At 62.5% G+C, this 115343-nt stretch carries 99 protein-coding genes and 1 riboswitch (2 of these 100 cut by a window edge); of the genes, 53 read left to right on the top strand and 46 right to left on the bottom strand.

The window, feature by feature from the left end:
* Window positions 1-2003, bottom strand: the 5' portion of a protein-coding gene (locus T5B8_RS05275; RefSeq protein WP_353176874.1) for a putative bifunctional diguanylate cyclase/phosphodiesterase. Its footprint begins 70 nt before the window's first position; 2003 of the gene's 2073 nt are visible here — the first part of the coding sequence; the start codon lies at window positions 2001-2003; the stop codon falls past the left edge of the window.
* 71 nt (window positions 2004-2074) lie between these two features.
* On the opposite strand from T5B8_RS05275, the gene T5B8_RS05270 reads away from it, so the two are divergent.
* Window positions 2075-2281: a hypothetical protein gene (locus tag T5B8_RS05270; RefSeq protein WP_353176872.1), complete on the top strand. Its 207-nt coding sequence runs from the start codon at window positions 2075-2077 to the stop codon at window positions 2279-2281.
* 353 nt (window positions 2282-2634) lie between these two features.
* On the opposite strand, the gene T5B8_RS05265 is transcribed toward T5B8_RS05270, so the two are convergent.
* Window positions 2635-3648, bottom strand: coding sequence for an isocitrate dehydrogenase (locus tag T5B8_RS05265; RefSeq protein WP_353176870.1), 1014 nt, complete (start codon window positions 3646-3648; stop codon window positions 2635-2637).
* Between the two features lie 230 nt (window positions 3649-3878).
* Between T5B8_RS05265 and T5B8_RS05260 the strand changes: the two genes are divergently transcribed.
* The 8 genes from T5B8_RS05260 (at window position 3879) to T5B8_RS05225 (ending at window position 9845) form a co-directional block, all read left to right on the top strand.
* Window positions 3879-4406 (top strand): L,D-transpeptidase family protein, encoded by a 528-nt coding sequence (locus T5B8_RS05260; RefSeq protein WP_353176868.1) that lies wholly within the window; start codon window positions 3879-3881, stop codon window positions 4404-4406.
* 42 nt (window positions 4407-4448) lie between these two features.
* The gene (locus T5B8_RS05255) at window positions 4449-5432 is read left to right on the top strand and encodes a cation efflux transmembrane domain-containing protein (protein ID WP_353176866.1); all 984 of its coding nucleotides are present in this window, start codon (window positions 4449-4451) and stop codon (window positions 5430-5432) included.
* A 93-nt stretch (window positions 5433-5525) separates the two neighbouring features.
* Entirely contained in the window at window positions 5526-5921 is a 396-nt protein-coding gene (locus tag T5B8_RS05250) for a M67 family metallopeptidase (RefSeq protein WP_353176981.1), read from the top strand.
* Window positions 5922-6016: 95 nt separating this feature from the next.
* Window positions 6017-7717, top strand: coding sequence for a proline--tRNA ligase (locus T5B8_RS05245; protein ID WP_353176864.1), 1701 nt, complete (start codon window positions 6017-6019; stop codon window positions 7715-7717).
* A 101-nt stretch (window positions 7718-7818) separates the two neighbouring features.
* Window positions 7819-8439: a transglycosylase SLT domain-containing protein gene (locus T5B8_RS05240; protein ID WP_353176863.1), complete on the top strand. Its 621-nt coding sequence runs from the start codon at window positions 7819-7821 to the stop codon at window positions 8437-8439.
* Between the two features lie 40 nt (window positions 8440-8479).
* The gene (locus tag T5B8_RS05235; RefSeq protein ID WP_353176861.1) at window positions 8480-8875 is read left to right on the top strand and encodes an arsenate reductase family protein; all 396 of its coding nucleotides are present in this window, start codon (window positions 8480-8482) and stop codon (window positions 8873-8875) included.
* Window positions 8872-9489, top strand: coding sequence for an NAD(P)H:quinone oxidoreductase (gene wrbA / locus T5B8_RS05230; protein ID WP_353176860.1), 618 nt, complete (start codon window positions 8872-8874; stop codon window positions 9487-9489). The genes T5B8_RS05235 and wrbA overlap by 4 nt, the downstream gene beginning before the upstream one ends.
* Complete coding sequence (locus tag T5B8_RS05225) at window positions 9489-9845, top strand: DUF2069 domain-containing protein (protein WP_353176858.1); 357 nt, start codon at window positions 9489-9491, stop codon at window positions 9843-9845. The genes wrbA and T5B8_RS05225 overlap by 1 nt, the downstream gene beginning before the upstream one ends.
* Before the next feature lie 636 nt (window positions 9846-10481).
* Here T5B8_RS05225 and hda read toward each other — a convergent pair.
* On the bottom strand, window positions 10482-11168 hold the full coding sequence (gene hda, locus T5B8_RS05220; RefSeq protein WP_353176856.1) for a DnaA regulatory inactivator Hda: 687 nt from the start codon (window positions 11166-11168) through the stop codon (window positions 10482-10484).
* Between the two features lie 28 nt (window positions 11169-11196).
* Window positions 11197-12249, bottom strand: coding sequence for an AI-2E family transporter (locus T5B8_RS05215; RefSeq protein ID WP_353176854.1), 1053 nt, complete (start codon window positions 12247-12249; stop codon window positions 11197-11199).
* A 26-nt stretch (window positions 12250-12275) separates the two neighbouring features.
* Between T5B8_RS05215 and T5B8_RS05210 the strand changes: the two genes are divergently transcribed.
* From T5B8_RS05210 to T5B8_RS05195, 4 genes are read left to right on the top strand one after another with little or no spacing between them, the layout of a single operon-like run.
* Window positions 12276-12572 carry a hypothetical protein gene (locus tag T5B8_RS05210; protein ID WP_353176852.1) on the top strand — a complete coding sequence of 99 codons (297 nt, stop codon included), beginning with the start codon at window positions 12276-12278 and terminating at the stop codon, window positions 12570-12572.
* On the top strand, window positions 12569-13612 hold the full coding sequence (purM, locus tag T5B8_RS05205; protein ID WP_353176851.1) for a phosphoribosylformylglycinamidine cyclo-ligase: 1044 nt from the start codon (window positions 12569-12571) through the stop codon (window positions 13610-13612). The genes T5B8_RS05210 and purM overlap by 4 nt, the downstream gene beginning before the upstream one ends.
* A complete protein-coding gene (gene purN, locus T5B8_RS05200) occupies window positions 13609-14301 on the top strand; it encodes a phosphoribosylglycinamide formyltransferase (RefSeq protein ID WP_353176849.1) in 693 nt (230 codons plus the stop codon). The genes purM and purN overlap by 4 nt, the downstream gene beginning before the upstream one ends.
* Window positions 14270-15031 (top strand): DUF3108 domain-containing protein, encoded by a 762-nt coding sequence (locus tag T5B8_RS05195; RefSeq protein WP_353176848.1) that lies wholly within the window; start codon window positions 14270-14272, stop codon window positions 15029-15031. Before purN ends, T5B8_RS05195 begins: the two co-directional genes overlap by 32 nt.
* 15 nt (window positions 15032-15046) lie before the next feature.
* Here T5B8_RS05195 and dcd read toward each other — a convergent pair whose 3' ends face one another.
* Window positions 15047-15613 (bottom strand): dCTP deaminase, encoded by a 567-nt coding sequence (gene dcd / locus T5B8_RS05190; RefSeq protein WP_353176847.1) that lies wholly within the window; start codon window positions 15611-15613, stop codon window positions 15047-15049.
* Window positions 15614-15750: 137 nt separating this feature from the next.
* Between dcd and T5B8_RS05185 the strand changes: the two genes are divergently transcribed.
* Window positions 15751-16758: a zinc-dependent alcohol dehydrogenase family protein gene (locus T5B8_RS05185; protein WP_353176845.1), complete on the top strand. Its 1008-nt coding sequence runs from the start codon at window positions 15751-15753 to the stop codon at window positions 16756-16758.
* 152 nt (window positions 16759-16910) lie between these two features.
* On the opposite strand, the gene T5B8_RS05180 is transcribed toward T5B8_RS05185, so the two are convergent.
* Window positions 16911-17210 carry a YjiS-like domain-containing protein gene (locus T5B8_RS05180; RefSeq protein ID WP_353176843.1) on the bottom strand — a complete coding sequence of 100 codons (300 nt, stop codon included), beginning with the start codon at window positions 17208-17210 and terminating at the stop codon, window positions 16911-16913.
* 117 nt (window positions 17211-17327) lie between these two features.
* Here T5B8_RS05180 and T5B8_RS05175 point away from each other — a divergent pair, with 117 nt between their 5' ends.
* Window positions 17328-18230, top strand: a complete 903-nt coding sequence (locus T5B8_RS05175) for a LysR substrate-binding domain-containing protein (protein ID WP_353176841.1) — start codon at window positions 17328-17330, stop codon at window positions 18228-18230.
* 305 nt (window positions 18231-18535) lie between these two features.
* On the opposite strand, the gene apbC is transcribed toward T5B8_RS05175, so the two are convergent.
* On the bottom strand, window positions 18536-19627 hold the full coding sequence (apbC, locus tag T5B8_RS05170; RefSeq protein WP_353176840.1) for an iron-sulfur cluster carrier protein ApbC: 1092 nt from the start codon (window positions 19625-19627) through the stop codon (window positions 18536-18538).
* Between the two features lie 121 nt (window positions 19628-19748).
* Between apbC and metG the strand changes: the two genes are divergently transcribed.
* The 11 genes from metG (at window position 19749) to T5B8_RS05115 (ending at window position 32109) form a co-directional block, all read left to right on the top strand.
* Window positions 19749-21803, top strand: a complete 2055-nt coding sequence (gene metG, locus T5B8_RS05165) for a methionine--tRNA ligase (RefSeq protein WP_353176838.1) — start codon at window positions 19749-19751, stop codon at window positions 21801-21803.
* A gap of 119 nt (window positions 21804-21922) precedes the next feature.
* Window positions 21923-22555: an NYN domain-containing protein gene (locus tag T5B8_RS05160; RefSeq protein ID WP_353176836.1), complete on the top strand. Its 633-nt coding sequence runs from the start codon at window positions 21923-21925 to the stop codon at window positions 22553-22555.
* The gene (locus T5B8_RS05155; protein WP_353176834.1) at window positions 22555-23211 is read left to right on the top strand and encodes an RnfABCDGE type electron transport complex subunit B; all 657 of its coding nucleotides are present in this window, start codon (window positions 22555-22557) and stop codon (window positions 23209-23211) included. The genes T5B8_RS05160 and T5B8_RS05155 overlap by 1 nt, the downstream gene beginning before the upstream one ends.
* 706 nt (window positions 23212-23917) lie before the next feature.
* Complete coding sequence (gene nth, locus T5B8_RS05150) at window positions 23918-24565, top strand: endonuclease III (RefSeq protein WP_353176832.1); 648 nt, start codon at window positions 23918-23920, stop codon at window positions 24563-24565.
* Window positions 24562-25227, top strand: a complete 666-nt coding sequence (locus T5B8_RS05145; RefSeq protein ID WP_353176831.1) for a fumarylacetoacetate hydrolase family protein — start codon at window positions 24562-24564, stop codon at window positions 25225-25227. Before nth ends, T5B8_RS05145 begins: the two co-directional genes overlap by 4 nt.
* A complete protein-coding gene (locus tag T5B8_RS05140) occupies window positions 25224-25934 on the top strand; it encodes a phosphoglycolate phosphatase (protein WP_353176829.1) in 711 nt (236 codons plus the stop codon). The genes T5B8_RS05145 and T5B8_RS05140 overlap by 4 nt, the downstream gene beginning before the upstream one ends.
* 96 nt (window positions 25935-26030) lie before the next feature.
* Window positions 26031-27137, top strand: a complete 1107-nt coding sequence (locus T5B8_RS05135; protein WP_353176827.1) for a hypothetical protein — start codon at window positions 26031-26033, stop codon at window positions 27135-27137.
* A complete protein-coding gene (locus T5B8_RS05130) occupies window positions 27127-28461 on the top strand; it encodes a hypothetical protein (RefSeq protein WP_353176825.1) in 1335 nt (444 codons plus the stop codon). Before T5B8_RS05135 ends, T5B8_RS05130 begins: the two co-directional genes overlap by 11 nt.
* Window positions 28462-28587: 126 nt before the next feature.
* On the top strand, window positions 28588-30243 hold the full coding sequence (locus T5B8_RS05125) for a phosphoenolpyruvate carboxykinase (ATP) (protein WP_353176824.1): 1656 nt from the start codon (window positions 28588-28590) through the stop codon (window positions 30241-30243).
* Between the two features lie 216 nt (window positions 30244-30459).
* The gene (locus tag T5B8_RS05120; protein ID WP_353176822.1) at window positions 30460-31488 is read left to right on the top strand and encodes a putative solute-binding protein; all 1029 of its coding nucleotides are present in this window, start codon (window positions 30460-30462) and stop codon (window positions 31486-31488) included.
* Window positions 31489-31500: 12 nt separating this feature from the next.
* A complete protein-coding gene (locus tag T5B8_RS05115; protein ID WP_353176821.1) occupies window positions 31501-32109 on the top strand; it encodes a helix-turn-helix transcriptional regulator in 609 nt (202 codons plus the stop codon).
* Window positions 32110-32281: 172 nt separating this feature from the next.
* On the opposite strand, the gene bamJ is transcribed toward T5B8_RS05115, so the two are convergent.
* From bamJ to T5B8_RS05100, 3 genes are all read right to left on the bottom strand, one after another.
* A complete protein-coding gene (gene bamJ, locus T5B8_RS05110; protein WP_353176819.1) occupies window positions 32282-33133 on the bottom strand; it encodes a BamJ family beta-barrel-assembly machinery protein in 852 nt (283 codons plus the stop codon).
* 79 nt (window positions 33134-33212) lie between these two features.
* Entirely contained in the window at window positions 33213-34544 is a 1332-nt protein-coding gene (locus T5B8_RS05105) for an MFS transporter (RefSeq protein WP_353176818.1), read from the bottom strand.
* Between the two features lie 341 nt (window positions 34545-34885).
* Window positions 34886-36094: an argininosuccinate synthase gene (locus T5B8_RS05100; protein ID WP_353176816.1), complete on the bottom strand. Its 1209-nt coding sequence runs from the start codon at window positions 36092-36094 to the stop codon at window positions 34886-34888.
* A 151-nt stretch (window positions 36095-36245) separates the two neighbouring features.
* Between T5B8_RS05100 and rnt the strand changes: the two genes are divergently transcribed.
* Together rnt and T5B8_RS05090 are read left to right on the top strand one after the other, a co-directional pair.
* Window positions 36246-36902: a ribonuclease T gene (gene rnt, locus T5B8_RS05095; protein WP_353176815.1), complete on the top strand. Its 657-nt coding sequence runs from the start codon at window positions 36246-36248 to the stop codon at window positions 36900-36902.
* 209 nt (window positions 36903-37111) lie between these two features.
* On the top strand, window positions 37112-37879 hold the full coding sequence (locus T5B8_RS05090; RefSeq protein WP_353176813.1) for a lysophospholipid acyltransferase family protein: 768 nt from the start codon (window positions 37112-37114) through the stop codon (window positions 37877-37879).
* Here the strand turns inward: T5B8_RS05090 and phaZ are convergent.
* From phaZ to T5B8_RS05075, 3 genes are all read right to left on the bottom strand, one after another.
* The gene (gene phaZ, locus T5B8_RS05085) at window positions 37833-38735 is read right to left on the bottom strand and encodes a poly(3-hydroxyalkanoate) depolymerase (RefSeq protein ID WP_353176979.1); all 903 of its coding nucleotides are present in this window, start codon (window positions 38733-38735) and stop codon (window positions 37833-37835) included. The two genes, T5B8_RS05090 and phaZ, sit on opposite strands and share 47 nt — an antisense overlap.
* 177 nt (window positions 38736-38912) lie before the next feature.
* Entirely contained in the window at window positions 38913-39761 is an 849-nt protein-coding gene (locus tag T5B8_RS05080; RefSeq protein ID WP_353176812.1) for an alpha/beta fold hydrolase, read from the bottom strand.
* Window positions 39745-41451, bottom strand: a complete 1707-nt coding sequence (locus T5B8_RS05075; protein WP_353176810.1) for a PHA/PHB synthase family protein — start codon at window positions 41449-41451, stop codon at window positions 39745-39747. Before T5B8_RS05075 ends, T5B8_RS05080 begins: the two co-directional genes overlap by 17 nt.
* Before the next feature lie 144 nt (window positions 41452-41595).
* Here T5B8_RS05075 and T5B8_RS05070 point away from each other — a divergent pair, with 144 nt between their 5' ends.
* The 3 genes from T5B8_RS05070 to T5B8_RS05060 all read left to right on the top strand — a co-directional run bounded on the left by T5B8_RS05070 (window position 41596) and on the right by T5B8_RS05060 (window position 46462).
* Window positions 41596-42936 (top strand): YihY/virulence factor BrkB family protein, encoded by a 1341-nt coding sequence (locus tag T5B8_RS05070; protein WP_353176808.1) that lies wholly within the window; start codon window positions 41596-41598, stop codon window positions 42934-42936.
* A gap of 78 nt (window positions 42937-43014) precedes the next feature.
* Window positions 43015-44670: an AMP-binding protein gene (locus tag T5B8_RS05065; RefSeq protein WP_353176807.1), complete on the top strand. Its 1656-nt coding sequence runs from the start codon at window positions 43015-43017 to the stop codon at window positions 44668-44670.
* 133 nt (window positions 44671-44803) lie between these two features.
* The gene (locus T5B8_RS05060) at window positions 44804-46462 is read left to right on the top strand and encodes an AMP-binding protein (RefSeq protein WP_353176806.1); all 1659 of its coding nucleotides are present in this window, start codon (window positions 44804-44806) and stop codon (window positions 46460-46462) included.
* Between the two features lie 295 nt (window positions 46463-46757).
* On the opposite strand, the gene T5B8_RS05055 is transcribed toward T5B8_RS05060, so the two are convergent.
* The 5 genes from T5B8_RS05055 to minC form a co-directional block, all read right to left on the bottom strand.
* Window positions 46758-47975: a putative manganese transporter gene (locus T5B8_RS05055; protein WP_353176805.1), complete on the bottom strand. Its 1218-nt coding sequence runs from the start codon at window positions 47973-47975 to the stop codon at window positions 46758-46760.
* A gap of 391 nt (window positions 47976-48366) precedes the next feature.
* Entirely contained in the window at window positions 48367-49998 is a 1632-nt protein-coding gene (locus tag T5B8_RS05050; protein WP_353176804.1) for a GMC family oxidoreductase, read from the bottom strand.
* A gap of 41 nt (window positions 49999-50039) precedes the next feature.
* A complete protein-coding gene (gene minE / locus T5B8_RS05045; RefSeq protein WP_353176802.1) occupies window positions 50040-50303 on the bottom strand; it encodes a cell division topological specificity factor MinE in 264 nt (87 codons plus the stop codon).
* A 6-nt stretch (window positions 50304-50309) separates the two neighbouring features.
* Window positions 50310-51116, bottom strand: a complete 807-nt coding sequence (gene minD / locus T5B8_RS05040; protein ID WP_353176800.1) for a septum site-determining protein MinD — start codon at window positions 51114-51116, stop codon at window positions 50310-50312.
* A gap of 3 nt (window positions 51117-51119) precedes the next feature.
* Window positions 51120-51878 carry a septum site-determining protein MinC gene (minC, locus tag T5B8_RS05035; RefSeq protein WP_353176799.1) on the bottom strand — a complete coding sequence of 253 codons (759 nt, stop codon included), beginning with the start codon at window positions 51876-51878 and terminating at the stop codon, window positions 51120-51122.
* Between the two features lie 396 nt (window positions 51879-52274).
* On the opposite strand from minC, the gene T5B8_RS05030 reads away from it, so the two are divergent.
* The 7 genes from T5B8_RS05030 to T5B8_RS05000 all read left to right on the top strand — a co-directional run bounded on the left by T5B8_RS05030 (window position 52275) and on the right by T5B8_RS05000 (window position 62550).
* A complete protein-coding gene (locus T5B8_RS05030; RefSeq protein ID WP_353176797.1) occupies window positions 52275-53732 on the top strand; it encodes a circularly permuted type 2 ATP-grasp protein in 1458 nt (485 codons plus the stop codon).
* Between the two features lie 2 nt (window positions 53733-53734).
* A complete protein-coding gene (locus tag T5B8_RS05025; protein ID WP_353176796.1) occupies window positions 53735-54661 on the top strand; it encodes an alpha-E domain-containing protein in 927 nt (308 codons plus the stop codon).
* A gap of 42 nt (window positions 54662-54703) precedes the next feature.
* The gene (locus T5B8_RS05020) at window positions 54704-55774 is read left to right on the top strand and encodes a zinc-binding metallopeptidase family protein (protein ID WP_353176794.1); all 1071 of its coding nucleotides are present in this window, start codon (window positions 54704-54706) and stop codon (window positions 55772-55774) included.
* A gap of 37 nt (window positions 55775-55811) precedes the next feature.
* A complete protein-coding gene (locus T5B8_RS05015) occupies window positions 55812-56693 on the top strand; it encodes a DMT family transporter (protein WP_353176793.1) in 882 nt (293 codons plus the stop codon).
* Window positions 56690-57571, top strand: coding sequence for an alpha/beta fold hydrolase (locus T5B8_RS05010; RefSeq protein ID WP_353176791.1), 882 nt, complete (start codon window positions 56690-56692; stop codon window positions 57569-57571). The genes T5B8_RS05015 and T5B8_RS05010 overlap by 4 nt, the downstream gene beginning before the upstream one ends.
* A 500-nt stretch (window positions 57572-58071) precedes the next feature.
* Entirely contained in the window at window positions 58072-61542 is a 3471-nt protein-coding gene (locus T5B8_RS05005) for an Ig-like domain-containing domain (RefSeq protein WP_353176789.1), read from the top strand.
* Between the two features lie 78 nt (window positions 61543-61620).
* The gene (locus T5B8_RS05000; RefSeq protein ID WP_293626010.1) at window positions 61621-62550 is read left to right on the top strand and encodes an OmpW/AlkL family protein; all 930 of its coding nucleotides are present in this window, start codon (window positions 61621-61623) and stop codon (window positions 62548-62550) included.
* 425 nt (window positions 62551-62975) lie between these two features.
* Here T5B8_RS05000 and T5B8_RS04995 read toward each other — a convergent pair whose 3' ends face one another.
* The 7 genes from T5B8_RS04995 to T5B8_RS04965 are packed head-to-tail and all read right to left on the bottom strand — an operon-like array spanning window position 62976 to window position 72649.
* On the bottom strand, window positions 62976-63530 hold the full coding sequence (locus T5B8_RS04995; RefSeq protein WP_353176787.1) for a PqiC family protein: 555 nt from the start codon (window positions 63528-63530) through the stop codon (window positions 62976-62978).
* Window positions 63527-64510, bottom strand: a complete 984-nt coding sequence (locus T5B8_RS04990; protein WP_353176785.1) for an MlaD family protein — start codon at window positions 64508-64510, stop codon at window positions 63527-63529. The genes T5B8_RS04995 and T5B8_RS04990 overlap by 4 nt, the downstream gene beginning before the upstream one ends.
* A 25-nt stretch (window positions 64511-64535) precedes the next feature.
* On the bottom strand, window positions 64536-65333 hold the full coding sequence (locus T5B8_RS04985) for an ABC transporter ATP-binding protein (protein ID WP_353176783.1): 798 nt from the start codon (window positions 65331-65333) through the stop codon (window positions 64536-64538).
* 3 nt (window positions 65334-65336) lie between these two features.
* Window positions 65337-66479 carry an MlaE family ABC transporter permease gene (locus T5B8_RS04980; protein WP_353176782.1) on the bottom strand — a complete coding sequence of 381 codons (1143 nt, stop codon included), beginning with the start codon at window positions 66477-66479 and terminating at the stop codon, window positions 65337-65339.
* Between the two features lie 29 nt (window positions 66480-66508).
* Complete coding sequence (locus tag T5B8_RS04975; protein WP_353176780.1) at window positions 66509-68065, bottom strand: efflux transporter outer membrane subunit; 1557 nt, start codon at window positions 68063-68065, stop codon at window positions 66509-66511.
* A complete protein-coding gene (locus tag T5B8_RS04970; RefSeq protein WP_353176778.1) occupies window positions 68058-71213 on the bottom strand; it encodes an efflux RND transporter permease subunit in 3156 nt (1051 codons plus the stop codon). The genes T5B8_RS04975 and T5B8_RS04970 overlap by 8 nt, the downstream gene beginning before the upstream one ends.
* A gap of 2 nt (window positions 71214-71215) precedes the next feature.
* Window positions 71216-72649 carry an efflux RND transporter periplasmic adaptor subunit gene (locus T5B8_RS04965; RefSeq protein ID WP_353176776.1) on the bottom strand — a complete coding sequence of 478 codons (1434 nt, stop codon included), beginning with the start codon at window positions 72647-72649 and terminating at the stop codon, window positions 71216-71218.
* 126 nt (window positions 72650-72775) lie between these two features.
* On the opposite strand from T5B8_RS04965, the gene T5B8_RS04960 reads away from it, so the two are divergent.
* Window positions 72776-73459: a TetR family transcriptional regulator gene (locus T5B8_RS04960; protein WP_353159060.1), complete on the top strand. Its 684-nt coding sequence runs from the start codon at window positions 72776-72778 to the stop codon at window positions 73457-73459.
* 162 nt (window positions 73460-73621) lie between these two features.
* On the opposite strand, the gene T5B8_RS04955 is transcribed toward T5B8_RS04960, so the two are convergent.
* The 6 genes from T5B8_RS04955 to tkt form a co-directional block, all read right to left on the bottom strand.
* On the bottom strand, window positions 73622-74467 hold the full coding sequence (locus tag T5B8_RS04955) for a SanA/YdcF family protein (protein WP_353176774.1): 846 nt from the start codon (window positions 74465-74467) through the stop codon (window positions 73622-73624).
* An 88-nt stretch (window positions 74468-74555) separates the two neighbouring features.
* Window positions 74556-75734, bottom strand: a complete 1179-nt coding sequence (locus T5B8_RS04950) for a vWA domain-containing protein (protein WP_353159064.1) — start codon at window positions 75732-75734, stop codon at window positions 74556-74558.
* Between the two features lie 31 nt (window positions 75735-75765).
* Window positions 75766-76611, bottom strand: coding sequence for an AAA family ATPase (locus T5B8_RS04945; protein WP_353176772.1), 846 nt, complete (start codon window positions 76609-76611; stop codon window positions 75766-75768).
* 143 nt (window positions 76612-76754) lie between these two features.
* Window positions 76755-77936 carry a phosphoglycerate kinase gene (locus T5B8_RS04940; protein ID WP_353176770.1) on the bottom strand — a complete coding sequence of 394 codons (1182 nt, stop codon included), beginning with the start codon at window positions 77934-77936 and terminating at the stop codon, window positions 76755-76757.
* Window positions 77937-77963: 27 nt separating this feature from the next.
* Entirely contained in the window at window positions 77964-78971 is a 1008-nt protein-coding gene (gap, locus tag T5B8_RS04935; protein ID WP_353176768.1) for a type I glyceraldehyde-3-phosphate dehydrogenase, read from the bottom strand.
* A gap of 74 nt (window positions 78972-79045) precedes the next feature.
* Window positions 79046-81046 carry a transketolase gene (tkt, locus tag T5B8_RS04930; protein WP_353176766.1) on the bottom strand — a complete coding sequence of 667 codons (2001 nt, stop codon included), beginning with the start codon at window positions 81044-81046 and terminating at the stop codon, window positions 79046-79048.
* Between the two features lie 598 nt (window positions 81047-81644).
* On the opposite strand from tkt, the gene T5B8_RS04925 reads away from it, so the two are divergent.
* A complete protein-coding gene (locus T5B8_RS04925; RefSeq protein WP_502950778.1) occupies window positions 81645-82610 on the top strand; it encodes a ferritin-like domain-containing protein in 966 nt (321 codons plus the stop codon).
* Window positions 82611-82833: 223 nt separating this feature from the next.
* A complete protein-coding gene (locus T5B8_RS04920; protein ID WP_353176764.1) occupies window positions 82834-83889 on the top strand; it encodes a potassium channel family protein in 1056 nt (351 codons plus the stop codon).
* Here T5B8_RS04920 and T5B8_RS04915 read toward each other — a convergent pair.
* Entirely contained in the window at window positions 83886-85040 is a 1155-nt protein-coding gene (locus tag T5B8_RS04915) for a methionine aminotransferase (RefSeq protein ID WP_353176978.1), read from the bottom strand. The genes T5B8_RS04920 and T5B8_RS04915 overlap by 4 nt on opposite strands.
* 110 nt (window positions 85041-85150) lie before the next feature.
* Window positions 85151-85296: riboswitch (FMN riboswitch) on the top strand.
* Window positions 85297-85369: 73 nt separating this feature from the next.
* Here T5B8_RS04915 and ribB point away from each other — a divergent pair.
* The 5 genes from ribB (at window position 85370) to T5B8_RS04890 (ending at window position 89927) form a co-directional block, all read left to right on the top strand.
* Window positions 85370-86011 (top strand): 3,4-dihydroxy-2-butanone-4-phosphate synthase, encoded by a 642-nt coding sequence (gene ribB / locus T5B8_RS04910; protein ID WP_353176762.1) that lies wholly within the window; start codon window positions 85370-85372, stop codon window positions 86009-86011.
* Window positions 86012-86071: 60 nt separating this feature from the next.
* Window positions 86072-86863 (top strand): MerR family transcriptional regulator, encoded by a 792-nt coding sequence (locus T5B8_RS04905; RefSeq protein ID WP_353159079.1) that lies wholly within the window; start codon window positions 86072-86074, stop codon window positions 86861-86863.
* A 223-nt stretch (window positions 86864-87086) separates the two neighbouring features.
* Window positions 87087-88040 carry an alpha/beta fold hydrolase gene (locus tag T5B8_RS04900; protein WP_353176761.1) on the top strand — a complete coding sequence of 318 codons (954 nt, stop codon included), beginning with the start codon at window positions 87087-87089 and terminating at the stop codon, window positions 88038-88040.
* 10 nt (window positions 88041-88050) lie between these two features.
* Window positions 88051-88947, top strand: coding sequence for a metal-dependent hydrolase (locus T5B8_RS04895; protein ID WP_353176759.1), 897 nt, complete (start codon window positions 88051-88053; stop codon window positions 88945-88947).
* A gap of 59 nt (window positions 88948-89006) precedes the next feature.
* Window positions 89007-89927, top strand: coding sequence for a metal-dependent hydrolase (locus T5B8_RS04890; RefSeq protein WP_353176758.1), 921 nt, complete (start codon window positions 89007-89009; stop codon window positions 89925-89927).
* Window positions 89928-89990: 63 nt separating this feature from the next.
* Here the strand turns inward: T5B8_RS04890 and T5B8_RS04885 are convergent, their stop codons facing one another.
* Window positions 89991-90662 carry a TetR/AcrR family transcriptional regulator gene (locus T5B8_RS04885; protein ID WP_353176756.1) on the bottom strand — a complete coding sequence of 224 codons (672 nt, stop codon included), beginning with the start codon at window positions 90660-90662 and terminating at the stop codon, window positions 89991-89993.
* Window positions 90663-90827: 165 nt separating this feature from the next.
* Between T5B8_RS04885 and T5B8_RS04880 the strand changes: the two genes are divergently transcribed.
* A complete protein-coding gene (locus tag T5B8_RS04880) occupies window positions 90828-91640 on the top strand; it encodes an SDR family NAD(P)-dependent oxidoreductase (RefSeq protein ID WP_006914992.1) in 813 nt (270 codons plus the stop codon).
* A 73-nt stretch (window positions 91641-91713) separates the two neighbouring features.
* Here the strand turns inward: T5B8_RS04880 and T5B8_RS04875 are convergent, their stop codons facing one another.
* The 6 genes from T5B8_RS04875 to fadI form a co-directional block, all read right to left on the bottom strand.
* The gene (locus tag T5B8_RS04875) at window positions 91714-93165 is read right to left on the bottom strand and encodes an NAD-dependent succinate-semialdehyde dehydrogenase (protein WP_353176755.1); all 1452 of its coding nucleotides are present in this window, start codon (window positions 93163-93165) and stop codon (window positions 91714-91716) included.
* 211 nt (window positions 93166-93376) lie between these two features.
* Entirely contained in the window at window positions 93377-93940 is a 564-nt protein-coding gene (locus tag T5B8_RS04870) for a thioredoxin family protein (protein ID WP_353159092.1), read from the bottom strand.
* 82 nt (window positions 93941-94022) lie between these two features.
* Complete coding sequence (locus T5B8_RS04865) at window positions 94023-95204, bottom strand: CaiB/BaiF CoA transferase family protein (protein ID WP_353176753.1); 1182 nt, start codon at window positions 95202-95204, stop codon at window positions 94023-94025.
* A gap of 261 nt (window positions 95205-95465) precedes the next feature.
* Window positions 95466-97712, bottom strand: a complete 2247-nt coding sequence (locus T5B8_RS04860; RefSeq protein ID WP_353176751.1) for an acyl-CoA dehydrogenase — start codon at window positions 97710-97712, stop codon at window positions 95466-95468.
* 419 nt (window positions 97713-98131) lie between these two features.
* Window positions 98132-100372, bottom strand: a complete 2241-nt coding sequence (gene fadJ, locus T5B8_RS04855) for a fatty acid oxidation complex subunit alpha FadJ (protein ID WP_353176749.1) — start codon at window positions 100370-100372, stop codon at window positions 98132-98134.
* 47 nt (window positions 100373-100419) lie between these two features.
* Window positions 100420-101781 carry an acetyl-CoA C-acyltransferase FadI gene (gene fadI / locus T5B8_RS04850; RefSeq protein ID WP_353176747.1) on the bottom strand — a complete coding sequence of 454 codons (1362 nt, stop codon included), beginning with the start codon at window positions 101779-101781 and terminating at the stop codon, window positions 100420-100422.
* Window positions 101782-101960: 179 nt separating this feature from the next.
* Here fadI and T5B8_RS04845 point away from each other — a divergent pair, with 179 nt between their 5' ends.
* Window positions 101961-102575, top strand: coding sequence for a TetR/AcrR family transcriptional regulator (locus T5B8_RS04845; protein ID WP_353176745.1), 615 nt, complete (start codon window positions 101961-101963; stop codon window positions 102573-102575).
* 43 nt (window positions 102576-102618) lie between these two features.
* Here the strand turns inward: T5B8_RS04845 and T5B8_RS04840 are convergent, their stop codons facing one another.
* The 4 genes from T5B8_RS04840 to T5B8_RS04825 form a co-directional block, all read right to left on the bottom strand.
* On the bottom strand, window positions 102619-103887 hold the full coding sequence (locus T5B8_RS04840; protein ID WP_353176743.1) for a GGDEF domain-containing protein: 1269 nt from the start codon (window positions 103885-103887) through the stop codon (window positions 102619-102621).
* 247 nt (window positions 103888-104134) lie between these two features.
* Window positions 104135-105694 (bottom strand): flavin-containing monooxygenase, encoded by a 1560-nt coding sequence (locus tag T5B8_RS04835; protein WP_353176741.1) that lies wholly within the window; start codon window positions 105692-105694, stop codon window positions 104135-104137.
* Entirely contained in the window at window positions 105691-106614 is a 924-nt protein-coding gene (locus tag T5B8_RS04830; protein WP_353176739.1) for a ferritin-like domain-containing protein, read from the bottom strand. The genes T5B8_RS04835 and T5B8_RS04830 overlap by 4 nt, the downstream gene beginning before the upstream one ends.
* Window positions 106614-107501, bottom strand: a complete 888-nt coding sequence (locus T5B8_RS04825; RefSeq protein ID WP_353176737.1) for an SDR family NAD(P)-dependent oxidoreductase — start codon at window positions 107499-107501, stop codon at window positions 106614-106616. The genes T5B8_RS04830 and T5B8_RS04825 overlap by 1 nt, the downstream gene beginning before the upstream one ends.
* A 310-nt stretch (window positions 107502-107811) precedes the next feature.
* Between T5B8_RS04825 and metK the strand changes: the two genes are divergently transcribed.
* The 3 genes from metK (at window position 107812) to metF (ending at window position 111495) form a co-directional block, all read left to right on the top strand.
* Window positions 107812-108987 carry a methionine adenosyltransferase gene (gene metK, locus T5B8_RS04820; protein ID WP_353176735.1) on the top strand — a complete coding sequence of 392 codons (1176 nt, stop codon included), beginning with the start codon at window positions 107812-107814 and terminating at the stop codon, window positions 108985-108987.
* Window positions 108988-109067: 80 nt separating this feature from the next.
* A complete protein-coding gene (ahcY, locus tag T5B8_RS04815; RefSeq protein WP_353176733.1) occupies window positions 109068-110489 on the top strand; it encodes an adenosylhomocysteinase in 1422 nt (473 codons plus the stop codon).
* 130 nt (window positions 110490-110619) lie between these two features.
* A complete protein-coding gene (gene metF, locus T5B8_RS04810; RefSeq protein ID WP_353176731.1) occupies window positions 110620-111495 on the top strand; it encodes a methylenetetrahydrofolate reductase [NAD(P)H] in 876 nt (291 codons plus the stop codon).
* A 48-nt stretch (window positions 111496-111543) separates the two neighbouring features.
* Here metF and T5B8_RS04805 read toward each other — a convergent pair whose 3' ends face one another.
* Entirely contained in the window at window positions 111544-112032 is a 489-nt protein-coding gene (locus T5B8_RS04805) for a MarR family winged helix-turn-helix transcriptional regulator (protein ID WP_353176730.1), read from the bottom strand.
* Window positions 112033-112234: 202 nt separating this feature from the next.
* Here T5B8_RS04805 and T5B8_RS04800 point away from each other — a divergent pair, with 202 nt between their 5' ends.
* A complete protein-coding gene (locus tag T5B8_RS04800; RefSeq protein ID WP_353176729.1) occupies window positions 112235-113188 on the top strand; it encodes a 2-hydroxyacid dehydrogenase in 954 nt (317 codons plus the stop codon).
* A gap of 121 nt (window positions 113189-113309) precedes the next feature.
* Here the strand turns inward: T5B8_RS04800 and T5B8_RS04795 are convergent, their stop codons facing one another.
* Window positions 113310-113912, bottom strand: a complete 603-nt coding sequence (locus T5B8_RS04795; protein ID WP_353176727.1) for a DUF938 domain-containing protein — start codon at window positions 113910-113912, stop codon at window positions 113310-113312.
* Window positions 113909-114565: an O-methyltransferase gene (locus T5B8_RS04790; protein WP_353176725.1), complete on the bottom strand. Its 657-nt coding sequence runs from the start codon at window positions 114563-114565 to the stop codon at window positions 113909-113911. The genes T5B8_RS04795 and T5B8_RS04790 overlap by 4 nt, the downstream gene beginning before the upstream one ends.
* Window positions 114566-114631: 66 nt before the next feature.
* Here T5B8_RS04790 and T5B8_RS04785 point away from each other — a divergent pair, with 66 nt between their 5' ends.
* Window positions 114632-115343 carry the 5' portion of a metallophosphoesterase gene (locus tag T5B8_RS04785; protein WP_353176723.1) on the top strand. The gene runs 59 nt beyond the window's last position, so only the first 712 of its 771 coding nucleotides appear in the window; it begins with the start codon at window positions 114632-114634; its stop codon lies off the right edge, out of view.

Raw genomic sequence — 115343 nt, 5'->3', positions numbered from 1 at the left:
TGATTGCTCAGCAGCCATTCCAGATCGTCTGCGGCCAGCGGCAGGCTGTAGAGATAACCCTGGGCCTCTTCGCAATGCCAATGGCGCAGCCATTTTCGCTGTTCGAGGGTTTCCACGCCTTCGGCGGTTACGCGGATGCCCAGGCTGCGAGCCATGGCCACGATCGTGCGGGTGATGGTGAGATCGCCCTTTTCGCCAGGGATGCCGTCGACGAAGGATTTGTCGACCTTGAGATAGGTGATCGGGAACCGGCGCAGATAGCTCAACGACGAATAGCCGGTACCGAAATCGTCGAGCGCGACCGCAACACCCAGCGCCTGCAGGGCATGCAGCGTATCCAGGGTCGCGCCGGCCTGTTCCATGAGCACCGTTTCGGTGATCTCGAGTTCCAGATGACGTCCGTCCAGGCCGGTTTGTTCGAGCACGGCCGCGATCTGGGCGACAAGATCGGTCTGGCGGAACTGGCGCGCGGACAGATTCACCGCCACGCGCAAATGGTCGTAGCCCTGGGCGTGCAGACGCTGAAGCTGCTGGCAGGCCTGGCGTAATACCCATTCACCGACTTCCAGAATCAGCCCGGTTTCCTCGGCGATCGGCACGAAATCGCTCGGCGATACCATGCCCAGCTCGTCGCTTTGCCAGCGCAGCAGTGCCTCGATGCCGGTGACCCGCCCGCTGGTGACATCCACGAACGGCTGGTAATACACATGTAGCTCGTCGCGTTCGAGCGCGCGATGCAGGTTGTTGCGCAGCTGCAGCATCCAGTGCGCGTTGGCATCCATCTCGGGCCGATAGAACACATAGCGGCCGTGCCCCTGACGCTTGGCGCGATACATCGCCATGTCAGCATTACGCAGCAACGTGGTCAGGTCCTGACTGTCGTCGGGGTAACAGCTGATGCCGATACTGGCGGTCGTGAACACCGTCTGGTCGCCCAGCGTCAACGGCACCCGCAGCTTTTCCTGGATGCGGGTGGCCACATAGGCGGCATCTTCCGGCTTGGAAATCGAGTCGAGCAGAATCACGAATTCATCGCCGCCCTGACGCGCGACGATATCGGTCTTGCTGACGGCATTGCGCAAGCGGTCGGCGACATGGCAGAGCAGCTCGTCGCCCAACGCATGGCCAAGCGAATCGTTGACCGCCTTGAAACCGTCCAGATCGAGAAACAACAGGGCCAGGTGCCGGCCATCGCGGGCCACCGCGATACGCGCGAGTTCGGCACGTTTTTCGATCAGCGTGCGATTGGCCAGACCGGTGAGCGTATCGTAATGGGCGAGATACTCGATGCGTGCTTCATACGCCTTGTCGGCGCTCAGATCCCGAAACACGGCCACGAACAGCCGATCGCCATCCTTATCGGCACGATCGAGCGCGGTGATCTTGACGTAGGCCGGGTAATACTCGCCGGCGCGGCGGCGGCTATTCATCTCTCCCGCCCACCCCTGACCGGCTTCCAGTCCGGCAAGCAGATCAAGCAGAAAGCTCTCCTCGTGATGCGAATCGCGCAACTGCAATGGCTGGCCGAGGGCTTCGGCTTCGGTATAACCGGTGATACGCGTATAAGCCGGATTCAGCGCGCGAATACGCGCCTCGGCATCGAGCAGTACCGCGGCCTCGTCCATATGCTCGATCGCGGTGCGAGCAGCACGCGCACGATCGTCGGTCCGCCGCGCCTGGGTGGCGATCCGGCTCAAGGCGAGACTGGCCACACGCCCGTGATCGGCATGCTCGGACCAGCGCACATGCAGTTGTGCTGCCAATTGCGCGCCATCGCCTGTATACAGCGTCACGGCAACGGCCTTGTTGGGCGCGGCGGCGATCACGGAGAGAACCTGGCTGGCGTGCTGCAACCAGTCATCGACCGCCAGCGCTTGCAACTGTTCGCGTTGCCGGCCGAGCATCCGACAGGCCGCCGGATTGGCTGCGATGATCGTGCCCGTGGCCTGCACCAGTAAAAGCGCTGCCGGGCTGTGCTCGGCCAGATAATGGTAATCGTTCATGCGCTAGCCGATTCCCCGCAGCCGACGTCGTATTGAAATCCGAACGCTTGCAGCACGTTCGATAGAAGTTAATGCACGAAACCGTGCCAACGCCCTGCCGACCCGGTTACTTTCTGCGCACGTTACAGATGTTGCGCGTGCTTGCCACGGTAATCTTCATCTCCCCGTCGGCGTTGGCAGTGGGCCGCAATCGCGATGCGCGCCTGTACTCATTATTACCCATACCGACATTGCGCGATATTGCCGGCATACGCCAGCAACAATGCAACAACGCCTAGCATCGCGCCGACGAACATGGGGCATTCGCGCCAGGCATCGAGCGTGGCCAATCAGCCATGCCATGCGCACCCTGGCCCATGACGGCTCTACGGCCTTGTTAACCCGGCATAAACACAGAAGATTTTCGAGTTGGATGCGCACATGCGAGCGCTTGCGCGGCGCGGCCGAAGACCGCGAAGCCACTGAACAACGAACAACCGGCCAGGTGCGGTCGTTCGTTTTCCAATGGCGTTGAAAACAGCGGTCCAAGTCAGCTGTTTTGGTGTCGAATCGATTAAGAACAGGCGTATCCGCGCCTGGCGGTCATGGCGCAGGGGGCGGCGCCGGGTAGAACGCCGCCCCTGCCCGGGCGCTAGCCTAGCCGTTCGATGACTGCGTCGGTGAAGCGCTCGGTGGTGGCGTTGCCACCCAGATCCGGGGTCACCCGATCATGCTCGGCGACCACCGACCGCACCGCGCGACGCAGGCGATTGGCGTTTTCGGCCTGGTCGACATGCTCGAGCATGAGCGCCGCGGCCAGAATCACCGACGTGGGGTTGGCGATGCCCTTGCCAGCGATATCCGGCGCGCTGCCGTGCACGGCTTCGAACATGGCACAGCTTTCGCCGATATTCGCGCCGGGCGCCAGGCCCAGGCCGCCGATCAGCCCGGCACACAGATCCGAGAGAATATCGCCGAACAGATTGGTGGTAACGATGACGTCGAAGCGCTCGGGATGCATGACCAGCTTCATCGCGCAGGCGTCGACGATCACCTCGTCGTGCTCGATATCGTCGTACTCTTCCGAGATCTGGCGCCCGACCTCCAGAAACAAACCGGAGGTAGATTTCATGATGTTGGCCTTATGCGCCAGCGTGACCTTGCGCCGACCGCGCGCACGCGCCATATCGAAGGCGAAACGGATGATGCGCTCGCATTCGGAGCGGGTGATCACCGACAGCGCCTCGGCACGGTTGCCATCCTCGGAGACCTTCTGGCCCTGGCCGGAATACATGCCACCGGTGTTTTCGCGCACGGTGATGATGTCGAGATTGTTGTAGCGCGACTGCGTGCCGGGCATCGACAGCGTCGGCCGGACATTGGCATAGAGATCGAAATGCTTGCGCATGGCCACATTGACCGAGCGATACCCCTTGCCGGATGGCGTGGTGACCGGGCCCTTGAGTACCAGCCCCGTACGCTCGATGGACTTGAGTGCAGACTCCGGCATGACGTCGACCTCGCCCGCGTCGAGCGCGGCCTGGCCGACGATGACCTCTTCGTAGTCGAAACCGGTATCCAGACGGTCGAGCACGCGCAGTGCCGCGTTGACGATGTCCGGGCCGATGCCGTCGCCCTTGATGACTGTGACCGGCGTCTTGCTCATGTCGATTCCTCTAGATTGCTAAATAGGCTGGCGCGACGCACCGCCACCCGGCGGCGCGCCTTCGGGAGACGTATGCTGCTGAGCTCATCCTAGGGCGTGTCGCGGTTTCATGCGAGCGCGGCGCCTGAACCCTGCGCATTGTTACGGTTGGCGCAAGCGCGCACTGCGCGGCAGAATTGCCGTCTGCCGCGCGCACCCTGCGCGTTGTTTCGTTTTCAACCGAGCTCGCCATGCGCTTTAAAGCAACCCCTACGATCCGTTTGCTGCTCTTTGCGCTGGCAACACTGGGGCTGATGCTGGCCACGGCCGCGCCCGCCCAGGACTATGCCGACGATGGCAACCGACCACCGGTGGACCTGGTGGTGGTGATGAAGGCCAATCGCGTGCTGTATCTGTATGCCGACGGCGAACTGGTCGATCAGTTTCCGATCGCGCTCGGCAAGAATCCTGTCGGCACAAAGCGTCAGCGCGGTGACAACCGCACGCCTGAAGGCTTTTACCGGTTGGACTGGCGCAATCCGGACAGCATCTTCCACCGCTCGATCCATATTTCGTATCCGAACGAGCGCGACCGTCGCGATGCCGCCGCCCGCGGCACCGATCCGGGCGATCTGATCATGATCCACGGCCAGCCGGACTACGACGATCGCGAGCGCGAGGGCGACTGGACCAACGGCTGTATCGCGGTTTCCAACGAAGCGATCGATACGATCTGGGAGCGCGTGAGCGATGGTACGCGGATTCATATTTATCCCTGATCGCAACGCGTACCCGGCATCGGGCGGCGTTGCGGCCCGGTCATGACCGAACACGCACCGCGCGACCCGAACCGCCTGCCCGCGGCCAAACAACGCGCGCTCGCGCGGGCACGGCGTGTCGAATGGCTGACTCTGGTATTGCGTATCACGGCGGTGGGCGCGCTGTATCTCGCGCTGGGCACGACCCAGTCACTCACCGCCATCTGGTTGAAAAGCCTGTGGGCGTTGTTGCCGCCCGTGGCGTTTCTGGTGGCCTGTCGGGTCGAGCGCCTGCCGCCCCGGCCGCGTTTTCCCTACGGGTTTTATCGTGCCGGCACCATCGCCTTTCTCAGCGGCGCGCTGGCGCTATCGGCCATGGGCCTGTTTCTGCTGTATGTCGGCTTGCGCGGCCTGATCGAGCTCAAGCATCCGGCCCTTCAGAGCTGGTGGCAAACACCGATCTGGCACTGGGGCGGCTGGCCGGTGCTCGCCGCGCTGGCCTACAGCATGCTCGTACCGGTGATTGCCGGGCGCTCGCGCCAGCGTCTGGCGATCGATTTGCACGACAAGGGCCTGTATGCGGATGCGACCATGGGCCGGGCGAGCTGGCTGGCTGGCGGCGCGGCCATTGTGGGCGTGCTCGGTATCGGCCTGGGGCTGTGGTGGGCGGATTTCGTGGCCACGCTGATCATCGGCGCCGATATCCTGCGTCACGGCCTGCGCCATCTGCATACCGCCGTGTGCGATCTCATCGACGAGGTGCCGCGCAAGCTCGGCACCAGCGAAGTCGATCCCTTGAGCCAGCAACTGCGCGATCATCTCGAAGCGCTGGACTGGGTCGCCGAAGCCCGGGTACGCCTGCGCGAGGAAGGCCGGCGCCTGACCGGTATTGCCTTTGTCTGCCCACACCCGCAAACGCACGACGTGCTTGAGCGCTTCGAACGCGCACGCCGCGATATCGAGTCACTGGATTGGCGCCTGCTGGATTTCGAACTGGTCCCGGTCAGCGCCGAGCGTTGCGCGAACGCGATTCGTACCGCGCACTAGCCCTGTGCGCGTGCCGCGCTCGTTTGAATTGGTATCGGGCGCTATGATGCGCGTCTTTTGCAGATAAAGGATCCAGGCGTGAAACCCGTGAAGATGAGCCGGATGCTGGCCACCCGGCTGCTGTTCGAAGCCCAGAAACAGCCGGACGCCGAAGTCTGCGGTTTTGTCAGCGAGCGCGCCGGCATGCCGCATGAGATCTATCCGGTCGCCAATGTGGCCGCACAGCCCGCCTGTCGTTTCGAAATGGACCCGGCCGGTCAGATCGACGCGCTCAAGACCATGCGCGAGCGCGGCGAACGCATGCTCGCGATCTATCACTCGCACCCGAGCGCACCGCCCGAGCCCTCGGTCCACGATCTGGAAGGCCTGGGCTATCCGGATGCGCTGTATCTGATCATTTCGCTCAACATCAAGGGCGTACTGGAAATGCGCGCCTGGCAGCGCGAAGACGCCGCCATGCGCGAACGCGTGCTCACGATTCTGGATTGACCCGCCCCGCGCGCGCCTGGCGCTTTGCGCGGCGCGCCCTGCTTTTTTGTAGAATCGCGGGCTGATTCGCTCATCGACCCAACCGGCCTTCGCCCATGCGTCTATCCGCCTTCGCCCTGTCCACTACCAAGGAAACCCCGGCCGATGCCGAAATCGTGTCGCATCAGCTGATGCTGCGTGCCGGCATGATCCGCAAGCTCGGTGCCGGCCTGTATACCTGGACGCCGCTGGGCATGCGGGTATTGCGCAAGGTGGAAAACATCGTGCGCGAGGAAATGGACGCGGCCGGCGCGCTGGAAGTACTCATGCCCGCCGTGCAACCGGCCGAACTCTGGCAGCAGAGCGGGCGCTGGGACGCCATGGGCGATCTCATGCTGCGCATGACCGACCGGCTCGATCGCCAGTACTGTTTCGGCCCGACCCATGAAGAAGTCATCACCGATTACGCCAAGCGCGATATCAGCAGCTACAAGCAGCTGCCGGTGAATTTCTACCAGATCCAGACCAAGTTTCGCGACGAGATCCGGCCGCGTTTCGGCCTGATGCGCGCGCGCGAATTCATCATGAAGGATGCCTACTCCTTTCATATGAACGCCGCGGATCTGGATCGCGAATATCACGTCATGCGCGCCGCCTATGCGCGTATTCTCGATCGCATCGGCCTGGATTACCGCGTGGTCGCGGCGGATTCCGGCGCGATCGGCGGTGCGAAGTCCGAGGAATTCCACGTGCTCGCTCATGCCGGCGAAGACGAACTCGCGGTCGCCGAAAACGGTGGCTATGCCGCTAATATCGAAGCCGCCGTAACGCGGGCCAGCGATACGCCGCGCCCGAGCGCCACCGGCGAGCTGCGCCGTGTGGACACACCCGGTGTCGCCACGATCGCCGAGCTGTGCAGCGCGCTCGATCTGCCGGCCGAGTCCACCGCCAAGGCAATCGTGGTCATGGGCGACGACGAGCGCCCGGTGCTGCTGGTACTGCGCGGCGATCATACGCTCAACGAAATCAAGGCCGAGGGCATCGACGGCATCGCCACGCCGCTTCAATTCGCCGAGGAAGCCGTCATCCGCAAGCATTTCGGCGCCGGCCCGGGCTCGCTCGGCCCGGTGGGTGTCGATGTACGCGTAATCGCTGATTACGCGGTCCAGAACGCCGCCGACATGGCCGTGGGTGCCAACAGCGATGGCGTGCACTTCGTGAACTTCAACTGGGGTCGCGATACGCAGGAGCCGGAATTCGCCGACCTGCGCAATGTGGTGGCGGGTGATCCGAGCCCGGACGGCTCGCCGCTGTCGATTCTGCGCGGCATCGAAGTCGGCCATGTGTTTCAGCTTGGCGACAAGTACAGCCGTGCGCTGGAACTAACCGTACTCGACGAAAACGGCCAGTCCGTGACCCCGCAAATGGGCTGCTACGGCTTTGGCGTATCGCGCATCGTCGCCGCCGCCATCGAGCAGTGCTTCGACGACGCCGGCATTTGCTGGCCCACCGCGATCGCCCCCTTCGAGCTGGTCATCATCCCGATCAAGGCTGATAAGTCGGCGGCGGTGCGTGAGGCCTGCGAAAACCTGTATGCCGAATGCCGTCGGGTGGGCATCGATGTTGCGCTCGACGACCGCGGCCTGCGCCCGGGCCCGATGTTCGCCGATGCCGAGCTCATCGGCATACCGCATCGGGTGGTCGTTTCCGATCGCGGGCTGGAGGCCGGCACGCTCGAATACAAGGGCCGGCGCGACAGCGAAAACAGTCAGATCGAACACAGCGTTGAAGCGCTGCGCCAAAAGTTGGGTCGCTAGGCGCCGATAACGTCGAAGATTGGCCACACGACATGCCGGCGCCGCGCCCGACTCGCGGGCCGCATCGACGGCCGACGAATCCGGGGTAACGGGGAGCGAGTTTGTCCGAGACGTATCCGCAATCGCGTATTCGCCGGTGGCTGGCGCGCATGCTGTGCTGCGCCGCGCTGGGCTGCGCGGTGTTCGCGAGCACGCCCGGGCATGCCGCCGCGGCCCAGCCGGAGACCGTGGACCCGGCACTGCGACGTGCGCTCATGAACGCGGTTCACGATTCGGCCACGTTTTCCAACCGTTTCGAGGCCGAGGTGTGGCTACTGGATATGTCGACCCGCCTGGAGCGGCTCATGCCCGATGTGGGCCGGCGTATGGCTTTGCTCAAGACCGTGCATGCCGAAGCCGCGCGTGCCGGGCTGGACCCGCAGGTCGTGCTATCGCTGATCCAGGTCGAATCCGCCTTTCAACGCTTTGCCGTTTCCTCGGCGGGCGCGATCGGGCTGATGCAGATCATGCCGTTCTGGATCGACGAAATCGGCCGGCCTGACGACAACCTCTTCGATATGCGCACCAACCTGCGTTACGGCTGCACGATTCTGGCCTTCTATCTCGACAAGGAAGATGGCGATCTCACCCGTGCGCTGGCGCGCTACAACGGCAGCCTCGGCCAGTACTGGTATCCCTCGCGGGTGGCCAGTGCGTTGCAGACACGCTGGTACGCCCGCTGATCGCTACGCGGCATTGCGTTGTCGACACGCGCGCCGCAGGATGAGCCGCCCGTTTTCACCCGCCACTGCCATGCGTTTGTACTACAACCCACGCTGTTCGAAATCACGGGCGACCCTGGCGCTGCTCGAAGAGGCCGGGCATACCCCCCAAGTGCGCGATTATCTGAAAAATCCGCCCAGCGCCGCAGAGCTGGGCGCGTTGCTCGATGGGCTGGACAGCCCACCGGCATCGCTGGTGCGCACCGGTGATACGGCGTTTGCAGACAGTGGCTACAGCGCGCAGACGCTCGATCGCGAGCGCGTGCTAAGCCTGTTGCTGGATCAGCCGGCCCTCATGCAACGCCCGGTAATTCAGCTTGGCACACACGCGCTCATCGCACGCCCGCCCGAGCGCGTATTCGAACTTATCGACTCTCGTCAGGACTCCGATTCATGAGCAACGCGCGTTCAAGTAACGAAATTCTCGTGCTCTACTACAGCCGCAACGGCGCCACCGCGGCACTGGCCAATGAAATTGCCCGCGGCGTGGCCCGTGCGAAACCGATGCAGGCGCGTGTACGCACCGTGCCCGAGGTCTCGCCCGATACGCAGGCCAGCGCACCGGCGGTGCCCGAACAAGGCGCGCCCTATGTCAGCCACGACGATCTCGAAGACTGCGCCGGGCTGATCCTGGGCTCGCCCACACGCTTCGGCAACATGGCCGCGCCGCTCAAGCACTTCATCGATACCCTGTCCGGGCAGTGGCTATCGGGTACGCTCGCCGACAAGCCTGGCGCGGTGTTCACCTCCACGGGCAGCCTGCATGGCGGCCAGGAAACCACGCTCACCAGCATGATGTTGCCGCTGCTCCACCACGGCATGTTGATCTTGGGCCTGACCTATACCGCCGACAATCTGCTCGCCGAAACCGACAGCGGCGGCACGCCCTACGGCGCCAGCCACGTGTCCGGCGTCATGGGCGATCACCCGCTGACCGATATCGAACGCCAGCTCGCACGCAATCTGGGCGAGCGCGTGGCCCGAACCGCACTCAAGCTGGGGCAATCGTAATGCGCTGGTCCCGTTATGCCCTGCTGATGGCCGTACTCGGCAATATCGCGTTGATCGCAAGCCTGTTCTGGATTGCCGGTGTTCATACCATGGAACGGCTGCTGCTGGCCTCGATCTTCAGCCTGCCGCTGCTGGCATCGCTCAACGGCCTGGCGCGGGCCCGTATCTATACCGCGGCCTGGGCGTCGATGGCGGCATTGTTCTATATGGCCTATGCGATGGTCGAATATATTTCCGGCAAGCCCAGCCTGGCGGTCGACCTGTGCCTGGGTGCAAGTATCGCCATGTTCGTAGGCACCGTGGTATTCGCCAAATGGGATGCGCGCGAGCGCGAAGCCCAGCGGCGTAGCTCCTAAACCGTTGCTTTGCGACATCCGCGCTTCAAACCCGCTCTCGGTTAGGTATGAAATGCTGCTCACTACGCTCAAGCAGGCAGGTTGTCCGCAAATGAAAGCGAAGACACGCGAATAAGGCGACGGTCCGATTACCCGAACGCCTGAGGGTCTGATGTTCACGCCACATACACACCGCAGACGGGCACCGATGTCGGCGGACGTTTTCAACCGTGCTGTTCGGCGGCTTCGTTCTTAAAGCGGAACCGCAGATTTCGCAGATGACGCAGATTAGAAGAGCGCTGCCTATGCGCCAAGCGCCAACGAACCGCGATAAATCTCTCTTCGATCTGCGTGATCTACGTCGATCTGCGAACCGTTCTTCGCCGCCAACGCCACCCCGCCCAAAAGGCCGATGTAAGCCAATCGCCCGCCACGGCCAAATCATTAAATCTGCGTAATCTGCGGATCACTGCCTTTCGGGAACCATCGCGTAACGCCCTAAAGGCTGTCCACCGACAGACGCCGATGTGGGCGGGCGTTTTCAACCACGCTGTTCGGCGGCTTCGTTGTTAAAGCGGAACCTCAGATTTCCCAGATTACACAGATTGAAAGACCCAAGCCCATGCGCGGGCGAAAACGAACTACCGCCGCCCGGCGTTAGCCGAGGATCTGCTTGACGAATGGAATGGTCAGGCGTCGATGCGCCGCGAGCGAGGCATGATCGAGGGTATCCAGCGCGCGCATAAGCGCCGGCACGTCGCGTGCGCCGTGGCGCAACAGCCAGCGTGCGGTGGCATCCGGCAGGGTCATGCCGCGCTGGGCAGCGCGCTCGACCAGTAGCGCATGCTTGTCGGCATCGTCGAGTTCGGCGGTGGCGATCGCCCCGCCCCAGGCCAGGCGGCTGGCCAGATCGGGCAGCGCCAGACCGATTTCGCCCGGTGGATGGCGATCGGCCGCGAGTAGGCGCCCGCCACGGGCACGCAGGCCGTCGGTCAGACTCAACAGCGCGATCTCGGCATCGCGATCGCCGGCAATCGCGGCAACGTCGTCGATACACACGCAGTCCATATCCTGAAGTCCGGCCAGTAAGGATTCGGCCTGATCGGCGACCTGTTCCAGCGGCACATAAACACTGCGTGCGCCGGCATCGCCCGCCGCGCGACAGGCGGCCTGTAACAGATGCGTCTTGCCGCTGGCCTCGGGGCCGTGTACGAACAGCCGCTCGCTACGCCCGTCGACGATCTGGGCCACCGCCGCGCGTACCGGCGCATTGGTCTCGCCGACAAAGGCATCCAGGGTCGCGCTCTGTGGCAGTTGTACGCCCAGAATCAACTGTGTCGCCATCAGCGCGGCCCCGTCCAGAACACGAACATCAGTGGTCGAGATAGGCCCGGCTGGAACGCCACTGGCGCCCGCCATAGCGCACGATCACGGCCATGGCCGCAGCCACCGGCAAGGCAATGAGCACGCCCACAAAGCCCAGGATCTGACCACCGGCGAGCACCGCAAAGATCACCCAGACCGGATGCAGGCCGATGGCATCGCCGAGCAGCAGCGGCTGCAGAATCACCTGTTCGAGCACCTGGCCGATGCCGAACACGATGAATACCCAGACCAGCTGGAACGGATCGCCCGTCTGTACCAGCATGGCGATGCTGGACACCAGCAGGCCGCTGATCACGCCCACATAGGGCACGAAACTCACCAGCCCAGCGCCCAGGCCGATGACCAGGGCCAGATCGAGGCCGGCCAGCCACAGGCCGACGATATAGATCGAACCGAGCACGGTCATGACCAGCAACTGGCCGCGAATGAACTGGCCCAGCACCTGGTCGGTTTCCTGTGCGAGTTCGCTGATGGTGCCGACATAGCGACGCGGCAGCTGCGACTTGATCCAGGCGACCATGTGATCCCAGTCGCGCAGCAGATAGAACATGATGACCGGGATCAGCAGCAGATTCATGGCGATCGCCATGAGCGCGGTGCCCGAGGAAAACGCCTTCTTGGCAACAGTAGTGGCAAACCCGCCGGCCGTACCCCAGTTGTCGGCAATCAGCGTCTTGATCGACTCCACGTCGAGCGAATGGCCATTGCGACCGAACGAGCCCAGGTAGGGGGCAGTGGCCCGCTGAATCCAGTCGAGATAACGCGGCAGATTCTGGATCAGCGTATTGAGCTGCTTCTGCAATTGCGGCAGCAACAACAGCATCAACAACGACAGCACGACCGTGACCACCGCGAACACCACCACCACGCCACTGGTACGCGACATGCGCAAACGCTCGAGGCGGTCGACAACGGGATCGCACATATAAGCCAGCCCCGCACCGATGATGAACGGGGTCAGAATCGAGCCCAGCAGCCAGATCGTGAACACCACGAATACGACAAGGCCGATGAAGATATTGCGCTGGCTTTTCAGCATGAACGCTAGCCCCCGAATGTCATGGCATGCACCGATTGCGCGCGAATGCACGCTGCGATGGCGTGCCGGCCGGTGCGGCCCCGGTCAATCCACTGGTGTTGCACGCATACCTCGACATGGAAACGACGTTGAACAACCGCAAGCTCGGTCAAATTGCGTATCCGCCAATCGCTGGCACGCTGGTGCATGCGTGCCTGCCCGGCCACTGCCGGATCGCTGCGATCGACAGGGCTGGCAACAGCCTCGGATACCCGCGTTACAATAACACGCACGACCGGCCCCATCGGGTTCAATCTCTTTCAACCGCGAGCGATTTCACGTGAGCCAACGTCCTTCTCTGAGCTATGCCGATGCCGGCGTGGATATCGATGCCGGCAATCGTCTGGTCGATGAAATCCGCGAACCGGTGGAGGCCACCCGTCGGCCCGAAGTGATCGGCGGCCTGGGCGGTTTCGGCGGCCTGTTCGAGTTGCCGGTGGATCGCTATCGCCGGCCGGTACTGGTATCCGGCACCGACGGTGTAGGCACCAAGCTGCGCCTGGCTATCGATGCGAAGCGCTTCGACGGCATCGGTATCGATCTCGTGGCCATGTGCGTCAACGACGTGCTGGTCACCGGCGCCGAGCCGCTGTTCTTCCTGGACTACTACGCCACCGCGCATCTGGACGCCGCAGTTGCCGCGCCCGTGATCAAGAGCATCGCCGAGGGCTGTCGCCAGGCCGGCGCGGCGCTCGTGGGCGGCGAAACCGCGGAAATGCCCGGCATGTATGCCAGCGGCGATTTCGATCTGGCCGGTTTTTGTGTGGGCGTGGTCGAATACGACAAACGCATCGACGGCAGTCGCCTCGCCGAAGACAGCGTCGTGCTCGGCCTGGCTGCCTCGGGTCCGCATTCCAACGGCTACTCGCTGGTGCGCCGTATTCTCGAGGTGGCTGGGGCCACGCTGGAAACACGTCTGGGCGAACAGAGTCTGGCCGATGCGCTGCTCGCGCCCACGCGCATTTACGTTAAGGCCATCCAGGCATTGCTGGCGGCAGTGGATGTCCAGGCCATGGCCCATATCACCGGCGGCGGGCTGGCCGAGAACTTCGCCCGCGTGATTCCGGATCATCTGGCGGCGACCATCGAGCGCAGCGCCTGGAAACGCCCGGCCATCTTCGACTGGCTTGCCGAGGCCGGCAACGTCAGCGACAGCGAAATGGCGCGCACCTTCAACTGCGGCATTGGCTATTGCGTGGTGGTACCGGCCGATCAACGCGCCCAGGCGATTGATGTGCTCACCGGCGCCGGGGAACAGGTCTTTGAAATCGGACACATCCACGCGCGCGAAAACGCCGACGACGACGCCGTTCGCCTGGTTTGAGTATCGAAACCGAGCAAAAGACGCCGGCATTGCCGCGTCTGGTGGTGGTCATTTCCGGGCGCGGGCGCAATCTGCAGGCGATCATCCAAGCAATCGACGCCGGCGAGCTGAATGCCGAAATCGCGCTGGTCATCAGCAATCGCGCCGATGCGCCGGGCATGCAGATCGCGCGACTGGCTGGGCTCAACTGTGTGTGTATCGAGGCCAGCGGTTTCAGACACCGTGAGGATTTCGACCGCGCCCTGGCCGCGCGCATATCGGCTGCGCGCCCCGACTGGGTGGTGCTCGCCGGCTTCATGCGCATATTGAGCCAGGCCTTCGTGGAACGCTTCGATGGCAAGCTCGTCAACATTCACCCGTCGTTGCTGCCGCGCTACAAGGGGCTGAACACGCACGAGCGCGCGCTGTCCAATGGCGATACACGCCACGGCGCAAGTGTGCATTTCGTCACCCCGGATCTGGATGACGGGCCGCTCATTCGCCAGGGCAGTATCGCGGTCGCGGCCGACGATACGCCGGAAACACTCGCCGAACGGGTGATGGCCGAGGTCGAGCAACGTCTCTACCCGGCCGCGCTGGCCGAGCTCGTGGCCGGGCGTGTGTTTTTCAAGGATGGCGTGGTCTGGCGCGACCAGCGCCTGCAGGAGCACTGCCCGCATGACCACTACGACCGGCTGGCGCTTTCATGAGCCGCGACCCACGCGCTGGGTCGCGCTCGGCGTGCTGCTGCTCGCCCTGCTGTTTTCACCGCTTGCCGGAGCCGATGTAATGCAACCTTTCGATGCCCAGTTCAAGGTCAAACGCGGGGCGGTCACCCTTGGCACCACCCGGTTCTCCCTCGCCCGCGACGGCAGCGACAATTGCTTTGTATTTCGCGGCGAAGCCAACCCCAACGCCATCGTGCGGGTGTTCGTGGGCGACGTGAACGACGAAAGCCGTTTCTGTATCGAAGACGGCGTGGTTCGCCCGCAGCACTTTTCGCATCATATGCAGGGCAACACCGAAGACAGCTATGCGCTGGACTTCGACTGGTCGAACCATGAAGTGACCTATCGCAGCGAAGCCGGCGATACCAAAACCCTGTCCCTGGGCGAACAGGCCTTCGACCCACTGTCGATTCAGATTGCGGCACGGCGTTGGGTGGCCAGCACCGCCGATCCGGATAACGCCGGCGAGCGCGATTTCGAGCTCATCGACGAAAAGAAGCACAAGACCTATCGGCTACGGGCCAGCGATGGCGGCCGGATCAAGACCCCGGCCGGGCGCTACGACACGCTCAAGATCGAACGCGTGGACGACCCCAAGCGCGGCCTGCGCTTCTGGCTGGCGCGCAACGCCGACTGGATTCCGGTACAGGTCGAGCACGAAAAACCCAAGACCGGCGTCTTTCGGATGCAGCTCACCGCGCTTGAGCGCTAGCGCACCACGGGCATATCAAGTACGCGGCAGGGTCACGCCGCGCTGGCCCTGATACTTGCCGCCACGATCCTTGTAGGACGTTTCGCAGACTTCGTCCGATTCCAGAAACAGCATCTGGGCGACGCCTTCGTTGGCGTAGATCTTGGCCGGCAGTGTGGTGGTGTTAGAGAATTCCAGGGTCACGTGGCCTTCCCACTCCGGCTCCAGCGGCGTGACGTTCACGATAATGCCGCAGCGGGCATAGGTGGACTTGCCCAGACAGATGGTGAGCACACTGCGCGGAATACGGAAATACTCCACCGTCGAGGCCAGCGCGAAGGAATTGGGCGGAATGATGCAGATATCGCCCTCGAAATCCTGAAAGCTCTTTTGGTCGAAGGCTTTCGGATCCACCACCGCAGTATTGATATTGGTGAATATCTTGAAATGCGGCGAGCAGCGCACGTCGTAGCCGTAGCTGGATACGCCATAGGACACGATGCGGCCTGTTTCGTTTTCCTTGACCTGGCCGGGCTCGAACGGCTCGATCATGCCGTGTTCGGCGGCCATGCGGCGGATCCACTTATCCGATTTGATACTCATCGACTCGACTCTGCGCGGCGGGCAAAGCGCGCAGTTTAGCTGTTTGGCGCACCCCACGCCTATCCGCGGGCTGAGCCGGCCGGCATGATCGCGTATCGTTGGGCGGTCTGTGATTCACACCTTTTCAGGAGCCCGCCATGCAGGTTCAGCTCATTCGCGAATTCGGCGCCCCCGATGTCTTCGAAGCCGCCGAAATCGATACCCCCTCGCCCGGACCCGGTCAGCTGCTGGTGCGCCAGATCGCGTCGAGCGTGAATCCGGTCGATACCAAGCTGCGCGCCGCCGGCCCGCCGATCGCGCCGGAACTGCCCGGCGTGCTCGGCTGCGACGTGGCCGGCGTGGTCGAGTCCGTGGGTGAAGGCGTCACCCGCTTCAAAAACGGCGATGCGGTCTATGGCTGCGCGGGCGGTTTGCGCGGGCGCGGCGGCGCCTACGGCGAATATATTGCTGTCGATGCCGCCTTCATGGCCTTCAAGCCGGACGCGCTGAACTGGCGCGAAACCGCGGCCCTGCCGCTGGTGACCATCACCGCCTGGGAGGCGATGGTCGATCGCACCCGGATCGCCCCCGGCGATCATGTGCTCATCCACGGCGGCGCGGGTGGCGTGGGCCATATCGCCATCCAGCTGGCCAAGGCCCAGGGCGCACGCGTGGCAGCCACCATTTCGTCTGCCGCCAAGGCCGATATCGCCCGCCGCATGGGCGCCGACGAAACCATCAACTACCGCGAGGAAAGCGTCGAGGACTACGTCCAGCGCCTGACCTCGGGCCGCGGTTTCGACGTGGTCTTCGACGCCACCGGCGGTTCGGATATCGCGACGTCTTTTTCAGGAGCGCGGGTCAACGGTCAGGTCGCGACCATCGTGTCGCAATACGAGGCCGACCTGACCCCGATGCATACCAAGAGCCTCACGCTGCATACCATCTTCATGCTCACCAGCATGCTGCACGGCGTGCATCCCCAGCACCACGGCGAGATTCTGACCAAGGCCGCCGCGCTCGCCGCGACCGATCAGCTCAAGCCGCTGCTCGACGAGCGCCGCTTCACGCTCGGCGATGTGGCCGCCGCGCATTCGCATCTGGAAGCGGGCGCGGCCGTCGGAAAGATCGTGATCGATATCGCCGACGAGGCGCGCAACGCGTAAATGCACAGTTGGTGATGTATGTGCTTGCGCGAACGCATGCATGTTGTCCGCCATCCGCGCCTCGAGCCACGCGTCGCGCTGTTTTCGTCACGCGATAAGCGGCAGTCCGGTCCGTCGCCGGGCTGCCGTCGCGTAAAGCGTTGCCCGCTCGTTCACGACCCGTCGCATGGGGTTCGATTACAGCGCACGGATACATCCAGGCCCGGTTGGCCCAGCTGCCGCCGGAGTTCGCCGCGGCTATAGCCCAGATCGCACAGAATATGGTCGTCGCGCTTGAGCAGTGCCTTGACCGCCCGGCGCTTGCGCCACCGTGCCAGGGCACGCCCGATCAGTGCGAACAGCCATAGCGGCGGCATGGCCGGCATATAGAGCCGCTCGATCTGCGGGCTGATCGACCTAGACCCAGACCTGCGCCCGGTCTCGTGGCGATGTTCGACAGGCGATTGACACATACATACCTCCAGATGCGTGACCGATGTCTTGGCAACGGGATCAGCATGGAAGCATCCTGCTTTTCAATACAGCGAAAAGATCTATACTCTGCTTTCAGTTTTATTTAACACAACGCAATGACTGGACTGCCCGGCCAAACCAGCGGCGCCACCGAGCGACTACTCGATACCGAGGTGCTACGCAGTTTCGTGGCTATCGCCGAGCACGGCAGCTTCACGCGCGCGGCCAAGGCGGTATTCCGTACGCCTTCGGCGTTGAGCATGCAGATCAAGGGCCTGGAAACCACGCTCGACAAGCGCCTGTTCGTACGCGAGGCACGCCGCGTGCAACTCACCGAACACGGCGAACTGCTGTTGCGCTACGCGCGCCAGCTGCTGGCGCTGAATGCCGAAGCCGTGGCCTGTTTTCTCGCCCCCGCGCTCGACGGCACGGTGCGGGTGGGCACGCCGGATGATGTGGGCGGGCGCATCCTGCCGCGGGTGCTGGCGGCCTTTGCACGCTCCAACCCCGCGGTGCAGGTGGATGTGATCACGGGCACCAGCCGCGTGATCCTCGAACGCCTCGACGCGGAGCAAATCGATTTCGCGCTCGTCACCGTCGGCAGCCGGGAAGTTGATAGCGAGCGTGGCGAGATCGTACACAGCGAGCCGCTGGTCTGGGCGGCCCGACGCGGCGGCAGTGCGAAGCTGCGCGAGCCGTTGCCCGTGGCCCTGGCCGAACCCGGCTGTGCCTGGCGTGCCAGCGCGATCGATGCGCTCGACCGGGCCGGCCGGCGTTATCGCGTGGCCTACAGCAGCGATCACAGCGCCGGCCAGCGCGCGGCTGTGCTTGCCGATCTGGCCATCGCGCCGTTCCCGCGCCCGCTGGTGGATTCAGCGGACCTGGAAATCCTGGACGAGCCGCAATTACCGCCGCTGATCGATACCCATACGGCGCTCGTATTCGGCGCGCATTGTTCGGAGGCCGGCAAGGCCCTGGCGCAGCACGTGGTCGAGGCGTTTCGCGCGCTGCGCGGCTAGGCGCCTGTAACGCGCCTGTGGAAGCTCTGCATAACCTGTCGCGGTCGCGCCGTGTGCTTTGCGTGCGATTGACAAGGAAGTGAGAGCGTCGCGTGCTTGCTGCACGGTAGCGAACACTGACGCCGATCAAGCGCGCGCAAAGCCCCGGCCGCTAAGCGGTTCGGCCTCACAGACGCCGCGACTGCGTTCCCGAGTTTGATCTGCCAATGAGGCAGGCGCTGCGCTCGGACGCCTTGTCGCAACGTCTGTGACCTTGAAGTCTTTTCAGGGCGAACGCGACCCGCGAGAGGTTGTGCAGAGCTTCCCTAGGTACTTTCCACCTTGATGTTCGGGAACTTGCCGGCGTAGTCCTTCTTCTGCTGCGACAGACGCGCGGCGGTACGTCGTGCCATATCGAAATAGGCGCTGGCGATATTGCCCTGCGGGTCGGCCACCACGCTGGGATGACCCGCATCGGCATTTTCGCGGATGGAGATATCCAGCGGCAGTTCGCCCAGCAGGCCGACATCGTATTCATCGGCCAGCGTCTGGCCGCCGTGGGCGCCGAAGATCGCTTCTTCGTGGCCACAGTTCGAGCAGATATGCGTGCTCATATTCTCGACGATGCCCAGCACGGGAACGTTGACCTTGTTGAACATCTCCACGCCCTTGCGGGCGTCGATGAGCGCCAGATCCTGCGGCGTGGTCACCACCACCGCGCCCGACACCGGCACTTTCTGGGCCAGGGTGAGCTGGATATCGCCGGTCCCCGGCGGCAGATCGATGATCAGATAGTCGAGGTCGTCCCAGGCGGTCTGGAACAGCATCTGCTGCAGCGCCGAGGTCACCATGGGTCCACGCAGGATGGCCGGCGAATCCTTGTCGATGAGATAGCCGATCGACATGGTCTGCATGCCGTGCGCTTGCATGGGCAGCAACATCTTGCCGTCCTTCGCCTGGGCACGGCCTTCGATACCCATCAGCCGCGGCTGGCTGGGGCCGTAGATATCGGCATCGAGCAGGCCGACCGAGGCGCCGTCGGCCTTGAGTGCCAGCGCGAGGTTTGCCGCGACCGTCGACTTGCCGACACCGCCCTTGGCCGAAGCCACGGCGATGATGTTACGCACACCTTCGACACGCTTGAGCGACGGCTGCACCGCGCGTGCGGCGACCGAAAAACCCACGGTGACATCGGCGCGCTCGATGCCGTCGACCGCCTCGAGCATGGTACGCACCTGTTCGGCCAGCGTCTGGCCATAATCGCCGCAGGGAAAGCCCAGATCGAGTTCGAGGGTCACGCGCTCGCCCTTCACCTCCAGCGAACGCACCGCGCGCGCGCTGATCAGGTCGGTATCCAGATAGGGCTCGTGGAAACGGCCGAGTTCGGTTTCGACGGTCTGTTTTAGGGCATCGCTCATGGCGCTTTCCAGGATTGATTCGGTCAATTGAAACGGCGCCAATGATAGCAGCCACCGCCGGCCGGCCGGGCACGGCTGTGGCATACTGGCGGGCTTTCGACAGCCGACAAGAAAGCCTGTTATGGCGCGCGATATTCTCGTTACCTCTGCCCTGCCCTATGCCAATGGCTCGATTCATCTGGGCCATCTGGTGGAATACATCCAGACCGATGTGTGGGTGCGCTTCCAGAAGCTGCGCGGCAATCGCTGTATCTATGTCTGCGCGGACGACGCGCACGGCACGCCCATCATGCTCAAGGCGCGCGACATGGGCATCGCACCCGAGCAGCTCATCGCCGATGTCGGCGCCGAGCACAAGCGCGATTTCGACGATTTCCTGATCGGCTTCGACAACTACCACTCGACCCATTCGGACGAAAACCGCGAGCTGGCGAGCGAAATCTATACCCGGCTCGACAAGGCCGGCCATATCGCGCGTCGTACCATCTCGCAGGCCTTCGACGAAGAAAAACAGATGTTTCTGCCGGATCGCTTCATTCGCGGCGAATGCCCGAAATGCGGCGCGCCGGATCAGTACGGCGACGCCTGCGAAAAATGCGGTGCGACCTATCAGCCCACCGAACTGATCAACCCGGTGTCCGTGCTCTCCGGCGCTACGCCGGTGGAGCGCGATTCCGAGCACTACTTCTTCCAGCTCGGCGATTTCGAGAAATTCCTGCACGACTGGACGCGTAGCGATCACCTCCAGGAAGCGGTCACCCGCAAGCTCGACGAATGGTTCGAAGCTGGACTCAAGGACTGGGACATCTCCCGGGATGCGCCCTATTTCGGCTTCAAGATCCCGGGGACGGACGACAAATACTTCTACGTGTGGCTGGATGCGCCAATCGGCTATATGGCCAGCTTCGCGAACCTGTGCAAGCGTCGCGACGATCTCGACTTCGACACCTTCTTCAAGCCCGATTCGAAGGCCGAGCTGTATCACTTCATCGGCAAGGACATCGTCTATTTCCATGCGCTGTTCTGGCCGGCCATGCTCGAAGGCGCGGGCTATCGCACGCCCACGGGTATCCATGCGCACGGCTTTCTCACCGTCAACGGCGAGAAGATGTCCAAGTCGCGCGGCACCTTCATCAAGGCGCGCACCTGGCACGACCATATGCCGGCGGAATTTTTGCGCTACTACTTTGCCGCCAAGCTCTCCGGCAAGGTCGAGGATCTGGATCTGAACCTCGACGACTTCCGCGCGCGCATCAACTCCGACCTGGTCGGCAAGTACGTCAATATCGCCTCGCGCAGTGCGACCTTTATTACCAAGCGCTTCGACGGTCAGCTCGCGGATACGCTGGACGCGCCGGAGCTGTTCGAGCGCTTTGCCGCTGCGGCCGACGAGATCGCCGAACACTACGAACAGCGCCGTTTCGCCCAGGCCATCCGCCAGATCATGGCGCTGGCGGACGAGGCCAATGCCTATGTCGCCGAACGCGCGCCCTGGCAGCTGGCCAAGGAAGACGGCCGCGAAGACGAACTGCAACAGATCTGTACCACCGCCCTCGCCCTGTTCGCCCAGCTCACGATCTATCTCAAGCCGGTGCTGCCGGAAACCGCCGAGCGCGCCGAAGCATTTTTGAACGTCGATTCGTTGACCTGGGCCGATCTGGCCACGCCAATATCGGGCGAGATTCAGCGCTTCAAACCGCTGCTGCGCCGCGTCGAACAGCCGGCCATCGACAAGATGATCGAGGCCAGCCAGGAAGACCTCGCAGCCAAGTCCGCGCCGCAGGCCCAGCCCGAAGCCGAACCGAAAACCGCAGACAACAAACCGCAGAAGAAGGACGAAGCCGCCGTGGACAGCGATACCATCGAGATCGGCGATTTCGCCAAGGTGGACCTGCGCATTGCGCGTATCGAGGCCGCCGACCATGTCGAAGGCGCCGACAAACTGCTGCGCCTGACGCTCGACGTGGGTGCGCTGGGCAAGAAGCAGGTCTTTGCCGGGATCAAGTCGGCCTACGACCCGGCCCAGCTCGAAGGCCGGCTGACCGTCATGGTCGCCAACCTCGCCCCGCGCAAGATGCGCTTCGGCGTATCCGAAGGCATGTTGCTCGCCGCCGGCGACTCGCCGCATATTCTCTCGCCCGACGATGGCGCGAAACCTGGCGACAAGGTGAAATAACCCACTTTGCGAGCAGAACCCAATGGGTATACCATCCCCATTGATAGAAGAAGTGACCGCGCCGTTCGTTACTGATTCAAGTGCACTTCGGTGCCACGAGCGGTTAGCGGTCCATTTTTATGGCTGATAGATACGCAATTTTGCTCGACGGCGGCTTTGTAATAAAGAAGCTGCAACGCGAATTACGACGCTTCCCCAGCGCCGAGGATATTCAGGCCGCTTGCTCGCGCTTGCAACAACATCCTCTCCTGGCCCAAGAATCGCTACTGCGTATCTACTTTTATCACGCACCGCCGGCCCAGGAAACGCTCTTGAACCCGATTAGTCGCGAGATGCTCGATCTATCTCGGACCGACGTGTTCCGCCAACACAAGAGTCTCCTGGATCGCCTGGAAATGCTGCCGAATTTCGCGCTTCGCATGGGCGAAACGATGACGCGTGACTGGAAAATTGGTAGCTCTGCCATGCGAGCATTGACCAAGGGCGAGCCTCGGCCGCTGCAAGCGAACGACCTCGTGCCCAACACGGCACAGAAAGGTGTCGATCTACGGATTGGCCTGGATATCGCCAGACTTTCTTTACGCCGTTTCGTAGACACCATAGTTGTCGCCACGGGCGACAGCGATTTGGTCCCCGCGTTTAGGTTCGCCCGTCGCGAAGGCATACGGATATATCTCGATCATATGGATCATAACGTGCGTCGTGAACTGAAGGCGGATGCAGACGCAGTGCTCGATATACCTATCCAGTAGTGCCCTCCGATATTAGTGACAATATCGATGCCCTGCTGCCCCAGACCCAGTGTCGGCGCTGCGGCTACGACGGCTGTCGGCCGTACGCCGAGGCGATCGCGGCCGGAGAAACGGGTATCAACCGCTGCCCGCCCGGCGGCGATGCCACGGTGGCCCGGCTGGCCGAGCTCACCGGCCAGGCGATCAAACCGATCGACCCGGAATGCGGCGATGCCAGCCTGCCCAAGGTCGCCTTCATTCGCGAGGACGAATGCATCGGCTGTACCCGCTGTATTCAGGTCTGCCCAACCGACGCCATCATCGGCGCGGCCAAGCAGATGCATACCGTCATCGAATTCGACTGCACCGGCTGCGAGCTGTGTGTGCCGGCCTGCCCGGTCGACTGTATCGACATGCCAGAATCCGAAGCCGACAGCGGCCAGCCGGTCTGGCCCCCGGCCCGCGAAATCGACGCCGAACGCGCCGCCCGTTCGCGCCGCCTGTTCGAAGCACGCCAGAAGCGGCTTAACCGGCATACCACGCGTCGTCGCCGCGCCAGCCGCCACGAGGCCACGGTGGATGCACGCGAAGATGCACAGGCCACGTCCGAGGCCAAGAAATCCACCATCGCCGATGCCATCGCCCGCGCCAAGGCCCGCCGCGCCGGGCGCGAGTGACGCCACCCCGGCCGATATCAATCGGTGATGATGTGCTGTGGCTTCGTTCTTCAAGACGAACCACAGATTTCACAGATTACCCAGATTAGAAAAGCGCCGCCTATGCGCCAGACGCCTGCGAACCGCCGCGCATTCGTCCCTCGATCGGCAGACTTTCCTGTTGCGCTAATGGCATCGAAGTCGGGGCGCAAGCAAGCAGGTTGTCCGCAAATGAACGCGAAGACACGCGAATAAGGCGAAGGTCGGATTGCTCGAACGCCTGCTGGGCCGATGTTCGCGCCCAATAATACTCCGCAGCTCGCTATTAGCCCTGTGCCGCGGCTTCGTTGTTCAAGCGGAACCGCAGATTGCGCAAATAACACAGATCAGTAAGCGCACGACACAGCGCGAGCCGCCAGCGAACGACCGCAAATACTCGTTCTTCGATCTGCGTGATCTGTGTCGATCTGCGGACCTTTCTTCGCCGCCAACTCCGCCCAGCTCAAAGCACCGATTAAACCAATCGTCCACCACGGCCAAATCAATAAATCTGCGTAATCGGCGTAATCTGCGGATAGATGCTTTAAAGCGCTCTTCGAACAGCACACTAATGGCAATCCGCGGCCAGGCACCGCGGCACCGTCGCCCAGTCTGCGCATCGCTTGAGGCACGAAGCCGATACAATCCCGCCCCGATTGCCCTCTTTTGCCGCGCCACGGCCTGACCCATGAACAAAGCCAAACGCACCGAAATATTTGAGCGTCTGCGCGACGCCAACCCGAATCCGCAAACCGAGCTGCGCTACGATTCGGCCTTCGAACTGCTGATCGCGGTCATCCTGTCCGCCCAGGCGACCGACGTGGGCGTGAACAAGGCCACGGCGAAGCTGTTCCCCGCGGCAAACACGCCGCAGGCGATCCTCGATCTCGGCGAGGATGGGCTCAAGGACTACATCAAGACCATCGGGCTGTATAACAGCAAGGCCACGAACATCATGAAAACCTGCCGCGCGCTGGTCGAGGAACATGACGGCGAAGTGCCGGATACGCGAGAGGCACTGGAGGCACTCCCGGGCGTGGGCCGCAAGACCGCCAACGTGGTGCTCAATACGGCGTTCGGCAAGCCGGCTATGGCGGTGGATACGCATATCTTTCGCGTATCCAATCGGACCGGCATCGCACCCGGCAAGACAGTACGCGCGGTCGAGGATCGCCTTATGCGTCTGGTGCCCAAGGAATTTCTGCTGGATGCGCACCACTGGCTGATTCTGCATGGGCGCTACACCTGCAAGGCTCGCAAACCGCTATGCGACGACTGTCGTATCGTCGGTCTATGCGAATATCGGCACAAGAATTTGAGCGAGCAAACCACATGAACCACGACCATAGCCGCCCGGCCGACGCCTTTGCCGCGCGCAATACACCGCGCATCTTCTGCATCGGGCGCAATTACGCCAAGCACATCGAGGAACTGGGCAACACGCTCAGCGGCAAGGAATCGGTGGTGTTCATGAAGCCCGCCAGCGCGCTGGTCGCGCCCGGCGAGGCCATCACCCTGCCCGATGATGTCGGCGCCATTCATTACGAAACCGAACTGGTCGTGGAAATCGGCAGCGGCGGTCGCGATATCACCCCCGAGGCCGCACGCGAGCATATCGCCGGCATCGGCCTGGGCCTGGACCTGACCCTGCGCGATGTCCAGACCGATTTGAAGAACACCGGCGAGCCCTGGGAAAAAGCCAAGGCGTTCGATCACAGCGCGCCGCTGGGGCCGATGATCCCCCTTGACGACGATATCGACCTCGCCGATCTGCATTTCGAGCTGGCCATCGACGGCGAGGTTCGCCAGCACGGCCATACCGCAGCCATGCTCGTGGGCGTGGCAGACCTGATCGCCATGCTCAGCGCCCACTGGCAGCTGCTCGCCGGGGACCTGATCTTCACCGGCACGCCGGAAGGTGTGGGGCCACTGCAGCCGGGCATGCACCTGCAACTCAGCGCCGACCAGCTACCCGGCGCCGAATGGACGATCGCGTGAACCCATCCGAAGTCACCGGCACCCCGGTCGCCTTACACCCCGCGCTGGCCGATATCGACCTGGTGGTGTTCGACCTCGATGGCACCCTGATCGACTCGGTGCCCGATCTGGCGGCAGCCATGGATACCACATTGCAGGAACGCGGCCTGGCGCCCGCAGGCATCGCACGGGTGCGCGACTGGGTGGGCAACGGCAGCCACAAACTCGTCGAACGCGCGCTGGCACATGCATGCACCACCGCTGCCGATGCGCTCGATCGCGCCGATCTCGACGCCGCCCACGCGCGCTTTCTCGAACATTATGCCGCCGCACCGTGCGCCCGAACGCGGCTATATGACGGCGTGCGTCAGTGCCTGGACAGTTTGGCGACGCGCGGCGTCACCTGTGCGCTGGTCACGAACAAGCCGGTCGCCTTCATCGACCCGATTCTTGCCCACTTCCAGCTCACGCGCTTTTTCGCGCTCACGCTGGGCGGCGACAGTCTGACGCAGAAGAAGCCGCATCCGGCGCCGCTGTTGTACTGCGGCGAGCATGCCGGTGTCGCGCCCGCGCATGCCTTGATGGTCGGCGATTCGCGTCACGATATCGCGGCCGGCAAGGCGGCCGGTTTTCGCACCCTGGCGGTGACCTACGGCTACAACCACGGTGAACCCATCGCCGCCAGCCTGCCCGATCATCAAGTCGACTCGCTCGCCGAACTCCTATAGCTACCGCCATCGTGCGTTTCTAAAAAGATCAGTTGTCATTTCGTCGCCTTTACGGGACGATGCAACGAAATAACGACGTGGGAGGAGACAGCGTCGATGACGAAGAAGAAAAAGATCGGCATCGTCATTGCCGTAGGGGTGGTCGTACTCGCCGGCGCGGTCATCGCCATGAAGGCCGCCCAGCCGGAGGCAGCCGAATCGGCCACGCTCGTTTCGAACAAGCATGCCCAGCTGGCCTCGATCGAGCGCTACAACGAGGGTCAGAACAGCTTTTCAGAAAGTTTCAATCCGATCATTCGCGATCGCACCCTGCGTGACTCGGGGCGCAAATCGGTCGGGCTGTTCATCAACAATGTCTATTTTCGGGTCGTCGGCGAGATCGCCTTCGATACCAAACGCCTGTCAGCGGTGCTGATTCCGCGCGAGGACGGTGCGCCGATCGTGCTCGACGATCCCACCTCCTTCATCTTCCACCCGCTACACGGGCAGGTCACCTTGCCACCCAAGGCGCTGTCGGCGCTGTTCAACCAGTATCTTGCCGACTATCCGGATTCGCAGCTGCGCAAGATCAAGGCCTCGACCCGGGATGACGGACGACTTGTCGTCGAAGGCGAAGCGGCCAAAATCCCCAATGTCTGGCTGCCTTTCCACATGTCCGGCAAGGTCGAACTCAAACAGGGTCATCTGTTCGTCTACGAACCGGACGAAATCAAGATCGGGCCGATGCAGGCCAAGGGGCTGTTGGAGGCAATCAATCTACAGCTGTCCAAACTGCTGCAGATCGAATCCCAGGGCGCGGGTTTTTCCGGTAACAACGTGGTGCTCGACCTCAACCACGCGCTGCCACCACCCGAGCAGAGCGTGCATGTTCAAAACATGCGTATCGACAGTTCCGGGGTCAATCTCGATATCACCAGCGACCAGGATCCCGAGTTCCCGGACCCGGTGGTCGACAGCGACAGCTACGTCATGCTCCAGGGCGGTGACGTGCGTATTCAGCGCGCGGTGATCACCGATGCGCGCCTGCAATTGATGGCGCGCGACGGCGGCAAGCTCGATACATCGCTGTACAACTATCGCGAGCAGCTGGTCAACGGCGTGCTCGACGCCACGCCCTCGGGCGAGATCGCCATCTATCTCGGCGCCTACCAGCCTGCCGACTACCTCCAACCCGCTCTGCCGGAGGACAGCGATGCGTCCTGATAACCGCCTACAGCGCTTGACCCGGCGCGCCCGTCATCCGCTGAGCACGATCCTGCTCGCACTGCTGCTCGCCGGCCTGTCGAGCAATGGCTGGGCCCAGGGCCAGATGCGCAAGTCACTGGGCCCGGAGCCGGGCCGGCTCGCCCCGGCACTCAAAGATGATGACGAGGACGACGAACAGGTCAACGACGAGGCCGAGGCCGATTCGCAATCGCAGGCTGACTCCGACGCGGCGTCCGAAAACGTCACCGATCAGCACAGCCCGGCCGATGCCAACGACGACGAAATGGTCAACCCGGATGTCGTCGTCGCCCAGCAGAAGCGCTATGACGAGCTACGCAATATCTGGCGTCGGCGCCTGCTGCCCGCCGCGCTCGATCGCGACGTCGGCACTTTCACCTTGCGCGACTCGGGCGTGCGCGCGGTGGCGTTGCAGGCACGCAATGTCGAATTCTATCTCGACGATAATATCGGCTATTACGTCAAGAACCTGCATGCGCTGCTCGAACCCAAAAAAGCGGGCGATCCGGTGAATTTCGACGATCCGGAACAGTTCGATATTCATATCCTGTCCGGCGAGGTGCTCATCCGGCCCAAGGATCTGGATGCCCTGTTCAACAACTATGTGCTCGACTACCAGCCGCGCTCGCTGTCGAGCGTCAAGAACAGCACCTCGAAAGACACCTTGAAGGTCGAGGTCGGCGCGCGCCTGTTCGAGTTCATCCCGCCCGTGGGCGGGCTGCCGACGACGCTCGAAGGCCCGATGAGCGTGACCAAGGACAACAAGCTCGTTTATGCCCCGACCAGCGTCAAACAGTTCGGCATGCCGGTAAAACCGCTGCTCTCGGGTGTGGGGCTCAAGCTGCAGACACTCACCCCGTTTTCCCGCGAGGGCGTACAGCTCAAGGACAACCGGCTGATCATGGACCCGGAAACCATGTTCCCGCCGCCGCGAGTGAAAATCGACAAGCTCGATAGCGCAACCCTGAGTGATGCCGGCCTGACCCTGACGTTCTCCAGCGACACCGCGGATAGCGGTTTCACCGATCCGCCCGTGGCCACCGACAGCTACATCTGGTTCCAGGCCGGGGATGCACGCTTCTACTCCACCTTGCTGGTCAACGCGAACCTGCAGCTGATGGGCAACTCGGACTCGCCGCTGCGTTTCAACCTCTATCACTATCGCGCCCAGAGCGCCGAAGGCACGATCAGTGCCCAGATGGATGGCGCGTTGATCGTACGGGTGCCCAACGACTTCAAGATCGACGATCAGGATATCCACCAGTACAGCGGCTTGACGCCGCGTGCGGCCGCGGCGAACTAGCGCGTCGCGGCGCGGCGCACCCCGCGGCTGATGTGCCGCGGGCGTGTATTGCCAGCTACGGGCCTTACCGGTAATCTGCGCGTTTTTGCCGGCCCGGCAGGTCTGGTGCCCTCAGGACAAGTGCATATGAGTTTGAATGCCGAGTTGAACAAGACGCTGGGCCTGGACGGCCTCGAGTATCGCCACAATCTCGGCAAGGACGCGCTGTTTCGCGAAGCACTCGCGAACGATCGCGGCCGTATTCGCGCTGATGGACCGGATGACGAACCCAAGGCCTATGAAACCGCTCTCGGTCTCGAAGGCCCGCTGGTCTACTACTCCGACCCGAGCTGCACCGGCCGGCCGGTACAGGACACCTTCGCCGTCGCCTGGCCGGAACTGATCGACAAGATCTGGTGGAAGTCCGACTTCCAGCAATTCGACCCGGACCGGTTCGAGCCACTGCTCGAACGCGTGGCCGCCCATCTCAACGAGCGCGGCCGACATCTGTACGTCCAGGATGTGTACTGCGGCTGGGATCCGGCCTATGCCGTGCCCTATCGCTTCGTCGGCGAATTCGCTACCCATGCGCTGTTCGCCAAGAACATGTTCGCCGACGGTGTGGATGTACAAAACCCGGACGACAAGCGCTGGACGCTGCTCAACGTGCCCAGCTTCCACTGCGACCCCGAACGCGACGGCACCAAGTCGAAGCGCGCGGTCATCATCGATATCCGTAACCGGATCGGCCTCGTGCTCGGCCGGGCCGACTACTGCGGCGTGGTCAAGAAGACCATGTTCACGGTCATGAATTACCTGCTGCCGGAAATGGGCGAAATGCCCATGCACTGCTCGGCGAATGTCGGCGCACGTGGCGACGGCGCGATTCTTTTCGGCCTGTCAGGCACCGGCAAGACCACGCTATCCGCCGACCCGGATCGTCAGCTCATCGGCGACGACGAACACGCCTGGACCGAGGATGGCGTATCCAATTTCGAGGGCGGCTGCTACGCCAAGCTCATCGACCTCGACAAGGACGCCGAACCGGTCATCGCCGGCGCGCTGTCGACGCCGGGCTGTTTGATCGAGAACGTCCCGCCGCTGCCGGGCAAGGCGCTGGCCGACACCGACCCGCAGGATCTCGATCTGACCGACGGCTCGATTACCGAAAACACGCGGCTGTCCTATCCCCTGTCGGCCAACCCGAACGTCGCCGACGGCGCGCGCGGCCCGCATCCGGAAACCATCGTGCTACTCACCGCCGATGCCTTTGGCGTGCTGCCGCCGGTGTCCCTGCTCGATACCAAGGATGTGATGTATCACTTCGTGTCCGGTTTCACTTCCAAGCTTGCCGGCACCGAAGTCGGTGTGACCGAACCCGTGGCTGCATTTTCGGCCTGCTTCGGCGCCCCGTTCATGGCCCAGAAACCGTCTGTCTATGCCGAAATCCTGGCCGAGAAGATGCGTACCCACAAGGCCCGCTGCATTCTGCTGAATACCGGCTGGTCGGGTGGCCCCCACGGCGTGGGCAAGCGTATCTCCATCAAGCATACGCGCGCCCTGCTCAACGCCGCGCTGGCTGGCGATCTGGACCCGGAAAACACCGAATACGAAAACCACCCCATTTTCAATCTCGCCATGCCCACACAGTGCCCGGGCGTGCCCAGCGAGATACTCAATCCCCGCAATACCTGGGACGACAAGGCCGCCTACGACCGCCAGGCCGAAATGCTGCGCGGCATGTTTCGCGATAACTACCAGGCCAAGGGCTTCGACCAGCTGGGTATCGAAGCAGTCATGTAGCAGCGCCGGCGGGCCGGCACTCGCTGCCGCCCGCCGCCGGATTACCCGCAGCGACGGCCGCTTGCAGGCCGCGGCCATACGCCGGGGCATAAAGCCACGCAGCGCGCGACGCGCACGTCAACGACTGCACCATCAGCCGATGTGAACAAGTGTTGACTTGGTATGCATACGCCTCTAATGTGTACAACTGTTCACATGGAGTTTCGAGCGTATCCAATGAAACGATTCATTGCTTTCGGCTTGATCGCCACCCTGCTGACGGCCTTCACCCAGCTCGGCGCCGCCGCCGAACGCGAGCGCCGTGCTTGTGTTTTCGACCCCGTCGGCGCCGATGGCTTCGTATACGAACTGTTTAGCGACTACGCGATGCAGGCCCGCGACTGGGGCTATGCCCTCGATGCGCGTGCCTATACCGACGAAGCAGTCGCTGCCAACGACTTCAAGGCCGGCAAATGCGACATGGTCGTACTGTCGGGCGTACGAACCCGCGCGCTTGTACCGTTTGCGGGCAGTCTCGACATGGCCGGCGGGCTGGAAGATTATCCTGCGCTGCGGCGTGCGATCACGGCCATGTCCCAACCCAAGGCCGCGCCACTGATGCGCGCCAACGGCAACGAAGTCGTTGGCGTGGTGCCACTGGGCAAGGTCTTTCTGTTCGCCCGGGACCGCCAGGATCTACAAAGCCTGGACCGGCTGGCCGGCAAGCGTATCGCCGTTCTGGCCTACGATCGCGCCTCGCGCGCGGTGGTGGAAACGGTCGGCGCCTCGCCGGTCCCGGCGAGCATCGCCAAACTCGGCCCGCTATTCAATAATGGCAGCGCCGATCTGACCTATGCTCCCGCGATCGCTTACGAGCCACTCGAACTCGAACGCGGCGTCACGCCCAACGGCGGCATCGCCGATTTCGTGCTCGGTACCCTTTCGGGCCAGATCGTCGTGCACGCGGATCGCTTCGATGCCGAGTTCGGCCAACACTCACGGCGCTGGGTGGCCGATACCCTGTTCGACAGCATGCAGGCACGGCTCGAAAAAGCCGAGGCCGATATACCGGCGTCACTGTGGGTACCCATAAACGCCGAGCGCAGCGAGCGCTATCGGGCCATGTTCCGCGACGTACGCGAACAGCTCTGGAACGAGCAGTGGTATAGCCACCGCATGCAACGCCTACTCAAGAAAATCCGCTGCGCCGAGGCGCCGGGGCGAGCCGAGTGCAGCCTCGATTCGGAAGGCGGCCCGGTCTACTAACGGGTTGGCGGCATGAAGAAAAGTATCGCACTCGATCCGGGGCGTATCCGCTATTGGCGAGAGCGCCGCGGCTATACCCAGCAGGCACTGGGCGATGCCGTGCTCGATTCGGGCAAGCCCGCATCCAGACTGCGCCGTATCCAGGCCTGGGAGCGCAGCGGCAAGGTATGGGATCGTCTGGTCGACGATCTGGCGCGTGCGCTGGAGGTGGACATCACCGATCTCGAGCGCTCCGATGCCGATATCGCCGGGCTGTGGCTATGCTGGCGTTGTCGCAGCCTGCCGCCGCAGGGCGCACAGTTGCAGCCCAGCCTGCACGCGGCATTCGATCATATTCGCGCACAAATCGAACGCGGCGGCGAACTGCATGACGGCCTGCAGGCCACGCTCATCGATGCCGATACGCTCTTTCGTATCGAACTACGTACGAGCGAGCCCGACCGCGCGCCGCGCATCGAGCCGCTGTTCATACGCCCGGTACGCTGGAGCACGCGCCAGGGCCTGCTCTGGCGGCGCCCGACCACGCTCGAGCGGCGCGCCCTGCAACGCCTGTTCGATCAGACAATCAACGCCCACCCAGGCGTGGAACCACGTGCGGTGAACGCACTGCGGGATTATTGACCGGCAAACCGCCGGTTTTCTGCGGCGTTTCGTCGGGGTGGCAATACAGACTGCGCGTGCGCAGCGCACCATCACGCGCCAGGGCCGAAAACAGCCCATAAAAAAGCCGCCGGCATCGCTGCCGGCGGCTCAATGACGTCGGTCGCCCGGTAGCCGGGCGCAGGCATGGCCGTTAGTCGGCGTTCGCGCCCGCCTTGTCGCCACTCTGGGCACCGGCATCGCTGCCGTCTTCGTTGCTGTCGCTGCCGGCGTTGGCATTTTTATCGCCAGCGCCGACCTTGAGCAGTTCGACATCGAAGATCAGCGTCTCGTTGGGCCCGATCTGAGCGCCCGCACCGCGTTCGCCGTAGGCGAGATCGGCCGGGATGTAGAGCTCGTACTTCGCACCCTGCTTCATCAGCTGGAGCGCTTCGGTCCAGCCCGGAATGACCGCATCGACCGGGAAGGTCACCGGTTCGCCGCGCTCGCGCGAACTGTCGAAGACGGTGCCGTCGATGAGCTTGCCGGTGTAGTGCACGGTCACGCTGTCATCCGCGCTCGGGCTGGGGCCGTCGCCTTCTTCGATGACCTTGTACTGCAGACCGCTATCGGTGGTCTTCACCCCGTCCTTGGTCTTGTTCTCGGCCAGGAATTTCTTACCTTTCTCGAGGTTGTTCTCGGCCTGCTCGCTGGCTTTCTTCTGCTGCGCGGCTTCCATCTCCTTGACGAAGCTCTGCATGACCGCGTCGAGTTCGTCCTGGCTCAACTTGGTCTTGCCACCGCTGACCACATCACTGACACCTTCGGACAGGGCATCCACCTGGATATCTACCGGCAGCTCCTTGAGCGAATTGCCGATATCCATACCCAGCGCATAACTGCGACGTTGCTTTTCGTTCTCGAAATCGCCGGCCTTGTCGGTGCTGGCGCTACTATCGCTGCCGTTGGAAGCGCCTGCATCCGCCGATGCGTTATCGGCGTCCGACTGGTTACCACATGCCGTGAGCGCGAACAGACACGCCAACAAAGCCATATATCGTTTCATTGAGATCTTCCATGTCCATTTCTTGGAAACCGCAAGCCTACGCGAAAGGCCTGACGAGAAAAAGCCGCTTTTATCTTGGTCAAACGCCCGGCCTGTCGGCATTTGTGGACGATTCAGCGGGCTCGACACCGGGCGCGGGCCCGGCGTGCAGCTCGTCGAAGATATGCGGCGTTTCCATATAGAGTTCGTGACGCGGGTCGAGTTCCAGAATCGCGGGACTCGTATTGGCCGCAACGATAGTCACGAAGCGGCTCTGATCGGCCACCGGCACGGACGGCGTGGTGAAGCCGCGCCAGAACACGAACAGCGAGTACACGGCAAACACGCCGGCCAGAAACACGAACAGCCCGGCCGGGCCCAGGCCCTGCATGAAAACCGCCCCCGCCACCGGGCCGATACAGGTCCCTACCCCATAAGCCAGCAACAGCCCGGCGCTGGCGGAGATGGGATCGCCCCGATCCATATTATCGTTGACCATGGACAGGCTGATCGGATACAGACAGGCAGCCAGGCCAAACAGCGGCGCGGTGGCGACATAGAGTACGCGTAGATCGTGCGCCCCGACGACAGCCGCCGCGATGCCGGCGAGCGTGGCGATGGTGCTGATCGCGGCCACGGTCAGACGCCGATCGAAATGATCGGACAGTCGGCCGATCGGCCATTGGATCGCCATGGTCGCCAGTACGGCGAAGGCCATGTAACGCGACACCTCGGCCAGACTCATACCGATATCACTGGCATACACGGGCGCGAGCGTGCTGAAACCGGCCACCAGCGCGCCGCCCGCGATGCCCCCCAGCAGTCCACTGGGCGATAGCGCATAGAGCTGGCGAAAACGAAGCCGATCGGCCGTGTCCGGCGCGGGCGCTTCCGAGCGCGTGAGGGCCAGCGGCACCAGCGACATGACGATGAGGATCGCCACGATCGTGTAGATCGGATAATCGTCGGTTTCGCCCAGCGATACCAGATATTGCCCCAACGCGGCCGCGAAGAAGAAGACCACCTGGTAGATGCCCAGCAGCGCGCCGCGCGTCGCATGGGTTGCGCGCCCGGAGATCCAGCTTTCCAGCACCATGATCAGCCCGGCGGCACAGAAGCCAACCAGCACGCGCAGCACGGCCCACAGCGCACCGTCGAAGAACAGCGGGTGAATCAGCGACGCCGAGCAGGCCACGGCGGCAAACGCCGCAAACGAGCGAACCTGGCCGACCCGCCGAACCAAACGGGTGGCAAACAACGAGCCGATGACAAAGCCAACGCTGTGACAGCCCAGCACCAGGCCGACCTGCAGCGTCGACAACCCGTCCACGCCCAGCTCCACGGCCACGACCGTGGTCAATAGCGACGTGCCGGCAATGAACAGCGTAAGGCTGGCGAACATCGCCGCCAGCGAAACGATCACCTGACCCATGGTTTGCGCTCTCGGGACCGGCCCAGGGCCGGCGGCTGTCTGCGCATCGACCTATTCGATGCGCGCGCCATTCTATGTACGGATCGGCCGCCACGACAGCCTCGATCGCGCACGACTCGATCGTGCGCGGCACGTCGTGATTAACCCGGCGTGAAAAGTGACTTTTCGGGCTAATGACGCGCCCAAGCAAGCGCTTGCGGGCCGCGACCGAACATCGCAACCGCAGGCCATTTCAGCTGTTCTTGGTGCCGAATTAATATAACGGCAGTTTGGCCAGCCGCTTTCGGATATCCGCCACCCGGCATGAAAATAATTTCACGCCGGGTGGCCGAGGCCCGAATTTAGCGCTGGCGATGGCCCAGACGCAGACGCAGCGCGTTCAGTCGAATGAAGCCCGCGGCATCCTTCTGATCGTAAGCACCGCGATCGTCCTCGAAGGTGGCGATCGCTTCGTCGAACAGGCTGTCGCTTTCCGAGGCCCGGCCGACGATGGATACGCTGCCCTTGTAGAGCTTCACGCGTACGGTGCCGTTGACGTGGGTCTGCGATTTGTCGATCGCGGCCTGCAACATCTCCCGCTCCGGCGAAAACCAGTAGCCGTTGTAGATGAGCTTGGCATAGCGCGGCATGAGCTCATCCTTGAGATGCGCGGCTTCGCGATCCAGGGTGATCGACTCGATCGCGCGGTGCGCGCGCAGCATGACCGTGCCGCCCGGGGTTTCGTAACAACCGCGCGACTTCATGCCGACATAGCGATTCTCGACGATATCGATACGCCCGATACCGTGCGCGCCGGCGAGCTTGTTGAGCTTGGCCAGCACCTGGTACGGCGTGAGCGTTTCGCCGTCAATGGCCACGATATCGCCTTTTTCGAAGGTCAGATCGACTTCTTGCGGTGCGTCCGGGGCGTCTTCCGGTGCCACGCTCCATTCCCACATCGCCTCTTCGGCGGGCGTCCACGGGTCTTCCAGCACGCCGCCTTCATAGGAAATATGCAGCGCGTTGGCATCGGTGGAATACGGCGAACCGCCATCCGCTTTCTTGCGGATATCGATGCCGTGCTCCTCGGCATAGGCCAGCAGCTTCTCGCGCGAATTCAGATTCCACTCGCGCCAGGGCGCGATCACCTTGATGCCGGGCATGAGCGCGTACGCCGACAGCTCGAAGCGGACCTGGTCGTTGCCCTTGCCGGTGGCGCCGTGGGCGATGGCATCGGCGCCGGTTTCGCGCGCGATCTCGACCAGACGCTTGGAAATGAGCGGGCGTGCGATCGACGTGCCCAGCAGATATTCGCCTTCGTAGATCGCGTTGGCCCGAAACATCGGATACACGAAATCGCGCACGAACTCTTCGCGCAGATCGTCGATGAAGACTTCCTTGACGCCGAGTTTTTCGGCCTTGGGGCGCACTTCGTCGAGTTCCTCGCCCTGGCCGATATCGGCGGTGAAGGTCACCACCTCACAGTCGTATTCGTCCTGAAGCCACTTCAGGATCACGGAAGTATCCAGGCCGCCCGAATAGGCCAGCACTACTTTGTTGACGTCGCTCATAGGCTTACGGTTTTGACTGTTCGCGGTGAATGGCGGTGCAAGCCGCGCATTATACGCACGCCGCGCGCTACAGCCATCGCCCGGCCCGCGCCCGGCACATCGATACGCCGACATCGCCCCGACGGACACGCCGGGCTGCTACTATCGCGCCATGACAGATATTCACTCTTCCGAAACCGCGCTGCCGGTCATGGCGCAGCGTTTTCGCGGCTTTTTGCCCGTGGTCGTCGATGTCGAAACCGGCGGTTTCAATAACGCGACCGACGCCTTGCTGGAAATCGCCGCAGTCACGGTCGATTTCAATGCCGAGGGCCAACTGGAACTGCGCGAGTCGGTGTCCTACCACGTCGAGCCGTTCGAGGGCGCGAACATCGAGCCCGCCTCGCTCGAGGTCAACGGTATCGACCCGCACCATCCGCTACGGCCCGCGCTGCCCGAACGCGAAGCGCTGGCCCGCGTATTCCGCGTGGTACGCACCATGGTCAAGGACACCGGCTGCAAGCGCGCGGTGCTGGTGGGCCACAACGCGCATTTCGACCTGGGCTTTCTCAATGCCGCGATCGCGCGCACCGGTATCAAGCGCAGCCCGTTTCATCCATTTTCCTGTTTCGATACGGCGACCCTTGCCGGGGTCGCGTTCGGACAGACCGTGCTGCGCCGTGCGGCCACCGCCGCGGGTATGAGCTGGGATAACGATGCCGCCCATTCGGCACGCTATGACACCGAACAGACCGCCCGGCTTTTTTGCACTATCGTCAATCGCTTTCGTCCGATCTACGAAAACATTCCGCCGCTGCCACAAGAGTAAGCACGCGGGCCACAGACGGCGATCCGGCCATGCGGATCGCGGTCACGCGATAGCACGCACACGCCTGCGCCGCAGGGTGGCCCATTGTTAAAAAATCGCTTTCCCAATCGCGGGCTTGCCCGGGCCACGCCAAGCGGCTAACTTGTGCCCGCGATATGGCCGACTCATCTTTTTCCGCTGCCCCGCGTCCGCTGCTCGGACGTCTGGGAATGTGCCTCAAAGCCGCACGCCTGACCGGCTTGCTGTTGCTTGGTGTCGCGCTGTGCCCGTTCGTGCCGCTGATCGGCAACCGTTCCTGGAAACTGGTGCGCTGGTGGCACGGACGCATGCTGCGCGTGCTGGACGTATCGCTGGATATCGACGGCGAACTGCCGGCCGGGCCCGTGCTGATCGTGGCCAATCACTGTTCCTGGCTGGATATCGTCGTGCTCGGGCATGCCTTCAATGCCTCGTTCGTGTCCAAGGCCGAGATCGACGGCTGGCCCCTGGTGGGCGCATTCGCACGCGCCGCCGGCACGCTGTTTCTCAGCCGCGGCGCGGGCAAGACCTCGGAAACCTCGGCCAAGATCCGCTCCGTGCTCGATGCCGGGCGTTCGGTTTTGTTGTTTCCGGAAGGCACTACCACCGCCGACCCGATGCCCAAACGCTTTCATGCACGGCTGTTCGCGGCCGCGATCGAAGGCGAATATCCGGTGCTGCCGGTGGCGCTACGCTACTGCGATGACACCACCCCGGCCGATATGCACCACGCGCTGGCGCCCTGGGTGAACGAAGCCGCCTTGTGGCCGCATTTTCGCGATCTGTTTCGTATCCACGACATGCGCGCCCAGGTGCGTCTGTGTGCGCCCATCGACCCGCGCGGCTACGACCGGCGCAGTCTGGCCGAGGCCAGCTATGTGGCGATCAGCCATCGCCAGTCGATGGCGGCGATCAAGGCCCGGCGTCGGGCAATGCGCGAGTCGCAGTCAACGGCTTGAGCGTGCCGTCGGGCGGCAGATTCTGGGCCGCGTAATAATCCTGACCGTCCGTGCCGTCGTAGCGGCGCTCGTTGATGAAGCGCTTGATCACGGCCGCGCTTTCGTTCGCGCGTACCAGCAGAAACAGATGCCCGCCGCCGCGCACGATATGCAGATACGATTTCGGGATCAGCCAGTACAGCAGCCGGATATTGACCAGCGGCATGACCGGGTCGTCATCGCCGCCCATGATCAGGGTCGGACAACGCAAGCGGTGCAGCCGATGCACGCTGGTCCAGCCCAGCCCGGCGATAAGCTGGTTGAGATAACCGCGCGTGGACGGATCCGGTGAAAAATAGCCGTTACGCTCCAGCAGCTCCGGCCGGCGCCGCATCAAGCCGCCGTAGAGCGTGGGCGCGAGTTGGGCCAGATTTTCGTTCTTCTGAAACCGACGTGCATTGGTCAGGCGCTTGAGCACATTCGAACGCGCTGGCAGCGCGAGCATCCCGGTCGAGGTCGCCGCCAGAACCAGGCGATTGGTGCGATCCGGAAAATCGAGCGCGAACTGCTGGGCGAGCGCCCCGCCCCAGGACACGCCGGCAATATTGAGCGGCATATCGTAGCCGAGCCGATCGAGCAGCCGGGCGGCCAGGCGCGCAAGCCAACGAAAACGGTGCGGCACGGTCAACGCGGGTGAATCGCCCGCGCCCGGCACATCGAATACGATGACTTCCACATCGTCGAGGGCATTGACCAGCGGCAGGGTCATGTCGAGATTGGCGCCAATGCCGTTGAACAGCAGCATCGGCCGGCCGCGCCCGCGTCGTACACCCACCCGCAAACGCACGCCGTCCACGTCGATGAACTCGACCTGCATTCTCGTGCGCCGACGCAGCACGCTCAGATTGGGCGGCAAACTGCGTCGAGGCGCGGTATTCTCAGCGACCACTGCGCTCACGGGCTCCCCTCGACATCATGATTCGAACGAGTATGCCGCAATGCGACATGCTCGAGTCTACGACTTTTGCCGCAGTGCAATATAAATTGCAAGCGATCAGAACACACTATTCTGATCGGCTGCGGTGATCGCAACCTTAGCTTCGAGGAATTCATCGAGCATGCGAACCACCTCGTCGGTGCGCTCGAGCACGAACCAATGGCCCGCGCCGCGCAAGATTTCCAGGCGCGCCTGCGGCAACAACAGCGCCAGCACACGCGCGTTGACGGTGGGCACGATCGAGTCGTCGTCTCCGGCCATGACCAGCGTGGGCACGTTCAAGCGATGCAGCCAGGGCAGACTGCTGAAACCGGTCAACGCATACAACTGGGCGGCATAGCCACGTCGGGTGGGCGCGCTCGCCCGGCTCATGGCCTGCGCGATTTGCTGACATTCATCGTTGCGGCGCCCGCCGAACACGGTCCGTGCCTGTTCCGCATCGGGCGCAACGCGGCTGAGCGCATCCGGGCGCGCCAGGCGCATGAGACTGGCCAGGCGCCCCGGAAACATCAGTTGCCCGCTGGCCGTAGCCGCCAATACCAACCGGCGCACCCGATCGCGCTGCGAATGGGCGAACTGCTGGGCGAGCAACCCGCCCCAGCCGATGCCCATGACATCGACCGGCCGCGTGAGCCCGTAGTGATCGAGCAGGCCGGCGAGCAGCTGGGCCAGCGCGGGCATGCGCCGCATGGTGGTCACCTCCGCGGACGTGCCCACGCCCGGCAGGTCGAAACACAGCACCGGCCGCCCAAGCGCGAGCGCGAATTCGTCGAGTATCTCCAGGTTGGCCGCGAAGTCGTTACACAGCAACAGCGGCGTGCCATTACCGGGCACGAAGGCGGTATGCAGGCGCTCACCATCGAGCGCGACATGCTCGACTCGACGTGGCTCAGATCTGGCGGACATAACGCCCCGGGGCCGGATCGAGCGGCTCGTGGGTTTCATTGCCATAGACCGTGGGCGCGGCGATACGCTCGCCGCCATGGCATTCGGCCCAGCGGACCCAGGCCGGCCACCACGAGCCCTGTTGCTCGCGCGCGCCCCGCCGCCAGGCGGCCGGGTCCAGACTGTAGTCGTCGTTGACGTAGAAACGCGTACTCTCGTCGCCCGGCGGGCAAAGGATCGACTGCACGTGCCCGGCCGAGCCCAGCACGAAGCGCATATTGGTGCGAAACATCTGCATGGAGCGATAGCAGGCCTGCCAGGGCGTGATGTGGTCACGCGCACCGGCGACCACGAACACATCGCGATCGATAGCGGCAATATCGATATCTACGCCATCGATACTGAAATCGGCACCGCGGCGCAGACGGTTGCGGCGATAGACCATCAGCAGATCGGCATGCAATGCGGCTGGCAGGCGGGTGGTATCGCTGTTCCAGTACAGCACATCGAAGGCGGGCGGATCGTTGCCCAGCACGTAGTTGTTGACCACGAAATGCCAGATCAGATCATTCGGGCGCAGCCAGGCAAAGGTGCGCGCCATGTCGGCGCCGTCGAGTACGCCGGAAAACTGCGAACGCGCCAGCGCGGCGGTTACGGCGGCATCGTCGGCGACCCGCGCCAGGCGTCGGCTGCGCGGCGAATCAAGCATGGTCACGAACAACGACAGACACGAGACTTTCGCCTGTTCACCGCGCCCGGCCAGCCAGGCCAGTGTGACGGCCGCGGTCAGCCCGCCTGCACAGGCGCCGACCAGTTTGACCCGCTGGTCGTCGCAAATGGCGCCGACGATATCAATGGCTTCGGCAGTGGCCCGCACATAAGCAGCCAGATCCCAGTCGCTCTGGGTCGCGGTCGGGTTGCGCCAGGAGATGGTGAATACCTGCTGGCCGGCTTCCAGCGCATGGCGTACGAAGCTCTTTTCCGGCGACAGATCGATCACGTAGTACTTGTTGATCTGCGGCGGACAGAACAATACCGGCTCGGCATCGACCTCGGCGCTGCGCGGGCTGTACTGGATGAGCTCGAACATGTCGTTGCGATAGACCACCGCGCCCTCGGTAGCCGCGATATTGCGCCCCAGCCGGAAGGCGCTGGTATCCACCTGGCGCGGCAAGCCGCGGTTGGTACGCAGATCTTCCAGCACATGGCGGATACCGCGAATGATCGATACGCCGCGCGTGCGCGTGGCCGCATCGTAAAAGCCGGGATGGGTCACGAACAGATTGCTCGGCGCGCCCGCGGCCACCAGATGCTCGGCCACGAACAACAGCCGTCGGCGCTGATCGGTGCCGATCCGCAGACCATGCACGAGCTCGAGCAATGCGCTCGACCAGGCCAGATAGCCCTGCAGCAGTCGCCGAAACGCCGGGTTCTCCTGCCAGGCAGGATGGGTAAAACGCCGATCGTCGGGGGCCGGGCGCAGGTGCGAACGACCCAGCGCGATCCGCGTCATTTCCAGCGATAGCGAGGCCTGGGCACGGGCCAGCGAGATCGGATGCAGCGCGAGTACGCGCAGCAGTTCGCCGGCCGACGACAGCGCCTCGCCCCAGCGCGAGCCCACAAAGGCCTGGGCGCCGTTGAGATCGCGCAACGCCCGCGGCGAGCCGTCGTTGGCGCGTGTGATTTCGGTATCGAAAGCGATCGCGTTCATATGAAAACGGCCCTGAGCAATGCCTGGCCAGAACCGGCAAGGCGCAGCGGCGCGCGCTTGCCGGCGATTCGTACGGGGGCTGCGAGCGCAGCCGCCAGAGATGGTTACAATGCCTATGCATCGCTACCAAGGGCAACTCGACGCATGCTGACCCGGATTCGCAACCGTTTCAACGAGGCCATTTGGGAGCCCGACCTGGAAACGCGCTCGGGCCCCAGGCGCTGGGGCATCATGAGTGTTCGTATTGGCCAGATCCTGGTGCGCGACTTTCAGGACGGCCAGATCACGCTGCGCGCAATGGGCCTGGTCTATACCACGCTGTTATCGCTGGTGCCGCTGCTCGCGCTGGCGTTTTCCATGCTCAAGGCATTCGGCGTGGACAATGCGCTGCGCCCGGTCCTGCACCGCTTTCTCGCACCGCTGGGCGCCCAGGCCGACGAGATCATCGACAAAATCGTCGGTTTTGTCGAAAACGTGCAGGTGGGCGTACTCGGCGCGATCGGCGTGGTACTGCTGATGTATTCGGTGATCTCGCTCATCCAGAAGGTCGAGGCCGGCTGCAACTACATCTGGCAGGTGCGCAAGCTACGCTCGCTGGGGCGGCGCTTTACCGAATATCTGAGCATTCTAATCGTCGGCCCGCTGGTGGTGCTGGCGGCCAGCAGCATGACCGCATCGCTAACCAGCAATACGGTGGTCGAATACCTGAGCACGATCGAACCGTTTGGCACCACACTGTATGTCGCCGGGCGGCTGGTGCCCTACGTGCTCTACAGCATCGGCTTCACGCTGCTCTATGCGTTCATGCCCAACACCAAGGTGAACTGGCTCGCCGCGCTGGGCGGCGGCGTGTTCGCGGGCGTGCTTTGGCAGACCGCCAGCCTCGGCTTTGCCGTGTTCGCCTCCAATTCCAGTAATTACAACGCTATCTACTCCAGCTTTGCCATCCTCATTCTCATGCTGGTCTGGCTGTATGTGTCCTGGCAGATCATGCTGCTGGGCTGTCGCGTGGCGTTTTTGCTCCAGCATCCCGAACAACTGACCCGCGAACCCTACCCGCCGCGCCTGGGCGCGGCCGATCGCGAGCGAATCGCGCTGCTGACAATGGGGCTGATCGGCTACAACTTCATGCACGCCAATCCCCCCTGGCAGATCGCGCGGCTGTCGCGTTATCTGCGCGTCGCGCCCGATCATATCTATTCGATCGTCGACCAGCTGGTAGCCGCCAACATGCTCATCGAAAGCGGCGATACCACGGTCACGCTGCTGCCGCGCCAGGATATCGAATGCCTGAAGGTGGACGCGATCCTGGCGGCCGTGCGCAGTGGCGATCCCAATGCCGCGCCGGTACCCCGCGACGATCGTCTACATCGTGAGGTGGACGACTGGATTTCGCGTAATCTGGAGGCCAGAGCACAACTATTCGGCCAACTATCGCTGCGCGAGCTGGTCCGTGCGAGTATGCGCGAACGGGACACGGTCTAGGCAGACCACAAGGGGGACGGGCCCGACCGGCTGCTTGGCATGCCGGACGCGCCGAACAAGACGCCAGAGGGAGGGCATATGGACAAGAACTGGTTCGAAAACTATCCGATCGGGGTCAAGCAGGATATCGACACGAGCGCGTTCGATTCGCTTGCGCATGTCATCGAGCACAGCTGTGGCGAACATGGCGAGCGCGCCGCGTTTTCCAACATGGGTCATACCCTGACCTACAAAGAAATCGAGGCCGAATCGCGCGCGTTCGCGGCCTACCTGCAACAGACGCTGGGCATGCGCCGGGGCGAGCGTATCGCCATCATGATGCCCAACTGCCTGCAGTACGCCACCGCCTTGTTTGGTGCGCTGCGCGCCGGACTGGTGGTGGTCAACATCAACCCGCTGTATACCGCGCGCGAACTCGAGCACCAACTCAAGGATGCCGAAGTGCGCACCCTGGTGGTGATGGAGAATTTCGCCGCCACCCTGGAAAAGATCTACGACAACGTGCCGGTGGAAACGGTCATCACCACCCAGCTCGGCGACATGCTGTCGCCGATCAAGCGCGTGCTCACCAATTTCGTGGTCAAGCGGGTCAAGAAGATGGTGCCGAACTGGGAGCTGCCCGGGGCAACCGACTTCAATACCGCCCTCAACGTCGGCCGTTCGCAACAGTTCGAGCCGGTCCAGCTGGGCGGCGACGACCTCGCCTTCCTGCAATACACCGGCGGCACGACGGGCCCGGCCAAAGGCGCGATGCTCAGCCATGCCAATGTGGTGGCCAACGTCTTGCAGTGCCAGGAATGGTTCAAGCCCGAAATGAGCGACGAAGGCGAGCTGATCATCACCGCCCTGCCGATGTATCACATCTTCGCACTGACCGTGAATACGCTGGTCTATTTCTCGGTCGGCGGCCACAACGTGCTGATTACCAACCCGCGCGACATGCCCGGTTTCGTCAAGACGCTCAGCCAGTATCCGTTTTCGGCCATCACCGGCGTGAATACGCTCTATAACGGCCTGCTCAATACCGATGGCTTTGCCGAGCTCGACTTTTCCACGCTCAAGTTTTCGATGTCCGGCGGCATGGCCACCCAGGAACCGGTCGCCGAGCGCTGGGCGCGGGTGACCGGCAAACCCATCATCGAAGGCTATGGCCTGTCCGAGACGTCGCCAGTGGTCAGCTGCAACCCGCTGAACACGAAGAAGTTCAACCACTCGATCGGCCTGCCGTTGCCGTCGACCGAAGTCGATATCCGCGACGACGACGGCCACAGCCTGGCGATCGGCGAGCCGGGCGAGCTGTGCGTGCGCGGCCCGCAGGTGATGAGCGGTTACTGGCGCAAGGACGACGTCAACGCCGAAGCCTTCACCGAGGATGGCTTCTTTCGTACCGGTGATATCGCCCGCCAGGACAGCGGCGGGTTCTTCTATATCGTCGATCGCAAGAAGGACATGATTCTGGTGTCCGGCTTTAACGTCTATCCCAACGAAATCGAGGATGTCGTGGCCGGCCACCCCGATATTCTCGAAGCCGCCGCGGTGGGCGTGCCGGACGAGAAATCCGGCGAAGCGGTCAAGCTGTTCGTGGTTAAAAAACGTGCCAGCCTGAGCCTGGATGCGGTACGCGACTACTGCCGTGAGAACCTGACCGCCTACAAGGTACCCAAGCACTACGAGTTCATCGACGAAGTGCCCAAATCCAACGTTGGCAAGATACTGCGCAAAGAATTGCGCTGAAGAACGCCGAACCCGCACCGATCACGCCGCGATAATGGTTTTTCCCATGCATTCGCGGCGTGACTGCGATACCGTAGACAACGCCTGCGCGTTCGCGCGCGCCGGCGACATCGCCGATCCATGAGGAGAATTCGTGAATAAAATCTGGCTGGACCGTTACCCCGAGGGCGTCGCCAAGGAAATCGATATCGACTCGAGCGAAACGCTCGTCGATCTGATCGAAGGCGGCTGTCGTGAGTTCAATTCCGCCGTTGCCTTCAGCAACATGGACTGCGAACTCAGCTATGCCGATATCGAGGCCCGCAGCCGCGATTTCGCTGCCTACCTGCAGAACGATCTCGGTTTTTCCAAGGGTGATCGCGTCGCGATCATGATGCCCAATCTGCTCCAGTATCCGATTGCGCTGTTCGGCATCCTGCGCGCAGGCATGGTGGCGGTGAATGTGAACCCGCTCTATACCGCGCGCGAACTCGAACACCAGCTTTCCGACTCCGGCGCGCGCGCGATCGTGATCGTGGAGAACTTCGCGGCCACGCTCGAACAAATCGTCGACAAGGTGCCGCTGGAAGCGATCATCACCACCCAGATCGGCGATTGCCTGCCTACGGTCAAGGGCACGATCGTCAACTTCGCGGTGAAATACGTCAAACGCATGGTGCCCAGCTTCAAGCTGCCGGGCGCGGTCAAGTTCAACGACGCGATGGCCAAGGGCGCCAAACAGACGTTCAAGCCGGCAGGCGTCAAACCCGACGATATCGCCTTTTTGCAATACACCGGCGGCACGACCGGCCTGGCCAAGGGTGCAGTGCTACTGCACAAGAACATGGTCGCCAATATCGCTCAGGCCCAGACCTGGCTCGATCCCTGGACCGACAAGGGCAAGGAACTGATCATCACGCCCCTGCCGCTCTACCACGTGTTCGCGCTCATGGCGAACTGCCTGGTGTTTTTCCAGCAGGGCGGCAAGAACGTACTGATTACCAACCCGCGTGATATTCCCGCGCTGGTCAAGGAATTCGAAAAGCACCAGCCCACCGCCTTTACCGGCGTGAACACCCTGTTCAATGCGCTGGTCAACGACGACGGCTTCGCCAAACTGGATTTCTCGCGCCTGAAGATCACCCTGGGCGGTGGCGCCGCGGTACAGCGCGCGGTGGCCGAGAAATGGAAAAAGATTACCGGCATTCCGCTGATCGAAGCCTATGGCCTGACCGAAGCCTCGCCGGGCGTGTGTATCAACCCGCTCGACCTCGACGACTACAACGGCTCCATCGGCTTGCCGCTGCCCTCCACGGAAGTCTCGATCCGCGACGACGACGGCAATGAAGTCGGTGCGGGTGAACCGGGCGAGCTGTGCGTAAAAGGCCCGCAGGTGATGGCCGGCTACTGGAACAAGCCCGAGGAAAACGAAAAGACCTTCTTCGGCGAGCACCTGCGCACTGGCGACGTCGCCAATTACGACGACCAAGGCTTTTTCTATATCGTCGACCGCAAAAAGGACATGATTCTCGTGTCCGGCTTCAACGTCTACCCCAACGAGATCGAAGACGTCGTCGCCCAGCATCCGAAGGTACTCGAAGCCGCCTGTATCGGCGTCGAGAACGAAAAGACCGGCGAAGCCGTGAAGGTCTTCGTGGTCAAGAAGGACGATAGCCTGACCGAGGACGAACTCATCGAGTTCTGCCGCAAGGAGCTGACGGGCTACAAGGTGCCCAAGCAGGTCGCCTTTATCGACGAACTGCCGAAGTCCAATGTCGGCAAGATCCTGCGCAAGGATCTGCGCGACAAGTAACCGGCACGCACCCATGACGGTGCATGCTGACTCGATCGAGGCCGCTGCGCACTACGCCAGCGGCCTTTTTTGTTGATGCGACCATCGCCCCACGGACACCGCGTACATCCGCCGCCGGATGGCTTACGCAGTTCGATTAGAGCGATATCGTAAGCGACCCAATCGACCCGTTTCGATACAGCCGGCACGGGCCAGCCGGCCTTTTGACTCGTCGCAGTCGGCTGCACTCGCGCAGACGCCGGCGGCTCGGCGCCCGCGACCGGGCTGCGACGCGCCGGTCAAACGCGTTATCACGTCAGTACCCCAGCGCGAAGGCGCCGTAACCGACCAGCAAGGCGGGTATCGCCGAGTAGAGCGTGGCCATGACAGCCGCTTTCGGCGCCAGCGCAATCGCCGGAAACAACGCGTCGCCATCGTTGGCGATTGCATTGGCGAGCAGCCCCGATAGCGGCACGATCCCGCTCAAATAAAGCGTAGTCAACAGAATCTGCGGCCCGCAACCGGGAATGAAGCCAACCAGCCCCCCGATCAGCGGCATCAGCGGCGCGGCCGCCACGAACCACGCCTCGGGGGCGATACCGGTGGCAACAATACCCAACTCGAATAACAGGAAGGCCGCGATCACCCACACCGTTACGAACGTCGTATCGAAGCGCGCTTGGCGTGCCCAGGCCAACGGCCCGGATGCCACCGATACCGGATTGGTCGGGCCTGCGGCCGGCGGCCTCGCTACGCTGTGCGTGCGGGACTCGTCGATACGCGATGCCCATAGGGCCGTGGCCGCGATCGCGGCCACACAGCCGAACCAGGTCACCGGCTCATAGACGGCAAACCCGCCAAACCAGGCGTTTGGGTCCTGCTGAAAGGCGATCGCCACCGCCAACGGTGTGCCCGCGACCAACAACCCCAGCCAAGCACGGTCAATGGTCAGCCCGAAACCGCCTGGCTCGACGACACACGACCCCTGAGCCTGGCTGGCAACAGGCCGCGGCCGCAGATAATCGCGCCCATGCAACCCGTCTATCGCCCAGCCGAACGCCACCGCACACAGCCAACTCACGCCAAGCACCACCCCGGCGGTCTGCGGCGCGGCGGCGATGAGCAAGAACGCGGCATCGCCCATGGTCGCAACGAGCACCGCGACCAGCGCGCCGAAGCCAATACGTCCATTCACGAACTGGGTGACCACGACGATGGCACCGCCACAACCGGGCAACAGACCCAGACAAGCCGCGATTGGCACCTGACCAACACCGGCCTGCGCCATCCGCGTATTCAGATCGAAGGCAAAACGCTGCTCGAGCGCATAGATCGCGATCAGGGTCGCGGCCACGAATACCGTGACCTGCAGATAGGCCTCGGCAAGCGTATCGCGCACGAGCAGTCCGAGGTCGGTACCGCTGACCACCAACACGGACAACACCAACGGCACCAGCCAGCGGGCATTGAAACGCCCGAAGCCGGCAAAGCCACGTCCCCGTGCTGGAATGGCTGAAAGCGCTGTTTCTTTCATTTTGCAGTTATTGTTAGCCTTGGCTAATAATTAATGCGAAGGTATCCGAAGGATGCTGCGGCTGCAAGCCGGTCGTGACGAACTATCGGCCAGGGGATGCGCGCCTGCAGTCGAGGGGCGCTGGCGGTATGAAGGTTCCGTGGCGCCGGTCAATAGCGCCGTTATCGAACCTGGGCGCAGGGCGCTTACAGCGCTAGCCGCGCATACCCCGATTGTGCATGCACGTATTTATCGCAGGCTCAGGCAAACACCGGCGCAGGAGGTGAACGGCGGTTTTCGGCCCCGCGGCGATGAAAGCGCCGCCATGCGCTAGAAACCACGAGTGCAGCCGCCGTCTGGTTACCGAACGGAAATCATGCGCCCACCTAAATGGCGCATTCGACCCGCCAGGTCAGGTCGCAGCGTGATCCTCCCGGATCATATCGGCCGCCTTTTCGGCGATAGCGGTGGTCGGTGCATTGGTATTACCACCAACCAGCGTCGGCATGATCGAGGCATCGACCACGCGCAGCCCCTGCATGCCGTGCACACGCAGGCGGTCGTCGACCACGGCTTCGTCGTCGTGGCCCATCTTGCAGGTGCCGACCGGGTGGTAGATCGTTTCCGCGCGCTCGCGGATGAAGGCCTCGATCGCTGCATCGTCCGTGACCGTTTCGCCTGGCTCGAGCTCACGGTCGCGATGCTTGGCCAGTGGTTCGGCATGCAGGATGCGCCGGCCGAGTTTCACAGCCTTGACCAACTGGGCGAGATCGTCCGGGTGATCGAGATAATTCGGGTCGATCAGGGCATCGGCCATGGGATCGGCGCTTTTCAGGCCGATATATCCACGTGATTTCGGCCGCAGGTCACACACGCGCAGCGTATAGCCGTGGTGTTTGATCGTGTTCCACAGATTGTGGCCGTGATCCTGCTCGATAGTAGCAATGAAATGTAGCTGCAGATCGGCCCGGGGCTGGCCCTCGTCGCTACGGGCAAAACCGCCGGATTCGGCGACATTGCTGGTGAGTTGTCCGCGTCCCTGCGCGAAATACTGATAGACCGCCTTGGGCGCCTCGATGAACAGAAACTTCGGCCCCAGTCGTAGGCTGAGCTTGGTCTTTTCGATGTCGATTACGCTGACATCGAGGTGATCCTGGAGATTGCGCCCCACACCCTTGAGCTCGTGGACGAGCGGGATACCGTGCGGCTCGATTTCGGATTTAGGCCCGATACCGGAGAGCAACAGCAATTGCGGCGAGTTGATCGCACCGCCACACAGCAGCACCTCCCGCCTGGCGCGCAGCGTATGATCGCCGCCGAACCAGCCTTTCTTGTAGGTCACGCCCACCGCGCGCTTGCCTTCAACCTGAATCTTTTTCGCCCGCGCCCGGGTGATGACGGTGAGGTTCTTGCGATCCGCCACCGGATGCAGGAAGGCATCGGCATTGCTGCAGCGCCGGCCGTTGTTCTGAGCCACGCTATACAGCCCCACCCCTTCTTCGGTGGCACCACCGAAATCATCGTTACGCGGCAGACCGCACGCCTGGGCTGCGTCGATAAAAGCCTGATTGAGCGGATTGACGTGGCGCGGAGCGCTCACGCAATACGTGCCCTCGGCGCCGTGGTATTCGCTGGCACCGGCCTCGAATTTTTCCGAGCGACGAAAATAGCCGAGCATTTCGTCAAAGCCCCAGCCACGGTTGCCCAGTTCGGCCCAGTGGTCGTAATCCCAGGCATTGCCGCGCGTATAGCACTGGGCATTGATGGAACTGGAACCGCCCAGCGTCTTGCCGCGCGGCCAGAACATCTCGCGCGAATTCATGTGCTTCTGCGGCGCTGTGTAATACGCCCAGTTGAACATCTTCGACCACATCAGGCCGATGATGCCGATCGGGATATGAATCAGCGGGTTCCAGTCCGCCGGCCCAGCCTCGAGCATGCACACCGAGACATCGGGATCGGCGCTCAGTCGATTGGCGAGAACACAGCCGGCGGAGCCGCCACCCACGATGATGTAATCGAACGTCTGCTCTGTCGTGGGCATGCCAGCTCCTCCGGCTGTTTCATATTTTTTTATAGCCTGGTCTAGTGACGGGCGTCTTCAGGCAGGGTGATATTGAGTTCCAACACCTCGAGATCGCCTTCGCGCTCGATTTCCATCTGCACCGCGTCGTCGCCAACCTGCACGTATTTACGCAAAACAGCCAGCAGGTCCTGCTGCAGTTGCGGGAAATACGCCGGGTGATCGCCACCGCCACTGCGCCGGTGCGCGACCACCACCTGCAGACGCTCCTTGGCCATCTGCGCCGAGGTCTTTTTCTCGCTTCGGAATACGTCGAGCCAACCCATGGTCCGTTACCTCCCCATCAGCCGGTCGAGAAACTTCTTCTTGGCCTGGGTGAAGCGCATCGGGCGGTTCTCGCCCAGAAAACGCGCCACCAGATCGAGATAGGCCTGGCCGGCATCGGCGTTGTCTTCCATGGCCACCGGCATGCCCGAGTTGGAGGCGTTGAGCACCTTCTCGGATTCCGGAATGACGCCAAGAAGCGGAATACCCAGGATATCGTTGATATCGTCGAGCGACAGCATCTCGCCCTTGCCTACACGACTGGCCGCATAGCGGGTTACCACCAGATGTTCCTTGACCGGCTCGCCGCCTTCCTGGGCGCGCTTGGTCTTGGACGACAGCATGCCCAGCACACGGTCGGAGTCGCGTACCGAGGAGACTTCCGGATTGGTGACTACCAGTGCTTCGTCGGCGAAGTACATCGCCATGATCGCACCGGTTTCGATACCGGCCGGCGAATCACAAATGATGTATTCGAAGTCTTCGGCGAGCTTGTTGAGCGTGCGTTCCACGCCCTCCTGGTTCAGCGCGTCCTTGTCGCGGGTCTGCGATGCGGCAAGGATATACAGGTTGTCATAACGCTTGTCGCGAATCAGCGCCTGCTTGAGGTTGGCCTCGCCGCTGATGACGTTGATGAAATCGAACACCACGCGGCGCTCGCAACCCATGATCAGATCGAGATTACGCAGACCGACATCGAAATCGATGACGACGGTCTTGTGCCCCCGCATGGCAAGCCCGGCCGCAAAGGAAGCGGCGGTGGTGGTCTTGCCGACCCCGCCCTTGCCGGACGTGACGACGATGATCTTTGCCACTCTTTACTCCTGCAATTCGATGCTCAAGTTATCGTTATCCAGGCGAACCGATACGGCCCTGGAACGTACCCCCTCTTCGATCGCGTCGGCAACCTTGTAACAGCCCGCGATCGCGACCAGATCCGGTTCGAAGCGCCGGCAATAGATCCGTGCTTCGGTATCGCCGGTCGCACCGGCAAGTGCGCGGCCTCGCAGCGCACCGTAGATATGAATATGCCCATCGGCGAGCACCTCGGCCCCCTCGGACACCGAGGTGGCAATCACCAGATCGCCGCCGCGCGCATAGATTTGCTGGCCCGAACGCACCGGCTTGGTAATCAGCCGCGTGGGCGTGCGGGGCGGCTCCTCGCGCCTGACCGGCTCTGCCGCGGGCTTTTCGCTGGCCGGCTGCTGCGCGGCCTGCGGCTGCTCGGCGCCGGTTTCGGCGGTCGCCTTGGCCGCGCCACGCGCTGGCGAATCCATGGTCGCCAGATCGGCGGCTTCGGCGGCCTCGCGCACCTCGGGCGTGGGGTCGAGCACGCCGACCGGAATCATGCCTGCAGCGCGAATGATATCGCGCAGACCCCTCAGGTCGGGCACCTGCTCGGGCAAGGACAGCAAAACCGGCATGCGCTCGAAAAAACCGGGCGCACGCGCCATCTGGTCGTCAATCTGCTGTGAAATACGTGTACTGTCAGTCTCGCGGACCTCGAGCACCGTCAGGGTCATCATACGACCCTTGAACACGACGCCGGCACCGGCTGCGGTCGTTGTATCCGCCATGCCCGAATAACTCTCGAAAACAAGCCGGGGAGTCTAGCACGCTGTTTAAGGAATCTCTGCATAACCTCTCGCGGTTCGCGTTCGAGTCCTCAAATGCGTTGCGACAAGGCGTGCGAGCGCAGCGCCTGCCTCATTGGCAGGTCAAGCTCGCACAACGCAGTCGCGGCGCATTTGAGGCCGAACCCCACAGGGGCCAGGGCTTTGCGCGCGCCTGGTCGGCGTCGAGGCAGGCGCACCGTGCAACCAGCACGTTACGTCTGCCTCTCCTTGCCAGCCACGCGCAAAGCACGCCGGCGCGACCGCGACAGGTTATACAGAGATTCCTTGAAGATTACGGTCTACGTCTTGCATAGAAATCCGCGACCTGCGTGATTCGTCGATGGGAAGCATCTATTCATGAACGACTTGTGGCGGGATTATCAAAGCCCCGGTTTTTTTGACGAGGCCTTCGACGACGCGGGCCGTCCCCGCAGCGCGGCAAATGCGCTGGTGCGCCATCTCGGCGAGTTCGGCCGCAGCGAGCTGGAAACCCGGCGTGCGGCCGCCGATCTGGCGATCAAATCGATGGGCATTACATTCACCGTGTATTCCGATGCGGGAATGATCGATCGGGCCTGGCCGTTCGATATCCTGCCGCGCCCCATTCCCAAGTCGGAATGGGATCGCGTGCGCGAAGGCCTGCAACAGCGCGTGACCGCGCTCAACCTGTTCGTGGCCGATCTCTACGGCGATCAACGCATCGTGGCCGACGGCGTATTCCCACGCGAGGTGCTTGCGCAATCGGTGAACTTTCGCCCCGAATGCGTCGGCATGCGCCCGCCCGGCGATATCTGGGCGCATATCTGCGGCTCGGATCTGGTGCGCGACGGTGCCGGCGAGTTCTATGTACTCGAGGACAATCTGCGTGTGCCATCGGGCGTGTCCTACATGGTGGAAAACCGGCTCGTCTCCAAACGCGTGTTCCCGGAGCTGTTCGCCCAGCACAACATCCTGCCGGTCGACGACTACGCCAGCGAACTGCTGGATTCGCTCAACGCGCTATCGCCGCGCAAGGACGTGACCCCGAATGTCGCGGTACTCACACCGGGGGTATTCAATTCCGCGTTTTTCGAGCATGTATGGCTGGCCGGCCAGATGGGCGCCGAACTGGTTCAGGGCAGCGATCTGTTCGTGGACAGCGACGATTGTGTCTATGCGCGCACGATCTACGGCCCACAGCGCGTGGATGTGATCTACCGGCGCGTGGACGACGCCTTTATCGACCCGGAGGTCTTTCGCGCGGACTCCATGCTCGGCACGGCCGGGCTCATGCGCGCCTGGCGGGCCGGCAATGTCGCCATCGCCAACGCGCCAGGCGCAGGCGTGGCCGACGACAAGGTCGTCTATGCGTTCGTGCCCGAGATCATCCGCTACTACCTCGATCAGGACGCCAAGCTACCGAACGTGCCGTCCTGGCTATGCATGAACGACACGCATCGCGAGCACGTACTGGCCAATCTGGATTCGCTGGTGGTCAAGCCGGCCAACGAGTCCGGCGGCTACGGCATGCTGATCGGGCCACGCTCGACGGCTGCCGAGCGCAAGCAGTTCGCCGAGCTGATCCAGCGCAACCCACGCAATTATATCGCCCAGCCCACGCTCGCCCTGTCGACCGCGCCGACGCTCATCGACGGCAGCGCGCGGCCGCGCCATGTGGATTTGCGGCCGTTCATCGTTTCGCGCCCGGACGACGATGCATTCGTGACCATGGGCGGACTCACCCGCGTCGCCCTGCGCGAAGGCTCGTTGGTCGTGAACAGCTCTCAGGGTGGCGGCAGCAAGGACACCTGGATCGTCGCGGACGAGGAGGTCTGAGCATGCTCTCGAGACTCGCACAGAATCTGTTCTGGGCCGGACGCTATATCGAGCGCGCTGAATCCACATCGCGCCTGATCAACGCAACCAGCCTTTTGTTGCTCGATATGCCACGTGCCACGGCTTTCGATTGGCGCGCGCTTGTCGAGATCGTCGGCGCGGAGGATCTGTTCGCGCAGCGCTACCCTGACGACAGCGAAGCCAACGTCATGCGTTTCCTGGTGGCCGACCGGCTGCATCCGAGCTCGATCGCCAGCTGCCTGGCCAGCGCACGCGAAAACCTGCGCAGCGCCCGCGATCTGGTGCCGCGGGAAGTCTGGGAGGATATCAACGGCCTGCATCTGTTCATCGCCGATGAAGGCGAGCATATCGGAAGCCGGCTCGCCCGATCGCGGGTAATGGACCATGTCGTGCGCAACGCACGGCACATGGCCGGGCTGATCGAGTCCGGCATGAGTCGCGATGCGGCATACGACATGTTCATGCTGGGCCTGCAGCTCGAGCGTGCGGACATGACCACACGCATCATCGATGTGCGCAGCGCGGACCTTCTGGACGAGGACATCAGCGAACTGCGGCCCTACCAGACCGTCCAATGGATCAGCGTCTTGAAATCGCTGAGCGCCTTTCAGATGTACCGTCGTCACGTACGCGTGCGCGTCACCGGCGCCGGCGTGATCCGGTTTCTGCTCGCCGACAGCGCGTTCCCCCGCTCGGTACGCTTTTGTCTGAACGCCGCCACCGATCGGCTGGTTCGACTGCCCACCTCCTCGCGTTGCGTGGGCGCCGTCGACAGCGCAGTCCAGGTACTCAACGATGTGGACCCCGGCACGCTCACCGGCTACCGACTGAGCGAATTCCTCGATCGTATGCAGATTGAACTCAGTACGATCAACGACACGATCCAAAGCCGCTATTTTCAGCAATGATAGCGATCTGCCCTTCCAGCCGGCGAGGCGACTTTCGACGCCATGCGTGACTTCTACTGCCAGTGCGGCAATTCGATCTTTTTTCGCAATACCCGTTGCCTGGTCTGCGAGCGAACCCTTGGCTTCGCCCCCGAAGCGATGCTCATGACCGCACTGGAAGCAACCGGCGATGGCCGCTGGCGGGTGCCCGCGGCCGGCAGCGTCACCGGCCGCGTCTATCGGCTGTGCCAGAACTATACGCAGCACAATGTCTGCAACTGGCTCGTACCCGACGAATCCCCGCACCATTTTTGCCCCTCATGCCGACTCACGCGCACCATTCCGGATCTCGACGCACCGCGACATCTGGAACTGTGGTCTCGGCTCGAAAACGCCAAGCGCCACCTGATATTCAATCTACGCCAGCTCGGCCTGCCGATCGTGGGCCGCGACGAAGACCCGGACTTCGGCCTGTGTTTCGACTTTCTGGCCGATGCCGACGCCGAAACCGAGTTCACCGAACCGCTCGCCGGCCAGGCCCAAGTGACCACCGGCCATGCCAACGGCGCCATCACTATCAATATTGCCGAAGCCGACGACGTCGCGCGGGCCCGCATGCGCGAGCAGATGGGCGAACACTACCGCACCCTCATCGGCCATTTCCGCCACGAGATCGGCCACTATTACTGGGCGCGGCTGATCGAAAAAACCGATTGGATCGGCGAATACCGGACACTGTTCGGCGACGAGCGAGCCGATTATGGCCAATCGTTGCAGCAGCATTATGCCAATGGCGCGCCGGCAAACTGGCAAGAGCACTTCGTAACCCCCTATGCTTCGGCCCATCCTTGGGAGGACTGGGCTGAATCGTGGGCACACTATCTGCACATTCGCGACACACTCGATACGGCAACCGAATACCAGCTGGTGGCACGCCCGCCCTGGCAGAAACAGGCACAGGAGTTCGACGGTCTGATGCACCGCTGGACTCATCTGGCCATTGGCATGAACGCAGTCAATCGCAGTATGGGCCTGGCCGACGCTTATCCGTTCGTGCTCAACGCGGGCGCACGGCGCAAACTCGAGTTCATCCATCGCGTAATCGAACCCTACGACAACGCAGCGAACGCGTAGTCTTACAAACCGCTGTGCCGTATTTCGGCTGCGCATTTTGAGCGGTCGCGCTCGTGGCGTCATTCTGACCGGCACCGGCGTTCTGGTCCTCAGCCCGGACTCGATTCTTATCCGGCTGCTCGATACCGATATCGCGACGACACTGTTCTGGCGCGGCGTAGCGCTGGCCGTGGGGCTCGCCTGCTATCTCCTCTGGCGCGAACGCGGCGATGCACGGCCGATCTTCAAGGCACTGCGCAGTCCGCTGGGCTGGGGTTTGGGCGTGCTGTTTGCGCTCAGCAACATACTGTTCGTGTTCACCATTGCCCACACCACCATCGCGGATACGCTGGGCTGCCTCGCCACGGCCTCGATCTTTGCTGCGTTGTTCAGCGTGGTGTTTCTGGGCGAACGTGCGCCGCTACGCACCTGGTTGACCGCAGCCGTGATCGCGGCCGGGCTGTTGATGATCGCGCTCGGCGGCGCGGGTAGCCTGATCGGGCGATTCGCGGGTATCGCAACCGCGATGGTGTTTGGTGCAATGTTCGTTGTCATGCGGGCCACCGGCCAAGGCGATACTTTGCCTGGACTGGCACTCGGCGGCCTGATCATCGCCACTGCCACCGCCTTTTTCGCCCAGCCGTTCTCGCTGGCAGGACCGGGCATCGCCGCCCTCGCCGGCATTGCGATCTCGCTACCGCTTGCCTTCGCCTTGATCGGCCGCGGCCCGCGCTATCTGCCCGCGCCCGAGGTCAGCCTGCTCATGTTGTTGGAAACCGTTTTCGGCACACTATGGGCCGGGCTGTTTCTAAGCGAGATACCCACCCAGGCCACACTGACCGCGATTACGATCATTCTGGGTGCACTCGTTGTTTTCTACTGGCGCCAGGCGGTCGTTCATGCCCGCGCAGCGCGTCATTCTCGACAGGTCACGATATGAATTTATGCGCTTTCATCCGCTCGGTACGTCTTGGCGAAATCGATTACGCGGTGCGCGAAGCCGGCAACCCGAGCGGCCAGCCTCTGGTTTTGTTGCACGGTCTTATGGACACCGGCGCCAGCTTCGAGCCCCTGGTCGCCGCCATGCAGGCCATCGAGCCAGACCGCTATCACTACATCGCGCCCGACTGGCGTGGCCATGGCGCCACCACGGCCATCAACGACAGCTACTGGTTTCCGAACTATCTACTCGATCTGGAACGACTGCTGGACACGCTCGTTGGTCGCGACGCGCCCGTTGCACTCATCGCTCATAGCATGGGCGGCCAGGTGGCCAGCCTCTATGCCGGCACCCGCCCCGAACGCATATCGCACCTGGTCACACTCGACAGCCTGAATGTGCCGGACAGCAGCGTCGCGGGGGTACCCGATCGCTATCGCCGCTGGCTCGACGCACACGCCCTACCACCGAGTGAAAAGGTCTACGACGATCTGGATACCACCGCATCGCGCATCGCCAAACGCTATCCGGAGCTTAACGACACAATCACACGAAACCTCGCAGAACAGTGGACCGAAATCGAGGACGAGGACGGACGGCGGCGCATGCGGGTCGACCCCTGGCACCGCGTACCACTGCCCTACGCATTTCGAGCTGCCGAAGCCAAGGCGCTGTGGCGGGAGGTATCGGCACACGTTCTATGTATCGACGGCGGTGATTCGCCAGCGAAATACTTTTGCGGGGAAGCCGAAATGGCCGAGCGGCGCGCCTGTTTCGCCGATCTGCGTCATATCGTGGTGGACGGCTGCGGTCACATGCTCCATCTTCAGAAGCCGCAGACGATCGCGGATCACATCTGTACGTTTCTTTCAGCGTAAACCTGGGCTTATCTGACCACCACCGGCAAACATTCTGTGAATGACCCGTGATTCGAGGCCACCATCGGCCATCGCCTCGTCCGCGCCACGGTGCCGACGGCAGCGAGTCTCCTTAAAACAGTGAGTTAACACGCCTTTCTCGAGGCAGCCGCAGAACCTGCCGGGAAACCACTATTACCCGCGCCATTTTGCGCATTTTGCGCGAATCCCTCTGGTTTTACGGTATCCACCGATCGCCCCAGTTGCGCCTCGCGGGCGGGTCGTATCCAACCTAGAGCTATCGGCAAGCGCCTGTAAGCCTTGAAAATACGTGTGATTTGCCTCGCCTGAACCGGCGAATGAACGTTTGCTGCAATGCGGCAAAAATCAAGGGTATTAAATATTTTCCTGCCGTGTATGGCGTGCCGTATCAATCTCGTTTATCGTCGTCGACGGGTATTCTAAAAAGAACGCGTGTCGCAATGATGCGCTCACAGCTAGGGAGACAAGCCGTGCTATCGATGCATTCTCTTCGGATGCGTTGTGCCGATTCCGTTCAGGACTCGGACACGACGCCCACCGGCGCGTACAACGCGCGCCCACCGCGCCGTAGCCGCCTCGCCGTGGCCGCGCTTTTCATCGCGGCTGCAGCCGTTCTGCCTGCCTGTTCGAGCGGCGGTGGCGGCGACAACGGCGAGTCCAATCCACGAAGCGAAGTCACCGCCGGTGGCTTGAACTTCACCTATCCGTTCAACGGCCAGCAGGATGTGCTGCTGGATACGTTGATGGTCGTCAATTTCGACGGCAGCGTTTCCGGCGACGTGAGCGATGCGCTCGAGCTGCAGGTCGACGGCAGCACCGCGCAGCCGGGTATTACGGTCGAACGCGACGCCGACCGACCCAACATCCTGCGCCTGGTGCCCAACGGGCCGCTGTTGCCGAACCGTGACTATTCGGTCGTGGCAACCCAGGCTCTGTCGGGCGGCAATACCCGCTTCGATGCCGGCGCTACGCTGTTTACCTTCCGCAGCCGTCCGGCCGAAGGTCGGCCCGCTGACGGCGCCTTCCAGGTCACTACCGTGACCCCGGGCGAAACGAACCCCGAAACCAATCGTCAAAGCGTGTTCACGCAGTTCAACGCGATTCGCGTGATTCTTAACGAACCGGTTGACCCCGCCACGGTCAACAACCAGACCTTCACGGTTGAAGGCCCCGACGGCGCCGTGACGGATGCGCGCTTGACCGCGCTCGGCCGCTATATCGTGTTCGATCCCAACGAGGATCTTGCACCTGGCAACTATACCGTCAGCTGGACGGACGGTATTACGTCGGTATTCGGCAAGTCTCTGACCGCAGGCAGCCAGCAGCGTACGGTGCTGACCCTGGGCGATCAGCCAACCGACCAGATGCTGGTCATCGAAGACGACAGCTCGGCCGATGACGTGGCCGATCTGCCCGACAACCTGCTGACCGGCCTGCCGATCAACAACATTGACATCGACTCGCAGCTGATCGGCAGCAACGACCAACCGGTGCTCGGCTCGGGCGACGCCAACGCCAACCCGCCGATTCGCAACCGCGTTGCCACCACGCTCGCCACCCCAGGCACCGCCGGCTATGACGACGTTATTCCGGCGGTGATTCGTGCCGGCCAGAAGTTCCAGCTCAAGGGCCTCAAGCTATTCCTCGGCGGCGAGGAACTGGGCGTTGAAACCCCGATCGACAGCGGCCCGATCGACGTCAACTTCATCAACGACGTCAGCGTCTATCTGATGAGCAACGACTACCGCAACGTGGAAACCCCCACGGCGGTACAGCTGCGCTTCGATCTGGGTATCGGCACGCTGGTAACCGCCGCCCTGGCCTCGGATTCGCGAAACTTCGTCATCCAGCAGCTGGCCAACGGCGTGTTCAACCAGAGCGTGCTCAATATCCAGGCAGCAGGCCTGGCCATACCGCGCGACAACGGCGATCTGGAAATCAGCACCCTGGGCACCTTCCCCATCAACGTGAACCGTACCGATAACGCCACCGTCAACTTCCAGCTGACGCTGGTGCTGCCGGCCAACCCGACCGATGGTCAAGGCGGCAGTGGCACCGAGGATTCGGTGGGCCCGGTCATCACCGCGCGCTCGCCCAGTGCCTGTCTGTATGCCTTCGGCTCGGCGGGCTATAACGCCATTTACGCGAGCCAGGGCGTCGCGCCGACCGTGTTGCCCGAACCCCTGTGTATCGACGGCAATATCCAGACCGACAACAGCGCGGCGATCAACAGCTTCCCGATCGAATCCAGTCCGGCGATCGTCTTCTCGTCGCCGATCGATCCGAACACGGTCAACGCGCAGAATATTCAGCTCACCGGCGGTGGCACCACCGTCGAGGCGACCTACCGTGTCGAAGGCTTCAGTGTGGTCGTGGACCCGGTCGGCTTGCTCACGCCGGATACGGACTACACCCTCACCCTCAACACCGCGATCGAAGATCTCGACGGTAACCCGCTCAGCGGCAGCAACGCAGCCGGCCCACGGCTGACCATGAACTTCCGTACCGAGCCTCAGGTGACCACTGACAGCGCGCCGCCGCTGCTCGGCACCCTATCGCCCGGTGTGCCTTGTGCACTCGAGACGGATAACGTGAACGACTCCTTCCTCACGGGTGGCGATACCGCCGGCAACTGCGTGGGCAGCTCGGCCAGCAATGCCGCGTTCAACTACCCGGTGTTCGAAAGCCCGGTCAATGTCCCGGTCGATGCCGTTCTGTCCAAGTTCGTGGACGCGAGCACGATCGTGCTGGCCGACGGCTGCCTGACAGCTGGCAGTGGCGAACCCAACGCCGTGGAAGGCGCGAGCGTCGCCCTGCAGCAGATGGACGCGAACGGACAATGCGTGGGCGCGGTCGACGCGGCCATCGCCCTGGCCAACCCCGGCGACGACCGGACCCGCTCCTTCACGATTCGCCCGACCGACTATCTTGAGGCGGGCACGCGTTACTGGATCGTGGTGTGCGGTACCGAAGGCGACCGTTGTACCCAAGGTGTACCCGGCGTGATTGCCGACATCGACGGTGCACAGCTCAACACCGACCCGCTCAACGGCACCGGCTCGACCGACTCGTCGACCGGCACCGCGGGCGGTCCGGATATCGTCATGCCCTTCGACGCGATTGCGGCCAACAACGACTACTACACCACCCAGTTCACGCTGCCGGAAACCGACACCAACGGTAACGGCCGCGTCGACGCTGGCGAACGGCCGCAGCCGGGTAATCGCGCCTTGCTGACGCTGGAGGCCGGCGGCATTGGCGCTCTCGCTTCGATCGAGAACCCGAATCGCCCTGATGGCAAGTATGCGAACTATCTGTCGCTCGCGCGCCCGATTGCGATTCGTGAAGCGACCACAGAATGCGCGCGCGTAGACGCCGTTCAATTCGGCGAGGGCAACACGCCCAACGCCGGATCGGCTGTGGGCGAAACGCCGGGGACGTGCGTGCCCGTGTCGTTGCTGCCCGGCGGTATCACCAGCCTGACCGGCGTTGAGGCTACCGCGACGTTGGCCGGTGCGGATCTGCTGACGATCAACACCGGGCGCATACTGCTGCGCTTCCCGAACGACCAGGATGCCAACCCGACCGGCACGCCGAATCAGACCGGCTATATCGTGGAACGCTGTACGGGCCAGTTCCCGGGCGGCGTTGAATACGACTTCGAGCCCTGCTTCGCGGCGTCGCTGAATCTGGTGGCCAACGCGCCGGACGGTGACAACGTCAGCCTCGACCAGCAGCAGTTCGTTGCCAACCTGGTAGGGCCGGTGACGTTCGAACAGAACGGGCGGCTGGTCATTTCGCTGCGGAATGCGAACGAAATCGAGCTCGAGGCCGAAGCCAGTCTGGCGGGGTTACCGATTCCGGCGACAGCCACCATCGAGCCTGCTGAACTCACGTTCCAGCTCGTAGGCAATGCGGTCCATGGCGGCCGCGCGTTTCCGAATCGCTAGCAACTGAGTGCCGCCGCGCCGGGGGAGACCGGCGCGGCGCCCTCCAACACGAACAAGAATCTAACAGGGAGACGGGAGATGATTCACCAGAACAAGCCAGCGCGCCGGCGGTTGAGCCAGCACGCGGCAAAACTCCTGGGCGGCGCGAGCCTTATGCTGCTGGCCGGCACGGCCTTTGCCCAGGGCACGAGCCAGAACGCCCAGACCGATACCGTCGACGACAACGGCGGCGTCTTCGAGCGGGCACTGAAATACGCGCACGACAACACCTACTACCGCGTCGGCGTACTGCATCTGAGTTATGAAGGCGACAGTTCGTCGCTGAGAATTGATAACGCGAACGGCCTGGCGGCCCAGCCATTCGGCGTGGGCTCGAGCGAGCTTGAGGGCACCGGCTCATCCGTGGGCGACAAGACGACGCTCGGCGGCACCATCGGCATGTATATTCCGAAGACCGGTCGTCACCTGGCCGCGGAAGTCACCCTCGCACCGCCCTTGAAGCTCGACTTCGAAGTCAGCGGCCGCGCGATCAACGAGTCGATCGCACCGGAAACGCAGAGCGGCATTCCGACCGGTGTGCCCGCACTGGGTCGCAAGATCGGCACGCTCAAGGCGCTGCCACCGAACCTGACGATCATCTACCGGCCGTGGGTGGATACCATGTTCCAGCCCTACATCGGTGCCGGCGCGATGTATCTCTACACCTTCGATACCGACGTCACCAATGAGGTTCTCAACGCCTACGGTAACGAACCTACGCTCAACCTGACCAAGCCGGTGGCCTGTGTCGGTCAGGTCGGCATGGACGTGAATCTCAGCGAGAAACTGTTCGTTACCGCCGACGTGAAGTACGTAGGCTGTGCGGAAGTCGAAGCAACGGTCAACAACGTCGTCGTAGACGCGCCGGCGCTCAGCCCGACGGTCGGCCCGGTCAACGTGGGCTCGGTAAGCTCGACCAACGATTTCAAGGCCGTTCTCTATCAAGTGTCGATGGGTTTCCGCTTCTAATAGAACAGGACCCCACCGGCGACCCGGTAACAAGCCGCCCCTCGGTCTCGAGGGGCGGCTTTTGTTTGTCTGTACCCCACTATCAGCGCGGACAGGCAGAGGTAAAGCAGCCTCTCAGCGCAAAGACCCGACACAAGCCAGCGCTCTGCGCGCCCACCCAGGAAAACGACAGCGCGAAGAGTGACCGGCGTTCGGCTGCCCTGCATCTCCAAAGCGTGTGTCGACTGCCATCGACAATGCGCTCACTTCCCCGCCCCGAGCCTGCGCGTCCGCCCCCGCGCCCTGGCCCGCCTTCGCGAACGCCGAGCTGAACGGTCGACCTGTCTGGCTCACAGTCGCGAGCCCAGCGATATCATGCCAGTAAGGCGTCCAACCTCGCCCCGATCAGCCGAAGGGTCGACTTGTCCGCCCTTGGGCGGCGAGACTCAATGGCGGGTATTGGCAACGATCTCGAAGGCGAGTTCACGCACCGCATCGGACATCGCCTGTCCGACCGCCGCGGGATCCCGCGGTCTTGCCGGCAGGTTCTGCTGGATGACCGTGTTGTCGCGGGCGACCACGGTTTCGCCCTTGGACTCGGTGACCTTCCACCGCGCGGCAAGCACGACCTGGCCCGACGGCTGCGGCTCGAACGCATCGACCGTTACATCCACCTCGTAGTCGCGCCCGCGATTGCCGACGAGTTTTTCGTCGATCGTCTGTTGCAGCAGACGGGTCATGGCCACCGGCAGGCGTTCGGCCCATTTCGCGTTCGGCATGCGCGTGAGCACGTATTCGTCGGTACGCAGTTGAATATCGTAGTTATCCAGATACTCAGGCACGCGTACCCGACGCACCTGCCAACTGCTCGCCTGACTGGTCGCACGGGCCGTCTGCGGCGGTGATAGCAAAACCTGTTGTAACGGCGGTACACCACTACAGGCCGCAGTGGTCGCCACGAACAGCGCGGTCACACCGCGACGCACTAGTTCTCTCATCATCGCTGGCCTCCACCGAATAGCAAAGCGTTGGGGTCACGTTCGAGTGTCTCGGCAAATCGCCGCATGGAGGACGCACCGGCCGACAGATCCCGGATTGCGCTTTCGACGTCCTGGCGTGTACCCGAATTGGGGTCGGTCAGATCCTCCAGATTCTCCGAGAGCTGCTGCAGATTGGCGCTGGTCGCTTCGGCGTTGTCGAGCAGCCGCGTGAGCTGTTCGTCACGCGATTCGATCTGCGTGTTCACGTTATCGGTTAGCGCACGCACGCTCTCGAGCGTTTTTTCGAACTGGCGGCTGTTCATGTATACCGCGTCACGTGCGGCGGCGATTGCTTCACGCGTGGTGTTCGTTGTCTTCTCCAGGTTTGGCCCCATTCGGTTGAGCAACTGGTCCATGTCGTTGGCCAGGGTGACAACGGATTCCATGGTTTCGTTCACGGTCTCCAGCGTTTCCTTCCACGGCAGGCCCGTGACCGTATCCTTGAGCTGTTCGATCTGCGATGGCACAGCCGGAATTTCGGGCAACTCGACATCGGCGCGATCGACCGCGAACTTCGGCTTGCTGTCGGGCTGGAAATCCAGATTGACCGCCAGCTGCGAGGTGACGTAGCTCCAAACGACCAGCTGGGCACGCAGACCACGCGCGACCAGTTCTTCGGTACTGAGCTGGGCACTGGGCGGCGCGCCATTCATCATGACCGTATTGTTGCCGGCCATTTCGATGGTCACGCCGATACGGGACTTGCCGGCTTTCGGGTCCAGACGCAGTTGCACATTCTTGACCGTGCCGACCTGCACGCCGCGAAACAGCACCTTGGAACCATTGGTCAGCCCGAGGACCGACTGGTCGAAGAAGATGATTGCCTGGCGGCTGTTGGAAAAGATCCGGTTGCCGCCCAGCGCGAGAATACCGACCACGGTCAGTACGATCGCGCCGAGCATGAACAGACCAATAACCGTATAGCTGCGGTTGCTTGCCATTAGAGAACCCCGGGTCGAGATGACGTTACGACGGGCCGTCGTCGGCCACTATCGGCTGCCGATTGAGAAATGCCCGCACGCGTGCGTGTTCGGCATGTTCCGCAAGCGTACGCGGATCACCATGCGCAATCGCGCGGCGGCTTTCGTTGTCGAGATAGATACTGTCGTCTGCGATGGTAAAGATGCTGGGCAGCTCATGCGTGACCGCTATCACGCTCAATTGCAGGGCGTCGCGCAGGTTCATTATCAGTGAATCCAGACGCTGAGAGGTGATCGGGTCAAGCCCCGCGCTGGGTTCGTCGAGAAACAGATAATCCGGGTCCAACGCGATCGCACGCGCCAGTCCGGCTCTTTTCTGCATACCACCCGACAGCTCGCTGGGCATGCGTGACTCCTGACCGGCCAGGCCCACCAGCGCGAGCTTGAATGCCACCTGGTCGCGGATTTCCGCCGCGCTCAGCCGGGTATGCAGCTGCAACGGCAGACCCACGTTCTCGCCCACGCTCATGGAACTCCACAACGCAGTACTCTGAAAGAGCACGCCAATGCGCCGCTGCAGGGCCTGGCGCTGGGCGCTGTCGTCACTCCACAGCCGCTGGCCGTCGAAGACCACATCGCCCTGCTCGGCCTGTTCCAGATCGATCATGTGGCGTAGCAACGTGCTCTTGCCACAGCCGGAGACACCCATGATCACGAAGATACTGGCCGGGCGCACCTGAAACGACAGATCCTGCTGAACTACCGTATCACCATAGGCCAGGGTGAGATCACGTACGGCAATGCCGGTATCCGGCAGTGGCTGCGAGGCATCGAGCTCGGCCATGGCCTAGACCCCCAACGCGTTCGTGCACAGCGCGAAGATCGCATCGATCACGATAATACCGATAATCGACACCACCACGGTACGGGTGGCCGCGCGTCCCACTTCGGCGGCGTTACGCCCGGCGCGCATGCCCAGATAACAACTGGCCAGGGCGATGAGGATGCCGAAACACACCGCCTTGATGAAACCGATCACGAAGTGGCGCATCGCCACCGCGTCCTGCAGGCGGCCGAGAAAACTCGCCGGCGAGGTATTGAGCACGACATCGGCCACGAGCATGCCGCCGCCAATGCCGAGTGCGGCGGCATAGATAAACAGCAGCGGCATCATCAGCGTCATCGCGGTCAGACGCGGCAGCACCAGAAATTCGAAGGGGGATACGCCGATCATGCGTAGCGCATCGATTTCCTCGTTGGCTTCCATGGTCGCCAGATGCGCGGCAAAGGTGGCGCCGATGCGCCCGGCCATGATGAACGCGGTCATGATCGCGGCCATCTCGCGGGCCACCGCGATCCCGACCAGATCGGCCAGATACAGTCCGGCGCCAAAAGCCGCCAGCTGAACCGCCCCCACGAAACCCAGCACTGCGCCGATCAGCAGGTTGACGACCGTGACCACCGGCAACGAGGCGGCCCCGGTTTCGCGAATGAGGGCCATGAAATCGACCCAGCGCGCCTGAGCCTTGCCAACTGCGAGCTTGGGCGTGGCCGCGAACGCATTACCGATGAGCTCGGCGGTATGAGCGACCGAAGCCACGCGCCGACCGCCGCGTTTGCCCAGCCGGTTGAGCCAGTGACTGCGCTCGCGTGCGTTCTGATCGCTGTCGGCCGGGCGCGCGAGGGTAACCAGCGCATCGACGCTCTGCGGCAGCGACTGGTAGCGCACATCGCACGCCTGCTCGCGCAGTTGCGCGTTGACGCCATAGACCACTGCGGCAACCCGCGGGTGGGCACTGGCGAGTTCGCTGCCGTCGACGAGCACCGGCATGTCCGCGTCGCGACGTGCCTCGAGCAGCTGTGCGGTCAGGCTCTGGACGGTCGGCACATGAAGTGCTGCGCCCCAGTCGCCCGCCAGCAGCAGGGCGACGCCGTCAGAGCGCGCTTCGATGCGATACAGATTCGACGTAGGCGACGCGACGTGCGGCACAAAGGCTCGATAGGAAACGAACGGGTTTCCTATTCTGACACGTCACGCGCGTCAGGTTCTGTGCGATCTTCCGATTGCGGGCCATAGGAGTCGCTGACCGCCTGCAGACCATCATTCAGCGAATCGCTGTTTTCGGTCCAGCCGCCGCCGAGCGCCTTGAACAGATCGGCCGTTGCGGTGAAGCGGTCACGAATCGCCTCGGCCAGATCCAGCTGCGCCGAGAACAATTGACGTTGGGCATCGAGCACGTCGAAAAACGCCGTGCGCCCCACGTCGTAACGGATCTGGGCGAGTTCCACGGTTTCGCGATAGGCATCGACCTGGCGCTGAACCGATTCCACCCGCTCGTCGGTAAGGTTGACCGCGACCAATGCGTCACGCACTTCGGCGAAGGCCTGGCGCAAGGTCTGGCGATAGGAGATTTCGGCCGCTTCCTTCTGCGCGATCGCGGTTTCGTAATTGGCCTGACGACGCCCGAAATCCAGAATCGGTGCAGTGATCGTGCCGGCGATACTCTGGGTTTCGGAATACGGCTCGAACAGATCGTCCACGTCGATGGCTTCGGTGCCGATCATCGCGGTCAGATCGAAGGTCGGGAAAAACTGCGCCTTGGCCACGCCTACGCTTGCATTGGCCGCGATCAGCTGCGCCTCGGCGGCGCGAATATCGGGCCGGCGTTCGACCAGCAGCGACGGAATCACCACCGGCAGGTCATCAGGCAGATGCAGGTCTTCGAACGACCCATCGTCGATCTCGGCCCCGGCCAGAATCTCGGCCGGCGACCGGCCGGTGAGAATCGCTAGCGCAGATCGCAGCTCGCTGGCCTGCTGTTCGAGCGGCGGCAGCTGTGAGCGCGCGGTTTCCAGCAACGAACGCGTCTGCAACAGCGTCAGTTTGTCGATGGCACCGTATTTATAACGCTGCTGATCGAGTTCGAGACCGCGCTCGCGGGTGGCGATGGTTTCCTTGGTCACCCGAATCTGGCGTTCGACCGCGCGCAGCGACATGTAGTTGGTAACCACATCGCTGACCACGCCCAGACGAATCGAGTCCTGGGTATAGGCCGAAGAGAGCAGTGCGGCGCGGGCCTGCTCGCTGGCACGACGCAGGCCGCCGAACACGTCGAGCTCATAGCTCAGCGTCGCGGCGACCGAGAAATAGTCCGAGCGCCGACCGGCGGTCGGTGTACCCGAAGAGCCGCCGGCGCCCGCGCCGACGCCGCTACTGCCGGAACCCGCGCCCCCCTGGCCGATGTAGCTGCTTTTCTGACGGGCGGCCTGGGCCTGTGCCGAGATACTCGGGTAGAGGTCGGCGTTGGTCAGCCCCAGCTGTGCACGCGCCTCACGAAAGCGTGCGGCCTGCAGCGCAACGTCGAGGTTGTCGTCCAGCGCGTCGTCGATCAGCTCGTTGAGCACCGGATCGCGATACCGCGTCCACCAGTACGCCAGTTCCTGGCGCTGGCTCTTGCTCAGCAGCGTCGAGTCGAACGCCGAATCCGGCAGGTCGATATCAGGGCGCTGATAATCCGGGCCGAGCGTACAGGCCGACAGGCCCGCCACCGCGAGCAGCAGAAGGGCCTTACGCATGGGGATTGCCTTCATCATCTTTTCTTTTGTTGAGCAAACGTCCGGCCCGCGCCGAGCCGCGCTCGACCAGATCATAGAACAGCGGCACGAATAGAATGGCAAAGAACGTAGCCGCCAGCATGCCACCAACCACAGCCGTACCGATGGCATTACGGCTATTCGCCGACGCGCCAGTGGCCAGCGCCAGCGGTACACAGCCGAGAATGAAGGCCAGCGACGTCATCACGATTGGGCGAAAACGCAATTTGGCTGCTTCAAAGGCAGCGGCCGCAGGCGACTTGCCCTCTTCGCGCGACATAACCGCGAACTCCACGATCAGAATCGCGTTCTTGGCGGCCAGACCGATCAGCACCAGCAAACCCACCGAGAAGTAGAGGTTGTTATCGATACCCCGAAACCAGACAGCCACGAAGGCGCCCAGTGCGGCGAATGGCACCGCGGTGATCACCGCCAGCGGCAGCGTCCATTTCTCGTACTGGGCCGCCAGAATCAGGAACACCATGATCATGCCGAACAGCACGGCGATCCCGCCCGATCCGGCTGCGGTTTCTTCCTGATAGGCGGTGCCCGTGAAACTCAGCTGGTAATTGTTGCCGCCGAGCACATCGGCCACGACCTGCTGGATGGCCGCGTTCGCCTGGCCCGAACTATAGCCCGGCGCCGGCGAGCCCATGATCTTGGCCGCCGGGAAGATATTGAAACGCTCTACCACGTCGGCTGCAAGCCTGCGTTCATGGCTCACTAGCGAGCTCACTGGAATCATGTCGCCGGTGGTATCCGAACGGACGAATACCTTGGCCAGATCCTCCGGCTTTTCGCGATACGGCGCATCAGACTGGATATTGACCTGCCAGTTCCGCCCCAGATAGGTGAACTGGTTCACGTACAGCGAACCGAAAGTCGCCTGGAGGGTGGCAAACAGATCGTTGATCGGCACGCCCAGCGTCTTGGCTTTTTCGCGATCCACATCCAGTCGGTAGCGCGGCACGTTGGTCGTGAGGGTGGTGCGCACCTGCGACAGCTCGGGGCGTTTATTGGCCTCGGCCACCACCTTGCCGGCGGCCTCACGAATTTCGTTGAAGCTGTCGCCGGATTTGCTCTGCAAGTAGCCCTCAAAACCACCGGTCGTCGACAAGCCGATGATGGGCGGCGGGTTGAAGGCTATGATCTGGGCATCCGGGATCTGCGCGCCAAGGCCGAATGTCTGGCCTACGAGCGAAAATGAATCCTGTCCTTGGCCACCGCGCTCGTCCCAGTCCTTGAGCGTCAGGAAGGCGATACCGGCATAGGTACGTTGAGCGCCAGCCAGAAAGTCGTAACCGGCGACACCGACGATATCCTCGACCGCCGGCATGGCCTTGAGACTTTTGCTAATCACCTCATCGCGGACTTCTTCGGTACGTTGCAATGAAGCCGCCGGCGGCAGGGTATAGGTCGTGAAGATATAGCCCTGATCCTCCTGCGGCAGCAGACCGCCCGGCACCTGGGTGGACATGAACCAGGTCGCTACCAGCACGCCCACGAACAGCACCAGACCGAGAATCGCCCGGCGCAGCAGCAGATCGACGCCCCATAGATAGGCACCGGTCGCCTTTTTGAACATCTGGTTGAACTTGCGAAAGAACCAGTTGGGCGTTTTCTTGCGCGGCTTGAGAAACACCGCACACAGGGCCGGGGTCAGCGTGAGTGCGACCAGCCCCGAGAAGGCCACCGACACCGCGATGGTAATCGCGAACTGTCGATACATCTGGCCAGACAAACCGCCCAGAAAGCCGACCGGCACGAATACGGCCGCCAGTACCAGCACCACCGCGATCACCGGGCCACTGACCTCCTCCATGGCCTTGATCGCCGCATCCTTGGGCGACTTGCCCTCCTCCTCCATGATGCGTTCGACGTTCTCGATCACGATGATGGCGTCGTCCACGACAATACCGATCGCGAGAATCAGGCCGAACAGCGTGAGCAGGTTGATGGAAAAGCCGAGCGCATACATGCCCGCGAAGGTGCCGATCACCGACACCGGAATTGCGAGCAAGGGAATCAGCGTGGCGCGTACGTTCTGCAGGAACAAAAACACCACGAGCACGACCAGGATGATCGCCTCGATGAACGTGCGTTCCACGTCGGTAATCGAGGCATCGACGAATTTGGTCGTATCGAATGGAATCTCGTATTCCATGCCGTTGGGCAGATCCTTGCCCAACTCTTTCATCCGCGCGCGGATACGCTCCACGGTCGCCAGCGAGTTGGCGCCCGGCGCCAGATACACCGCGAACGGAACCGCCGGATTGCCCGAGAACGAACCACTGGTGCTATAACTCTGCGCGCCCAGTTCGACGCGTGAGACATCACCCAGGCGCAGCACCTGGCCGTTATCCTCGGTCCGCAGGATGATGTTCTTGAACTGCTCCGCGTTGGAGAAACGCCCTTCGGTACTGGCGGTGTATGTGAACGCGATTTCGTTGTCGTTGGGCATGGCACCGAAGCTGCCCGCCGCAAACTGCGAGTTCTGCTCCTGAAGCGCTGCCTGCACATCAGCCGGAGTGAGCTGATAACGCGCCATCTTGCTCGGATTGAGCCAGATGCGCATGGAATAATCCTGCGAACCGAACAGCCGCGCATCGCCCACGCCTTCGACACGCTTGAGTGCGTCGATGACGTTAACCAGCGCATAGTTACTGATATACGTGGTATCGAAGGTCTGATCGGGCGAGAACAGCGTGAGCACGGTGAGAATGTTGCTCGAGCGCTTGTCGACCTGCACGCCGGTGTTGCGCACCGTCTGCGGCAGCTGCGACAGCGCCGCCTGCACACGGTTGTTGACGTTGATGGTGTTCTGATCGGGATCGGTACCGATCGCGAACGATACCGAGATCTGCAGCGTGCCCGCGTCCGACGCCGTCGACGTCATGTAGAGCATGTCCTGGACGCCGTTGATCTCCTGCTCGAGCGGCGCGGCGACGGTTTCGGCAATATCCTCGGCGCTGGCGCCCGGGTAGGTCGCCTGGACCACCACCTCCGGCGGCACCACGTCCGGATACTGGGCAATCGGCAGCCCGCGCATGGCCATGAGGCCCGCGAGCGTGATCACGATCGAAAGAACGGTGGCGAATACCGGCCGTTCGATGAAGAAACGAGAAATCATCTTTAGCTGCCCCGACCGACGTTGGCGGCGTAGGCATCATGGGTGCGATACGCCTGGCGTGCACTGGTATGCGGACGCGGCTGCTGCATATCCTGCAGCGGCTCGCGCGGGCTCAGACGAAGAGAGGCATTCTCTACCCCCGCGATATTGTTATTCGCTGCATCGATATCGGCAGCGGCGGACTCGCCCGTCGACGGCGCCTTGCTGTCCTTCGAATCCTGCTTTGCGCCCTGCCCGTTCTGGCCGGAGCCGGAATCCTCGCCCTGTTCAGGCTTGACCTTGACCGCAGCGCCCGGCTGAAGCTGGCCGAGACCGGACACAATCACCTGTTCGCCGCCCGACAGACCGGATTCGACAAGCCGACCACCCTCGACATCCGGACCGAGTTCCACTTCCATCGCCTTGGCCTTGCCGTCTTCGCCGACGACATACACCTGGGTCTGCTGCTCACCGTCCGATATCGCGACATTGGGCACCACCACCGCGTTGTGGCGGGTATCCAGACGAATGCGTGCACGTACATAGCGGCCCGGCATCAACGCATTGTTCGCGTTTTCCACCACCGCGCGCAGCTGGACCGTACCGGTTTCCGGATTGATCGTGCTCTGGGTGAAGTCAACCACGCCCTTGGCCGGGAACTCGTCACCGCCGGGCAGAATGATGGTGGCCTCACGCGTGCGATCGCTTGTGCGCTGCGCGCCCATCGCTGCAAGCGCCTTGTTGCGCGCGATCGCGTCATCTTCCGGCAGCGCGAACAGAACCTGCACCGGATCGAGCTGGGTGATGGTCGTAAGCTGAGTCCCATTGCTGACCAGTGCACCCTCGTCCACATCGCGCAGACTGGTCACGCCCGTCAGCGGGGCCTTGACCTTGGTATAGCCGAGGTCGATCTGAGCCGCATCGAGATTGGCCTGCGCCTGCTGGACCGAGGCTCGTGAGGTTTCAAGCTGCGAAAGCGAATCGTCGCGCTCGGCCTCGCTGACCGCGTCCACGTCATAAAGACGACGCACCCGCCCCCAGTTACGCTGCGCCTGGTTCAGGGTGGCCTTGGCGCTGGCCAGTTCGGCCTTGCGCTGGTTGACCACGGCCTGGAACGGGCGCGGATCGATCGTGAACAGCATGTCGCCTTGCTCGACGATCTCGCCTTCGTTATAGAAGCGTTTCTCGAGAATGCCTTCGACACGCGCGCGCACTTCCACCGTTCGGCGCCCGCGTACCCGGCCCGGGTACTCGGACATGATATCCACGCTATGCGGAATGACGGTATGCACATCGACCGGCACAGGCGGCTGTTGCTGCTGTCCCTGCTGCTGACCCCCACCGCCATTGCCTTCGCCACCGCTACAGGCAGCAAGCACAACGGTAAATACAACCAGACAGGAAACACGCAGGCCGATCGAGACGCGGCGCGCGTGCGCAGAAAAAGGGTGGTGCATAGAACTATTCCCGAGGGGGTCGGAATAACTAGATGAATCTACCATTAACTATACATACATTCGCGTATGTATGTAAGAAACTTTTGGGGTATGCTTTCCATATCAGCACGATCGAATGACGAGGCGATGGCACGACGCACCAAGGACCAATCCGCGCAGACTCGTGAAACTATACTCGACGCAGCCGAGGTCGAGATGCAGGCACGAGGCGTATCGCAGACGTCCCTCGATCGCATCGCGCGCCGTGCCCAGGTCACGCGAGGCGCGATCTACTGGCATTTCTCCGACAAGCGCGCCCTGCTCGAGGCGATGGTGGCGCGCACCCATCTGCCGCTGCGCGATCTGCGCCAATGTCTGAGTCAGCATATCCCGGGCAACGAACCGCTGTGGCTGCTTCGCGAAATGATGCGCCACGGCCTTGAGCGACTGGGCAACGACGCACAGCATCGGCGCGTTTGTCATATTGTAATGCACCGCTGCGAAATCACCGAAGACGGCAACCCGGCCGACGCACTCATGCGGGCGATGTTCGAGGATGCACGAGAAGTGCTTCTATCGCTATGCAACGAAATCGCCCAACTCGGCCAGCTTCACGCGCAGTTGTCGGTACGAGAGGCCACCGACATCGTCATGGCCTTTATGTGCGGCCATTATGAATGCGTACTACGCCATCCCGAAACCTATGCCGCGGATCGTGACTGGGCGCCGCTGGTGGATGCCGCGCTCCGGGGTCTGATCGACGAAGCCGCCAGCGTGGCGCTACGGCGTCATGCCGCCATGGACACGCCCGATACGGCAGTCGTCGAATAATCCAGCGTCAGAACAGCTGACTATGCGGGCTGTTTTCAGCACCACGCCCGTCCTTCATTCGACAAGGCTTCGCGGCTGACAGCTGCGGCGAATACGCGCGAGGCACGTATTCGTTCTATTAAGCTGCGTAATCAACTATTTTCATACCGGAATAAAGGCGGTTTACCTGTCATTCGTTGTGCGTGAGTCCAGCGCATTGCGCTGCGTTTGATCCCGATACGCCAGTGGCGGCCTCGGGGCGACCGGCACGCTCGGCGCTCGCCGAGGCACGACATAGACCGGCGCGATGGGCCGATCGCGTACGAAGAAACCGTACGTCGTGGCGGGCTCGATCACGATACGCCGCTGTGGACCGAGAAAGCGCGGCCCCTTGGACAACAGGAACAGATCAATCACGGCCTTGAATCGAGCCAGATACTCGCGCGTCTCGGCGCGCAGTGGCTGACGACGATCTTCCTGCGGCCGGATATAGGCGACCGCCTCGGCGCCGTTGTAACGGGCGATGAACAGCGCGCGATAGTCGTGATAGCGCTGCGAAATGATCACGAACCGATCGAGCCCGAACACGCGCTGCGCGCGTACGACCGAATCAAGCGTACGAAACCCGGCGAAATCGAACGTGAGCGCATGATCCGGCACGCCCAGCCGGCGCAGCGCCTGATACATCTTGCGCGGCTCGTTGTATGTGCGATCCGGGTTGGCGCCGGACAGCAGCAAATGACGCACGTGGCCGGCAGCGTAGAGTTCGGCGGCGGCCATCATCCGATGGGTAAACAGCAGATTGCGATTGCCGTAGCGAGTAAACGGGCTGGTGCCGAGAACAACGCCGACATCGTGCACGCCCAACCGCCCCATGTCGTCCACGATGAGCTCGCGCGTGGCCGACACCACCCAGGCATTGGCCGCCGTGATCAGTAACAGCACGCAGCCGGTCGCGCTCAAAGCGAGCTTGACGATACGACGAGCAACGCCGCGGCTGAATAATGTCGATAGAGATAAAACGGTCATCACGGCGATGGCGGCGCAGGACGCTGGGCAGGATAGCGCGAAAACGATACGGGCATCGCAGCGGAACCGCGACGACCGACATCACATCTCAGTCCGCCAGCCGGTCGATCGCCGCCTCGAGCCCATCCAGAGTCATCGTATACATACGATCATCCATGAGTTCACGCGTCATCTGAATCGACGGCGTGTAATCCCAGCGCTGGCGCGGCTCCGGGTTGAGCCACACTGCGTTGGGAAAGCTACCGAGCAGCCGTTGCAGCCATACCGCGCCGGCTTCGGCGTTCCAATGTTCGACCGAACCGCCGGGATAGGCAATTTCGTAAGGGCTCATGGTCGCGTCGCCGACAAAGATGGCTTTGTAATCGGACGTGTAGGTATGACACACATCCCAGGTCGAGTGCTGCTGGGTGCGCCGGCGCCGGTTATCGCGCCACAGCCCCTCGTAGGGAAAATTGTGGAAGTAGTAGTACTCGAGATGTTTGAACTCGGCGCGTGCAGCCGAGAACAGCGACTCCACGGTCGCGACATGATCGTCCATTGACCCGCCGACATCGAAGAAGATCAGCAGCTTCACGGCGTTGCGCCGCTCGGGGCGCATATGCAGATCCAGATGGCCGGCGTTCTTGGCGGTCGCACGAATCGTGCGCTCCATATCGAGTTCTTCGTCCGCGCCTTCGCGGGCGAAACGACGTAGCTTGCGTAGCGCCATCTTGATATTGCGGGTGCCGATTTCCTGGGCGCCGTCGAGGTTCGCGAACTCGCGCTTGTCCCATACCTTGACGGCACGGCGATGCCGCGAACCGTCCTGGCCGATACGAATGCCTTCCGGGTTGTAACCATAGGCGCCGAACGGCGAGGTGCCGGCCGTACCGATCCACTTGCTTCCGCCTTCGTGGCGCTCACCCTGCTCTTCGAGCCGCTTCTTGAGCGTCTCCATGAGCTTGTCCCAGCCACCCATGGCCTCGATCTGTGCCTTCTGTTCGTCGGACAGCTCGAGCTGCTTCATCTTCTCGAGCCATTCGTCCGGAATATCGGTGGTCAGATCCTCTGTCGCCGCCTGGATACCGTCGAAGTAGTGGCCGAAGACCTGATCGAAGCGATCGAACTTGGTTTCGTCCTTGATCAGCGTCGCCCGCGACAGGTAATAGAAGTTCTCAACGCTCATGCCGCCGACGTGATGATCCAGCGCCTCCAACAGCGTCAGATACTCCGTCACCGACGGCTTGAGCCCGGCGTCGCGTAGTTCGTAGAAAAATTCGATCAGCATGGCAGTGCGCGAATTGCGACGCGCGCAGCTGTTAACCGCGACGCGTCATGAACGCGAGGCGCTCGAACAGGTGGACGTCCTGTTCGTTCTTGAGCAGCGCGCCGTGAAGCGGCGGCAACGCATCGCGGGCATTCTTGGAATGCAGCGCTTCGGCCGGAATATCTTCGGCCAGCAGCAGTTTCAACCAGTCCAGCAGCTCCGATGTCGACGGCTTTTTCTTGATGCCGGGTACGTCGCGCACGTCGAAGAACAGATCCATGGCGTCGGATAGCAGGTTCTTCTTGATATCCGGGAAATGGACATCGACGATGTCGCGCATCGTGTCCTTGTCCGGAAACGAGATGAAGTGAAAGAAGCAGCGGCGCAGAAAAGCGTCCGGCAGTTCCTTTTCATTGTTCGAGGTGATGATGATGATCGGCCGATGGCGTGCTTCGATGGTCTGATGCGTTTCGTACACATCGAAGGCCATACGATCGATTTCGCGCAACAGATCGTTCGGAAATTCGATATCGGCCTTGTCGATCTCGTCGATCAGCAATACCGGCTGGGTATCGCAGGTAAAGCACTCCCACAGCGGGCCGGGCACGATGTAGTTGGCGATATCGTGCACTTTCTCATCGCCGAGCTGCGAATCACGCAGTCGCGATACCGCATCGTATTCATAGAGCCCCTGCTGGGCCTTGGTCGTGGACTTGATATGCCACTGGAAGAACGGCTTGTCGAGCGCGACCGCGACTTCCTCGGCCAGCATGGTCTTGCCGGTGCCCGGCTCGCCCTTGATCAGCAACGGCCGCTGCAGGGTCGCCGCCGCATTCACGGCGAGTTTCAGATCGTCGGTGGCGACATAGCGCTCGGTACCGGTGAATTGCGTGGTCATAAACGTGAATCGCGGTTGGAGTTCGGATCGATCGCGGTGGCGACCAAACAGTCAGTGTCGTAGAAATGAAACGCCTTTTCAATAAAGACGCTCAGTCAAAACGCCCGGTGCGAAGACCGGGCGTGGGATCAGCTCGACGCCGTTTACTCGCCGGCGCGTTGCTCGAGCACGGCAATCGCCGGCAGCGTCTTGCCTTCGAGAAACTCGAGAAAGGCGCCGCCGCCGGTCGAGATATAGGACACATCATCCTCGATGCGGTATTTCTCGATCGCAGCCAGGGTATCGCCGCCGCCGGCGATCGAAAACGCCTTGCTGCGCGCAATCGCTCGCGCGAGCACATGGGTGCCGCCCCCGAACTGATCGATTTCGAAAACGCCGATCGGGCCGTTCCATACGATGGTGCCGGCATTCTCCATGATCGCCGCGATCCGGTCGCGGCTCTCCGGGCCGAAATCGAGAATCATCTCGTCGTTTTCGAGTTCGGTCACGGGGCGAACTTCCGGATGGGCCTCGGGCGAGACTTCCGTCGCGGCCACCACGTCCGTCGGCAACGGAATTTCACCACCTCGGCTGCGAATCTCGCGGTCAATCAGACGTGCAGCGCTCACCAGATCCGGCTCGTGCAGCGATGCGCCGACATTATGGCCGGCGGCTGCCAGGAACGTATTGGCAATGCCGCCACCGACGATCAGCTGATCCGCCACGTTGGCCAGGCTTTCAAGCAGCTCCAGCTTGGTCGATACCTTCGACCCGCCGACGATCACCACCAGCGGGCGTGCGGGATCACCCAGAGCGGCCTGAAGCGCCTCGACTTCGGCCGACAGCAACGGCCCGGCACAGGCAACCGGGGCGTAGCGGGCCACGCCTTCGGTCGATGCCTGCGCGCGATGGGCCGTACCGAACGCGTCCATGACGAAGACATCGCACAGAGCGGCCATCTTGCGCGAAAGCGTCTCGTCGTTGGCTTTTTCGCCTACGTTGAAACGCACGTTCTCGCACATGACGATCTCGCCCTCGCCGACGTCCACGCCGTCGAGCCAATCGGTTGCCAACGGCACATCGCGACGCAACAGATCCGACAGATAACGGGCCACCGGCTCGAGACTGTGCTCGCTGTCAGGCTGACCTTCCTTGGGACGGCCGAGGTGCGACATGACCATCACCCGCGCACCGGCATCGAGTGCCGCCTGGATAGTCGGCACCGACGCTTTCAAGCGGCCGGCCGAACTGACCTCGCCGTTGGCGAACGGCACGTTCAGATCCTGACGGATCAGCACGCGCTTGCCGGCGAGATCGACGTCTTGCATCTTGAGCATGTCGGTCATATGCGCTCCTCGGTCTCGTCGCCCTGCTTAACCGGCTTTGGCCAGCGCCAATGCGGTGTCGAGCATACGGTTGGAGAAGCCCCACTCGTTGTCGTACCACGCGCAGACCTTCACGAGCTTGCCACCGGCAACCTTGGTCAACGGCGCATCCACCGTGGACGAAGCCGGATCATGGTTGAAGTCCTGCGAGACCAGCGGCGCTTCACTGTAGGCGAGCACGCCCTTGAGCGGGCCTTCGGCGGCCTGCTTGAGCACGGCATTGACGTCTTCGGCGGTGGTGTCCTTGGAAACCTGAGCGGTCAGATCGACCATCGAGACGTTGATCGTGGGCACGCGCACGGCAAAGCCGTCAAGCTTGCCGTTGAGTTCCGGCAGAACCAGGCCAACGGCCTTGGCGGCACCGGTGGCGGTCGGGATCATGCTCTGGGTGGCACTGCGCGCACGACGCAGGTCCTTGTGATAGACGTCGGTGAGCACCTGGTCGTTGGTGTACGAGTGGATGGTGTTCATCAGCCCGTATTCGATGCCGAAGGCGTCGTGTAGCGGCTTGACCAGCGGCGCGAGGCAGTTGGTCGTGCACGATGCATTCGAGATGACCTTGTCATCGGCGGTAATGGTCTCGTGGTTGACGCCGTACACCACGGTGGTGATGTCGCCGGCCGGGGCCGAGATCAACACTTTCTTGGCGCCACCGTCGAGATGGGCGCTGGCCTTGTCCTTGCTGGCGAACAGGCCGGTGCACTCCATGACGATGTCCACGTCGAGTTCACCCCACGGCAGATCGGCCGGGTTACGCTCGGCGAGCACTTTGATCTTGTCGCCGTTGACGACCATGTACTCGCCTTCGATGGAGACCTCTCCCGGGAAACGCCCGTGGGCCGTGTCGTACTGAGTGAGATGCGCATTCGCCTCGGCGTCGCCCAGATCGTTGATCGCAACAATCTCGATCTCGCCGTTGCGGCCGGATTCATACAGCGCACGCAGCACGTTGCGCCCGATACGACCGTAACCGTTGATCCCGACTTTGACTGCCATAGCTACCTCTTTTCTATCGATCTGGCCGATTTACTGGGGCCAGGAAAAACATGAGTTTGAATTCAATTTGGTGACTAACCCAACTGGCCGCGCAGGGCATCGACCACACCATCGACGGTGACGCCCATTTCGGCATAGACCTCATCCGCCGGGGCGGACGAGCCGAAATCGTTTACGCCAACGACCTGACCGGTCGCGCCCACGAACCGATACCAGCTGTCACTCACGCCGGCTTCGACCGCCACGCGTGCGGTGATCGTCGAAGGCAGAACCGATTCGCGATAGTCCGCGCTCTGGGCATTGAAGGCTTCGATACAGGGCATGGACACAACGCGCACACCCACGCCCGCTTCGGCCAGCCGGTCCGCAGCAGCGACCGCCAGCTCCAGCTCGGAGCCGGTACCGATGACCAGCGCCTTGGCCTCGCCTTCGGGTTCCCGCAACACGTAACCACCGCGCGCAATAGCGGCAACCTGGCCCGCATCCCGTGGCTGGTGGTCGACGTCCTGACGTGACAGCGCCAACGCGGTCGGACCGTTTTCACGTTCGATGGCCGCCTGCCATGCCACCGCAGTCTCGACATCGTCGCCCGGACGCCACACATGCAGATTCGGTATCAAGCGCAGGCTGGCGATATGTTCGACCGACTGATGGGTCGGGCCGTCTTCGCCCAGGCCGATCGAGTCGTGGGTATAGACCAGCACGTTGCGCGAACGCATAAGCGCGGCCATACGCACCGCGTTGCGGGCATAGTCCGAAAACGTCAGGAACGTTGCACCGAAAGGCGTGAAACCGCCGTGCAGGCTCAGCCCGTTGGTGATCGCCGTCATGGCGAATTCGCGTACGCCGTAATAGACATAGTTGCCGCTGTAGTCGTTCGCGGTAATCGGCACGTGACCTTTGAAGTCGGTACCGTTGGAGCCGGACAGATCGGCCGAGCCGCCGATGAGTTCGGGCAACAGCGCAGCATAGGCTTCGATCGCTGCCTTGGACGACTTACGCGTGGCTGTACGCTTGCCTTCGGCCTGTACCTTTTCGATGAAAGCGCGACACTGGGCCGGCCAGTCACGTGGCATCTGCCCGGCCAGGCGGCGCTCGAACTCTGCCATATCGTCGGCATGTTTCGATGCATAGGACGCACGTGCGTCCTGCCAGTTCTTCTCGGCGGTGGCGCCTTTGTCGTGCTTGTCCCAGGCCGCATAGATGTCGTCGGGCACGGCAAAGCGTGTGTCGTCGTTCCAGCCGATCTGTTTGCGTGCCGCGGCGATTTCTTCATCGCCGAGTGCCGCGCCGTGCACGCCGGCAGTGCCCTGCTTGTTGGGCGAACCCCAGCCGATCACCGTCTTGCAGCAGATCAAGGTGGGCTTGCCGGTTTCCTGGCGGGCGGTTTCGATCGCGGTCTTGATCTCGTCGGCTTCGTGGCCGTCGACGTTACGGATGACCTGCCAACCGTAGGCTTCGAAACGTGCCGGGGTATCGTCGGTGAACCAGCCACGGGTTTCGCCGTCGATCGAGATGCCGTTGTCGTCGTAGAACACCACGAGCTTGCCCAGCCCCAGCGTGCCGGCGAGCGAACAGGCTTCGTGAGAAATGCCTTCCATGAGACAACCGTCGCCTGCGAAACACCAGGTGTAGTGATCCACAAGCGTGGCGTCGGCATGATTGAAACGCGCGGCGAGCGCGGCTTCGCCGAGCGCCATGCCGACCGCGTTGGCCAGACCCTGGCCCAGCGGCCCAGTCGTGGTTTCCACGCCCGGGGTCATGAAGTTCTCTGGATGGCCCGGCGTCTTCGAATGCAGCTGACGAAAATTCTTGATGTCGTCCAGCGATAGGTCATAGCCGGTCAAATGCAGCACTGCGTACTGCAACATCGAGCCATGGCCGTTGGACAGAATAAAGCGGTCGCGATCGACCCAATCCGGATTGCCCGGATTGATCTTTATATAGTCGTTGAACAGGACTTCGGCAATATCGGCCATGCCCATCGGCATGCCGGGATGGCCAGAGTTTGCCTGCTGGACGGCGTCCATCGACAGAATACGGATGGCATTGGCGAGATCACGGCGTGCAGGCATCGATAATCCTATGACGCGGCTTGACAAAGGCCGTGCATTGTCTATTAAAGCGCTCAAGCGGGCAACACGCGATTAGTTCATAGCAGCCCTCCCTCGCCGCCGCGACATCACCGCTTCGCATGAGCACAGCATGCGCAAATCGCGCGTGCTCACGCGCCGACGACGCTTGTCATGGTCCGTTGATGAATAGATCGGCGAAAGCGAAATCCGGGCAAACCGTCATCCATAAAAACTATTATTATCATTATTTTGGGCCATTTTTCCCAATTAAAAGCTCGACCGATACGAAGAATTTCCCCTGGATAAAAGACAAGAACGAGTCGTCATACACACGGGCCGGCCTATTCGTTGTGCTCGCGTCAAATCCAAGGGTATCGAAATTACCGTGCCATTCCGCCCGTGCTGGACCGGCGGAATAACGCACGCCGACGATGCCCTCTTTTATCGGTCGTGCGACCGGTGCAACGAAAATTGGAGGGATAAGGTCATGTCAAATCAAAGCGAAGAAACAAGACGGAACAGCGCGGTGGAAATCGTCAGCGGTACGACCGGCAAACCCATCAGCAATTCACGGCGCCGCTTTCTTGCCAACGCCGGCATGTTTTCTGCAGGCCTGGTCGGCAGCTCGCTGCTCGCCGCCTGCAGCGACAACGACGGCTTTGCCAACGCTCAGGACGATAGCGATGACGGCATCAGCGATGCTGCCGTGCTGCAGTTCGCGCTCAACCTCGAATATCTGGAAGCCGAATATTATCTGCGTGCCGTAACCGGCAACGGCCTGATGGATGACGATATCAATGGCGGCAACATGGCCGTGGGATCGGTGACTGGCGGTCGAGCAGTCACCTTCACGACAGAGCCTCTGATCGGGCGTTATGCTGCAGAAATTGCGTCCGACGAACTCGATCATGTCCAATTCCTGCGTGGCGGGCTCGGAGACGGCGTAATTGCACGCCCGCCGATCAATTTCACCGATGCATTCAACTCGGCCGCACAAGCAGCCGGCCTGAGTGCTTTCGACCCCTTTGCCGACCCGGTCAGCTTCCTCATCGGCGCGTTCATCTTCGAAGACGTAGGCGTGACGGCTTACAAGGGCGGCGCCCGCTTTCTGAGCAACCCGGATTTTCTGACCGCCGCCGCCGGCATCCTGTCGGTGGAGGGCTATCACGCCGGACTGGTCCGCACGATCCTTACACAGCGCCAGGACGAGCCCTATCTCGATACCGGCCTCACCGTGGGCCAGGTGGTCAACGCAATTTCCGGGGCGCGCGACGACCTGGACGGCAGCGAGGCCCTGGATCAGGGTATTGGCAACGCCCAGACCACGGTGTCGATCTACGGCACGTCGTACTCGGCGTCCAATATCGTGCCCACCGACGATAATGGCATCACCTTCAGCCGCACCCCGCAGCAGGTCCATAACATCGTATACCTCACGCCAATGGCGCAGCCCGGCGGCGGCACGGTCGGCAGCAGCAACGGCGGCGGTTTCTTCCCGGATGGCACGCGAGGCACGCTGACCGCGAGCGCGGCGAGTGCTGATAACTCGAGTGACGATGGGTAAGCAACAGCCTCGTTAACTCAGACACAGAAACCCCGGCAATCGTCGGGGTTTCTTTTGTATGAGATACGCACAAGCCGAACACACTTGCGCCGCGCACAAACCCGCGACCATGTCTCGGCTCATCGTACTCGAGGTCATAAGGGTCAGCGCGGATACGGATAGTACTTACCGCTCATATCGATACCATCACGCGACTGCGATTCGAACACTACGCGCGCGTTTAATGATTGAAAGCCACCCCATTGCAGCCGTGCTCGGCGCGCTGTTTGTATTGATCGTCGCTTATGACGGTGCGCGTACGACGTTGTCGGCCTCTACATCCGGGCCGCTCACCCGTCGCCTGAGTGCTGCCTTATGGCGCGTGCTGCTGTTCGTGCATAGGCTCAGCCCTCGCCATGGCATGCTCGAACGCGCCGGCACCTGGATTACGCTGACCCTGATTCTGAGCTGGGTGCTGATCGCCTGGCTGGGCTGGGGGTTGTTATTCCTTGCCAGCCCCGAAGCCGTACTGAACTCCACGACGAAAATTCCCGCCAGCCTGATAGAACGGATCTACTTCGCCGGCTTTACACTGACTACGCTCGGCGTCGGCGATTTCGTGCCAGGTAACGGGTGGGCTCGTATTCTGACAGTGGTGGCATCAGCCAACGGCCTGCTGCTGTTCACGATGTCGATCACCTATGCGATTCCGATCATCTCGGCGGCGACCGAAAAGCGGCAACTCGCATTGACCATCAATGCCATGGGTGAAAGTCCGTTCGATATCTGTCGGACCACCGTCGGCAGTGGCGACTTCGCCACGCTCGCGTCACAACTCGAACAGATCGGCTCCGCGATTGCCGACGCCGGGCAAAAGCATCTGGCGTACCCAATCCTCCACTACTTTCACAGCGCCGACACCATGACGGCGCTACCGCTTGCCCTTGCGCGTCTGGATCAGACGCTGACGATCATCGATAGCGCCCATCAGAGCCTGCCCGACGACACGCGTGCGCGTATCGCCATTACACGGCGCAACATCGCGCATTTTCTCGGTACGCTGGAAAGCGCGTTCATTCGGCCCAGCGCCCGGAATCCGCACATACCGGCACTTGACGATTTCATCGCCTTCGACTTCTTTGGCGCCCCTGCGCAAGCCGTACGCGAGCAACTCATGCATACGGACCATCAGAAACTGCTGCATGCCTACGTGCGCGACGACGGCTGGCGCTGGGAAGCGGTCTGGCACGCCGATAACGCCGACGACGCAGCGACTGGCGACCCCGACGAACGGCGTTAAACGGGCTTGAGTTCAGCCAGACGTTCGGCGCCGGCCACAAGCGTGGCGTCGCTCTTGGCAAAACACAGACGCAATAAGCGTATATCCGGCGAGGTTTCGAAGAACGGGCTCAGCGGCACACCGGCCACGCCTACTTCTCGTACGAGCCACTGAGAAAATGTCGCATCGTCGACATCCCGAATCGGCGAGTAGTCGACAAGCTGAAAATAGCCGCCCGGAACGTCGCGTAATATCAACGGCGTATCAGCCAGAAGCGCACGAAAACGATCGCGCTTGGCCTGATAGAAATCCGCCAGCTGCAGGTGGTGTGGTGATTCGCTCGCAAGCATCTCGGCCAGCGCCCATTGGGCCGGCGCGAAGGTGGCAAACGTCAGGTATTGGTGCACCTTGCGCAGCTCGGCAGTCAACGGCGGCGGCGCCACGCAATAGCCAATCTTCCAGCCGGTGCAATGATAGGTTTTGCCGAACGAGCTGATCACGAAGCTGCGCGCGGCCAGTTCGTCGTGCCGTGCCACGCTTTGATGCGCGTGGCCGTCGAAAACGATGTGTTCGTAGACCTCATCCGACAACACGATGATCGGCGTATCGCGCAGCAACTCCGCCAGGCGATCGAGATCTACCGCATCTAGAACGGCGCCGGTCGGGTTGTGTGGCGAGTTGACGATCAGCATGCGCGTACGCGGGCTGATGGCATCGGCAACACGTTGCCAGTCGACAGCGAAATCCGGCTGCCGAAGCGGCACGCGAATGGCGGTCGCGTTCTGCAACTCGATGGCAGGCACATAACAGTCGTACGCCGGATCGAGCACGACGACTTCATCGCCGGCGCTCACGGTGGCCGCGATCGCGGCGAATATCGCCTCGGTGGCGCCCGATGTCACCGTGACTTCGGTTTCCGAATCGGTCTGCCGCCCGTACATAGCAGCGGTCTTGTACGCGATCTGCTCGCGCAGCGAACCCACACCGATACCGGGTGGATACTGGTTTCGACCATCGGCAACCGCGCGTGCGAGCGCCTCGCGCAATCGAGCCGGCGGTTCGAAGTCGGGAAACCCCTGCCCCAGATTCACGGCGTTGTATTTCGCCGCGAGTTCGCTCATCACGCTGAAGATCGTAGTGCCGACGGCAGGCAGTTTGCTGGCGAGTTGCATGCGCATGATCGCGGTCTTTCAAACAAGGCGGAATAGTAGGGCCTGTGGCGACTTCCTGCGAACCAATGGCGAACCGATCTGACGGGACCTGCGTGATCGGCTATACTCGCCACCGTCTTCAGGGCGGGGTGTAATTCCCCACCGGCGGTATGTCGTACTCGACGAGCCCGCGAGCGCCTCGATTCATCGTCGAGGGTCAGCAGATCTGGTGCAATGCCAGAGCCGACGGTTAGAGTCCGGATGAAAGAAGACGCACGGCGGCCACCGTATAGGTGCACGCCTTTCGCGCCTGTCGCCCTGAAACGTTGACTCAGCCAAGAGGACGTTTCATGCCCCAACACGATTTCAACAACCACCCGCGCCTGGCCGCAGCGATCGCCGCGTTCCAGGCAGGCGACCCGGTGCTGCTGCTCGACGACGCGGATCGCGAAAACGAAGCCGACATCGTTGCCGCCGCCGACAATCTCAAGACCGAAACCATGGTCCGCATGATCCGTAACGGCAGCGGCATCGTCTGCCTGTGCCTGGATCAGGCCAGCGCCGATGCGCTCGAACTCGAGCCCATGGTGCGCGACAACCAGGCACGCCACGGCACCGGCTTCACGGTTTCGATCGAAGCCGCCGAGGGCGTGACCACCGGAGTCTCGGCTATCGATCGCGTACGCACGATCCAGGCCGCGCTTGAGTCAGTCGACGGGCCGCGCCGTATCGTCAGTCCCGGGCATGTGTTTCCGCTGCGCGCACGCGCCGGTGGCGTGCTGGAGCGCCGTGGTCATACCGAAGGCTCGCTCGACCTGGCCATTCTGGCCGGTCTGCGCCCGGCATCGGTTCTGTGCGAATTGATGAACGATGACGGCACAATGGCAGGAAACGACGATATCCAGCGCTATGCAGAGACCCATAACCTGCCGGTTCTGACCATCGAGGAAATAGCGGCTTACCGCGCGACGCGCACTGCGCGCTGCGCCTAAGGAAGTTCCTCTGCGATCTGCTCAGATGACGACAACAGCGCGCCGGGCTATCCTTTGACCATGACTAGTGCTTCCAAGACATCCGACGACGGCGCCGATACCGCGCCACAGGAATTCTCGATCGATGCGCTGGCGCGCGAAACCGGCAGCACGGTGCGCAACATCCGCGCCTACCAGGACCGCGGGCTGCTCCCACCGCCAGAGCGGCGGGGGCGCAAAGGTATTTACAACGACGCGCATCTGTCGCGTCTTCGCATCATCAATCGCCTGCTTGAGCGCGGCTATACGCTGGCCAACATCGGCGAGCTGATTGGAAGCTGGGAGCGCGGCAACGATATCGGCAGCCTGTTGGGGCTCGAAACGGCCGTCGCCAGCCCCTGGACAGACGAAGTCCCCGACTACGTCACGATGCCGCAGTTGCTCAAGAAGTTTGGCGGCCAGTTCTCGCGTTCGGCGCTTAAAAAAGCGATCGAACTGGATGTGATTCGTCCCGAGGGCATGCGCTATCGCGTGCCCAGTCCGCGCATGCTGCATGCAGGCGCAGAACTGGTTGCGGTCGGCATTCCACTCGAAGAAATGCTCGACGTGGTCGCCTACCTGCGCCGCAACGTCGAACAGGCCGCCGATGAAATGGTGCGCCTGGTCGCCATGCATGTATTCGATCGCTATGGCGAAGGGCAACTGCCCCCGAAAGAGGACATGCCGGAACTCGCCGATATCGTGTGGCGCTTTCGTCCACTCGTGGAAATGGCAGTACTGCCGGAAGTCGCGCGTGCGATGGGCCAGGCAGCCGACCGCCACCTGGGCGACCGTCTCGCCTTGCTGATGGAACATCTGCACGACGCGCGCTAACGCTCGCGCGCCGCGCTTGAAGCGCGGTAGTCGATTGGTACCGGCTTGCCAATTCGGTCGGTCGATAATCCTGTCCCAATAGCACGCCAAGCGAACCGATAAAACGGCGCCGACGGCCTCGCCGTTTGCGTTCGTGCCGTCATTGCGGCACCGCAACATCAAAGTTGCGCTTCCTTGATCTTTGTGACACCGTTTGATGTAACGATTACATCGAACATGGCCAATGACCAATCACGACAACAACGCCGAGCACTCTGGGGCGCCTGCCCTGGTGCGTGGTGACGGCGTCGATCTGGCCTGTTACGCCGACGGGCCTACCGATGCGCCTGTACTCGTATTCGTACATGGCTACCCTGACAACCACGGCGTGTGGAACCGCATCGTCGCCAAACTCGCTACAGATTATCGCTGTATACGCTACGACGTACGCGGTGCCGGTCGTTCGAGCCGGCCGTCAAGCACAAGCGCCTATACGCTCGATCATCTAGCGGCCGACCTCGCGGCGGTGATTGACTGGGCCAGCCCGGCCGCGCCTGTTCACCTGATCGGCCACGACTGGGGCTCGATCCAGAGCTGGGAAGCGGCAACCGATCCAGCGCTGTCGGACCGTATCGACAGCTTCACTTCCATTTCCGGGCCGTGCCTGGACCACGTCGGCTACTGGCTTCGCCAGCAGTGGCATACCGATCGCGCCGGCCTGCTCAAGCAGCTGCGCAAGTCCTGGTACGTGTTTGCGTTCCATCTGCCGGGGCTGCCCTCGCTGCTTTGGTACGCAGGCCTCGGCCGCCGCTGGCCGTCGATCGTGGCGCGCATGGAAGGCATGACCCTGCCCGAAAACCCGAGCCAGGCGCGCGACGGCGCAACCGGCATCGCGCTGTATCGCGCCAACATCGTCGCTCGGCTACGCGCACCGCGTAAGCGTCGCGCACAGATGCCAGTACAGGTGATCGTGCCCGCGCGCGATCCGTTCGTCGGGCCCGGCTTCGTGGCCGGCCTCGACCGGTGGGTAACAACGCTCACCGTGAAAAAAATCGACGCAGCGCACTGGGCGATCCAGAGCGAGGCCGAGACGATCGCAACGCATTGCCGCCATTTCGTCGATGCCATTCACGCCGAAACGGCACCACAGCGCACCCGGAATCCGTCTTCTCCGGAACCCGCGCAAACCAGCGCTTGAGGAGGTTCTCATGATCCAGACCACAGCCGACCTGCAGCAGCAATTCAATGGCTATAGCGGCCCGGTCATGCCCGAGCGGCGCGATCTGCATTTCCTGCCGCCGGGCGATCGTATCTGCGACTGGCATCAGGCCGGGCCCAACGTGACCCAGTTCATGAATGCGCTGAGCCTGTTCTTTCCCGCCGGCGAGCGCATGTTCATCGATGCCGTACGCGCCTATCGCGACGAGATTCCCGACCCCGATCTGCGCAAGGCCGCGACCGCGTTCATCGGTCAGGAAGCGATGCATTCGCGCGAACATATCGAATACAACCAGCTCATGGACGCGGCCGGTCTGCCGGCCAGCGAGCTGGATGCCCAGGTATGGGCGCATACCGAATACGTAAAAAAGCACAGCTCGAAAGTCACGCCGCTGCTGATGACGATCGCGCTCGAGCATTTCACCGCGCTCATGGGCGATACGTTGCTGCGCTATCCCGAACAGATGGCCGGCTCGCAGGCAGACTACGAACGCATGTGGCGCTGGCACGCGCTTGAAGAAGTCGAACACAAGGCCGTGGCCTACGACGTCTACGAGAAATGCGTCGGCCGCGGGCCCAAGGCGTATGCCATGCGCAGCGCCATCATGCTCACTACCACGGCCACCTTCTGGCCGCATGTGATGCTGTTCTATCGCCGCTTGGCTGCGGCCGACCCGGCATGCGTGAAAGCCGGCTGGCGCGGACATCTGCACTTGGCGAACTTCATGCTCGGCCGCCCCGGCTATCTACGCAAGCTCTTGCCCGAGTATCTCGCCTATTTCAAATACAGCTTCCACCCCTGGCAGCAGAACAACGCCGATCTGTTGGCTGAAATCGACCAATTGGTAGACGACGCCGAAGCCGCTTACGCGAGCCACACCGCTTAATCGATTGCTTTGAATACGCCGTTTTGCACGGCATACCGACCCCGATCACGGAGGACACCATGAGCAAGAACGCATCTGATGTCGTAAAGAACAAACCGAGTGCTGCAGAACGCGAGTTCCCGCATAGCGAGAACGTCGCGGTCATGCCCGAGCGTCGCGACCTGCATTTCCTGCCGCCTGGCGACCGCATCAACGACTGGCACAAGGAAGGCCCGAACGTGACCCAGTTCATGAACGCGTTGAGCCTGCTGTTCCCGGCCGGCGAGCGTATGTTCATCGATGCGATACGCAGCTATCGCGACGAGATTCCGGACCCGGATCTCAAGAAGGCAGCGACGGCCTTCATCGGCCAGGAAGCGATGCACTCACGCGAGCACATCGAATACAACGAACTGATGGAACAAGCCGGCCTGCCCGCGCACAAGCTTGATCAGTTCACCTGGAACCTGCTCGACTGGATCAAGCAGAACACGCCGAAATCGCTGCCGCTGGCGGCGACCATCGCGCTTGAGCACTACACTGCGTTGATGGGCGACATGCTTCTACGCTATCCGGAAATGATGCAGGGCTCGCAGGAAGATTTCGAACGCATGTGGCGCTGGCACGCGCTCGAGGAAGTTGAGCACAAGGCCGTGGCGTATGACGTTTACGAAAAATGCATCGGTCGTGGTCCGCGCAACTGGGCAGAACGCACATTCGCGATGACGCTCGCCACCACCCTCTTCTGGCCGATTTTGCTCAGCTTCTACTGGCAGATGAGCCGGGCCGACGAAAACTGCCGCAAGCAGGGCTGGAAAGGCCACTTGAAGTTGCTCAACTTCACCATGGGCAAGCCCGGCTTCATTCGGCGCATGATCCCGGAATGGCTAAGCTATTTTCAGTACAGCTTCCACCCGTGGCAGCAGAACAACGCCGATCTGCTGGCCGAGCTCGACGAACTGGTCGACGACGCGGAGGCAGCCTACGCGACACATCACTGATTACGAATCAGTCGATGACGTACAACGGCGCGGTCACGACCGCGCCGTTTTTTTATCTGCCAGTCAAACGTTTTCGGCGCCCTGCTGCGCTTGCCTCGCCATCGCCACATACAACGCGAGACTGGATTCCACGACGACATCGAGCGGCTCGCGATAACGATTGAGCGTCCAGTACATCGCGATATGAATCGTCGAGCCCACAAGGCCGGTCGACAGGACCCCGGCATCGGTACCGCTGTCTTGACCGAGCACGAAGATGTTGCTCACCAGTGTCTGCAGCGTCCGCGTAAAATTCTGTGTGGTTTCGCGGTAGAGCCGATCGATCTCGCCACTGATGCCGAAGATTTCGATCAACAATATGCGCGCCGTACCCGGCTGGTGATACATGGTTTCGAAAAAAACCCGCAGCCCGGCGCGGGCGGTGGCGTCCGCGTCGCTCGGCGCGCTATCGATTGCCGCGACGACTTCTTCTTCGAGCCGTTGCACGAGCGTTCGATAGACCTCGGCGAAAAGCGCTTCGCTGTTTCTAAACGACTCATAGAAGTAGCGTTCGGTCAGCCCGGCCTCGCGACAAAGCGACTTGACCGTCGCGCCGCGAAAACCCTCGCGGCCATAGACCGCGATGCCCGCATCGATGAGTTGCGCGCGTCGTTTGCTACGGCGTTCGTCGAGACTGCGACCACCATACGCCCGTCCGTTACGGCTGGCGCGGGATGAAGAAGATTCGTCGGTCATCTGTGCATATTGACATTATTTATTGTCAAACGTAATCTGACATTACATATTGTCAGTTCTGCTGGCAACACGACAGTGCGCCCCAGCCGCCCCGAGATCGATCGCGGCACGCTACTTGGAGAGGCGGGAAAAGACCGTCACCGGCCGCTACGCAAAGGAAACCGCATGAAGGATTTGAACAACAAGGTCGTCGTCATCACCGGCGCAGGCTCCGGAATCGGGCGCAGCTTGGCCAAACTCTGTGCGAAGCGTGGCGCAAGACTCGCCCTGTGCGACGTCGATACGGCCGGCCTGGAACAAACCCGCAGCGAATGCGCGAATGCGAAGGTGCTAACCGGCGTTGTGGACGTGTCCGATCGTGCGGCGGTCGAGACGTTTCGCGACGAGGTCGTTGCCGAATACGGTCAGGTGGATCTGGTCGTCAACAACGCAGGCGTGGCCCACTCGCAAACCATCGAAGACACGACTTACGACGATTTCGAATGGATCATGGGCATCAACTTCTGGGGCGTGGTGCACGGCACCAAGGCCTTTTTGCCCGAACTCAAGAAGCACAGTGGTAGCGCGCTGGTGAACGTGTCGAGCGTATTCGGCCTGATCAGCGTGCCCACCCAGGGCACATACAACGCAACCAAGTTCGCCGTGCGCGGGTTTACCGAGGCGCTTCGTCACGAAACCGCGGATAGCGACCTGCACGTGATGTGCGTACATCCGGGCGGCATCAAGACGGGCATTGCCCATTCCGCCCGTTTTTATGTGGGCCCGGACGGCGGCAACGACCAGGGCAAGGCCGCCGGGGATTTCGTCAACAAGATGGCGCGCACGACGCCCGATCAGGCTGCAAGCAAGATTTTGAGCGACCTGGGCAAACGCAAGGGCCGATGCCTGATCGGCGTTGATGCCCAGGTTATCTCGGCAATCTCACGGCTGGTACCGGTCAACTACTGGCGGGTAATGGGCCGGCTGCTGCCCAGCTGAACAAAGCCGGGGGATAAAAAAGGCCGCACAACCATCTTGTGCGGCCTTTTTCGTGCGCGAACGCCGGCTGCGATCAGATCGCGGCCGTGGTCACGAAACGCGTTTCCAGATAAGACTCGATCGCTTCGCTGCCGCCTTCCGAGCCGTAGCCGGAATCCTTCACGCCGCCGAACGGTGTTTCCGGCAAGGCCAGGCCCAGATGGTTGATCGAGATCATACCGGCCTCGATTTCCTGACCGATCCGATGCGCTGTCTTCATGGATGAGGTGAAGGCATAAGCCGCCAGGCCGTAAGGCAACCGGTTGGCCTCGGCAATCGCCTCGTCGGTGTCCTTGAAGGTATTGATGACCGCGACCGGCCCGAACGGCTCTTCGTTCATGATCTTCATGTCATGGGTGAGCCCGCTGAGCACCGTCGGCTCGAAGAAGTACCCCGGCCGGTCCGCCATCTTGCCGCCGAGATGGACTTCGGCGCCGCGCTGCTTGGCATCGTCGATCATATCGCCCACGGCAGTCGGACGCCGGTCGTGTACCAGCGGGCCCATGCGGGTATCTTCTTCCAGACCGTTGCCGATCTTGATCGCCTTGGCCGCGGCCACGAACTGCTCGACAAACTGTTCATAGGCGCCTTCCTGAACCAGAAAACGCGTCGGCGAGATACACACCTGGCCTGCGTTCATGAACTTGCCGATGCTCGACATCTTCACCGCGGTTTTCATGTCGGCATCGTCGAACACGAGCGTCGGCGCGTGGCCACCCAGCTCCATGGTGTTGCGTTTCATATGCGCGCCGGCCAGTGCGGCCAGCTGCTTGCCCACGGCGGTCGAGCCGGTAAACGAGATCTTGCGGATGACCGGATGCGGGATCAGATATTCGGAAATTTCCGACGGCACACCGTAGACCAGATTCACCACGCCCGCGGGTACGCCGGCATCCACATAGCACCGCAGCAATTCGGCTACCGACGCAGGGGTGTCTTCCGGGCCCTTGAGGATAATCGAACAACCCGCGGCCAGCGCGATGGACACCTTGCGCACAGCCTGATTCAGCGGGAAGTTCCACGGCGTGAAGGCAGCCACCGGGCCGACCGGATGCTTGGCTGCAATCTGCTGCACATTCTCGGCCCGTGCCGGAATCACGCGGCCATAAATACGCTTGGCCTCTTCGGCGAACCAGTCGAGCGTGCCTGCCGCACCGAGGGTTTCGCCGCGCGCTTCGCCCAGCGGCTTGCCCTGCTCGATGGTCATCAGGCGGGCAATATCGTCGGCGCGCTCGCGCAGTAGTTTGGCGGCCTTATTCAGGATGGCCGCGCGCTTGACCGCGGGCACCGTACGCCAGTGTTTGAAGCCGGCGTCCGCGGCTTCAAGCGCTGCATCCAGATCGGCCTGTCGCGCATGCGCGTGTTCGCCGATGACCTCGCCGGTAGCCGGGTTGATCACGAGCAGCGTTTCGCCGCCCGCGGCCGCACGCCATTCGCCGTTGATCAGCAGCGATACGGTGGGATAGGCCTTCTCGTTATCAGACATCAGTACTCCTCTTTTTCATTATCGAACGCCGCAAACCATATACCGAGTAAACCGCTGTTGTCGCTCATGGTGGCCGTGCATGGGCGGGCAAACGCGTCTTGCCAATACCGCGCGCAAAAAAAACGCCGGTCGCTATGCGAACCGGCGTTCTTTCAACTGCCAATCGAACGGGCCAAGGGCTCGATCGATTCATGGCCAAGCCGCTATCGAATCAGGCGGCTTTCCATTTGATGCTGCAGCCCTGGCTGGGCACCTGAACGTCTTCAGGGATCATGTCGCCTTCGAGCAGCGCATCAAGCGAGGCGCGCAGTTCAGCACCGGTCACGGCCACGCCGTTTTTCGGACGCGACTCGTCGAACTGGCCGCGATAGGCACATTTGCCATCGCTATCGAATACGAAGAAATCGGGCGTGCAAACCGCATCGTAGGCCTTGGCCACATCCTGGCTTTCGTCATAGAGATACGGGAACGCAAACTCGCGGCTCTCGGCAAAAACCTGCATCTGTTCAGGGCCGTCTTCCGGGCGCTCGGCGATATCGTTTGACGAGATGGCGACGAAGCCGATGCCTTGCGGCTGGTAGTGGTTGGCCACCGCCACGATCTCATCAATGATATGCAGCACGTACGGGCAATGATTACAGATGAACATCACCACTGTGCCTTGCTCGCCGGCGACGTCGTTGAACGAAACCGTCTGGCCGGATACCGTATCCGGCAGCGAGAAATCGGGCGCTTTCTTGCCCAGCGGCATCATGGTCGAATCGGTCAGCGACATGATCAATCCTTGTTGGAAAATATTACCCGCCAGTTTAGCCACTGTCGCCGGGCGACCCAAAACCGGTCCCGGCGAGCCGTGTCTAAAGCAGGCGCGTATTGTCGGCCCCCAGCGCCGGGCTCGGCGACAGCGCGTCGCGGGGCTGGCCGTCGAATTGCAGCGGGCACCCCAGTGCATCGCCCTGCTGCATGTCGCGGGCCTGAACCTGCGGATGGGCGAGCGCTTCTTCGAGGGTCAGTACCGGCGTGGTGCAGGCATCGGTATCGCCAAGCACCCGTATCCAGGCATCGCGGCTGCGGGTACGAAACAGGGCGGCCAAGCCCCAGTGCACGGGTCGGGTGAGATGCCGGGCACGGCGCGGATCGGACAAGGCGTTGGTGACTCGCTCGGCCCAGCCACGCGCGCCCGGGTCGCGTCCGGCGGGTGATGTTTTCGCACGATCGGATCGATCCTTGCGTCGCCCGGCCTTCCTTGTCTTAACCGGATTCAACCGTTCGAGCAGGCGGGCAAAGAACTTCGGCTCGAGCGCGCCGACGGCCAGATAACGCCCGTCCCGGCATTTATAAACCCGATAGTTGGGCAATGCGCCGGTCAGCGTATCGGCGCCTCGGGCCAGGGTATGGCCAAACTGGGCGCGGGTAGCCATGGCCACCGGCTGCAGGGCCAGCGAACCGTCGAGCATGGCCGCGTCCACGAACGTGCCCTGGCCGCTGGCACGGGCACCGATAATCGCCGACAACACGCCCACCGCACAGGTCAACGCGCCCCCGGCCAGATCCGCGATCTGAACGTTGGACATGGCCGGCGGCCCATCGGCCTGGCCTGTCTGATCGAGCACACCGGATAACGACAGATAATTGAGATCGTGCCCGGCGGCCGCGGCCAGCGGCCCGCTCTGGCCATAGCCGGTCAGCGCGGCATAAACCAGCTTCGGGTTGATGGCCTTGAGCGTGTCGTAGCCGCAGCCGAGCCGTTCCATCACACCGGGGCGAAAGGATTCGATCACCACGTCCGCGTCGGCTACCAGGCGCTTGAACGCCGCCACGTCGTCGGCGCTTCGCAAATCCAGGGTCACCGACGCCTTGCCTCGATTGACCTGTTCGAACAGTGCCGGCGAGAGCGTGCGCGCATAGTCGCCGCCCTGCGGGTCCTCGATCTTGATGATCTCGGCACCCAGCTGGGCCAGCAATTGGGTGGCATGCGGGCCGGGCAACAAACGGGTCAAATCGAGTATGCGCACACCGTCCAAAAGCGGATTGGTCATGGTCTATCCTGATTGGTCGAATACGTTCAGCTACCCATCGAACGTAAGAACACAGTGGATTATGTCTGCAACGCTTGGCTTTGCTCGCGCAAGCAACGTGTCCGCAAATGAACGCGAATACACGCGAATAAGGCAAAACGCAGGTCGATCGAAGGCTGTCGCTGTGCTGTTCGGGCCGCCCGCTCACCTTTTTGCATCATCAAACGCTGTCTTGCATTTGCGTTTATTGGCGTGCATTGCCGGCCCCATAAAGCGCTCGCCCTATGCCGCCTCGCGCCGCGCGGCCTCGGCCGTATCGACCGCCCGGGCAAAGAATTCGGCTTCACTGAACACGTCGACATCGATCGCGGCCAGGCGCGCCGTACGAGCGGCCGCCACCTGGTCGGCTTCGTCGGTATCGAGAATGCCCGCATCACGAGCCGCCGCCGCGAGCGCATCGGGATCGCCGTCGGGCAACCGCCCCTGCTTCTGCGCGGCCTTGATCCGCTCCACCAATGGCGATGCCGCGCTCACACGCCGAAATGCCTCGAACAAGCGTCCCACCCCGGATTCGGTATTCTGCGGCATGAAGATGTCGGCATTCAGACGCTGGCTTTGTTCATCCATACGTTGCGAAACACCGGCACAGGCCACCGCCAGCCGGTCGTCGGGCAGACGTGCCAACCGGTTCACCCGCAGCATGGGCAGCGCGACCCAACGCAGCATTTTGCCGAGCGGGCCGTCGAAATTTTCGTAAATACCTTCGAAGGCCGCCTGTACACGCGCCAGACTCAGACGCATGGCATAGTCCACCAGAATACGATCGGCCGGCTGGCGGCCTTCGGCCTCGAAACGCTTGAGTGTGGCAAAACCCATCAACATCCAGGCCAGCGCGTCGGCATAGCGGCCGGTGAGATTGCCCCGCATCTTGAGTTTGCCACCGACGAAGAACAGCGCCAGATCGGTCAACAGCGCAAAGCGCGAGGCAGCCCAGCCGAGTTTCTTGTAGTAGCGGCGTGTGTGCTTGTCGACATCCGGCACCCGCACGAACGCACCGCGCGTGAGCCCGTGGCCGAGGGTACGTCCCATATTCGCGAAAAAGTGGCCGATCCAGCCGCGCATGCCTTTCGAAAACGCGGCTGAATCGTCGTTTTCCACGGCATGCACCACGTTGAGCGCATGCGGGTGACAACGAATCGCGCCCTGGCCGAATACCATGAGCGTGCGCGTCATGATGTTGGCGCCCTCCACGGTAATGGCCACCGGCGCACTGCAATAACCGCGGCCGATGATGTTGTTCGGCCCCTGCATCACACCCGCGCCGGAAAACACATCCATGGCATCGGTGGCACATTCACGCGCGAGTTCGGTGGTATAGGCTTTCATCACGCCTGAAACCACCGGCGGGTCGATACCGTCGTCCACCGCCGTACAGCCCAGTACACGCGCGGCCTCGCCCAGATAGGCCAGCGCGTTCAAGCGCCCGATCGGCGTGGCCACCCCTTCCATACGCCCGATCGCCAGGCCGAACTGCTGGCGTACCATCGAATAGGCGCCGGTAGCCGCGGCCACCGTGCGCATGCCACCCACAGCGGTGGCGGGCAAGGACACCATACGCCCGCCGGCGAGACTTTCCATGAGCATGCGCCAGCCCCCGCCAGCCTGCGCACGGCCACCGAGAATGTTGTCGGCGCTCACCACCACGTTCTCGCCGATGAGCGGCCCATTGGGAAACGCTTCGCCGATCGGCTCGTGGCGATCGCCCTGCTTGAGTCCTGGCGTACCCGCATGGATAAGCACCACGGTAATACCCGGGGCTTCGCCCTTGCCCAGCAGATTGTCGGGGTCGCGTAGCCGGCAGGCCAGCGAGATCAGGTTGGCGACCGGCCCCAGGGTGATATAACGCTTGGCGAAATTCAGGCGCAGCGATACATCGCCGGCGTCATCACGAAACGCTTCGGCATCGGCGGTGATCGAGGCCGCATCGGAACCGGCGGTCGGTTCGGTCAGGCCGAAGCACGGCAGGTATTCGCCGCGCGCCAGCCGCGGCAGATAGTGTTCCTTCTGCTCGTCGGTGCCGTATTCCACCAGCAACTCGGCCGCGCCCAGCGTATTGGGGATGACCACATACGCCGACAATATGCCCGAATGCGGCGTGACCTTGGCCATGATCGCCGAGCGCGCCAACGTCGAGAATTGCTTGCCGCCATAGGCCTTGGGAATGATCAGCCCGAAAAAGCCTTCGGCCGCCATGAATTCGAGGATGTCGTCGGGCACACGCCGGCTCAGCGCGATCGCGTTGCAGTCGGCCCGCGAAAGCAGCTCGTTGACCGGCCCATCCATGAACGCCTGTTCCTCGGCGCTCAAGTGGCCATAGCGCGAATCCAGCATGCGTTTGAAATCCGGATGCCCCGAAAAGAACTCGCCGTCGATCCATACATCGCCGGCCTCCAGAGCCTGGCGTTCGGTATCGGAGATACGCGGCAAAACATTATTCGCCTGCATCCACTTCATCAGTTTTTCGAACATGGGTGGCACTCCCGAGCCGCTGTGGGCTTCTCGTTGGGGCGTTTGGGCGCGGGTTACGCCGAGCACGCCAATAAATCACCCGATCAGTCGCAGACCCGCACTGATCAAAGGCATTCCTGATCTTTCAAACTGCGCCAGCGGCCATTCCATGACCTCGAACACTTAATCCGGCTTCGTTCTTCAAGTCATTTATCCACAGATTTCGCTGATTGAAAGGATTTGAAAATCAGTCGGTCAGTCGGTTGTCGAGCGGTCGTCAGATCGAAGGGCGCGGCTACAAAAACGCGCATCACCTCTATGAATTCCTCTCTGTCTGACAACCAACTTTTCGTCTTTGTCTTCAATCTGCGTCATCTGCGAAATCTGCGGATAGAAGTCTTTGACGAACGAAGCCATACTACGGTCATCACCGGCCTGCCTCATACGCTGTAGAAGCGCCGATGCGAGTCGGCGCTCGCCTTGGCCATGGTCACGAGAATCGGCGCCGGCTGGAAACGCGGGCCGTGGCGCTCGGCAAGCGCCTGCAGGCGATCGACGACATTACTCACACCCTGCGTGTCGACATAGCGAAACGGTCCGCCTGTAAATGGCAGGAAGCCCAGCCCGAAAACCGCGCCGATATCGCCCTGCATGGGGTCGTCGATGATGCGTTCGGACAGGCAGTGCGCCGCCTCGTTGACGAACAACAGCGTGCAGCGTTCGACGATTTCGGCCGCGCTCGGTGCCTGCCCGCCCTGAGGCTCGTCAGCGAGCAGCGTGGCCAGTTCGGCATTGACCGGCCGCTTGGCGCCTTTTTTCCTGTTCGCGGTGTAGTCGTAGAACCCCTTGCCGGACTTGCGCCCGAGATAGCCAGCCTCGATCATCTTCGCCGAGGCCTCAGGCGCGGCCATACGCTCGCCGAAGGCGGCTTCCAGAATCGGGCCGACCTTGACGCCGACATCCACGCCCACTTCGTCGAGTAGCGTGAGCGGACCGACGGGAAAACCGTAGTCCACCAGCGCCTCGTCGATCGCCCGCACACTCGCGCCCTCGGACAGCAACCGGGCGGCTTCGTTGAGATAAGGCGAAAGCGTGCGCGTGGTATAGAAACCGGGGCCGTCGCGAACCACGATCACGGTCTTGCCCTGAGCCTTGCCGAAGGCAACGGCGGTGGCGATGGTCTTTTTCGCGGTCTTGTCGGTGGCGATAATCTCGAGCAACGGCATCTTCTCGACCGGCGAGAAGTAATGCAGCCCGATCACGTTCTCGGGCCGTTTGGCATGGGCGGCGATCTCGGCAATGGGCAACGACGACGTATTGGTCGCAAAGATGCAGTCAGTGTTGGCGCGCGCATCCGCCGCGGCCTCCACATCGGCGAGCATCCGTTGCTTGAGCTCGAGATCCTCGAACACCGCCTCGATGACGATATCCGCCGCACCCAGGCCGCTGTAGTCGGTGGTCGCCGTGACCTGATGCAGACACCGATCGGCCGCGGCGCGCGTCATCGCCTTTTTCGCCACCCGCTTGTCGTAGAAGGCGCGCACATGGGCCATGCCGCGGGCCAGCCCTTCGTCGCTGACATCCTTGATACGCACCGGCAGACCCGCCTTGTCGACGGTGACCGTCGCGATGCCTGCCCCCATCAGCCCCGCACCGAGCACGCCGACATGATGCACTTCGCGCGCCTTGACGTTGCGGGCCACGAAGGTGGCTTTCTTGAGCGATTCGGTGGCGTGATAGATATGACGCAGCGCCTTCGATACCGGCCCCATCGCCAGCTCGCCGAAGGCCTCGGCCTCGGCCGCATAGCCGGCCTTGATACCCCGCCGATAGCCGGTGGCGACGACATCGATAATGCGTTCGGGCGCCGGATAATGGCCATGGATTTTCGCCCGCAGCGTCTTGCGCGCCTGATCGAACAGCACCCGCCGCCCGGCCGGATTGTCTTCCAGCGCCGCGTTGGCCAATCCCGCCACTCCGGCCCGTACGCGCCCGCGTGCGCGCTCGATCAGCGCTGGCGAGGCGGTCGACGAGCGCTTGCCCGCCACGCGGGCCTGGCGCACGGCTTCCAGCAGCAGCGCTTCTGGGGCAACCACGCGATCGACCAGGCCGATCTTCTTCGCCTGGGCGGGGCGCAGCTTGCGCCCGGTTAGCATCAGATCGAGGGCGGTAGCAATACCCACCAGCCGCGGCAGGCGCTGGGTGCCGCCCGCCCCGGGCAACAGCCCGAGCATGACTTCGGGCAGACCCAGCGTGGTAGCGGGCGTGTCGGCGGCAATACGCACGTCGCAGGCCAGCGCCATTTCCAGACCGCCGCCCAGACAACTGCCGTCGATCGCAGCGACCACCGGCACATGCAGTTTCGACAGCCGGGTAAAGCCGGCCTGACCGCGTTTCGACAGGGCCTGTACTTCGGCTGCGCTGGTCACCGCGTCGAACAGGCCGATATCGGCACCGGCCAGAAACGAACCCGGCTTGTCGGAGATCAGCACGATGCCGATGACTTCCGTGTCGTGTTCCAGGGTTTCCAGCACGCGATCGAAGGCATCGGCAAATTCGGCCTTGATCGTGTTCTGGCGTGCGCCAGGCACGCCAAAACGCAGGATCGCGATGCCATCATCGCGTTTTTCGATCGTAAAGAGTTCGTCGCTCGGCCGGGCCGTGGTGTCGCTGTCGCTCATAAGGGCTGTACTCGTCATCGAATCGTGTCGGGGCGAACCGGCGTGGTTCAGTCGCGTTCCAGAATCATGGCCGCGCCAATGCCGCCGGCCGCACAGGCGGTGGTCATCGCCAGACCGCCGCCGCGGCGTTTGAGCTCGTGGGCAGTCTGAATCAGGATGCGTGCACCGGTGGCGCCAAACGGGTGCCCAAAGGCAATGGAGCCGCCGTTGACATTGAGAATGTCGCGATCGATCGTGCCCAGCGGCCCCCGCCCGATCATGTCCTTGAGATAGGTGCTGGATTCCATGCCGCGAATATTGGCCTCGACCTGGGCCGCGAACGCTTCGTGCATGTCGATCAGCGTAAGGTCGGATAGCGACAGCCCGGCGCGTTCAAGCGCCAGGGGTGCGGCCAGTACCGGCCCCATCAACAGATCGCGCTCGGGCGTTTTCGCGGCAAATGCATAGCTGCGGATATAGGCCAGTGGCTCGTAGCCCAGTGCCTTGGCCCGCTCTTCGCTCATGAGAATCATCGCCGCTGCGCCATCGGTCAGCGGACTCGAGTTGGCCGCGGTCACACTGCCGTTGGTCCGGTCGAATATCGGCTTGAGCCGGTCGTAACCCGAGCGCTCGCTGTTCTTTCGTACCAGGTTGTCGTCGCTGACCGGCACGGTCTTGCCGTTCGCGCTCACGAACGCGGTCATGCGCTGTGCGTCCAGGCGCCCGTCGGCCAGTGCCGCCGCGGCATTGGCATGCGAGGCATGGGCCAGATCGTCCTGCTCGGCCCGGGTTACGCCCCAGGTCTTGGCCATCTGTTCGGCCGACTCGCCCATGGTCTTGCCGGTCGAATACTCGGTAATCGATGGCTTGCGCGGGATCAGATCCTTCGGGCGCAGGCGCGCGAGTATCTTCAGACGGTCGCCGTTGGTCTTGGCCTGGGATGCATCACGCAATGCATCGGCCAGCCGCTTGGACAGCGGCACCGAAATATCGGAGGTGGAATCGGTACCGCCGGTCATCACCACGTTGGCTTGGCCGAGCGCGATCGCGTCGGCGCCGCTGGCCGCGGTCTGAAAACTGGTCGCACAGGCGCGGGTGATCGAATAGGCATCGGTTCGCGGGTTCATGCCCGAGGCCAGCACAATCTCGCGGGCGATGAACGGCGCTTCGGGCTTCATCACCGTCATGCCGAAAATGGCCTGTTCGATCTCGTCGGCCGCCAGCCCGGCGCGGGCCAACACCTCGGCGGCCGCCATTGCGCCCAGATCCACCGCGTCCAGGTCGCGAAACGCGGTTGCGATACGTGCAAAGGGCGTGCGCACGCCCGCCACGATGGCGATCCGACCGTTTGGACCACGCAGGCCTGCTGCAGCCCGGCCGGAGGATTTGCGGCCTTGCGCGGCATCGCTGGGGGCTTGGTTTTCTGCCATGGCTCTATACTCGTTACACAAGTTCCGTAAACTTAATTACACTTTCTACGTCGGGCCGATTCGGCCTGCGTCCGCCTATTCTTAGTCGTTTACATTTCACGATGTCAACAATTAAAGTCAATCCTCGCTGATTATTTTTATATGTGTAATTTCGTGTTCACCTTCCCAGGCCTCGATTGATGCGCGATTCATTGCCCCGTTCGAATAGTCATGGTCGAGCACCCGGTACGGCCGCCCGGGCACGAATAGAGGAGGCTGCGCTGGATCTGTTCGCCGAACGCGCGTTTCACGAGGTGCGCCTGGACGAAATCGCGCGCACAGCGCGCGCGTCGCTGCAGACGATCTATCGCCACTATGGCGACAAGCAGGCGCTGCTCGATGCCTGCGTGCTGAAATGGGCGAACGCGCTGGCCGCGCGTATGACCGACCACCTCGCCGGCATCGAGACCTACAAGGATCGACTGCGCAAGGTGTTCTGGGTGGTGCTCGACTTCTTTGAACAGAACCCGAAGGTCGCGCGCATGATCCTGGGCTCGGTGTACCCGGGTGCGATGCGTTACGACGTCACCGACCAGCAACGCCAGCTCACCAACATGTTTCTGGAAGTGCTCGCCGAAGGCCGCGAACGCGGCATTCTCAACGACCAGGTCAGCGAAGCCATCCTGCTCGACTACTTCTACGGCGTGCTCGCCCGCCTGATCCAGATGCAGAGCCTGCGTCAGCAGGAACCGCCGCTGACCGATCAGGTGAACGTACTGTTCGACATGCTCTGGCGGGCGATCGCCAAGCCCTGATTGACGTGGGCGCAGACAGTGGCTGTGCGGCAGGCGCTCACGCTTAGTTGCCGACCTGAGAATGACGTCGAACCGCGCTCATCTTTTGGGGGCCGACTCGCGCCTCCCCACCCGCGAGCGCGCGATTGCGCCCTGCGCCCTTGGCGGCATACAGCGCTTCATCTGCGCGCCGAAAAAGCAGCGGCAGCGGTACGTTCTCGCCGGCCGGGCTATGAACGACGCCGGCCGAGATCGTCACCACCGGCGCGATGCGCGAACAGGGGTGCGGGATAGCGAGATTACGGGCGGCCTGACAAAGGCGACGCGCGGTATCGATACACCGATCCGGCTCGTCGGTGCTCAGGATCATGACGAATTCTTCGCCGCCCCAGCGAGCGACCATATCCACGCCTTGCCGCACATGCGCCGCCAGCATATGGGCGATCTCACGCAGACAGTGGTCCCCGGCCAAATGGCCGTAGTGGTCGTTATAGTGCTTGAAGTAATCGACATCGATCATGATGAGGCCAACGCCTTGTGTCGCGCCTGTGCCTTCGAAAAAGCGCTCGACGCCACGTCGATTGGCGATCCCGGTCAGACCGTCGGTCAGCGACAGTTCCGCGAGTCGGGCATTGGCAACGTCCAGTTCCTGAGCCCGGACCTTCTCCCGTCGAATCGCCAGAAAATAGCCCCTTTCGCGGGCCTCCAGTTTCCAGGCCGCAAACAGGGAATAGGCAATCGTCACGCACTGAATCAACCAGATCCAGAACTGCTCCGCCCAGCTCAGTGGGCTGAACAACGCCGTGCTGACGACAACACAGAGAAAGATCAAACCACAGCCGCACAGACAAAAGGAAAACCGTGACTGTATCGCGGTCGCCAACAGAAACGGCTGGAGCGCAATAGGCACCTGGATCGCCCAGAAATCTGCCGGGTCGTGCGCCGCCAGGGCCAGCAGCTGCGCCATGAACACCCACAGTGGCACGCTGAGCATGATCGAGGCTTCGCGTATGAAAGCGCGCGGCCGTGCCCGCAGGATCAGATGCAACACGACGGCGTAGAGGTTGAGCACACCGAAATAAAGCGCGATTAGCGTCGTCTCGGTGGGCAGTAGAAAGTAGAAGCCCACCACGGCCAGTTCCATGAAAACCAACTGCAGCAAGCCAATACGAAAAATCGTTCTTCTGCGCGACGACGCGGTGGCGCGCTCGAATTCGCGCTCGACAGCCGGCTCGAAGCACAGGCCGAAGCCGGCATCCCAACGAAAAACCAGTTCCGATCCCAGACGGCCCCAGTCTGCGCCCGAACGATCTTTGCTGCCCTTATTCGCCACGGCGCAACTCCTCGCCCAAATCGAAACGCCCCTTTTTTTGGACTATAACGGCTCAGGTTTGATATCCGCCATGCAGTGGGCGGCACTCAGGCGGGCCGGAGTCCGCAAGTGAACACGAAGACACGCGACCTCCGTTTCGATTGTGCAGCGGGGCGTTATATTTCGTCGGCCCTGCGTATTTCCACGATCGATGAGTTTTTGCGTTTAAAAGCGTGCATGTGTCGACATGGACACGACCTTCGAGCAATCACGCATCAACGGTTCGTGAAAACGCCGGCTCATAGCGAATCGCCCGGTAATCCTCGTTCACGAAACGGGCCATCTGTTTTTTGTACTGGGTGGCGAAGCCGGGATACATGGTGGCGTTGAAGCCGTCTTCGGTGAGATACCAGCTCGAGCACCCGGAGTTCCAGTTGGTCTTGGCCAGACGTTTCTGCAGTTCGGCGTTGTGTTGGGCCTGGGCGTCTTCGCGTACATCGAGGGCGCGCAGGTCGTATTCCAGGATCGTCTGGATGCCCTGCACGATGTAGTCGATCTGCGGCTCCATATAAGCCAGCGCCGAATTGTGGCCGGGCCCGGAGTTGGGGCCGAGCGTCATGAACAGGTTCGGGTAGCCGGCGACGTTCACACTCTTATAGGCCATGGCACCACGCGCCCATTCGTCGTCGAGCCGGCGGCCGTCCACGCCGGTAATCGGGAACGGCGCGGCCGCCTTGGGCACGGCAAAGCCGGTGGCAAAGACGATGCAATCCACCTGGTGTTCGATGCCTTCGGCGGTGCGAATGCCCTTCTCGCAGATCTTGTCGATCGGCCAGGTATAGAGCTTGACGTTGTCGCGCATGAGCGCCGGGTAGTAGTCGTTGGAAACGAGCAGACGCTTGCAGCCAATCCGATATTGCGGCGTGAGCTGGCGGCGCACCCAGGCATCCGGCACCTGATGACGCAGAAACGCCTTGGCCACGCCTTCGAGCACACGTGTGACCGGCGTATTCCAGATCACGCCGGTGGCCATTGCTTCGTGCGCATAGAACAGCGCGTTGCGAAACACGGTCTGGCTGACGGGCAGCTTTTCGAAGAGTGTCTTGTTCCAGTCGGGCGCGGCATAATCCGGCCGCGGCAGAATCCAGGCCGGCGTGCGCTGGAAGACCTTGAGGAAATCCACCTGCTCGGCCAGCGCCGGTACGATCTGGATCGCACTGGCGCCGGTGCCGATGACGGCGACGCGCTTGCCGGCGAAGTCGTAGTCATGGTCCCAGCGTGCGCTGTGAATCGTCTTGCCGCCGAAGGTGTCCATACCGGGGATATCGGGTAGCGCCGGATTGGCCAGCGGGCCCTGGGCCGACACCACACATCGGGCGTAGACGTTCTTCTTGCCGGCGATCTGGATCGTCCAGATGCCGCGGGCCTGGTCGAACTTCAAGCCGGTCACCCTGTGCTTGAAGCGCATCAAGGCACGCAGCTCGAAGCGGTCGACCAGGTGGTGGATATAGTCGAGTATTTCCGCGCTACCCGAATAGCCGCGCGACCAGTTCGGATTCTGGGCGAAGGAGAACGAATACAGGTTGGACGGAATATCGCAGGCCGCGCCCGGATAGGTGTTGTCCCGCCAGGTGCCGCCGACCTCGTCGCCGCGCTCGAGGATAGCGATATCGGTAATGCCCTGCTCGCGCAGGCGGATCGCGGTACCCAGGCCGGAAAAACCGGCGCCGATAATCGCGACATCCAGCACGGGCGTTTTACGTTTCGCGGGTGTCTTGCGCGCGGCCTTGGCCTGTCCCGGCGCCGCGTGACCGTTGACCGCACTCATGCCGCGGTCTTGTAGGTGAGTTCCTTGACCCAGCTCGGCACCGGCCGCAGCAACGCACGCGGGTAGAAATCGGTGAGCCGCACCATGGCATCGACCGGCACGTGATAGAGCTTGTTGCCGCGATCGACCACCAGCCGGCCATGACGGCTGATCAGCTGAAACCAGGGGTTACGCCGTCCGTCTTCGGTACGCCCGCCGATGCGCTCATATTTCTTCATGGCCTTGTAGAGCTTTTCTTCCGGCAGGCCCATGGCCGCCACGTTGTCGCGCATACGTGACAGCAGCGGCAGATAGGTGGCGATACCGACGATCAGGCGCGGATTGAGCACGGTGCCCAGGAAATTGAGGCCCAGGCGATAGGCCTTGCCGTGACCCTGCATCTCGAGCACATGAAAGCCCACGCCGAGGTGACGGGATTCATCGTCGTTAATGCGCTTGAAGGCATCGTGACAAACCGGATCGTCAACCTGTTCGAGCAAAAAGGTACACAGCGCGCCGTCGAGGGCGACTTCCAGCATGGGAATGACCGAGCCAAGTACTTCCAGCGGCATCCGGTCGGACTGGGTATCGAGCCAGTCGATCACCAGGCGTAGATTGATATTCGGCAGCGGGATTTCGTCTTCTTCGAGCATGCCCCAGCGGCGCATCAGCGCCATTTCGGCATTGGCGTGGCGCTGCTCCTCGGCATGAAAGTAGGTATACATTTCCTTGAGCACCGGGTCTTCGGCCTTGCGCGCCATGGCGGCAAAGCCGCGCGCACCCACGTGCTCGATCCACATCAGATCGGACATGAAGGCCTTGAGCTTGGGCCATTGTTCATCGGTAATGAGTTCCGCGCCGGGCGCCTCCCAGTCGATATCGGCCAGCGCCCATTGGCTGGCCTTGACCTTGGCCAGCATCTTTACGAGATCAATATCCATTACATTGCTCCTGTACGCGAACGCGTGGATTCGCTATCCGTGGCGTGATTCGTTTCGGGCATGTCGTTGGCCGCGAACCGATCGATAAAACCGGCGCCCTTGGTATAGCTCGACGGCAACAGCCGCTTGAGCCGCCATACCAGCCGGGCGTCGAACTGCGGCAATACATAGAGCTGACGGCGATCCAGCCCGGCGAGCGCGCTCTTGACGACACTCTCCGGCGAGACCCCGGCCCAGCGCATGAGGTTGTCGGCGAATTTCGAAGAGGCTGGGCTGATACGCCCGGCCTTCATGATGTTGGTCTGTACGAACGTCGGGCACAGCGCACACACATGAACCGAGGTGTCGGCCAGTTCGGCCGCGAGTGTTTCGGTGACTGCCAGCACCGCTGCCTTGCTGGCGTTATAGGCGCCCATACGCGGCGCCGCGGCAAAACTGGCCGTGGATGCAACGTTGATCAGCCCGCCGCGCCCGGCGGCGCGCAGCCGCGGCGCGAATACGTGGCAGCCGTGAATGACGCCCCACATATTGATGTCGAGCACCCAGCGCCAATCGGCCAGGGTCATATCGCCGATGCGATGCCCGCCGGCGCCGACACCGGCGTTGTTGATCACCAGATCGGCCGGGCCGCCGAACCAGTCTTCGCTGGTTTGCGCCAGCGCCTGGACATCCGCGAGCTGGGTCACGTCGCAGCATACGGCCAGCGCTTTACCGCCCGCCGCTACGATACGCTCGACGGTGGCCTGCGCCTGGGCTTCGTCGATATCGGAACACACGATCGCGCCGCCGCGCGCGGCCAGCTCGAGCGCGAACGCACGACCGATACCGCTGCCGGCCCCGGTGATGACGGCGTTGGCGTTGCGGGTAACTCTATTGGAACGAAACATAACGGCCTCGGCTATCTGCCTTTTTATACTGTGACATTGTTTGATGTCACGTTACACAGTGCCGGGAAAGATCGCAATCGAAACGAAAAACGATGCGAAACAAGCCGCCTGCGCTATCGAACCCGCTGCGATGTCGGCCCACACCCCGCGCCGGGTGGGCAACTGGGGCCGTAGACGTGCGCCATCGCCATCCCGTTCGCCAGGCGAATAAGCGCCACGAAAACCGTGCGCAGCGCATCATCACGATGGAAACTCAAAAGGCTCTTACGTATACTTCTATCCGTTCATCCGGATAGAGAGATAACGTCTTATGAGCCGATACCTGTTCACTTCCGAATCCGTCACGGGCGGCCATCCCGACAAGCTGGCCGATCAGGTGTCGGATGCGATTCTGGACGCTTATCTCGCCCAGGATCCCACCGCCAAGGTGGCCTGCGAGACCGCGACCAAGACCGGCCTCGTCATGGTCTTCGGCGAAATCAAGACCGACGAAAAGAAGAACGTGAACGTGCCGGTCGAAAAGATCGTGCGCGATACCGTACGCAGCATCGGCTACACCAGCTCCGACATGGGCTTCGATGCGGATACCTGTGCCGTGATGAACGTGCTCGGCGAACAGTCGGCCGACATCAATCAGGGCGTGGACCGCGGCGACCCGAAACAACAGGGCGCGGGCGATCAGGGCCTGATGTTCGGCTATGCCTGCGACGAAACCGACGTGCTCATGCCGGCCCCGATCACTTATGCGCATCGTCTGGCCCGGCGTCAGTCCGAGCTGATGAAATCCGGCAAGCTGGACTGGCTGCGTCCGGACGCCAAGTCCCAGGTAACCTTCGAATACGAGAACGGCAAGCCGATCGCGATCAATGCGGTGGTGCTGTCGACCCAGCACGATCCAGGCATCTCGCAGGACGATCTCAAGGCTGCCGTGCACGAAGAGATCATCAAGCCGGTGATCGGTGAGTGGCTGACCGACAACCCCACGATCCATATCAACCCGACCGGCAAGTTCGAAGTCGGCGGCCCGCTCGGCGACGCCGGGCTGACCGGGCGCAAGATCATCGTAGACACCTATGGTGGCATGGCCCGCCACGGCGGCGGCGCCTTTTCGGGCAAGGACCCGTCCAAGGTCGATCGGTCGGCCGCGTACGCGGCCCGCTATGTGGCCAAGAATGTGGTCAAGGCCGGCCTGGCGTCGAAATGCGAAGTCGCGCTGTCATACGCGATCGGCGTGGCCGAGCCAACCTCGATCTGGGTCGAGACCTTCGGTACCGGCAAGGTCGAGGACGAAAAGCTCACCCGGCTGATTCGCGAACATTTCGATCTTCGCCCCTACGGCATTCTGACCATGCTGGATCTGCAGCGCCCGATCTATGCGCCGACCGCAGCCTATGGCCACTTCGGCCGCGAAGACGTGGACCTGCCCTGGGAGCGCACCGACAAGGCCGAGGCGCTGGCAAAGGATGCCGGGCTGCAGGCCGCCTAAAACCGACGAACACGAACGGGCGGCATATCTGCCAGAACGGCGTCGCTCGTCACCCCGTTTCACGACGCAAGGATTCAATCATGAGTACGCCTGCCGAAAAGATCGATCAGGACTATATCGTCGCCGATATCTCGCTCGCCCCCTGGGGCCGGCGCGAGATCGAAATCGCCGAAACCGAAATGCCGGGGCTGGTCGCCCTGCGCGAGGAATTCGGCGAGTCACAGCCGCTCAAGGGCGCGCGTATCGCCGGCTCGCTGCATATGACCATTCAGACGGCCGTGCTGATCGAAACACTGGTCGCCCTCGGCGCGGAAGTGCGCTGGGCCTCCTGCAACGTGTTCTCGACCCAGGATCACGCCGCGGCCGCGATCGCCGAATCCGGCGTACCGGTGTATGCCTACAAGGGCGAATCGGCCGAAGAGTACTGGGAATACTGCCACGCGATCATGGATTGGCATGACGGCGGCCTGCCGAACCTGATCCTCGACGACGGCGGCGATGCGACAACGCTGGCCACCTTCGGCGTGAAAGCGACCCAGGATCCGTCGCTGCTGGACAACCCGGGCTCCAACGAGGAAAAAGCGCTGTTCAAGGTGATGAAGAAGCGCCTTGCCGAACAGCCCGATTTCTATACCAAGCTCGGCGACGCGATCACCGGCGTTTCCGAAGAGACCACCACCGGCGTGCATCGTCTGTATCACCTGGCCAAGGAAGGCGGCCTGACCTTCCCGGCGATCAACGTCAACGACTCGGTCACCAAGTCCAAGTTCGACAACCTCTACGGCTGTCGTGAATCGCTGGTCGACGGCATCAAGCGCGCCACCGACGTGATGGTGGCCGGCAAGGTCGCCATCGTCTGCGGCTACGGCGATGTCGGCAAGGGCAGCGTGCAGTCGCTGCGTGGTCTGGGTGCGACCGTCTGTGTCACCGAGATCGACCCGATCAACGCCCTGCAGGCTGCCATGGAAGGCCTGCGCGTGGTGGATCTGGAAGATCCGGGCGTGGTCGAACAGGCCGATATCTTCGTGACCGCCACCGGCAACTATCACGTGATCAACCACGATCACCTGAAGCGCATGAAAAACGAAGCGATCGTGTGCAACATCGGTCACTTCGACAACGAGATCGACGTGGCCGCGCTCGAACAGTACGAGTGGGAAGAGATCAAGCCGCAGGTCGATCACATCACCTTCCCCGACGGCAAGAAGATCATCCTGCTGGCCGAAGGCCGGCTGGTGAACCTCGGCTGTGCCACCGGCCACCCGAGCTACGTGATGTCGAACTCCTTCACCAACCAGGTGCTGGCCCAGATCGAGCTCTGGAACCATCGCGATCGCTACGAGAACAAGGTCTATGTGCTGCCCAAGCACCTGGACGAAAAAGTGGCGAGCCTGCATCTGGCCCGCGTGAACGCCAAGCTCACCAAGCTCACCAAGGAACAGGCGGACTATCTCGGCGTACCGGTCGACGGCCCGTACAAGCCGGATCACTACCGCTACTAAAACGCCCGCGAGCCGCCAGACCCGGGCCAACGACAGACCCGGCCCGTTTTGCACGCGGGCCGGGTCTTTTCATGTTCCCGCCTTTTAGGCCGCGGCTGACGCAGCGCGCATCGACAGTGGACGTATCGGCATGACGCACGTATCGCAGAACTCCTTCAGCATCGAATTCTTCCCGCCCAAGGGCCCGAAAGGCGCCGCCCGGCTGGACAAGGCACGTGCGCGACTGGCCACCCTGGCCCCGGATTTCTTTTCAGTCACCTTCGGTGCGGGTGGCACGACCCGATCCGGCACGCTGGAAACAGTTACACGTACGATGCAGGCCACCGGCATCCCGGCCGCGCCGCATTTGTCCTGTATCGAGGGTACGCATACCTCGATCAACGAACTGCTGGACAGCTACAAGGCAGCCGGTGTCGAGCGTATCGTCGCGCTGCGTGGCGATCTACCCGACGGCATGGATCAGCCGGGGGTGTTCAGCTACGCCAACGAACTGGTCGCCCATATCAAGCAGCGCCACGGCGATGATTTTCATATCGAGGTGGGCTGCTATCCGGAATACCATCCGCAAGCGCCCTCGCCGGCGGCCGACGTCGAGAACTTCGTGCGCAAGGTGCGCGCCGGTGCGGATTCGGCGATGACGCAGTATTTCTACAATGCCGATGCCTACTTCAATTTCGTCGAGGAAGTAAGCGCCCAGGGCGTGGATATCCCGATCGTGCCCGGCATCATGCCGATCACCGATTTCGGTCAGGTTTCGCGCTTTTCGGCGATGTGCGGTGCCGATATCCCGCGTTGGATTCGCCAGAAGATGGAAGGCTATGGCGACGATCTGGCCTCGGTCCAGGCCTTCGGGCGCGAAGTGGTTGCACGCATGTGCGAACAATTACTCGCCGGCGGCGCGCCGGGGTTGCACTTCTACAGCCTCAACAAGGCACAGCCGACAACGGATCTATGGCAGGATCTGGGCCTGCCCACAGCCGAAAGCCGCGCCGTCCAGGCCGGTTAGCCCGGCCCGGCATGCCTCGCGTAGGCGGTCACAACACCGCCTTCTAAGCTATGCCTCGTTGAGCTCGTCGCGCATGGCATCGTTGAATCGGGCCGTCAGGTGCGCAAACTCCTTGCGCTCGGCCTCGGTCCAGTCGTGAAAGCCTTTCTCTACCCGTTCCAGACGCCGGTCGCGTACGCGCGCGGCCGCATCCCGTCCGGCTTCGGTAATGGTGACAAAGCCACCGCGCCGGTCATCCGGGTTGTCCAGCTTGTCGACCAGGCCCGCCTGCTTCATCGCAGCCACCTGACGGGTGACCGTCGAGGCATCGAGATTGACCTGTTCGGCCAGCGCGCCCACCGATTGTCGATCCTTGCGTTCGAGCAGGATCAAAAGCAGATAGTGAGCCCGTTCGAGACCGAAATTGAAACGCCGCCGAGCGGCTTCCAGACGACGCACCAGAAAGGCGAGTTCATATTCCAGCGCTTCCACGGATGGGCAGGTCGTGGGCAGGTGATTACCCAACGTTTCGTCTTGCTGTTCTGTCCTGCGGATCATGTGATTCTTCAGCCTTTGGTTGAGAACCCGATGGAAATCAATCGCGCTTCTGGCGCGAACATATGCATCTTACACGATAGATGTAAAACCGCATTTTACTCACAACGATTCGTCGTTGTCCGAGAAAAATTGGCTACGGCCGTACACGCGTATCGCACCTCGGTTACCCTTTCGCATTGTATATCGGAATGAAGGAGTTGCGATGCGCGGCTGTTTTCTGGACGCGGGTTCGATGGGTGATGGGCTCGACTGGCAGCCACTGAACACAGTCATCGACGACTGGCAGTGGTATCACAACACTAACAGTGATGAGGTCGGTGCACGTATTGCCGGCATGGATATCGTGATCACCAACAAGGTGGTACTCGACGCCGTAACGCTTGAGGCGGCAAGCGATCTCAAACTCATCTGTGTGGCCGCGACCGGCTTCAATAATATCGATACCCAGGCCGCCGCGCGCTGCGGTATTCCGGTGGTCAACGTGACCGGCTATGCCACGCCAGCCGTCTCCCAGCACGTGCTTGCGTTGATGCTCGCCCATGCAACCCGCTGGGCAAGCTACGACGCCGCCGTCAAGCGCGGCGACTGGGCAGCCGGTGAATTCTTCTGCCTTCTCGACTATCCGATCGAAGAGCTGGCGGGCCAGACGCTGGGGCTGATCGGCCACGGTGAACTCGGCCAGGCCGTGGCCCGCCTTGCCGAAGCCTTCGGCATGACCGTGCTGGTGGGAGAGCGCCCGGGCGCACGCGAAATCCGCCCCGGGCGCGTGGCCGTCGAGGAACTGCTTGAGCGCGCCGACATGGTCAGCCTGCACTGCCCGCTGACCGACGAAACGCGCCATCTCATCGATGCCGATGCGCTCAAGCGCATGAAGCGCAGCGCCTTTCTGATCAATACCGCCCGCGGCGCGATCGTCGACAGTCAGGCGTTGATTGCCGCACTCGAGGCCGGGGACATCGCCGGCGCGGCGCTGGACGTACTCGATCAGGAGCCACCGCCGGCCGACCATCCCCTGCTCGATCCGGGCGTGCCCAATCTGATCGTGACCCCCCATACCGCCTGGGGCAGCCGCGGCGCGCGCCAGCGCATGCTCGCCGGCGTGGCCAACAATATCGAGGCCTTCCTGGCGGGCGATATTCGCAATCAGGTCAATTAGGAAATCTCTGCACAACCGGTCGTAATCGCGCCGGTGTGCTTTGCCCGTGGCAAACACAGGTGGGCGTAGCGTGCGGGTTGCACGCTGCGCTACGCCTTACGCCGCCCGCGCGAGTTGTGGCCTAGCGGCCCCGCTGTTGCCAGATCAAAAGCCGGTTGTCGCGCGGCATGGCGATATCGGCGACCCGTATCAACCCCAGCGGTTCGCCCAGGCCATCCAGCGCTTCGATTTCGCGCAGGCCCATGGCCGGATCGCGATCACGCAGGGCCGAGTCGAAGGCGGCGTTGCCCGGCTCGGGCTGCTCGCCGCGGCGCAGAAACGGCCCGTAAAGACACAGTCGGCCATCGCGACGCAATACACGCGCCGCGCCCGCAAACAGAGCCTCGACCGCGGCCCAGTCCATGATGTGGGCGACATTGGCACCGAAGACCGCATCGAACGGCCCGGCCGGCCATTGGCCGCGTACGTCCAGGCTCAGCGGTCGCGGCAGCCGCGGTTCAGGCCGATCGGCCAGGGCTGCCACCAAGCGCCGGTAATGTCCCGGCGCTTCGCTGGTCTGCCATATGCAATCACGCAGGCGCTCCAGGGCATGGCGGGCATGGGTGGCATCGCCCGCGCCCACCTCGAGTACATGGCGTGCGTCTGCCAGATGTTCGACCAGCGCATCGAAGATCGGGCGCTTGTTGCGCTCGGCCGCGCTGTTATCGCCAATACGCGCGTTCATCGTTTGCGCGCCACGGTGAGCCCGTCACCAATGGGCACCAGGCTCATATCCACGCGCTCATCTCGGTGTACATGCTGATTGAATGCGCGGATCGCCTGGGTATCGTTGCTGTGATCGTCGGCATCGATCACGCGGCCATGCCAGAGCGTGTTATCGGCAATGATCAGCCCGCCGGCCTGCACCAGCGCCAGACCACGCTCGTAATAGTCGATATACCCGGTCTTGTCGGCATCGATGAAAACGAAGTCGTAGGCGCCGGCCATGCCGGCCGCGATCTCGGCGTCCAGCGTGGCCAGCGCATCGCCGAGCTTGAGTTCGATGCGATCCGCCAGCCCGGCTGCTGCCCAGTCGCGACGGGCGCGCTCGGTGATATCGGGGTCCTTGTCGCAGGCCAGCAGACGTCCATCGGCCGGCAGGCTCTGGGCGATCCACAGACTTGAATAGCCGGCATACACGCCGATCTCGATCCCGCGGCGCGCGCCCGCGAGTTGCAGCAATAAAGCGATCAGCTGGCCCTGTTCCGGGTTGATCTGCAGGTTGGCGTCGGCCTGCTGCGCAGTGGTCCGCCGATTGGCCTGCATGATCTCGGTTTCGCGCAGACTCACATGGCGCAGATAAGCGAGGAGTTCGGTATCGATCGTGGACTTTTCCATGGCATCGTCATTGTCGTGTTCACAGCCGGTCGTGGCAGCATAACGCCGAGCCCACCGAGCTGGCGTATGCGCGCAACCTATCAAATCCTTCATATCACCGATCTGCATCTATGCGCCGATGCCGGCCAGCTGCTGCATGGCTGGCCGGTCGAGCAGGCGTTCCAGCGCGTATTGGCGGCAGCACTGGAACGCACCCCCGCCCCGGATGCAATCGTGCTCGGCGGCGATCTGGTCGACGATGGAAGCCTGGCCGGCTATCAACGACTCGATGCCACGCTGGCCGGCCTGCCCTGCCCGGTACTGGCGATGGCCGGTAACCACGACGACCCGCACCGCATGGCACAAACGCTTGTACACGCCGTGGTGCACGAACGCCTGCAGGTCGGCGAGTGGCAGCTGATCGCCCTCGATGGCCATCTTGCCGGCAGCGATGCGGGCGAACTCGGGGAAACCCAGATCGCGCGCCTGGATGGCTGGCTCGCCGAAAGCGATGCGCCGACACTGTTATGCCTGCACCACCCCCCGGCCGATGTGGGCGCCGCCTGGATCGATGCCATCGGTCTGCGCGATCGCGACCGGCTCGCTGGCGTGATAGAACGCCACCCCCAGGTACACGCGCTGCTGTGCGGGCATGCGCACCAGGCCGCCGCCCTCGATTTCGCCGGGCGCGCCTGTCTGGTCACGCCCAGCACGATGCGCCAGTTTGCGCCCGGCGCGCGTTGTTTTGCGCAGGATGACCGGCGCGCTCCCGGCTACCGATCTATTCAGCTTTCGGCCA

The sequence above is a fragment of the Salinisphaera sp. T5B8 genome, assembly GCF_040361255.1.
Taxonomy (GTDB): domain Bacteria; phylum Pseudomonadota; class Gammaproteobacteria; order Nevskiales; family Salinisphaeraceae; genus Salinisphaera.
The sequence above is the reverse complement of the archived record's forward strand: the minus strand, read 5'-3'. Positions and strand labels throughout refer to the sequence as shown.

Excerpts from the sequence above, each read along its gene's own strand:
- T5B8_RS05270 (WP_353176872.1), top strand. The coding sequence starts at position 2,075 with ATGCACGAAACCGTGCCAACGCCCTGCCGACCCGGTTACTTTCTGCGC.
- T5B8_RS05265 (WP_353176870.1), bottom strand. The coding sequence starts at position 3,648 with ATGAGCAAGACGCCGGTCACAGTCATCAAGGGCGACGGCATCGGCCCG.
- T5B8_RS05260 (WP_353176868.1), top strand. The coding sequence starts at position 3,879 with ATGCGCTTTAAAGCAACCCCTACGATCCGTTTGCTGCTCTTTGCGCTG.
- T5B8_RS05255 (WP_353176866.1), top strand. The coding sequence starts at position 4,449 with ATGACCGAACACGCACCGCGCGACCCGAACCGCCTGCCCGCGGCCAAA.
- T5B8_RS05250 (WP_353176981.1), top strand. The coding sequence starts at position 5,526 with ATGAGCCGGATGCTGGCCACCCGGCTGCTGTTCGAAGCCCAGAAACAG.
- T5B8_RS05245 (WP_353176864.1), top strand. The coding sequence starts at position 6,017 with ATGCGTCTATCCGCCTTCGCCCTGTCCACTACCAAGGAAACCCCGGCC.
- T5B8_RS05235 (WP_353176861.1), top strand. The coding sequence starts at position 8,480 with ATGAGCCGCCCGTTTTCACCCGCCACTGCCATGCGTTTGTACTACAAC.
- wrbA (WP_353176860.1), top strand. The coding sequence starts at position 8,872 with ATGAGCAACGCGCGTTCAAGTAACGAAATTCTCGTGCTCTACTACAGC.
- T5B8_RS05225 (WP_353176858.1), top strand. The coding sequence starts at position 9,489 with ATGCGCTGGTCCCGTTATGCCCTGCTGATGGCCGTACTCGGCAATATC.
- hda (WP_353176856.1), bottom strand. The coding sequence starts at position 11,168 with ATGGCGACACAGTTGATTCTGGGCGTACAACTGCCACAGAGCGCGACC.
- T5B8_RS05215 (WP_353176854.1), bottom strand. The coding sequence starts at position 12,249 with ATGCTGAAAAGCCAGCGCAATATCTTCATCGGCCTTGTCGTATTCGTG.
- T5B8_RS05210 (WP_353176852.1), top strand. The coding sequence starts at position 12,276 with ATGCACCGATTGCGCGCGAATGCACGCTGCGATGGCGTGCCGGCCGGT.
- T5B8_RS05195 (WP_353176848.1), top strand. The coding sequence starts at position 14,270 with ATGACCACTACGACCGGCTGGCGCTTTCATGAGCCGCGACCCACGCGC.
- dcd (WP_353176847.1), bottom strand. The coding sequence starts at position 15,613 with ATGAGTATCAAATCGGATAAGTGGATCCGCCGCATGGCCGCCGAACAC.
- T5B8_RS05185 (WP_353176845.1), top strand. The coding sequence starts at position 15,751 with ATGCAGGTTCAGCTCATTCGCGAATTCGGCGCCCCCGATGTCTTCGAA.
- T5B8_RS05180 (WP_353176843.1), bottom strand. The coding sequence starts at position 17,210 with ATGTGTCAATCGCCTGTCGAACATCGCCACGAGACCGGGCGCAGGTCT.
- T5B8_RS05175 (WP_353176841.1), top strand. The coding sequence starts at position 17,328 with ATGACTGGACTGCCCGGCCAAACCAGCGGCGCCACCGAGCGACTACTC.
- apbC (WP_353176840.1), bottom strand. The coding sequence starts at position 19,627 with ATGAGCGATGCCCTAAAACAGACCGTCGAAACCGAACTCGGCCGTTTC.
- metG (WP_353176838.1), top strand. The coding sequence starts at position 19,749 with ATGGCGCGCGATATTCTCGTTACCTCTGCCCTGCCCTATGCCAATGGC.
- T5B8_RS05160 (WP_353176836.1), top strand. The coding sequence starts at position 21,923 with ATGGCTGATAGATACGCAATTTTGCTCGACGGCGGCTTTGTAATAAAG.
- nth (WP_353176832.1), top strand. The coding sequence starts at position 23,918 with ATGAACAAAGCCAAACGCACCGAAATATTTGAGCGTCTGCGCGACGCC.
- T5B8_RS05145 (WP_353176831.1), top strand. The coding sequence starts at position 24,562 with ATGAACCACGACCATAGCCGCCCGGCCGACGCCTTTGCCGCGCGCAAT.
- T5B8_RS05135 (WP_353176827.1), top strand. The coding sequence starts at position 26,031 with ATGACGAAGAAGAAAAAGATCGGCATCGTCATTGCCGTAGGGGTGGTC.
- T5B8_RS05130 (WP_353176825.1), top strand. The coding sequence starts at position 27,127 with ATGCGTCCTGATAACCGCCTACAGCGCTTGACCCGGCGCGCCCGTCAT.
- T5B8_RS05125 (WP_353176824.1), top strand. The coding sequence starts at position 28,588 with ATGAGTTTGAATGCCGAGTTGAACAAGACGCTGGGCCTGGACGGCCTC.
- T5B8_RS05120 (WP_353176822.1), top strand. The coding sequence starts at position 30,460 with ATGAAACGATTCATTGCTTTCGGCTTGATCGCCACCCTGCTGACGGCC.
- T5B8_RS05115 (WP_353176821.1), top strand. The coding sequence starts at position 31,501 with ATGAAGAAAAGTATCGCACTCGATCCGGGGCGTATCCGCTATTGGCGA.
- bamJ (WP_353176819.1), bottom strand. The coding sequence starts at position 33,133 with ATGAAACGATATATGGCTTTGTTGGCGTGTCTGTTCGCGCTCACGGCA.
- T5B8_RS05105 (WP_353176818.1), bottom strand. The coding sequence starts at position 34,544 with ATGGGTCAGGTGATCGTTTCGCTGGCGGCGATGTTCGCCAGCCTTACG.
- T5B8_RS05100 (WP_353176816.1), bottom strand. The coding sequence starts at position 36,094 with ATGAGCGACGTCAACAAAGTAGTGCTGGCCTATTCGGGCGGCCTGGAT.
- rnt (WP_353176815.1), top strand. The coding sequence starts at position 36,246 with ATGACAGATATTCACTCTTCCGAAACCGCGCTGCCGGTCATGGCGCAG.
- T5B8_RS05090 (WP_353176813.1), top strand. The coding sequence starts at position 37,112 with ATGTGCCTCAAAGCCGCACGCCTGACCGGCTTGCTGTTGCTTGGTGTC.
- phaZ (WP_353176979.1), bottom strand. The coding sequence starts at position 38,735 with ATGCAGGTCGAGTTCATCGACGTGGACGGCGTGCGTTTGCGGGTGGGT.
- T5B8_RS05080 (WP_353176812.1), bottom strand. The coding sequence starts at position 39,761 with ATGTCCGCCAGATCTGAGCCACGTCGAGTCGAGCATGTCGCGCTCGAT.
- T5B8_RS05075 (WP_353176810.1), bottom strand. The coding sequence starts at position 41,451 with ATGAACGCGATCGCTTTCGATACCGAAATCACACGCGCCAACGACGGC.
- T5B8_RS05070 (WP_353176808.1), top strand. The coding sequence starts at position 41,596 with ATGCTGACCCGGATTCGCAACCGTTTCAACGAGGCCATTTGGGAGCCC.
- T5B8_RS05065 (WP_353176807.1), top strand. The coding sequence starts at position 43,015 with ATGGACAAGAACTGGTTCGAAAACTATCCGATCGGGGTCAAGCAGGAT.
- T5B8_RS05055 (WP_353176805.1), bottom strand. The coding sequence starts at position 47,975 with ATGAAAGAAACAGCGCTTTCAGCCATTCCAGCACGGGGACGTGGCTTT.
- T5B8_RS05050 (WP_353176804.1), bottom strand. The coding sequence starts at position 49,998 with ATGCCCACGACAGAGCAGACGTTCGATTACATCATCGTGGGTGGCGGC.
- minE (WP_353176802.1), bottom strand. The coding sequence starts at position 50,303 with ATGGGTTGGCTCGACGTATTCCGAAGCGAGAAAAAGACCTCGGCGCAG.
- minC (WP_353176799.1), bottom strand. The coding sequence starts at position 51,878 with ATGGCGGATACAACGACCGCAGCCGGTGCCGGCGTCGTGTTCAAGGGT.
- T5B8_RS05030 (WP_353176797.1), top strand. The coding sequence starts at position 52,275 with ATGAACGACTTGTGGCGGGATTATCAAAGCCCCGGTTTTTTTGACGAG.
- T5B8_RS05025 (WP_353176796.1), top strand. The coding sequence starts at position 53,735 with ATGCTCTCGAGACTCGCACAGAATCTGTTCTGGGCCGGACGCTATATC.
- T5B8_RS05020 (WP_353176794.1), top strand. The coding sequence starts at position 54,704 with ATGCGTGACTTCTACTGCCAGTGCGGCAATTCGATCTTTTTTCGCAAT.
- T5B8_RS05010 (WP_353176791.1), top strand. The coding sequence starts at position 56,690 with ATGAATTTATGCGCTTTCATCCGCTCGGTACGTCTTGGCGAAATCGAT.
- T5B8_RS05005 (WP_353176789.1), top strand. The coding sequence starts at position 58,072 with ATGCATTCTCTTCGGATGCGTTGTGCCGATTCCGTTCAGGACTCGGAC.
- T5B8_RS05000 (WP_293626010.1), top strand. The coding sequence starts at position 61,621 with ATGATTCACCAGAACAAGCCAGCGCGCCGGCGGTTGAGCCAGCACGCG.
- T5B8_RS04995 (WP_353176787.1), bottom strand. The coding sequence starts at position 63,530 with ATGATGAGAGAACTAGTGCGTCGCGGTGTGACCGCGCTGTTCGTGGCG.
- T5B8_RS04990 (WP_353176785.1), bottom strand. The coding sequence starts at position 64,510 with ATGGCAAGCAACCGCAGCTATACGGTTATTGGTCTGTTCATGCTCGGC.
- T5B8_RS04985 (WP_353176783.1), bottom strand. The coding sequence starts at position 65,333 with ATGGCCGAGCTCGATGCCTCGCAGCCACTGCCGGATACCGGCATTGCC.
- T5B8_RS04975 (WP_353176780.1), bottom strand. The coding sequence starts at position 68,065 with ATGCGTAAGGCCCTTCTGCTGCTCGCGGTGGCGGGCCTGTCGGCCTGT.
- T5B8_RS04970 (WP_353176778.1), bottom strand. The coding sequence starts at position 71,213 with ATGATTTCTCGTTTCTTCATCGAACGGCCGGTATTCGCCACCGTTCTT.
- T5B8_RS04965 (WP_353176776.1), bottom strand. The coding sequence starts at position 72,649 with ATGCACCACCCTTTTTCTGCGCACGCGCGCCGCGTCTCGATCGGCCTG.
- T5B8_RS04960 (WP_353159060.1), top strand. The coding sequence starts at position 72,776 with ATGGCACGACGCACCAAGGACCAATCCGCGCAGACTCGTGAAACTATA.
- T5B8_RS04955 (WP_353176774.1), bottom strand. The coding sequence starts at position 74,467 with ATGACCGTTTTATCTCTATCGACATTATTCAGCCGCGGCGTTGCTCGT.
- T5B8_RS04950 (WP_353159064.1), bottom strand. The coding sequence starts at position 75,734 with ATGCTGATCGAATTTTTCTACGAACTACGCGACGCCGGGCTCAAGCCG.
- T5B8_RS04945 (WP_353176772.1), bottom strand. The coding sequence starts at position 76,611 with ATGACCACGCAATTCACCGGTACCGAGCGCTATGTCGCCACCGACGAT.
- T5B8_RS04940 (WP_353176770.1), bottom strand. The coding sequence starts at position 77,936 with ATGACCGACATGCTCAAGATGCAAGACGTCGATCTCGCCGGCAAGCGC.
- gap (WP_353176768.1), bottom strand. The coding sequence starts at position 78,971 with ATGGCAGTCAAAGTCGGGATCAACGGTTACGGTCGTATCGGGCGCAAC.
- tkt (WP_353176766.1), bottom strand. The coding sequence starts at position 81,046 with ATGCCTGCACGCCGTGATCTCGCCAATGCCATCCGTATTCTGTCGATG.
- T5B8_RS04925 (WP_502950778.1), top strand. The coding sequence starts at position 81,645 with ATGTTTTCTGCAGGCCTGGTCGGCAGCTCGCTGCTCGCCGCCTGCAGC.
- T5B8_RS04920 (WP_353176764.1), top strand. The coding sequence starts at position 82,834 with ATGATTGAAAGCCACCCCATTGCAGCCGTGCTCGGCGCGCTGTTTGTA.
- T5B8_RS04915 (WP_353176978.1), bottom strand. The coding sequence starts at position 85,040 with ATGCAACTCGCCAGCAAACTGCCTGCCGTCGGCACTACGATCTTCAGC.
- ribB (WP_353176762.1), top strand. The coding sequence starts at position 85,370 with ATGCCCCAACACGATTTCAACAACCACCCGCGCCTGGCCGCAGCGATC.
- T5B8_RS04905 (WP_353159079.1), top strand. The coding sequence starts at position 86,072 with ATGACTAGTGCTTCCAAGACATCCGACGACGGCGCCGATACCGCGCCA.
- T5B8_RS04900 (WP_353176761.1), top strand. The coding sequence starts at position 87,087 with ATGACCAATCACGACAACAACGCCGAGCACTCTGGGGCGCCTGCCCTG.
- T5B8_RS04895 (WP_353176759.1), top strand. The coding sequence starts at position 88,051 with ATGATCCAGACCACAGCCGACCTGCAGCAGCAATTCAATGGCTATAGC.
- T5B8_RS04890 (WP_353176758.1), top strand. The coding sequence starts at position 89,007 with ATGAGCAAGAACGCATCTGATGTCGTAAAGAACAAACCGAGTGCTGCA.
- T5B8_RS04885 (WP_353176756.1), bottom strand. The coding sequence starts at position 90,662 with ATGACCGACGAATCTTCTTCATCCCGCGCCAGCCGTAACGGACGGGCG.
- T5B8_RS04880 (WP_006914992.1), top strand. The coding sequence starts at position 90,828 with ATGAAGGATTTGAACAACAAGGTCGTCGTCATCACCGGCGCAGGCTCC.
- T5B8_RS04875 (WP_353176755.1), bottom strand. The coding sequence starts at position 93,165 with ATGTCTGATAACGAGAAGGCCTATCCCACCGTATCGCTGCTGATCAAC.
- T5B8_RS04870 (WP_353159092.1), bottom strand. The coding sequence starts at position 93,940 with ATGTCGCTGACCGATTCGACCATGATGCCGCTGGGCAAGAAAGCGCCC.
- T5B8_RS04865 (WP_353176753.1), bottom strand. The coding sequence starts at position 95,204 with ATGACCAATCCGCTTTTGGACGGTGTGCGCATACTCGATTTGACCCGT.
- T5B8_RS04860 (WP_353176751.1), bottom strand. The coding sequence starts at position 97,712 with ATGTTCGAAAAACTGATGAAGTGGATGCAGGCGAATAATGTTTTGCCG.
- fadJ (WP_353176749.1), bottom strand. The coding sequence starts at position 100,372 with ATGAGCGACAGCGACACCACGGCCCGGCCGAGCGACGAACTCTTTACG.
- fadI (WP_353176747.1), bottom strand. The coding sequence starts at position 101,781 with ATGGCAGAAAACCAAGCCCCCAGCGATGCCGCGCAAGGCCGCAAATCC.
- T5B8_RS04845 (WP_353176745.1), top strand. The coding sequence starts at position 101,961 with ATGCGCGATTCATTGCCCCGTTCGAATAGTCATGGTCGAGCACCCGGT.
- T5B8_RS04835 (WP_353176741.1), bottom strand. The coding sequence starts at position 105,694 with ATGAGTGCGGTCAACGGTCACGCGGCGCCGGGACAGGCCAAGGCCGCG.
- T5B8_RS04830 (WP_353176739.1), bottom strand. The coding sequence starts at position 106,614 with ATGGATATTGATCTCGTAAAGATGCTGGCCAAGGTCAAGGCCAGCCAA.
- T5B8_RS04825 (WP_353176737.1), bottom strand. The coding sequence starts at position 107,501 with ATGTTTCGTTCCAATAGAGTTACCCGCAACGCCAACGCCGTCATCACC.
- metK (WP_353176735.1), top strand. The coding sequence starts at position 107,812 with ATGAGCCGATACCTGTTCACTTCCGAATCCGTCACGGGCGGCCATCCC.
- ahcY (WP_353176733.1), top strand. The coding sequence starts at position 109,068 with ATGAGTACGCCTGCCGAAAAGATCGATCAGGACTATATCGTCGCCGAT.
- metF (WP_353176731.1), top strand. The coding sequence starts at position 110,620 with ATGACGCACGTATCGCAGAACTCCTTCAGCATCGAATTCTTCCCGCCC.
- T5B8_RS04805 (WP_353176730.1), bottom strand. The coding sequence starts at position 112,032 with ATGATCCGCAGGACAGAACAGCAAGACGAAACGTTGGGTAATCACCTG.
- T5B8_RS04800 (WP_353176729.1), top strand. The coding sequence starts at position 112,235 with ATGCGCGGCTGTTTTCTGGACGCGGGTTCGATGGGTGATGGGCTCGAC.
- T5B8_RS04795 (WP_353176727.1), bottom strand. The coding sequence starts at position 113,912 with ATGAACGCGCGTATTGGCGATAACAGCGCGGCCGAGCGCAACAAGCGC.
- T5B8_RS04790 (WP_353176725.1), bottom strand. The coding sequence starts at position 114,565 with ATGGAAAAGTCCACGATCGATACCGAACTCCTCGCTTATCTGCGCCAT.